The organism is Thermoplasmatales archaeon (assembly GCA_014361195.1).
GTDB lineage: Archaea > Thermoplasmatota > E2 > UBA202 > JdFR-43 > JACIWB01.
Window position 1 is genome coordinate 1 of record JACIWA010000002.1, and the last position, 114,539, is coordinate 114,539.

The following is a 114,539-nucleotide window of genomic DNA, read 5'->3' on the forward strand; positions in this document are numbered from 1 at the left end:
ATTCTTTTATCAACTATAAGAGCAACTCCTTTTTTGAATTTTATTCCAACAGTAGTTGTTCCTCTTTTCACCGCTTCTCTTGCATATTCTACCTGAAACAATCTTCCATCCGGGCTAAATACTGTAATTGCCCTATCATATGCCATTTGAGGTTTCATCTTAACACCTTAAAGCATTAATAGCGAAGTAAATAAATAATTTATGATGGACTTGGTGATGGATGATTCTACTAAAACTGGAAATTTGTTATTTAGTAAAGCCGCTCATGAACCCGCTCTTTCTAAAAGCTTATCCAATAACATCAATTTAGAATTCTTTTATCCATTCACTGAACAAAATTATTTCTTAAAATGATAAATTTTCATCTAAATCTTCAGGGCAAAATCTCCTCACAACCTTTTCCAAAGATCAATGAATTTCTTTTTTGATAGCAATACATAATCTTTATCTCCAAATACTTCAATAGTTACTGTTCCATCATAATGTTTTTTTAGTTCTTTAATTACTTCTTCCCATTTTATTTTTCCAACTCCTATTGGCAGATGCAGATCTTCTTTTCCAAAATTATCATGGACATGAACATGCTTTATTCTCTTATTCAATTTTCTTATAAATTTGCATATATCCCTTCCATAAAGAAAAGTGTGTCCTGTGTCAAGATGGACATATAATTTGGGAAAATCATTCAGTATTCTTGAAACAGTGTTATAATTATCAAATTCACCTATACCACTTTCATACATCAAATTTATTCCACATTTTTCCGCTTCATCAATTAGAATAGAGATTGTATCCATCTGCAAATTTATTCCTTCCTCAAAATTAAAAAGATGGGGTGGCCAGCTGGCATGGATTGTAACATATTTTGCTCCGAGCTCACTTAGTGCAAAAAAGCATTTTTTTGCTTCTTCAATCGCACTCTTTCTTATAGCAATTATAGGTGAGGAAAATGGAAGATAGTAAGGAGTATGACCAACTATTTCCAAAGAATATTCATCTAGCAATTTTTTAACTTTTTTAACATCGACTTTATCATAGTATGCTTTATCTGGTTCCATAAAAAAATCTATAAAATCAAAGTTTTCTCCTATCCATTTTATTTCTTCAAAAATATCTTTTCTTGGATTATTTGGATATCCTACCTTCATTGTCCTTAAAATTTAAGCTATATATTAACTATGCTATTCCTATCAAATGTTATAAATTCATTCATATAGAGATGGGCAACTGGTTTAAAATCAACATTTGGTTTTCTATCAGGGAAAGCTTCTTTATTGTATGAATAATTCAAGACCTCACCGATAAAAAGAGTGTGGTCTCCATAATTTTTTTCATCAATTACCTTGCATTCAATATTTGCAATTGCCTCCTTTATACTCATTGTTTTAACTTTTTTTGATTTAATGAAATTTATTTTCATTTTACTCAATTTTTCAATCCCACTTTTTGTTCCAGCAATCCATAGATCATTTAGCATTTCCATTGTTGGAACGCTGACAACAAATTCTCCATATTTTTTAATTAATTTATGAGTATATCTTTTAGGAGAGATTGATACGCAAAGAATAAATGGTTTATAAGATATCGGGCTTACCCAATCAGCGGTCATAACATTCTTTTCTTCTTCATTTCCACTCACAATAAGATATGTCCTTAAAGGATAAAGTAAATGGTACATAAAAATAAATCAAAAAAGAATAAAAAATTTATCCAACAACCGCCTTCTCCTTAAATGTTTTTCTTTTAAATCTTTCTATGCTTAAATTATCTATTGGCAAATCAGTTTTTTCATCACATATAAGTTGAGCAATTAACCTTGCAACCATTGGCGCAATCATAAAACCGTGTCCGCTGAATCCATTGCATTGAATAAATCCTTCAACACTCGTTTTCCCTAAAATTGGCAGTGCATCAGGTGTTACATCATAAAATCCGGTCCATTGCCTTAGTATTTTTACATGCTTAAGCGGAGGAGCATATTTTCCAAGCATAAAGGCCATGTGCTTCAGGAATGAATAAGTTGGCTCAAAATAATAACCAGTTTTTTCCTCGGGCGAAGGTATTCCTCCAAGGATCTGCCCTTCTTCCTGCTGGCTGAAATATATTCCATCCCTAAAAGAGATCACCATGCAATCAAAGCTCCTCTTTATTGGCTCTGTAACAAGCGCCTCCTTCCTGACAGGCTTGTTTGGCAACTCTATGCCCGCCATTCTCGCCACCTCTCCGCTCCAGGCGCCCGCGCAATTCACAACAAAATTTGCTTTTAACTCTCCTTTGGTTGTCAATATCCCTTCTATTTTTTTGTCTTTAACTTTTATCTCTTTTACTTCTGTAAACTTATATATTTTTGCGCCAAGTTTTTTTGCTGCAAGTGCATATGCATATGTTGTTTTGAAAGGATTTGCATGTCCATCTGTAGGGCAAAATGTTGCTGCAATTGCTTCCATTCCATTTAAATCAAGTATTGGAGCTATCTCTTTAATTTCATCTTCATAGATTATTCGAGAAGGTATCCCAAGCCTATTCTGCATTTCAATATTTTTCTTAGCCTGCTTCATCTCTTCTTCGCTATGGATTGCTATAAGATATCCTCCTTGTCTCAATCCAATATCATAATTCAATTCCTCGCTAAGCTTTTCAAATATTTCAACGCTTTTCTTTGCTAAAATTGCATTTTCCTCAGTTGCCCACTGCTGTCTTATTCCCGCGCCACATCTTCCAGTGTCTCCACTTGCAATCCATTTTCTTTCAAAAACCGCAACATCTTTTCCCCGTTTCGCTAATTCATATGCAATTGCACATCCATTTATTCCCGCTCCAATTATTGCAACATCTACTTTATTCATGTTTTCCCAGAATTCCTATTTCAACTGGTTCATCAGGAGGGCGAAAAGAAGGAATTATTTCCTCAATCTTTTTTCCTTTTTTACTTACAAGAATTCTTGCAGCAATTATAAGGCAAGTTCTTCCCTGGCAGTGGCCCATGCCAATTCTCAAAAGATGTTTGAGCTCATCAAGGGTTTCGCAATCATATTTTTCAATTGCATCAACAATTTCTTCTTCACTCACATCCTCACATCTACAAACAATTTTCACAATTGGAATATAGGGCTTATATTTATTGATTGTGGAAAGGTTTATTTTCCGCCATAAATTAAATGTCCTCCATCACATGTTTTTCCGTAGAATTTATATCCTTCCCTGCATGCTCCAAAAGATAAATTGTTCCTCCTGCAAGCCTCTTCCACTTTTTCAAGATAAAAATATCTAATTTTTTCAGGCAGATAAAAAGAATTTCCAACCCTCCTCCATGAATATTTTTCAATTTCAATAATGCCCTTCAACCTTTCAAAAGAATCCCTTCTCGGCTTTAGTGTAGAGGCAACAACATGCTTTACAAATGGAGAAATGCTTTCAACAATTTCTTCTATTTCATCATCATTAAACCCAGGTAATATGGGATCAATTCTTACGGAACATAGAATTCCTTCTTCAGCAAGTGTTTCAATTGCCTTTATTCTTCTCTCTGGCAAGGGAGCATTTGGCTCTACTTTTCTTGCTTTTTCAATGCTCAATGTTGTGATTGTTATGCTAACACTCGCTTTCATTTCTCTCAGTATATCAATATCTCTCTTCACTATATCTGATTTTGTTATTATCAGCACGGGGATGTTTTTTTCCTTAAATATTTCAAGGCATTTCCTTGTTATTCCAATTTTCTCTTCCTCTGGTGTATAGGCGTCGCCACTATTTGCCATGCTTATGTAAGTATCAACTTTTTCAACTTCTTTTGCTAAATTTCTCAGCACATTCTTCTTTACCCTTGCTTTGAAAGGATTTTTGATATAGGAAGAGATATAGCAATATATGCATGCATGTGAGCAACCTGTATACGGATTAAATGAATATTTTTTTGGACAAGTGCATAATTTGCTCTTCCAAGGATCAAATAAATTTATAACATTTGCTTTTCTTTCCATCTTTTCATCATTTCTTCAGTTATACAATTCTTGCATATACCGAGCATTTTCCAGAAGCATGATAAGCAAACAAATTTTCCACAATTTATGCATTTATATTCTGCGTCTCTTGAAAAGCATATCATGCATTTTCCCTTTACTTCTTCCTCTTCTTTTTTAATTTTTTCAATGTCTATACCATGTTCTTTCATCCATTTTTTTAATTCTTCATTCATTTCTTCCATTTTCTCACCACGGCACTTTCTTTAAACCTAATAAATATGCAATTATATTTGTTACTAAATGTAAAGCGGGTGTTAGAAATAAAAGAAATAATATATGGTAAAGAGTAAAATGATTTAAAAACCATTCCTTATCTACAATAAATGTGATTAAAAATGCCCCTATCAAAAAATCAATTTGATCAAGAACAGGCAATGGCCTACCTCTTTCAATCCCCAATCTTCTTTTAAAAAAGCTTTTTGCAATATCTCCAAGAAGTGCCCCAAATGAAAGAGATAAGATTATTGCAACAGAAGAAAAACCATGTCCAAAAAGATTCCATATTTTATTTAGAATAATCCCGCAAATAAGACCGCAGGCTATCCCTCCCAATAGACCGCGCCATGTTTTTCCTTTTCCTAAAATTGGCCTTCCATGCAATTTTTTACCAAAATCGATTGGTAAGCCTCCTCCGATTAAAACAGCAGATGAATTTGCAACGTAGGCGGGCATTATAAGCCATATTGCCTCCGCAATTATTTCAATCATTTTTCACCTTTATAACTAATGTATCCGCAATAATATCTCCCAATCTTTGTCTTTTCTTGCTTAAATAAATTAAAATGATGCTTAGTATATAAAAGCCAGCATATAACTCAATATATCTGAGGATATTTCGAGTAAATATATTCATAAAATCTCTTCCATTTTCCTCATCTATGACTTCAATATTCATTATTGCCTTTCCAAATGTTGAGCCAAATAAAAATTCAAAAAGAAGAAAATAAATCATATGAAGAACCAAAAAAAATCTTATGAAGGAGAGAATAAAGTTTGATGAGCCAAGTGAAATAAAGAATGAAAAACCACAAACAATCAAACAATCAAGAAGATAGGAAATTATTCTTTCCCCAACACCCGCATATTTCAAATCCTTCACAAAATATTCCCTCTTTATTCTCCCCTTCTCCTTCTTTATAAATAAAAAAGAAATAAAAAAAGAAATAATTGAAACAACATAAATCATATCATAAATTCCCGCCCCTCCCATCGAGCCCGCAAACGGGTGCCTGAAAAGCTGGGGCAGGTGGGCGAAATCGCCACCTATTATCACGCCGAGAGTTGAAATTGTATATGCATATACTGGGGAAGTGTTTTCTCTGAAATATAAAGCGAGGGAAATCAAAGATGATGCAATTGGGGGCAAGAGATAGTAGGGAAAGTATGAAACAACCCCCTCTTCCCTTACTTCTGTAACCATGTATGTGATGAGAGAGACAATAGAAATTCCTAAAATTAATTTTGGGTAAGGTATTTTCTTTTTACTGAAGAAATGCAAGGATAATAATATAGGAATTAATCCTCCTCCTATATTTAATGCAAGAAAATAATCTTTATAAATGAAAACGGGTAAATCAACAATCATTGTTGATGATGAGCCAATCACGAGGAGCACAACCTCTTTTTTTCCAAAATACATTTCTTCAAAAGTTTTTTGATATATAAAAAAAAGATATGTTAGCAAAAGCAAAGGTGTGAGAACAAATATTGTAAATGATATAATCTCTTTAAGCACATGTTTATAACTTATCAATTAAAAAATTTTTGGAATTTGATTTCTTTGCGAACAAAATGCATATTTATATGGTATTGATGATTATTAAAACATTTAAAAATTTCTGAAGCAAGAGCTGAAAAATTCTCTATATAATTTTCTACCGGAGGGCTATTTCCTCTGGATGCTATTTTATTCCTGTTTGCTTTAAAGAATTAAAAAATCATTCTTTGAATTTCTCAATCTCCTTTCTTAATCTTTTGTGAAATTTTCTTAACTTTAAATACATCGCGATTGTTTTTCCTGTATAAATTAGAGTTAATGCAATTGAAACAATGAGAAGATATAATGCTATCATAAGGATAAAAATTCTATGGAAATAAATAAGATAAAAAAACACTAAAATTGATATCACAATCAGTGAAATTGGCATTAAATGCCTTACCGCAAATTCTTTAGTATCCATAGTGGAATAAAACAAATTATAAATATTATTTTCCTTATTTTTTTATGCAAGCAATAATACTTGCAGGAGGATATGGAACAAGGCTTGCTCCAGTGACTTATACCATACCAAAACCACTTCTTCCATTGCTGAATAAGCCAATGATTGAATATATAATAAATTCTCTTCCTAAGGATAGTGAGATCATTATTGCCTCAAATTATAAGAACAGCAAAATAAAGAAATATTTTGAAGAAAAAGGAATGGGAGTTATTATAAATAAGGAAAATAAACCACTTGGAACAGGAGGGGCGGTGAAAAATGCGGAAAAATATATCGATGGAAAATTTATAGTAATAAATAGCGATATAATATCATCTCTTAACATAAGGAAAATGATCAGATATCATGAAAAGAAAAAATCCTTTATAACAATCTCTCTCTGGAAGGTAGATAATGTTGAAGAATTTGGCGTGGTCGATTTATTGCGGGATGGAAAAATAAAAAAATTTATTGAGAAGCCCGCCCGCCATGAGGCGCCATCCCAGCTAATAAATGCTGGCACGTATTGCATGGAATATGATGTGCTTGACTACATTGAAAAAGGCAAATTTGTATCGATGGAAAAGGAAATATTTCCAAAAGTGATAGAGGAGGGGAGAGGATTTTATGGATATCTTTTTGATGGCTACTGGACGGATGTTGGGAAAAGGGAAAGTTATTTAGAGGCAACAAAATTTTTATTGAAGAGAAAAAGCTTAAGCTACCTATATGGAGAGAATTGCAATATAGAGGGCTTAGTTAAATATTCTACAATTGGAAATAATTGCTCAATTGGGAAAAACTCAATTGTTAATGAAAGTATAATTTATGAAGATTGTATTATTGGAAAAAATGTTGAAATTGAAAATTCCATAATTGCAAAAAAATGCATAATAAAGGATGGAGTGAAATTGAAAAATGTTATTGCGGGAGAAAAAGAAGAAATAAAAAGAAGCACGCGGGACGCAAAAATTTGGAGCAAGCCATTGCCTAGAGGATATCCAAAGGAGCAGGTTGGAAATCCTTGCAGGAAATAAATGGTATTATTTCTCTTCCAAAAATATTTATTTTATCGGAAAAAGTAATTACTTCCATAGATTTTTTTCCTTCAAGATTGCATTTCAAAATTAAAATATCCTTTCCTCCCTGACTATAACTTTCTGTATAACCCGCTATATATATTCTTTCATTTTCGATATCCATTGCCATTAAACAATCCTCTTTTTTCCCACCCCATGTTTTTAACCATGCAAAATTATCATCCCTATATTTAACTAAATATAGATCTCCTTCACTATTTATCCCACCCGCATAAAATGAATCCCCGTATATTTTCACTGAAAATGCACAATCATTTTCTCCTCCCCATCTCCTGTCAAAAATCAGTTCCCCATTCATATCATACTTTATTACAAAAGAACTTGGGAAATAAGAAGAAGTATAGCCCGCTATATATATTCCATCAGATATATCTATTGAATATCCAATATCATCTTTTTCCCCACCCCATGTTTTGAAAAACAGTAAGTTGCCATCTATGTCAAATTTTAGCAAAATAGCATCTTTTTCACCAACAGAATAAGTAGTTGTATAACCAGTTATATATATTCCATTTGTCACATAAATATCATAAGCTTCCTCATCTTTATTTCCGCCCCATGTTTTAGCCCACAACAGATTTCCATCATTGTCATATTTTAATAAAAGAACCCTTTTCGATATTGCCCCAAAACTTGAAGTTACTCCACATATGTATATATTGTTCTCATATACATCTAATCCATATGCTATATCATCCCCACTTCCTCCCCATTTCTTCATCCACAAAATGCTTTTGTTTTCATCCAATTTTGCGATAAAAACATCTTTATTTTCTTCTCTAATTTTTCCAGTTAAATAAATATATCCATTATAAAACTTCAAATCATTTATAGTTGAATCATCGAATGTAACATTCCAGATAGCTTTTCCATCAATGTCGTATTTAAGCAATACACCTTTTCCATTACTTGCTCCTCCTACATATATAGAATCATTTACTACATCAATACATGTTGCAAAATCATCTTCACCACTTCCCCATGTTTTATACCAGATGGGCTTTATTTCATTACCCCATCCAAAAGCAGAGTAAGAAATTGCAGTGCATATTAAAATGATTGTTGCTAAAGCTATTTTTTTCATGTCATAAATTTTGTTTCATGTATTTAAAGCTATTCTTCCAAAAATATAGTTTTATATAATGCTCAGAAATAATTCAAACATGGCAAAAAAGAATAATGGAAAAGATTTCATAATATTTATCTTACTCATAGCTTTTTTCATCAATTTTATTCTTTTTGCTTGAAAATAACAGGCAAACTATAGCGGGAATTATTTTTATAACTTCTATACTCGCCTACCTTTTATTCTGGCGATTCAGAGTTGGAATAGTTGCAATGTTAAGAGATGTTGGATTTTTTTCATGGATTGGAATAAGATTGAATAAATTTGCAAAATTCAAAGCAAAAAATCTTTTTGTCATAATTCTTTTCATCTCAACCTTAATCATTTCAATAATCCAATAGGGATAATTATAGCAATGCGTGCGGGCTTGACTTTTGAAGATTTTGTCAGATGGGCTTTCCCAGTTGGATTTGCGTCGCTATTAATTTTAATTCTAATCATGCTTTTCTTCCTTAGGAAAGATCTAAAAAATTTTCAGCAAAGTATAGAGAAAAAATAGAGAAGGAAAACTTGAAATCGGCGGATGAAATTATCGAAACAGTTGATAAAACAATAGATAAGAGAGCCCTTAAAATAGGAATTGCAATTTTCTTCTCAATTATTTTCCTCATTTCAATCCACGCAAGAAGAGAAAATTTTCTCAACTTGGAAAAAAACACATTCCTCATAATTGCTCCGATTGCTGGCGCTGGCGTAGCCATGACCTGGCGCAGGGAGAAGGCGCAAAAATATGTTGAGAGAGTTGATTGGTGGAACCTCGTTTTCTTCATTTTCCTCTTTTCAATAGCGGGATGCATATCCTATGTAGGGCTATCTGATAGAATAGCGAATTCCATTGAAATTATTCAAAGTCTCTTCCTTTGATGATAATATTGATATCTTTTGTCAGTGCATTTGCTTCTTCAATGATAGATAATGTTGTTCTTGTTACATCCTTTATACCAATAATATCTTCTCTCGCTAATTCTGGCATAAATGTTTTTCCTCTCTGGTGAGCTCTTCTTTTTGGAGGATGTTATGGTGGGAATATAACCCAAATTGGTTCGACCGCAAATATTGTTGCAATTGGAGTATTAGAGAAAAGAAAGCATCATTATGTAAATGCAAGGGAATGGCTTCCACTTGGCTTTATAGCGGGAATTATTCCAACAATTGTTGGTTTAATTTTCCTAATCCTGCAAATTTAATATATAATTAAGGATTTAGCTTCATGAATAAAATCTTCAAAGAGCTAATTGAAAAGATAAAAGAAATTGCTTCTATGCAATTGGATAAAAACAGCAAGTTAAAAAGAATATGTGATTTAATGAAGGAAAAAATTCATTATTATAATTGGGTAGGTTTTTATTTTGCAAGAGATGAAGAGCTTGTTTTAGGCCCTTTTTGTGGCAGTGACACAGAGCATAAGATAATTCCCTTTGGAAAAGGTATATGCGGACAAGTTGCGAAAAGCAAAAATACATTAATTGTTCAGGATGTTTCAAAAGAAAAAAATTATTTAGCATGCAGCAGAGAAGTTAAAGCGGAAATAGTTGTTCCAATTATTAAAGATGGAAAATTTTTAGGAGAAATTGATATAGATAGCCACTATATTTCTTCTTTTACAGATGAAGATAAGGAATTTCTTGAAGAAGTTTGTAAAATTGTAGCGGATATTATTTAATCCTGAATAATTTTTTAAGAAATTCTAAAAATTTAATCTTCTTCTCTCCCTTCTCCCCTTTTTCTTCCAATAAACCAATCCTAAATTTTATTGTTTTTGCAACCGGTGCCCCTCCAACCACTACCAAATTATCTTGGCTATCATTAGTAGTTCCTTTCATCCAGTCGTTCATATCATTTCCATTGCTTATGAGTTTTCCAAGATAGGCATCAAGAAGCAAATTCCCCCAGGCACCATATAGGCCAGCATAATATTCATCTTTATTTATCTTTCCTGTAACTGCTATATTTCCATTTTTCATCAATACCAGATCATATAGCCAACCTTCCATGCCAGCTTTTTCCCACAAAATATTGAAATTTCTACTTATTTTTGCTAAATAATGCTTATACCCTGCGTCTTCAAATTGGCCGCAGATAAATATATCTCTATCATAAAATATTTTACATGGCAGAACCCTCAAATCAAAAATTTTCTCATTTTTTTCTATCCCGAATTTATCAAAATTCGAAATAATCAAATTGTAATCATCCTTTGCAACAAATCCCGCACAGAAAATATCATTTTCAAAAACACTTAGCGCTGTATAACCAGTATATTTCCCCATTTTCCAGCATTTCCTATTCCATATAACCGAGCCATCATTTTTCGAGACCTTCATAACAAATCCATTTACAGATGGCGGAACAATTCTCCCCCCGAAACCCGCAACAAAAATATTATCGCTTTTATCTATAGCCAGGGCGGGCGCCTGCGTGTACAAAAATGGGGCATAATTTTTTTCCCATAAAGGAGAGCCATCTTTTGAATATTTCTTTAAATAGATTGTGCAGTATTTTCCGCTTTTATCATAAAATGAGCCGACTGTTATTATGTTATCTTTCGAATCGACTTTTACATCAAGCAATGAGCCGAAGCCTTTTGAAAGGAATTTATCAACATTAAATGGTTTTTTTAAAGAAATTTGGGAAGGAAAATATATTTTAAGGGAAGTGTGATCATTCCATAAAAGATTTCCATCTTTATCATATTTCAGAATTAGCCCTCTGTAATCTTTATCCAATCCACATACTATAATATTATCCTTTGAATCTACCACAACTCTGCAATTTCCATATCCTTCATTATAATTTCTCTCCCATATTACCTCGTAACTATAATTTTTCATCCTGAATATAAATCATAATTTATATAAAACTTTATTTGAAGAAATTGTTCTGGTAGAGCAATTTTGCATACCGTTTGCAATAAATAAAAATAAATAATATTATATAGTAAAAAAGCAATATTGCCTCATGGAGGCAAAAATATTTGATAAGATGTATGAAGAATTTAGGGAAATACTGATCTCCGGGGTAAAAATGAAAATATTGATGAGTTTGCTTGAAGGAACAAAAACATCTAGGCAATTAATGGAAGAAATAGGCATAAGTCTATCATCTGTTCTTCATACTGCTAGAGAGTTAGAGGATAAAAAATATATAGAGGAAAGAAAAGAAGGTTTTGTTCTAACTCCAGCAGGAAAAATAGTTGGGCAAAAAGTACTGGATTTAACAAATTCATTCTATGTTACAGGGAAACATAAAGAATTCTGGCTAACACATGATGTAGATGGGATTCCAAAGCAATTCATTGCCAGAATAGGCGAAATCAGGAACACCGAGATAGTTAAATCTTCTCCAAAAAATTTATTGCAAGTTCTTGCGCTTTATGTAAAGCATGTGAGCAAGGCAAAAGAGCTTGCTGGAATATCTCCAGTTTATGTGGAGGAATTCTCGAATTTGGTTAAAAAATTGCTTAATAAAGGGGCAAAAATAAGACTTGTTATATCTAAGAATATAGCAGATAAAGTTTTTGAAGCATATAAAAAAGAGGCGGATGAAGAGTTAAGAAAAAAAGTTGAAGAGGGCAACTTGAAAATATGGCTAATTGATGATGTAAAGATAGCAATGACAGTCACTGAATCATTTGTTTCAATTGGCCTATTTAATTTAGATGGAACATATGACTTTTCCCAAGATTTAGTAAGTTATGATGAGGAGGCGATAGAATGGGGTAGAGAATTATTCGAATATTATAAATCAAGGGCAAAGGAAGTTAGCATACCCTAGCCCTATCTCCTTTATAAAAGATTTTTTTCATTTCCTTACTCTTACAAATATTTTTACTTCTTTGGTTGGCGCATCAATAATATCATTTTCCTTTCTCCTCCTAATAGGGAAAATACTCCCAGAGATGGTTATTTGTACCTCTCTTATTACATATAGTGTATATTCATTGAATAGAGTAACAGATATTGAAGAAGATGCATCAAACTTGCCAGAGAGAGTTAATTTTATCCAATCTAAAAAGAATATTATAATTTTTCTTTCCATCTTTTCCTACATTTTTGCTATAATTTTAGGAGGAATAAGAAACAAATATACAATTCCAATCTTTTTAATACCATTCTTCATGGGGCTCATATATAGCATAAAAATATCTTCTTTCAGATTAAAGGATTTATTTTTAGCAAAAAATTTAACTGTTTCCTTATCTTGGGCTGTTTCCTCCGCCTTCCTCCCCTATGTCTTTGGAGGGAATTTTGTCTTTGCGGTTATGATCTTTCTTTTTCTTTTCATAAAATGTTTTGTAAATACTGTAGTTTTTGATGTGAGAGATGTTGAGGGTGATAGAAAAGTGAATGCAAATACCCTCCCGGTCGTTATGGGCGTAGAAAAGACAATGTTAATTCTCCTCTTTATAAACTCTACTTTATTTATTTGGCTTTTTTTGTGTATCCAAAAAAATTTTTTTCTGGAATATATTCCAGCGATTTTGTTTTCTATAATATATGGGTATATTTACATACTTTTATTCTGCAAAAGTGTTAACAAAAAATACAATTTTGATTATGCGATTGATGGAGAATTTATAATATTATTCCTTATTTGCATATTCATTCAATAGGAAAATTTTTTAATAAAAAAGTTATAATATTATGAAGAGGCTGACATTTATTCTTGCAATAATTATTTTTGGTAATGGTATTGGAAGCGGTGTAATTGTTGAAATAATAAGTCCTTCTAATGGGGAAATATTTCATGTGAGAAATGTTACTATACATGGAATTGCTCAAGCATGCTGTAATGATAAGCTTATTCAATTAATATGGGAACACAAATGGGATAATGGCAGCCTATCAGGTGAAATAAAACTTGATTTTATATTTTATTATGAATTCAATATAGATATTCTTCTTTATCCGGGCAAGAATTTATTTGAAATTACCGCAATTTCCTATTCAGGAAATAAAGCATCGGCAAAAGTTGAAATATATTACGATGGTCCTCTTGCAGATGCAAATGGCCCCTACTACGGATATGTGCTAGAGGAAATAGAATTTAAAGGCTTTGCTTATGGAGGAAGTGAGCCATATACATTTCTCTGGTATTTTGGGGATGGAAATTTCAGCAATGAAATTAACCCAAAGCATGCTTATATGAAGGAGGGATTTTACAACATAATTTTTAAAGTAATTGATTCAAACGGTTATTCAGATGTAAATCATACTTTTGTTTTTATCAGCAAAAGGGAGGAGAATCCTCCTTATGTTGAAATAATAAACCCTAAAAATTGGATTTACATAAATGGAAATAAAATTATTCCGTTTGTTATCCCATTAATAATAGGGAATGTGACTATAGAAGCAAATGCATATGATGACAGTGGAATAAGCTTTGTTGAATTTTATATGGATAAAAGTATTTTATGCAGTTTATACTCTCCACCTTATTCTTTTGAATGGAGTGGAAAAGGTTATCATGAAATAGAAGCGGTGGCATATGATCTATCAATGAATAAGGCAAATTATTCAATAAGCCTTCTTGCAATTTAATAAAATTTTTCATCAACTTTTTCCTCTGGAATTTTTTCTTTTTCCATATTTTTTATATAATCCTCATATAGATGAATTTTTGCAGGTATTGCAAATGGGGCGCCCGGATATGTCATTATTGCCTCCCCTATTTCAAGAGTTTGTATTTCTTTCTCAAGAGCGGAGATGTCTTGCTTTGCGGAATGCTTTAATATATTTCTGTCATTTTCATCAGCAAGCCCTAAAATAAAGAAAGTGTTGAACTGGCTAAGCAAATCTTCCTTTATCAATTTTGGCTGCTGGGTTATTGCACATAGCCCTACTTTAAATTTCCTTCCTTCCCTTGCAATCTGCGCAAAAATTCCATTTTGCAAAACTCTTTGCGCCTCTTCTATTGTTATCATAACTGGTGGAATTTTTCTAAATTTTTCCTTATCCCTAAAAATATTTTTGTTATAGTATAAAATTTTCCTAGCTATTAAAACACTCACAAGTAATTCTTCATATTCATAAATGGAGGAGGTATCAATAAGAATAACCTTTCCATTATGCAACTCTTTTATTATTGCATCGGTATTGCATATATCCTCGTTTTGAGTTACTATATCTGATTCAACTATTCTTTCCGCCCTTCTTTTAAGCACGCTGAATGTTATATCCTGTATTCTTCTATTAAAAATCTCAACCAATTCCTCAATTTCTTTTTCATATAGCTCATCAAGCCATTTTTTCCTAAATTTTGAATATAGAGCATATAGAGCTTCTCTCTGCGCTTCGCTAAGCTCGAATATTTCCTCAAAATCACTAATACTTATCTCATGCGTAGCCAAAACAAGCCTATTTTCCACGCCCCTTGCCCCCTCCGAATAAAACACCGCTCTCTTGCTCGCGAGGGGATGTTTTTTAAGTGCTTCATAATATTCGCCATGGGGATCTATTATAAGTATGCCATATTTTCCAGATTTCATTGCGGAAGCAGTAAAAACGCGCATTAAATTACTTTTACCCATACCAGTTGTTGCAAATATCCCTATATGATATGGAATTAAATCGCCTCTTATTCCAACCTTTACATCTATTTCATCCTCCCCGCTTCTTATTTTCCCTATTTCTATATCCCCCATATATTTCTCTATAAATTTATAATCTTCTTTATTTGCTTTTCTTACCAGGCAAAAATGTGATGGCAATTTTTTTGGCTTATGAAATTTACCATTTTTTACATAACCAAGAGGTTTGCATACACATATCTTAAAAAGTCTTCTTTCCTTTTCCTTAAGCATATATTCCTCCGTCTTTTCATCTAATAAAAGCATGTCTCCAGCTGTTCTTAAGCTCCATTTTTCATCACCTTCCTGCCCATATTGTATGTCTATAACTCTAAGGAAAAACAGCGAATTTTTTTCTTTATCATCCGCAATAAGAATTTCTCCTATTTTTGTATCCTGATTATAGCTTTGCCTAAAAATTATTTCTCCTATACTCTTTCCAACTATTCTTCCAATCATTTTATCCCTCCATATATTCATGATAATCATAAAATATGTTTTCCCATTCTTCGTGGCTAATTCCTTTCTCAAAGGCTTTTTTCTGAATTAAATGTTTTAAATAAATTTCCTCATCCTTGCTTATCTTTACATGTCTATGTATATCTGCTAAGCAATATGGATAACCAAGACAGCTTATATCTTTGCACAGAGAGGATATTTCAGAAAAAATCTCATCCTCATATTTTCCAAAATAATCTACTCTAAAAACAAATTTTGAATAAGGATAAAATTTTACCGCATATACTCCATCTTCAATCTTATAATACCAGCATTTATTCTTCATAATTTCATCTCCAAATTTTTTTATTATGAACAATAAAGGAATTTTTCCTATCCTATAGCCACTTTTCTTGCTTATTCCAACAACTCCATCTATTTTATATTTAAGACATCCATCAAAAATAACAATTTCATTTCCAGAAATTTCTTTTGCAATTTTATATTCCTCCTCCTCTCTTCTTAAATCATTTTCTGCGCTTGCACCATCGCCATATATAGTATCCAGTTCTATTTCTCCTATTTTTTTCTCGATTATATTCTCTTCATTTGCTTTATTATACCCGATTCTCCTTGCAAATATTGAAAATGAATATGCATCAAGAATTTTAACAGAACTTCCATCTATTGAGTATGCGGTGCACCCCGCTTTTCTATTAAATTCTACAAATTTATCCCTATCTATCTCAATTTCGTTTGCGCCAAATATTGCTTCTATGATCTCTTCTGCCTTCACGATTTGAATCGCTTATCAATTAACCATTCTGTATTCAATTATTATATCCCCGTTTTTGTCCACGAGGCGGCGCATGCTTCCTTTGGCGTAGATGCGTAAATCATTTCCGAAATTTTCTATATGAGTCCATCCCCTCATAAAATTGAAAGATACTCAATTTATAAATCTTTTTAAATTTTCATAGGTAAAAATTTTATATTAAAATTTGATAATAGAAATATGAAATACATGGCAATATTTATCGCTGTAATATTTTTAATTCCGTCAAACATATCTATGAAAAAAGAAGAAGAGATAAGATGGATGAAGAATGGTTATCCAGAAATAGACATTCATGAATGTAATTGCATAGGGGTTGGATTAGTGGATGGAAAAAGAGCGATAATATATAAAGAGGAAAAAAATTATTATGAAGTTGAGACATCTTCCTTATATGATTTTCTAATAATCTCTCCTGATGCATGGCTTGATGAATTAAGTGCTCTTAGGCAACATAAGGAAAGCAATGGAATAAAAACAATTGCGGTGGGACTAAATGAAGTTTATGCTCATCCATCCGCTGTGCAGGGAAGGGATGATGCAGAGAAAATAAAATATTTCATAAAGAATGCAATTGAGGAATGGGGAATAAAATATGTAATGCTTGTAGGAGACATTTATCACATGCCAATAAGAAATGCCTTGCATATATGGAGGGATGGAACAAAATTAAGGGAATTTCCAATTCCAACTGATTTATATTATGCAGATATTTATAGATATGAAAATGGAAAAATTGTATTTTCATCATGGGACACAAATGGAAATGGGAAATATGGAGAGGAATATAAAGATGGATATACAAAAGGAGATATTATAGATTTATATCCAGATGTATATGTTGGTAGAATTGCCTGCGAAAATAAAGCGATAGTTAAGCATGTTGTTAATAAGATAATAAATTATGAAAGTAAAACAAAGGGCGAAGATTGGTTTAATAGAATAGTCCTTGTTGGCGGGGATACTTTCCCTGGATGGGGTGTGAGAGAAGGAGAAGTAATGAATGAAATTGTTGCCCAAATAATGAATGATTTTGAGCCATACAAAATACAATACTCTCTCGGAAATTTAAATGCGCTGGAAATTCAAAAAGCTTTGCAGAAGGGATGTGGTTTTCTCTATTATTCAGGTCATGGCTTCCCTTATGGCTGGGCAACACACGGGGAGAGCGAAGCATGGATCGGAAGATATTTTACTCCGTACATTTTTACTCTTTTCAATGGCTACAGGTTGCCGGTGATATTTTTCGATGCCTGTTTGACCGCAAAGCTTGATTTTAATTCATCTGATTTAAGAGAAGATGGTGTACCCATCCCATTTAATGCTACCTTCCCATGTTTTGCCTGGTATTTTATACGCCATTCATATGGTGGAGCAATAGCTACTATAGGAGCAACAAGAGTTGCATTTACTGGAGTAGATGAAAATGGCCCACACTGGGGAGCAAGCTATCTAGCATATAAATTCTTTAATGAATATAGAAATACGCATATTTTAGGGGAAGTTTTTGCAAATGCTCAAATAGATTATGTTAGTTCAGTGTGGGATACCTGGACAATTGAAGAATTCATATTGCTTGGTGATCCAACCTTGAAAATTGGAGGGTATTAGATCTATCAATTTAAGTTTTATAATCATTTGGTGCATATTTTGATTCCAAAGAAAATTATCCAGAAATATCATTTTCTCGCTATCATTACTACCCTTACTCCAAACCTAAAAATTACTGCTTAGATCCGTCTGAAATTTTCAATTGTTACAACTATCTTCAATAAAGCAATTATTCAACAATTAAATTTTCCCCCGCCTTACTCTCGCTTGCGAGCAAAAATTCCTTGCCCATGTGCAAACAGTTTACTGGACAAACATCATTGCACTGGCTACAAAAAATGCACCTCCCTATATAGATTCTAATCTTTTTCTCATTTTCTTTGAATTCAATAGCTTTTGCGGGACATACTTTTATACATGTTTTACAACCAATGCATTTTTCTTTTTCATAAATTATTTTCCCTCTGAATCCCTCCGGCACTTCAACAGGTGGATTTATCTTTAATTTACCCTCATTTACTTTCTTAAGAAATTCTTTTACACTTTTTGGAGCATATTTTGCAGGAAATTTATTTGTGAAAGGTTTTTCAAACATTTGCTTTATTAGCTGTTTTAGCATCGGAAACATTTTATCACCATGGTAAAGATATCTTAAATTGATTGTCCCATATAAGGAGTAACAAACCGATCAGAGATATTAATGTTATTGTTACCCAATAAGAAGTAACCACTTGGGTTATTCTCAGCCTTGCCATTCCCGCTCTTATTATTGTAATAGAGAAAAACATCAATAAAAACACTTTAAGTAGGAAAAAGAGGAAATCTGAAATAATAGCGGAATAGCCAGAGAAGCCAACAATGTCGGAGATATTATATGGGAAAAATATATTTACGATTAAAGATGCAATTGCAAAAATTCTAACCCCGTCCGCCATATAAAATAATGCAAGATTTCTACCAGAATATTCTACAAATACTCCTTGAGCGATTTCTGTTTCTGCTTCTGCAACATCAAAAGGAATTTTAGCGGTTTCTCCAGGAACAACGATTAGGAGGGAGATGAGAAGAATAATTATTCCTATAAACCCAATTAATCCAACATTGTTGAATATGGGGTGCGATGAAATAAATGAAATTGTAAAAACATCACCAGAAATCTCAGATAATTTCCATGCAATTGCTACCACACTTATAGCGAGAGGAAATTCATAGGATATCATGGTTACCATCTCTCTCTGTGCGCCTATTGTTGCGAATGGTGAGCCACTAGCAAAACCACCAGCAACCATCGCAAGTGCAGGCAATATAAAGATATAAACAACTAAAATTATATCATTTTCTCCATGAAGCTGTAATTTTTCAAGTCCCGGGATAGGAATATAAAGCATTAGGAGAATGCTTGAAGCAAGGCATATTAAAGGGGCAATATTATATATCCATCTCACCGCATTCTCAGGAACAACATTTTCTTTAATCATTAATTTTGCAACATCTAGAAATGGTTGTCTTATTGGGGGACCAACTCTTTTCTGCATTCTTGCAACAATCTTGCGGTCTATACCCTTGAAGAGCAGACCAAAAAATATTGAAAGCAATCCAATTAAAATGCATCCTATAGAAATGAAAAATATTTTTTCAATCATCTCATCATCCTCCTTGTCTTTTTCACAGATAATTCATGTAATTGCTCCGCTGTTAAAATTCTCTCCTTTTTATCTTTTACAACAATAACTCTATTTGTGCATGACATACATGGATCGATTGATGCAGCAACAATTGGTATATCTGCAATTTGCATATCAAGCAACATAGGTCTCCATGAAAGAAGATTAATATACGTTGGTGCCCTGATTTTCCAGGAATATAGATGCTCAAAACCACTCTTTAACTTTACATAGTGTATATCCTCGCCCCTCGGCGCCTCATATCTTGCAACCGCTTCTCCCTCGCTTTTCTTTATCTGAGCTAAGAGCTTAATAACTTTTTGCTCTGATAAAATTTCTCCTTTTGGCATTTCATCAACCGCTTTCTCTATTATATCAAGTGATTGCTTAACTTCAAGTAATCTTACAATAATTCTATCATATGTATCTCCAACTATTTCACCAGTAAGCAAATCAGGAGTTATTGCTTTAACTTCAAAATCTGGATAAGCAAAGTAGGGCATATCTTGGCGAACATCTTTCTTTACCCCGCTTGCTCTCGCGGTTGGTCCAACAGTTGATAATTTTATTGCATCCTCTTTGCTTAGCACACCTATTTCCCTTGTCCTCATCTTTATTGTCTTATCTTCCAAAAATAATTTTGCAATTTTTTTGAAAATTTGCCTATAATATTCTATCATTTCCCTTAATTTTGGTATATGCTCTTCTTTAATATCTCTCCTAACCCCTCCATACATAATTATTGACTTTGTAACCCTATTCCCATTTATAGTTTCGAGAATATCCATAACTTTTTCCCTTACCATCCATACATAATGAAGCAATGAATCAAAACCAAGCTCATGGGCGGCAACGCCCGCCCAGAGCAGATGGCTGTGTATTCTTTCCAGCTCCGCCTGAATTACTCTTATATATTCCGCTCTCTCTGGTACTTCTATTCCCGCTATTTCCTCAACCGCCATAACAAGGCATGCGGGGTGACAAAAATTGCATATTCCACAAACTCTCTCAGCAAGATATATGCTTTGCAAAGGATTATTTCTATTCATTCCTATCCATTCAACTCCTCTATGATTCTGGCTTGCAATTACATCGACATCAACTATTTTTTCGCCCTCCAAGGTAAATTTAAGGAGGATCGGCTCTTTCAATGCGGGATGTATAGGACCAATTGGAACCTCATATTTCATTTTTCACCTCCAATTTTCATATAGCTTATTTGTTTCTTTTGGTGAAGTTTCATCTCTTCTCCATGGATATATCCCAGGTGGAAAATCTTCTGTAAGGAACATGTGCCTTTCATCAGGTATCTCTTCTATTTCAACACCAACCATTTCCTTTATTTCTCTTTCTGAAAATATAGCGGAAGGAATAAGAGTTGTTATTGATTTAATGCGCAAATCATCTTTTGGCAAAATAACTTTAAGAGAAACTATCTTCTCCTCAAGCTCCTTTCCATAATCAACAGTAAAATGATAGTTGAGCTCTATATCTTTGCCTAAATCGCTTGCAGATATAATACTGAAATGTGGAAAATCAGCGGAGAAATTTATCATTAACTCTATTGCTTCCCTAATCTTCTCCCTATCAACATTTACCCATATACTAACTTTTTTAGCCTTCTTTTTTACTCCCGCCTCCTTTTCCTTTATTATTGTTTCATATCCATTTTCCTTAAATTTTTGAATTATCTCCTCCGCAATCATTCCAACCCCTCCAGATATTCCCATGCTTTCACAACCCCTTGAATTATTGCCTCAGGGCGTGGAGGGCAACCTGGTACATAAAAGCATTTTGCCTCAGGTATTATTTTTTCTATTGGTCCTGCAAGATGATATGATTCGTGAAAAACCCCTCCGCTTATTCCACAAGAACCAACAACCAAAATAACTTTTGGATCAGGAACTTGCTCATATATTCTCTTCACTTTCGCCACCATTTCATTTGTAACCGGACCAGTGAAAGCAATTACGTCAGCATGGCGTGGGGAAGCGACGAGTTTTATCCCAAATCTCTCGACGTCATAGCGCGGGGTAAGGGCCGCTATAATTTCAATGTCACAGCCGTTGCAGGAGCCACTATTTACATGGAAAACCCACAAAGCACGCTTGAAAGATTTTGAAATCATTTTATCACCCCATATAAAAATAATGAGATAAAAATTATTGCGGTTATAAGCATAAACCAAGAGACATAGTCGTTTATTACTCCACTGTGTATTTTTTTCATAGAGTTATAATAACCTTTGAGAGCATCGATGAAACCCCAATAAACATTACTCGCGCTTATATGCATTTTTTCTTTTGGTGCTTCCATTCCTGATAAAAATGGTTTTTCTTCCTCTCCTCCTCTGTAATCAACTCTTCCAATAGCTCTTATTATATAAACAGTTATTGTTATTATCACGAAGGATATTATCCATATTATCGGTTCCCATACTATCTCATACATTTAACCACCTATAGCGCTTAAGTAACCCGCTTGTTTTGCAAGAGCCATAACCGCTGGATTAACTAAGTTATTAACAATATACTGCGGAAATAGTCCAAAGAAAATTATAACAAAAGTAAGAACACCCATTCCAATAAGCATGCTTTTTGGCACTTCTCTAACATCGTGTATCTTTGGCCCCATAAAGGCAGAGTAAAATACTTTTACGAAAGAAGCGAGAGTTAAAATTGAAACAAGCATTGCTATTATTGATAGTATAGGACTTATTTTATAAACTGATTCATATATTATTAGTTTTGATGCAAATCCATTAAATGGAGGTATGCCAGCTATTGCAAGAGCTCCTATTATGAAGAATACAGATGTATATTTCATTGTATGGGCGAGTCCCCCCATTTCATTCAAATTTCTTGTTTTGAGGCGATAAAATATTGCTCCAGCGGTTAAGAATAGCAACCCTTTGTACATTGCGTGATTTATTATATGGAATATTCCTCCTTCCATAGCCTTTATTCCATATATTTCAAATTCTGGTTTCCCGAGCAAATAAAAGCCTGCTCCAACCCCAAGAAGCATATAGCCGGTTTGACTTATTGCGTGGTAGGCCATAAGTCTTTTTATATCTTTTTGAGGAATTGCCATTGTTACACCAACAAACATTGATAGTAATCCAAAGATAATCAATATCCCTCCTATCAGTTGTGAATCCAATTTAAGGCCATAAAGAGTGAAGCAAACTCTGAACAATGCATATAAGCTAGCTTGGCTACCCGCAACAAGTGTGGCGGTTATAGATGAAGGAGCAACAGAATAAGCATCAGGGCACCAGAAATGCATTGGAACTGAACCACATTTCATTGCAAATGCGGAAACAAGCAATGCAAGAGCTATTTTATCAATATGAGTATATTTGATATTTTTGGCAAGATACGCTATATTCAATAAATCATATTCTCCATAAAATAGAGCAACCGAGAAGAGGATGAATAAAGCGGATATACTTGATATAACCAGAAACTTAAATGCTCCTTCACTTGCCTCTCCCTTCCTGCTATATACAATAAGAGCGGCGGATGCTATTGAAAGAATTTCATAGAAAACAAACAGGTTAAAAATGTCTCCAGTAAATTCCATGCCAAGCATTCCAACCAAAATTAGTAAAAGAAGGGTGTAGAATTTTCCCTTTCCCCTTCCTTCTTCTATATATGCAAGCGAATAAATACACGCGGAAAGGCAAACAGTTGCACTTATTATCCCCATAAATATACCCATTGCATCTATCTGCAATACTATTCTTATTGGCACCACCGCCTGGGTTGGAATGGTTTGGAGTGGATTTCTTTCCCCTATAGCATATACATGCATTCCATTTTTTAAAATATCTAAGGCGAGTATTATGACTAAAATCTCTACAATTATAAAAATAATGACTGCAAAAAAATTTCTTGCTTTTTTACTTATTTTGTCTATCAGAGGCATTAAAAAAGCGGATAGCAAGGGAAGAAGTATAAGCAAGGCGGGTGAATGGGTTATAAGCCAGTTCATTCTCTCAACCTCCTTACTTCTTTTGCATCTAATGTTCCATACTCCTTATATATCTTAATTATGAATGCTAAAATAAGAGCAAGAACTGCTACTCCTATAACAATGCTTGTTAGAGTTAATGCTTGAGGAACTGGCATAACCATTTTTTCTGGTATATCTGCGGGAGTTATATCAGGGGGCAAATTTGTAAAGATGGGAGCAATTCCTCCTTCTCTATATCCGAGAGTTATTAAAAATAGGTTAACCCCGCTCTCAATTATTGTTATCCCTATTGCAATTTTCATAAGATTTCTTCTGAAAACAACCGCATACATTCCTATTGCAATCAGTGCAACCACTGTGAGAAATGGAATATTGTATATCACTCTTCCACCTCCTTTACTGCGAGGGCAATTATGATTAAGACAGAAGATAATCCTCCTATGACCTTCATTCCAACCGCTATATTCAAAATAGGAAGAATTCCCCCGCTGTTTAAAGGAGCCTCACCCCATGAAGGTATTTTTCCAAAAATTTCCTCACCAACAAGAAAATTCGTCAAAAATGTTGCTGAAAGGAAAATTCCGATTAAGCTAACCAGAACAAAAATGATTCCCCCTATGCTCTCAAAAAGAGATATTTTTTCCTCGTCACTCTTTTTCTCAACATATCTAATTCCAAATGCAACGATAAGAAGCGCAATAGCTGATGCTCCTACTGCCCCTCCTTGAAAGCCCCCGCCCGGCGTGAGGTGGCCATGCATTATTACATAAAAGGAAAATATCATTGCTATTGGAAACAGGAAGCCAGCAATGGTTTTTACAATAACGGACATTTCTCCTTTATTCATTTTTTTCCCTCCTGAAAAGAGTTAAAACCCCTGCAATTGCGGAAAAAAGTATTGTAGCCTCCCCAAGAGTGTCATACCCCCTATAATCAAAAACAACGCTTGTAACCGCATTATCTGCTCCAGTTTCCTTTACCGCACCATAAACCCAAAAAATTTTTTTATAGGGAAGCTCATCTTCACCTATTTCATCAACTGTTTCATTATTTAAAATTATTTTTATTCTTCCTTCATCAAAGTAAAATTTGAAATAAGCTATCGAAATATTATTTATCCCTTCCTGCAAAATTTTTTCTTCATTATCCACTGAAAAAATTAGTTCTCCATTGTTCCTTTCTATCTTAATTTCAGATGCTTTCCCAATTATCCTGTCATCCATCTCCGTGTTCTGTGGCTTTCCAAAGTCTCTCATTTCATATGCTGAAAAAAAGAGGAATAAAATAAATATTACAAAAGCAACAATTGCTACTTTCCTCATTTTTCATCCTCCATTCTCTTTGTCGCTTTTATCGCCATTATCATTAAAGCGGTAGTAAGGCAGGCTCCAACACCCGCTTCTGCTATTGCAACATCTGGAGCATGAAGAATGTAAAAATATAGGGATAGCAATAGGCTCATAACCGCGAGAGAAATTACGCTTGCAAGCAGATCTTTAAACCATATTGCTATTATTGCTGATGAGATAGTTGAAATTGAAAGAAGAATTATAATTATTTCAAACATGCTCATTTTTCCCCTCCAGATCATCAACAATCGCTTTTTTTGGCTTTACCCCGCTTTTATGAGCAGCTCTTGCTATTGCATGTGCTCCTGTTGGATTTGTAAGAAGTATTGCTATTAAAGCAAAGAAGGAATGTATTGATATTATGATCATGCTTGCATAGCCAATATACCATTTCCATAAACCATAGACAATTGATGCCAGGCAAATGAATATGCTTCCAAAAGTTGTGCATTTTGTCCCTGCATGAAGACGAGTATATACATCTGGGAAACGAATTAATCCAATAGATGCAAGTAAATTAAATATTATTCCTATTGCAAGGAATACATATATTATTTCCCATATCATATTTTTCCTCCTTCAAGATATTTTGCTATGAATAGGGTTGTGATATAGGAAAGCAATGCATAAACTATTGCAACATCAATATATATTACATCTTCATTTGCCACCCCAAATAAAATCATGCCAGATATTACAAGAGTATTTATTGTATCAAGTCCTACTACTCTATCTGGGATTGTTGGGCCGAGTAAAACTCTTATCATCGCTATTGCAATCGATACGAATAGCATCACGAGAGAAAGCATGAACACATTCATTCTCCTATCCTCCTTGCCCATTCAGGGAAATTTGAGCAAATTGGTTTATAATCACGAGGCATTTTTTCTAAAACTTTTTCATCAACATTTATCCAATGTACATAAAGATTTTTTTCATCATCAATGTCAACGCTTAATGTGCCAGGCGTTAGGGTGATTGAGTTTGCCAATATTGTTATTGATAAATCACTTTTTAGTTTCGGAGATATTTTTACTATTCCAGGATTTATTTTTCCTGTTATAACACGATATGCAACATCAAGGTTTGCCTTTGCCATTTCATAGAAAAAGCGAGGCAAATAGGCGATAATAAATGCCCATCTTTTTGGGTTCGCAAGCTTAAATTCTTTTACAAAAATTTTTCTTGCTATAAAACCACATATCAATGAAAAAATTACGCCCGCTATTATCTCATCAATCCCCCAAATTGAGCCACTATATGTGAGCAAAAGCCAAATTATAAAGGTAAATATGGAGGTTGCTATGAACGCCCGCATCAAAAGGGATATATGAATTGTATATTTAAAAATTTCTTAAAAATGAATTTTGATTAAAGAATCTTGGAAAAATTTTAAAATTCTTGAAAGTAATTTAAGGGTTTTACTCATCTGCATTCTAACAGGGAGTGAATCTGACCACTCGCTAACAGCACCGTGCTCATCTTTTGCTCTAACCCTTACAATGTAATTTCCTGATCTCTCCCATGTATGGATTGCGGTGGCTGTTGCCCCACTTTCAAATGGACCAACTTGAGTAATTGCTCCATCTCCCCAATCAAATATGTAGTAGATTTTATCTCCATCTGGATCTGTAGTTGAAGTTTGATAAGTGTATTCTTTTTTTATCTTTACACTTGTTTCTCCAATTGGTCTATCGGGTTTATTTGGTGGCAGAGAAGGTACTCTTAAAATTAAAGTAGGATCCCCAAAGCATTCCCATTCAAGAACTGTTTTATAATCCAAAACTTGTTTCATTCTATAGGTTTGTATGTAACTATTGATTGGCCTAGTCCACATTTCACCTAAAGATGTGGCGCCGTTTTTATAAGCTTTAAAAGTCTCAATTACTATACCTTCATTAAGGCCTTTTGTAACATCTTTACCAACATAGCTCCAGCCCAAGCCAGTTGCCCCAAAAGATGCTATACCCCCACCATTTGGATTTTTAAGCCATGCATAGGAAAAACAACTCTTATCTTTGTTGAACTTGCTAATACTACATGCGCCGGTTATAACTATAGGGAGCTTTTCTCCATTTCTTAGCAATTCTATATCAAAGCTTAAATACCCTCCTGTTGGTTTTGGAAGCCATGTTTCTTCATCATTGTAAGGATGAGTTGCCCATATATTTGTATTTCCGTGTCCAGAAAAATGAATAAATCCCGCACCAGAATTTATAGCATTATTTAATGGCCCTTTCGTAGCTAGGTTATCCTCAGATACCCATACTTTAGTTGATGTAAAATCACTCATTAAATTAATAACATATTTATTCGCATATTCTCCCTCTAGCACATCATTTCCAGTAAAACTGTCACCACCTACTGCTATCAGATGTTTAAACCACTCTTGTGAGTATGCGTTGCTGTTTTCATAGTTGATTATTTTATTGACAATTGTTGCAAGTTCATTGCTATCAATACAAGGTATTCTGGCTAGATGGACATCGGGGTACAAATCCAGTTCATCATCTGTTGGACCCCAATTTATCTCTGCAAAAACATTGTTTTTATTTGTATCCCAGCTAGAGAAAGTACCGTCCCCGCTATAGATATCAGCATAGTAAAGATCTGATACAAATATCTCATTATCATTTTCATATCTAACATGAACTTCTCTCGATGGCACATTTGAACCAACAAGTAAAACACTATAAGTATTCCAGTTCTCAACGGCATTTTTAATGAAGTACTTTATCTGTTCCGCACTATCTCTTCCTTGTCTGTTAAAATATCTTCCGCTTGATATATCATTTAATTTTAAAACTTTTGTAGAAATTCTGCTTTTATGATTAACAAAATTTTGTAAGCTATTTGCAAAAGCATCTTCGCATATAATTACAAAATTGTAAATGTCATCTGTTTCTAAATTAATAAGTAAATTATAGTTTATATTTATCTCTATCTCACTGCACCATTCAACAATCTTATCTTCCTTTCGGTACCTCGCCGGATATACATCTATGCTTAAAAATACCGCTCTTTCATTTCCATTCAAGCCGGTGTGAACAGAGTAACTAAATCATTTGTCTGGATAAATTTTACTCAACAGCTCCGTATTTTTTGTTACTAATTTCCCTGCAACGTTTGCACCTGGTGTTGGTTTTATTTCTGTTTTAAAAGGATAGACAAATTTTCTCGTATACATTGGTAAGATTGGCTTACCTTGAGACATCAAATAGGTGTTTGTCTCGCCAAAATCTATACTTATGTAATCGTTTTCTTCTCTTATCTGTGACTCAGAGAACTCTACTTTTATCCTTTCTATGCTTGTTTTTTCTGATGGCATAGCAAATGCATATACTCCACTAAAAACCAGCATTCCCACCGCCAAAGCCGCTGTTAATCTTTTCACATTTTCCCTCTTTGCTTCATAATAGTAAATTATTATATAAAATTGTTTCTCTATTTGGATGAAGTATATCGCATCTATCAAATCTCCCAACGCATTAGCTAGGTTTGTTGGATTTTACACTAATTGTCCTTCCAGGAAAAACTCCTTACCCTTATATAGCTCTTTAGCAAGAACATAGTTAATTATGAGCCCTGCCTTCATCTCTCCTTCCAGATTATTTCTCAATAATATGGAAAATATTTGCTGAGTAAAAAATTGAAGAAACCAAAGGAATTAATTATTTTCATTTTCTCAACCATAAAAGCATTTCTGTAATTTTTTCCAATGAATAGGAATATTTTTGCTCGCATTTCCAACAGCCTCACATCTCAACAGGGACATTTATTTTTTTTAAAATGAAAAAGAGTTATAAATATCAGAGAATGTATGAAGAATCAAATTTACATAAAATTTTTAAACTAATTGGTATATTCTACGCATGAAAAAAATCGCCCTGATTTTATTTGGAATATTAATTTTTGGAAATGTTTACGGAGGAATTTTTAGCGGTGACGGAAAATTTGTTATTCAATGGGAAAAAAGCTACGGTAGCATATGGTGGTGGTCCGCCCGCTATGAGGGGCCCCAGCCTGTTGGGGATGCGGATAATGATGGGAAAAATGAGTTGCTTATAGGGGGAAGAGATCCTTTCATGAGAGTTATGAAGTGGGATGAGAGAAGGGGCACATATTATGAGCAGGCGAGAATTATTGACCCTGTTTTTGGGATTGGCTACACCTTATTTGGCATTCCTCAGCCATTTGGCTCAGCAACTGGATTTTGTATAGAGGATATAGACAATGACGGAAAAAATGAAATAGGAGTTGCATGGGGTCGCCACTTCTCATTTTTCAAGTGGAATGGATTTAAATATAAAAAAGAAGGAATGTATGTTGTTTATGAAGGACAGAGATGGGGAACAACTCTTGATTGCATAGTGGGAGATTATGACAATGATGGAATAAATGAAGTTATAGTTACAGGAGGATTCAATAATGCTCCTTCGCTTGTTGCTATAAGATGGGATGGGAATAAATTTGTTGAAGAAACAAAATGGGGAAATGAAGCAATATATTTCCCATGGATTGCGGACGTAGATAATGACGGGAAAAATGAAGTTATTGTTGGCCATGGTCGCGAGCTAGTTGTGCTTAAATGGGATGGGGAAAAGTTTGTATCTCATACAATAGAAAAGTTCCAGTATCAAGTTTTTGGATGTGTTGCAAAGGACAGCAATTTGGATGGAATAAATGAAATACATGTAACTTTCTATACCCCTCGTCTTTGCATTTATAAATGGAATGGGGTTGCATATGAAAAAATATTTGATGCTTTTTGGCAGGGTGAAGAAGACACAATAGAGGCAATAGATGTTGGAAATGTTGATAAAGATGAGATGCCAGAAGTTTGTGTAGGAACAGATAAAGTTCATATTTTGCAATGGAATGGAAATAAATATGAGGAGGAATATTTAATAAACGATACCTATGGTCTGCTTGCGGTAACATGTGTAGGGGATTTTGATAATGATGGAATGAATGAAATAAATGCGGGTGCGGTTGGAGTAAGCGCTGGCAAGGATTATAAAGCCTGGATATTTAAGTATTCGGGCCTGTAGCCTAGCGGAAAAGGCGGCAGCCTTCGGAGCTGCAGATCAAGGGTTCAAATCCCTTCAGGCCCGTAGAAGAGATGGATTTTTGCTTTCCATTTTATTAAATTCACGGTGCTTTAAAAGCAAATTTTTTTCCCATAAATTTAGATTTTCATTAAACTTAAAGTTTTATAAGTGGATGCCAAAAACAGGTGAAAAAGAGAAAGATGCGGAAGAAAAAAGGAGAGAAAAATCTTTTCTTCATAATATCTCCTTATTTGGTATCATTTTATTATCTCCAAAAGGCCGCATAGTGGTGTTTTATTCCTCCTAATAGGCCTATTATTTTTTCATAGCATCAATTTTGTATGTAAAGGGCGAGTTAAAGCGTATAGAGGCTCTTACAATGGCTCTGATATGGATCTACATTCTTTTAATTTATATTTCTTTCCCGTTTATTGTATGGTACTATAAAATACTTATAGTGATTTTTATGATATTGGGTTTAATAATGGCTTTAGCTTCTTATCGCCTTTTTAAAAAATATATGGATTTAAAATTTGCATCTGTTTCGGCAGCTTCAGTAGTGATATATATCATTGTGGATTCCTTTCATCTCTACACGTTCCTTAATTTGGATGAAAATGTTGCATTCTGGTTTTTTGGTGCAGTATTTCAGGGTTTTTCAGTGTTACTAGGAGCATTTAGTATATTTTTATTAAGAGAAGGAGAAACTATCGTACGAGAGGAAACTCGAGAGAAGCTGGTAGAATATTTTTTACCTTCTGTACCCTACATTGTGGTAATACTCTTTATTTCAGTTGTATGTCTCCCTTTTTCACCGGTTTTAGTAACAAAAAACCAGTCTTTACTCCTTACGATAATTATTGTATCTATTTTACTGTCGATCTTGACAATCATAGGATTTTTTGGAATTTTTTGGTCGATATTTAAAGAATATTTTATTAAAGAATCTCAAAAGTAATTTTTACCTTAAATATGGAGTTTTTTTTATTCAGCGAAATGCTATTAGACAGCATATAAAGATATATAAATATATCATCAGAAACAAAAGATAGAGATGATTTTGTTTTAATTTTTTGACGAAAACAAGCAAATTTTCCCTAAATATTATCGGAATTAAAAAGACTGTAACCATTGAGAAAGTAACGAGTTTATTATCCCAGAGATAGATTATAAAAAAATTGTGAAGTGAATGAAGGAAAATTGCTACTGGTTACATAGTAAAATGGGGTAAATAGAATAGGTGATGTGGATTAAAGCATTTAATAAAATAAAAACCTCCAACTATGATAAGAAAAGAAAATTGCAAATTATTCTGGATATAAGGCATTTCTCTTAGATATCTTAACCTGAAAATTTTATTAAAATCAATTATAAAAATTGACCAGTAGCCAATCATTTTTAAGCTTTCTTCAACTATTGGAGATATAATTACTATAAACACCGGCAAAAGATTTTCTAAGATATTGTTTATCAAGCAGACGATAAGGAAGACGATTAAACCTATACAAACAATCATTGCATAAAAAAGAATTTTTCTTTCTCTCAGCGAAAGTCTAAAAGATGTTTTCCTCATTATATTTAAGAGATAAAAACATTTGCTTCACCAATAAAATTAAAACATTCTCCTCATTACATAATATGGCTCTTGTTCTTGGTGCGGGGAAGATGGGAAGGGCAATTGCATATGATCTAATGAAGCAAGGTATAGATGTCAGGATATGCGATATAAGGGAAGCGAATATAAAGAATTTTTTTAAAATGAATGTGAGAAATGAGGAAGATTTGGAAAGGGAAATGAAGAAGGAAGATATTGCAATAAGTGCTCTTCCTTATGATTTCAATTACAAAATTGCAAAAATTGCAATAAAAACAAAGACAGATTTTCTTGATTTAGGAGGAAATAGTGAAATCGTAAAAAAGGAGTTAATGCTTGATGATAAAGCTAAAAAAGAGGGAATAAGTATAATACCTGACTGCGGGCTTGCTCCAGGAATGACAAATATAATTGCTTATCATATATGGAATAATTCAAAAGAGGTGCATATTAGGGTTGGTGGCTTGCCTCAAAAACCAAGAGGAGCTCTAAAATATTCCCTATTTTTCTCGGTTCATGGGCTCTTAAATGAATATATAGAGGATTCAATAATAATAAGAGATGGGAAAGTTTGCAGAGTTAAATCTCTTAGTGGAGTAGAAAAAATTCATTTTAGAGGATTTAAAAATTTAGAGGCATTTTATACCCATGGAGGCACATCAACTTTGCTTGAAACAATGAAAGGCGTAAGGGATTTAGATTATAAAACAATAAGATATAGAGGGCATGCAGAAAAAATCAGGGTTTTGAAGGAATTAGGTTTTTTTGAAAAATCCGCAAGAAAATTTACAGAAAAAATTCTTGAGAAAACCCTTTCCAAAGATGAAAAGGATGTTGTTCTCGCTAGAATATATACTGAAAACAATTCTGCGGAGCTTCTGGATTATTATGATGAAAAAGAAAATTTTTCCGCAATGGCAAGGACAACTGGTTTTTCAACATCGATAATTGCAAAGATGGTCATTAATGGAGAAATAGAAAAAGGAGCTAAACCGCCGGAGCTTGCGGTAGATGGAAATAAATTTTTAAAGGAATTGAAGAAAAGAAGAATAATCTGGGAAATTACATGAATATTCTTCTATACTCCTCAACAGTATCCTCAAAAAATTTTTTAACCCCTTCCTGAGTTTTTTGATGGAAAATCATCTCCTTTAAAACATTGAATGGAATTGTTGCTATATCTATTCCTATTTCCGCTATTTCCCTAACCTGGCGGGCATTTCTTATACTGGCCGCAATTATTTTTGTTTTAAAATTATACGCCTTATATATATTTGCTATACTTTTTATCACTTCAACACCGCTGTACAATCCATTATCAGAAAAATATGCTCCAGCTTTCTTCTTATATAATTCAGGTATATTCCCCTCCATTTCAAGCATCTTTTCTTCAACCCTTTTAATCATATTGTAATCATAATAATCCCACTTCCCATACTTTATTCCAAGCTTATCTCTTATATAATCATCAATTCTCCCAACAAACGGGCTGACATAGCTTGCTCCCGCCCTCGCAACCAGCAGGGCCTGGGTCGGGCTCATAACAAGCGTCGCATTTGTTCTTATTCCCTCTTCTTCAAGCCTCTTTATTGCTTTTATTCCTTCAAATGGCTCATCATTTGATGTAGAAATTGGAATCTTTATCACAACATTACCTTTTTCATTAAATTTTTTATCCAAAATCTTTGCCTCCTTCACCATCTCATCTTCCTTAAATCCCTTTACTTCCAAGCTCACTGGTCCATCCACAATTCTGCAAATTTCCCTTATATATTCTTCCATCTCCATCTTATCTTTGAATTTTTCAAAAGCTATCTTAATTAGGGTAGGATTTGTAGTTACTCCATCAACAATGCCCCACTTTTTTGCCTCCTTTATTTCATCTATATCAGCGGTATCAATAAATATTTTCATGATTTGGAAAAAATAAAAAAGATATATATTTTGTTATTTCAAGTGTTTTTTCCTTTCCTCGGTTTGATATTTTTCTGGATTTTCCAGATAATCTGATATTAATTCATATTCCTCCTCACTCATCTCTTCCCTCAACCATTCAATATTATCCTTGAATTTTATAAGCGAATGAATTTTTACTCCATATTTATTTGCTGTTTCCTCCGCTCCCTGTTGCCTATCTATTATAACCGCAACATTCTCACATTTAATTTTGCAATTTCTTTTCTTTGCCTCTTCTTCAAGCTGTTTTATTGCATTTAACTTGCTGTCAAATTTTGTTACAACATCGTCAATCGCTATGAAATTATCTCCATCTTTTATTTCCCCCTCAACCAAAGAATGTTCTCCATAGCTTGCAGAATCTTTTCTTGTATAGCACATAGGTAGCATTGAATGCAGGCTAACAGAAGTTGCTATAGGTATGCCCGCCATTGCTATGCCCAGGATTTTATTCCCTTTTCCTTTTATTTTCTCCGCTATTAATTTTCCAGAAAAATTCAGTAAATCAGGATGGGAAGGAAGATTTCTGAACTGAATATAGAATGGTGACCAAATTCCAGATAAAAGAATCCACCCTTCAGGCCTGTCTCTTTTCCATGTTTTTATAAGTCCTCTTTTGTAAAATTCTATGAAAATTTCTCTTTCATTCAAATTCTATCACCTCCTTGGCAAATAATTTTGCGGATTTTTCTATATCATCGCTATCATATATTGAAGAACCAACAATTGCATATGAAGGATAGCCAAGAAGCAGGCGAAATGCTTTTTTTATCTCCCCTCCTTGCCTCCCTATGCCGGGCATGCAGTATTTTGGCTCGTTCATCATATTTGCTATGATCATATGGTATTTTTTTATCGCCTCCTCCTTATTTCCTGGAAGGATAAAGTACTCTACTTTCTTCCTCACCGCAATTTCATATATTTTTGAAGGAGCGCTATCCACTATAAACCCGCCATTTTCATACAAATATTTTTCATGGGTCATCTCCCCTCCAACCATTGGCACCATTTCATTCCTGAATATTGCATCTATAAAAGCCTCCTCGCTTTTTGGGCCCGCCTGCGGGAATATGATCACGCCCTTCACGCCCGCCTCCTTGCAAGCTTTGGCGAATTTATCCGCTATCTGGGGAATATCTGTGCCAGCCTTTTGATGATCATAAATAACTGGTAGCTGGAAATCTATTTCTTCCATTATATTTTTTAGCCCGTATTTCAGGGCAAGATTTGCCCCTATTTTATAACCAACAATTCCCTCTATGCCCTGGGTTTTTTCAACGACTTCTTTCAATTTTTTTAGCTCCTCGACATCACATGCAATTATCACGCCATGCCTTTTTTCGAACATAAACATAAATATGAGCACATTTATAATCTCTTCCGAAAAATTTTTTTCCAAAAATTTAATTTTTAATATGGAAATAAAAGTAGGGAACATTGATGAAGATAAATATAGCAGGCTTAAATTGTATGAATGGTTTGATATAGAAAAAGTAAGGATTGTAAAAGTTCTTGTTGTTGGAGCGGGGGCTCTGGGCAATGAAGTTTGCAAAAATTTAGTATTGTCAGGATATAAAAATATAGATATTGTAGATGCGGATAAAATAGTTATTTCAAATTTGAGCAGATGTATTTTTTTCAATGAAAAAGATAGGGGGAAATTTAAAGCGGAAATTCTCGCAAAAAGATTAAATAGAATAGAGAAAGATGCTAAAATAAGATATTTTAATAAGAAAATAGAAGAAATGCAGGAGAAATTTATTCCATCTCACGATTTGGTTATTGGATGCGTTGATAACATTGAAGCTCGCCTCCACATCAATTCATTTTGCTATCTTTATGAAATTCCTTATATAGATGGGGCAATAGATGGACAAATAGGAAAAGTTCAGGTTGTTTTTCCCCCTCATACAAGCTGTTTTGAATGCTATATAAATTCAACACATGAAGAGATATTGAAAAAAAGATTCAGTTGCACAGGGAATGGAATAAAGTATTTTGAGCCAAAAATTGCATCTGATATAAATACCGCAAGCATAATTGCATCTTTCCAAGTTCAAGAAGCATTAAAAATTACTCATTCCATGGAAAATTACATAAGAAATATTTTTTATTATGATGGATCCAGAAACTTTTTTGATATCTTTGAGCTTCCGATAAGCAAGAAATGCAATTGCCACAAAAAATTTATTTATTGAATTTGCATTTATTGATGATTTTTGGGGAGAAAATGAAAGATGTATTCCATAACTTACTGGGCTCAGAAAGCATTTTCAAGAACAGGGAAGTTTTATCTCATTCCTATATTCCAGAAATCTTGCCACATAGAGAAAAACAAATTGAGGAGTTAGCAAAAATACTTGCCCCAGCTTTAAGAGGAGAAAATCCTTCAAATGTTTTTATTTATGGAAAAACTGGTACTGGAAAAACTGCGGTTGCAAAATTTATGGGAAAGCAAATCGTTAAGAAAGGAGAAGAGCTAGGAGTTCCAACAAGTTTTGTTTACATAAATTGTGAAATTGTAGATACCCAGTACAGGATTTTGCAAAACATTTCAAATCATTTCATTAAGAAATGGGAAGAGCGTGTTCCTTTTACTGGATGGCCAACAGATGAAGTTTATTCAAAACTTGTAGAAACAATAGATAGGGCGGGAGGAGTAACAATAATAGTGCTTGATGAAGTAGATAAAGTAAAAGATGATGAAGTTTTATATAATCTATCCCGCATAAATTATGACTTAAAAAAAGCAAAAGCATCAATAATTGGCGTATCAAATGATTTGAAATTCACTGAATTCCTCGACCCGAGAATAAAATCCTCTCTCGGCCAGGAAAATATTGTTTTCCCTCCATATACTGCGGATGAGCTTGCGGATATACTAAGAGAGAGAGCAACAATAGCCCTTAAAGAAGGCGCTCTCGAAGAAAATGTAATTCCCCTCTGCTCCGCGCTCGCCGCCCAGGAGCACGGCGACGCAAGGCGCGCTCTCGATCTGCTTCGTGTGGCTGCGGAAATTGCGGAAAGGGAAGGGGAGAAAAAGGTTACGGAAAGACATGTGAAAATTGCGGAAAATAAAATAGAGCTTGACAGGGTTAGTGAAATTGTAAGGACATTGCCGGTTCAATCAAAAATCGTGCTCATGGCTGCGATAATAGGAAATGAATTTTATGATGACTTGACCACTGGCGATTTATATGAAATATATAAAGATTTATGCAAAATGTCGGGCTTGGGTGCTTTAACCCAAAGGAGGGTTGCTGATTTAATATCTGAACTTGATATGCTCGGAATAATAACCGCGAGAGTGATTTCTAAAGGGAGATATGGAAGGACAAGGGAAATAGAGGTTTTTTCTCCAGATAAAATAAAGGAGACAATTGAAAAAAGCGGTGATTTACCAGATTTAACATCTTATAAGCCAAAGTTACAAAACTTATTAAGTTTTAATATTAAAAAATGAAAGGGTTAGAAGTTTATTATAAACACGCTTATTCTTTCCTCTGCTGTTTGGCCAATGCTATCAGAGGCAATTACTTTTATTTCATGTGTTCCTATAATAAACTCATCCCATAGCCATGAATATGGTTCACTTGTATCAGTGAATTTAAGCACACCATCTATGTAGAATTCTACTTTTGCTATTCCTATGCTTGAACTTGCGGTTGCTTCAACTGTTATTCCTCCAATTATTACCGGCATTGGCAATGGAATTATTTCTCTATCAAAGATATATAAAGCATTTCTTGGTTTGGTTATGCTCACTGTTGGTGGGCTTGGCATGCCTATTGTAAATGTTCCATCGCTTGTATCACTTGCAACATTTCCCGCATTATCCTTTGCAACTACTTTAACCATGTAATTGCTTCCATATGGCAAGCCTGCAACATTCCAGTTATATGAACCAGTATTTGGAATATTGCTTGCTATAACATTCCATGTTAAGCCAGCATCTCCGCTATATAGCAAGTCAATCCCTGCAATTCCTATATTATCGCTTGCTGTCCATCTTATTGTTATAATGCCACCTAAGGTTTCTCCACCATTTGGATAAATTACTCTTACACTTGGCTTTGTCTTATCTATCTTGAATGTTGTAATCTTTGCTGGTGTTTCAGTTATGCATGCATTGCTTACCGAATAATATTCAATTGTGTGAGTTCCTTCTGCGGAAAATGTAATTGGTGCGGTATATTTCTGCCATGAACCTCCATCGATGCGATAATATGTTTCTTTAACTCCGCATATGTATGCATTTGCTACAAGCTTGATTGTTACATCACTTGTATACCATCCATTCTCTCCAAGCAATCCATCTATTATGCAGGTTGTTACTGGCATTGAGTATGCTATTCCAAATGTGCATGATTTAACTTGCTCAGTGCTTCCAAGAGTATCTACTGAATAGTATTCAACTGTATATAGTCCTTCAGTTGAAACAGTTACTGGTGAAGTATAATTCTGCCATGCTCCTCCATTTATTCTATATCTTGTATATGCAACTCCTGGCACATCTGTTGCGGATAGAGATATTGTAACTGGTCCAACATACCAGTTATTGCATCCAAGTGGCCCAAAGCAACTGCATGTTGTAACTGGTGGCTCATTGTATGTGCTCATTGTTGCTTCCTTTGCATCATTTGCAGGATTTTCATCTCCCGCAAGCAATGTTGTTACATTTATTATATACACACTGTTTTCTTCGGCAGTAAATGGCGGGAATGTTATCTCTTTTTCCGCCATGAATACCAAATTATTTACTGACAATGTTTCGGAATATATAACAGAGCCCATTCCAATTTTTGTTATTTCAACATCATCAATGTACCATCCTTCCAAGGTTCCTGAGGAATCACTCGTAAATATAAATGCAATATTTATCTTATGTGTTGTTGCATTTATATAAGATGTTATATCGACTTCTTCCTCTTTCCACCCACCAGATGAGCCTGTATATCTTTTTATTACATAGAATGTATAATTATCCGGACTTGCACAAACATATGCATAATCTCGGTTGCTCTCCAAGTTACACCACTGCTTCCATTTTAACAAAGCTTGTGTTGTATCTGATAAATCCAACTTTGGAGATATTAAAAAGTCAACCATGTTATTTTCATATTGCCCGGTTGTTTCATTTCCACAGTACCAAGAATGATTCTGGCTCGCATATCTCCTTGTACTTATATGCCAGAGATCCACTCCAGATGTAATACCGTGTGTCCAGTTATTTTCACCACTTTCGATATCATCCTGCATTACAACAACCTTCCCCAACCCATAGATAGTACATACGACATCGAAGGTTGCTGACAGCGTACCATAATTTTTAACTGTCGCTCTAACAGCATAGTCTCCTGGCTGATAAATTCCTGGGGTCGGATAATTTATTGCTGAAACCCCGACATCGTAAAAATTACATATTTTAACAATCGAGGATTTTACATTATTTAATATGTTCTCGTCTCCGCTCATTAATGTTTTTACAACCAATATGTAATCTCCTTCAGTTGAAAAATTACAAGGACTAAATTGTACATATGTTGTATTATACGAATTTATCAAACTAACTATTTTTTCTTCTCCGAATACTAGATTCAAAGTATTTATGGATATATCATCCATATATAATGTTGCACCTGATGTACTAAGAGAATGATGATAGAATCTTATAGCTATATTTTGGTTAGCATAAGGTGTTAAATCAGCAACAAATTGATACCATGTGTATGAACTCATTGCACTAATAGAAGAGTTATCTAATTCAAATATAGTTGTCCAAGGTCCATTTTGAGTTGCTCCAACATCAACATGCAAATATTCACCAGGAAGTGCTGTACGGGAAAGTCTCAATAACCAAAATACCAAAGCGTAATTCCCCTCTCCTAAAGAAATAACAGGAGTCACCAAGTATCTATCTCCCCCAGTAGCAGCGTATGAATAAGCAGCCCATATACCGCTATGCTGGTATATCTGACCACGCAACCATCCTCCATCAGCCCCGCCATTAAGCCAGCCAACGGGCGGAAATGATTCTTCAAATCCTTCGCTGAATAGCAATGTATTGAATTGATATATTGAGCAATTTACTGGCACATTTGCCTTATTTACATTTCCAAAGTTCTTTACTGTTGCATTAACCGCATGGCTTCCAGTTGGCGCAACCGCGGGTGGATAATTGATTGATGTTACACCTACATCATCTATATCATTTATTATCACAGTTATTTCCTTGTAATCATTGCTGTTATCCTCATCGTTTGTTAGCTTTGTTGTTACATTTATCTTGTATGTATCCTCAATGCTTACTGTCCATGGGTCAAATACTACATATGTTTGCTGTCCAACATTCAAGCCAGAAACTGATTTTTCATTTGTGAATACAATTGCATCCGTTGAATTTCTTATTGTGCAATTTACAGTAAATGCTCCTACTGGAACATTTCCAAAGTTCATAACTGTTGCATTTACCGCATAGCTTCCTGTAAATTGTGTTCCTGTTGGATAATTAATTGAAACAACCCCAACATCATAAAGATTATTTATATCCACTAATATTTCCTTGTAATCATTATCCGGATTTTCGTCTCCAGTAACCAATACCGTAACATTTATCCTATATACATCTTCCACCAAAGTGCTCCAATCAGAAAATTCTACATATCTCTCTTCGTTACCCATCAAAGAGGAAATTATTACTTCTTCGCCAAATACAATTGCATTCGTTGAATTTCTTATTGTGCAATTTACCTTCACATCTGTTAGGTTTGCTGCTCCGACATTCTTTACTGTTGCATTTACTTTGAATGATGTACCTGGCAGATATATTCCTTGTATCGGCGAGTTGATTGATTTAACTTCCGCATCATATACACCTTGCAGGAATACAATTGTTGTTGTGTAATCATTACTCTGGAATTCGTCTCCAATAAGCAATGTTGTTACATTTATTAAATAGTTTCCGGCACCAGTTGTAATGCTCCATGAACCAAATTCAATAAGTGTTTCCTCCCCAGCATTTAGGAGTGCGCATATTTCATCATCCCCAAATACATAACTATATGTGGGTGTCCCCACCAGCCTGATGTTATCTACTTCCCAATACCATGCCCATGTTCCACTATCATTATAATACCATCTTATCCATACCCTTGACTGCCCTGCTGCATAAGCGGATATATCATATGTCATGTGTCCATAGGTTGTTGAAGTGAAGTTTGCTATTGTTATCCATGGGTTGGCTGTTGAGCCAACTCTTATATCAACCCTTCCCCATGAGCCAGAAGAGTGATAATAATAATGATCAAATTCAAGTATAACTCCTGTCTGTGAAGCGAAATTCAACTCTGGAGTTATTAATTGCTCATCCATGTATTTTGTTCCCGAACCAAATGCATCGCTATCAACAATCATAAATTTGCCATCGCATCCATCTTTTGCTCCTTTATTTCCTGGGTCTTTATCTGTCCAAGTTGCAGGTATGCTTGTTCCAGGATAAACATCATCTGTTCCTCCATCAACAATCGTCCAACCAGATGGCAGACCAGACTCGAAGTTTTCGAAAAAGAGCTGTGTTCCTGAAATTAATTTATAGATTGAACAATTTACCCGAAAATCTGATTGCGGAATATTTCCAAAATTCTTTATTGTTGCAATCGCTCTAATTTCTGGAGGAGATGGAACTGAAATTGTCCCGGTTGGGTAATTAATTGATGTTGCTCCTAAATCGTCTATATTCCATATTTTTGTTATTATTGAGCTTGTATCATTTCCTTTAATTTCATCAGTTAAAAGATTTGTTTTTACAACTATTAAGTAATCTCCTTCTTCTGCAAAGTTATATGAGCTAAATTCAATATATTTTTCCTCATCAGCATTTAAATTAACTGTTTTATCTTCCCCAGACACAAAATTTGTACTGTAAATAACTATATCATCTATCCTTACAGCTGAAGCAGAAGGTACTCCTGCTGTGCGAGATTGAAATCTTATATAGATAGTACTTCCATTATATTGAGATAAATCCACGGTGAATTTATACCATACATTATTCAGCATTCCTTGCAGGATATCGTAATTAATGTCAAGTAAAGTCACCCACGGCCCGGTTGAGGTATAGCCTACATCAACATGTAAATACTGTCCATTTCCTAAATTATTTCCATCTTTTCTTGCCCAGAAATCAAGCAGGAAATTTCCACTCCCAAGAGAAATCGCGGGCGTAGTTAAATTGTAATAATTAATTACGCTGCTTGACGAGGATGCAGAATAGTTTCCTGTATGATTTGCTGCAGAGCTACGAGACCATCCTTGATTAGCCCAACCAGAAGGTGGCCATGTGCCTTCGAAACTTTCATTAATTATAACCGTGTTTATCTTATATATTGAACAATTCACTGGAATGCTCGATTGATCCACATTTCCAAAGTTCTTAACGCTTACATTAACAACATAGCTTCCAGCTGGTAGTACTGAAACTGGATAACTAATTTTTGTTATACCCATGTCATATATATCTCTTACCTCGAATGTTGTTTCCTTGTAATTATTGGCTGCATTTTCATCGGGTGGTGAAGTCCAGTTTGTTGTTACATTTAATATGTAATAGCTCTCGCTAAATGTCACCGAGCTAAATTCTATAGGTTTTTCCTCTCCAGAATTTAAATTAATTGTTCTATCCTCCCAAAACATTAATTCAGGATAGTATAAGAGAACATCATCTATATGGATAGTTGCTCCAGACCCAGTTGCATAATGATTAAATTCTATGGAAACGGTGCTACCAGCATAAGGAGACAAATCAATGCTAAACTTGTACCACTTTCCCCTGGTCATTCCGTTTAGAGTGGAATATCCTATACTCAATAATTTTATCCAACCACCACCTTGATTTATGCTAATATTCACATATTGATTTGCATTTGGGGTCGCTGTCCTCAACATCCAAAACTCCAAGATATATTTTTTATTTAAAAGAGAGATGCCTGATGTCCTTAAATATTTATTTCCCGCTGACGCTGATGAATAAATCGAGTTATTACCTCCACCATGCTCGTAATTCTGACGTAAATTCCATCCGCTATTAGTCCATCCAGCAGGTGGAAATGCTCCTTCAAATCCCTCATTTATTACATTTATTATTTGATATATCGAACAATTTACTGGAACATTGCTTAGAGGAACTGTTCCATAGTTCTTTACTGTTGCATTTACTTTATGTGTTTTTGTTGTTGTAATTATTCCTGTTGGATAGTTAATTGATTTAACCCCTGCATCATATATATCATTTATCTCGAGAGTAATATTTTTATAATCATTTGTTGTATCCTCATCTCCCGCTATGCTTGTTGAAACATTTATTGCATAATTTCCTTCTGTTGCAAAGTTATATGGACTGAATTCAACATATTCAAACTCTCCAGCATTCAAATCAATTGTTTTATTCTCACCAAAGACAAGAGTATATGTAGGTGTTGGCTCGGTTATTATCTGATATATTGAGCAATTTACATTTATTCCTGTCTGGTGTGTATTTCCAAAGTTCTTTATTGTTGCATTAACCGCATGGCTTCCAGTATTCACTGTTCCAGTTGGATAATTAATTGTTTCAACTCCAACATCAGCTAAGTCATTTACTTCCACTGTTATATTCTGATAGTTATTCTTTGGATACTCATCTTCAAATTCAGTTAGTTTTACTGTTACATTTATTGCATATAGTCCTTCAACGCTTACACTCCATGGAGCAAATTCAACAAATGTCTGCTTTCCGGAATCGAGACTTATTGTTTTTTCATCATAATGAACAAGCTGTGCATCATATGAATAAACAATTACATCATCAACATACATTCCTTCGGAATTATTAAAGGCGTCTGATACAAATGTGAATTTAATTCTAACCTGATTTGTTAAATTAACATATGCCTCTATTGGCACATGCCATACCTGCCAAAACGGGGTATAAAGCATGTTTGTTTTTACCTGAACCCATGTTGAACCATTATTATCGCTAAGATATATTGTTCCATAGTCCCTATATTCACGATAAAATTCTCCATCTACCCAATACCAGAATTCAAGCATTGCATGATTTAATCCACTTAAATCAATTGGCTTTGAAATAATGCTATCATTTGCATTTGCCCTATATGATGCTTCATCTGTACATTTGAATGAATGAGTTGGGCTATTATATCTTGCTGTTGATATTGTCCAGGTATGACCGTCACCATTTCCATCTATCACTGTCCAATTTGCGGAGCCACTTTCCATATCATCATAGAAATGAACAACTTTTGTTAATTTATATATTGAAAGATTTACATCAAAATTATTCTGATTATTTAGTCCTGTATTTTCAATTGTTGCATTTACAGTATATGTTCCTGTTGCAATAATTTCTCCATCTTTTGGTTCATTTATACTCTTTGCTCTTACATCATTATTATGCACAAATCCTTGCTTGATTTTAATTTCTGGATCACCGAGTAGATTTAATTCATAATAGCACCATCTCATACAATTCTGCTGTAGGCGATATAAATTATCTTCTTTTGAGTCCTGATTCGCCTTTCCTATTTCTCTTATATTTTCCCCATATACCGCATCAAAGAATTCCCTGTCATAAGCCTGAGATGCACCATCTGTACTCCTTTTAGTAGCCCATCCATAGTTTGCATTCATTATAACCGCAAATGCCCCGTGTTCTGACGTAACAAGTTCTTCCCCAATACAATCATCTTGAGTAAATTCACCAGCAAAGCATCCTTGAGAATATAAGATAAAATATCTTGTATTTCTAAGCTGGATAACATCCGGGATATAAAATCTCATTACATTATCATAGCTTGCATGTCCTAAGTGATTTACTATGTGTATTCCGGAATTTATTACATTCGCCAAGTCTCCTGCCGACCAAGTATATGTTGTACTATCATATAATGTGATTATATTATATTCATCCCCTGGAATACCAACTGTATAATAGCCATTTGCATTTGAACCATTTCTCATCTCTTCTTTATAACTTGAACCATAATCTGCAATTCCTCCTCCTCCAATGTATTCAGCACAAAACAGGACATTATGCAAATATGAATCCTCCGATGTATCATATTCAAGTGTTTTCCTTACAAAGTTCGCAAGTTCTACTGCATTATCAACAGGTGCTCTTCCAACATATACTTCCGCCCTCAAATCTACTTCTTTCCCTCCTTCTCCATCATTTGGTTCGCCCCATTTATCATCTCCATCATAGTTATAGCTTCCATCAAGACATGCATAGTATAAATCGCACGGGATATAATCTGTAAGACCTCCTGCATACGTCTGAACCCATAACTTTCTCACTGGAATTACTTCTCTTCCATCATCCGCATCTCCTCCAAGCAAAACATACTGGGTATGCCATTCCTGATATGCCCATTTTATGAAATTCCTTATTTTTTCTGCATTATCTACTCCCGCAAAGTTTGAATATATCCATTCAACTGTTACAATTGTTGCATTCATTCCCTTTGCAATTTTTGAATTCATTAAAGTGGTGAAATTGTATGTTCCAGGTGTATTTTTCAATGCTTCTGTTGTTATAATAACATATTCACAGCTATGGCTCGGATTTAATGGATAAGTTAAAACTTCTCTTGGATTATCAACCGTTTTTGTAACAATTTCTCTATCTTCTTCAATTCCTCTGAATAGCTCATTTACCTGCCCATCTTTCAATTCAACAACAAGCTCCATAATTGGATATAGATATAGTTCTTGAGTTGATGGATTCCATTGAACTGGATAAAGATTTATTGTAACTATTGGAAAACCACGCATATATTGAGTTGTTACTTCCTTGTATAGATAGCCAGGATATACCTCACTTGATTTATATATTTTTTCATTTTCTTCTATTTCTGGAATTTCATCGCTTCCTATTTTAACTGGCGGTAGCTTTGGAGCCAATTTTGCTTTTCCAATTAAAACTGGCTCTCCCGCGTTAACTTTTATTTCCTTTACTTCTGTTCCATAAGGAAGTAATACATTCACTGGCTTAACAGGTATTTCTGGCTCACCCGCATTTCCTGTTTTTGGCAAATCCATGGCAACGCTTGCATAGTTTTCTCCTGCAAGAAATACATTTTCAAGCCTTGGCTTTATGAAATCAAATTTCATTCTTATTGGCTGTTTTATTACTTCATCTTTTGTTATTGTTTCAAAAGAGTACGCAACCGGGTTTATGGAAGTCATTAATAAAAACAACACCACACACGCGCTTATTCCTATCCTTTTTCCTTTCATTTTTATTCGCCTCCTATTTATGAGGAGAAAGACATTTCCTAAATATAAATGAGATATATTAATTTTGTTTGATAAGGATTAACAAATATCACGGATAAAATATTTCGTTTTCTAAATCATTTTTTCACAAAAAGTTACAATCTAAGCTTCTTTGATTTCCATTTTTTATAATAATTATATGCATCCCATATGCTTGGAATTCCTATTATAATAAAAAGAGATATGCCAAGACATATCCATTCATCTCTTGGAGCAACCGCCTTTCCTATCCACACCGCATCCTCTCCATGATATCCATTTTCATTTCCAAAAAATACAAGTTTTATTAAACCAAACCAGGGTATTTCACCTCTAGCCTTTCCTAAAATCCATTCTGGCTTTACTGGCGAGCTTAATTCAGTTGCCTGGTCGCTTAAATTTCCATTATTGTCTCCTTTTGTGATATATCCGCTATTAGGTGGCTTATAATTTCTTAACTCAAGCTCTGGAATTGTTATGCTTTCCTGATTGTATATTCCATATTCCTTTACAGTATATGTTCCATCACTATTTTTTTCAATCCAGCAGATAGCACGATGAATTATAGGTGTTGCTTTTTTATTTCCATTTGGATAATATATTATAACATCTCCATAGTCACGATATGTAATATATCCTTTTTCCCTTCCTTCCTCTCTTGTAATTATATCCTTTGCCTTTTTAACCAAAACTAAATCTCCTGGATCAATTGTTCCTATTTTTCCAAAAGGAGCATCGCTATGCATCATTGAACTTGATGTGACAACCACCATTGGAGAATGAGGAAATTGTCCTGTATAACTCCATAAAATTACCAATATTATACATATAAATGAGACCGCTACAACTATCTCTCTTATAAATGAAATTATTTTTTCTCTTTCTATCATAACTTCCTCACCTTTATTTTGCTTTCCTCAAGTATTTTTTCTGCAAGCTCATCAGGATAATCATTCATATATATTAACTCTTTTATTCCCGCATTTACAAGCATTTTTGCGCAAACACTGCAAGGAAAATCAGTAACATAAATAGATGCATCTTTTATTGCAACTCCAAAAACTGCTGCCTGAATTATTGCGTTTTGCTCCGCATGCAAGCCCCTGCATAGCTCATGCCTCTCCCCCCTTTTTATCCCGAGTTTCTCTCTCAAGCAACCAACCTCGCTACAGTGCTTAAAACCTTTTGGAGCGCCATTGTAACCAGTTGATAAAATATGTTTATCCTTTACTATCACCGCACCAACATTTCTCCTCAAACAAGTTGACCTTTTTGCCACAATTTTTGCAATCTCCATGAAATATTCGTCATAGGACATTCTTTCCATGAGGAAATATAATGATACATTTTTAAACTTGCCCAAAAAATTTAAATACTAAAACTGGATATAGTTAGCAAAATGATAGCAAAAAGATGCCCTGAGTGTGGATCGGAGATGAAAGGTCATTCTTTTAATGGTAGATTATACTATCTCTGCCAGAAATGCGGGAAGGAATTAATAATTCCTCTACTTTACCTGTAGCTCGATATTATAAATCTTTTCTGGATTCTCCTTATTTATAATCATAGCATCTTCATAACTCATCTTTCCCTCTCTCAAAAGCTTCTTTATTTTCAGGGGTATTGTTTTAAGGGAAAGCACCGCCCCGGGGCGCCTTAAATCATCGAGATAATCTGTCTCAAGCATAAAGCGGTGCCCTTTGTTTATTGCTTCCTCGATATTTTTTTCACTTGCGATTACTGAAGGAAAAACTCCAAAATTTTCCTCCTCTTTTATTATTGGCGGAGAAAAATGCTTTATTACCTTATCTTTTTTTATTCCTATCTTTTTTGCAATTTCTGATATCTCTTTCATATTTGATTGATTTGCTCCCTCCATATGAAGTATTACTGGTACATCTATATCTTTTGCAATCTCTATACCATATTTCATAATTTCATTGCTTTCAATTAGCACTTCATCACTCACTTTAAAATGGGGTCTTCCAATTTCCCCAATTGCAATCGCCTTCCCTTCTTTGCAAAGCTTTCCAGCTTCTTCCATACCTTTTTTCATCAATTCCATTGCCCTCTCTTTTCCAAGGATTTCCCTCATTTTTATATAATCAACAGGGTATGGACCAACTGAAAGAAATATTTTAACATCAACTTTTTCCATTGCAAATTGTGCAATTTTTAAGCCTCTTTCATAGCATTTCAAATAACTTTTTTCCGCAATTATTTCTTTTACATCGGTATATGGACAATAGTTGAGATATTTTCCTCCATGTTTTCTGAATTCTTTTATTTCCTCTATATATTTTCCATCTTCTCTGAGATGCATGTGATTATCAAAGAATGATAAATCAGTAATCATATATCTCACCTTTCATTATTTCTCTCAGCAAAGAAGTTGCATAGCATCCTTTTGGAAGGAAAAAGTCAATAAATAAATTATTTTCCTCTAGCCTCCATTTCAAATTTTTTATTGGAACAAATATTATCCTTCTCATTCCTTCGCAGGAAAGGAATGGCAAACTCTTTACTTTGAAATCCTCCTGATTTATTCCCTCTTTCTCTATTATCATTCTTTCTATCTCCCCCATTCTTCCTTCCGCGAAAAAGCTATTGTAACCAAATATAATTGCTGAAGGGTAGCACTTTCCCTTTTCAATCTGAGAATTTATTTTTTCTATATTATCTTTTGTAACAACTATCCCATCCTTGCTCTGTATTTCTCCCGTAAAAGGAATAACTACATCTCCTTCAATTGCTTTGTTTATTGGTGTTCCTTCTTTTATTCTTTCAGATAAAATTTTATTGAAAAGGTATGACTGGTAGGCATGTACAAATATTTTTATTAAATTCTTAGGCAATTTTGAAATTGCTCCAATCCAATCATCTTTATTTTTAGCTAAATGCATTATTATCCTCCTTTCAAAAATTAATTTTTTAGGATATATCTCCAAACTTTTTTCAAAATCCTCAGTCTCTTGCAAAAATTTCCTTGCCCTATAACTTTCTTCATCCTCTCCCTCCATAGGATAGCTGATATATGTCATAACCGCCTTCTTCAATTCATTCTTTATTATATATTTCCCAACAAGATGCGTTATGGGGCGGGTGACGCCAAATCGCTGAACCCCAAAAAAGTTCGGAAATCCTCCAATTTGCAATATTTCATTCATTACATTTTCAACATTTTCGTATCTCCCATTTATATCTCTTACAATAATATGAAAATAATTACCTAATAAATTTCCTCTATAAACTTTTTCCCTTGATTTATATAGTATGTCTATATTTACATCCCTCAATTTTATTTTCTTAAGGTTGTCAATGCTGGTTGGGAAGGACATGATTTGGGAGGTTATTGCTCTCTTATCCTTTATTCCAGCATATCCTACAGAGTTAGAAGATATTTTAAGTGAAGAGGCAAGAGCTTCTATAAGGCGATTTGTCTCCCAGTTGTATGATTTTACTCTTGCTATAACAAATTTTCCATCTCCAGGCTTAGGATAGACAGGCAATTCTTCTACAACAAAATCCTCTGGATATTTCTTTATTTTTCCACCTATCTTGGGTGATTTTGTCAAAAATACTTCTATCCCTATACTTTCTTCCATTTACTCCAAACAGCCCTGCAGTTCTTCAATTTCTTTTTTAATTTCTTTTATTGCTTTCTTCAAAATTTTCTTCGCATCTCCTTTACTAACTCTAAGGTAAAACTCTGGATTTGATATTAAAGGATGCTCAACTCTCCAATCAGCATATTCCACCTCTTCATACTGCAATAGTTTTTGCTTCAAAGGATTTAAAATCGTTTTTTCTCCTATTATTTCAAATTCTATTTCTCTTTCACTTTCTTTTTTTATTTTTATTTCCATTTATATCACCCTATCAATATTTCCTGAGCCATAATCATCTGCAATTTTCCTTATCTCTATCCTACCGCATACTTTGCACTCAAGAATATTATTTTTTCTTATAAGTATATTTCTACAATTTGTACAAAACGCTTTTATAACTCCTAAATGGCTATCCTTTGTAGAAAAATTGATTACAGGATCCACTCTTGTAATTCTTGCTCTTATAATATCTCCTACTCTAAATTTACTTTTAATATCATCAACAAATTCTGTATCAATATTTGATATAAAAATTGCCCCCTCCTTTTCGCCAGCAATCTCTCTTTTTTTACCTGCCAAATGGAGTATTTTTGCAATTACAATATTTTCTCCAATCTGCTTTATTTCGCATATAACAATGTCTCCTTCTTTCAATACTAATGGTAAATCTGTTAATGGCTTTACAGTTGCTTTCATTTTTTCTCTCTCAATGATAAATTTACCAACTATACTTGCTTTTATTACTCCACCTTCCTCATAAGTTCCATTACCCACGAGCAACTCTTCAGTTGTTGCAATTTTCTCTCCAGGTATAACAATGCTACCTTCCGCAATCATTCTTGAAAATATCTTTTCTGATATTTAAAATCTTTTGGTTACAATTCTTTTGCAATGTATATGTTATGTTTATTTTTTACAATTCTTGCATCTACAAATTCTCCGATCTTTTTATTTGTATAAATACTTACTACCCTATCTCTAGCAAAAGAAAGCATTTCATTCTTCATTCTTCCTTCCATTTCTAATTTAAATTTAAATTTCTCGCCAACTTTAAATTTTTTTGGCAACACCCTACATTTAACTATGCCAAAATCAACTGGATAGAGATGCAAGCTTTTATCAATTTTTTCAATTTCTTCATAAAATCTTTTAAAATCTATAACTTTTATCCCCTTTGGTTTTCTACCGAATTTATGTCTGATATACTTTTGTATCCCAAAGGGCTTCCATCTCTTACCCGCTCCTATTCTTTTTCCAAATTCTATTATTTTCAATACTTCCTCATCATTATAATTTATTAACCAAACTGGTGCAAGAAGCAAATCTATACTACTTGATGCTATCTCTTCCGCCACCTTCATTACATGCTCAACATTGTATTTGCACCCCGCTATTTTTTCCGCCAGATTTTTATCCAACGCATTTATTGAAAGATTTATTCTATCTAAATGTCCTTCAAGCCTCCTTATTTTTTCTTTATTAAGCAAAACCCCATTTGTTTGTATTGATACAATATCTGCAATCTCCTTCAATCCTTTAATTAATTCCTCAATATATGGATATAAAAATGGCTCGCCTTGCCCATCTATGTGTGCCTCTATAGAATTGCATTTCTTCCTTTTCATTTTTACAATTTCCTCAAATTCCCTGAGAAGATAATCAACATCTACCATATAATCAACAAATCTTGTTCTGCTTTTTCCTTCATCAACTGAGCAATATATGCAATTTAAATTACAACCAGATACTGGCCTCACTTGAATAATATTTGTATCCCTATCTATAAGTCCAAAAGAAGTATATCCAATTAATGGTATCCCACTTTCTTCAGATATAAAATATAATTTCCTCTTGGTAACAGCATTATAAACCTCTTTGAAGGGACATAGCCTAATAATATCCTCATCTTTGTATTTTCTGCTATCTCTTTCATAAACTTTCCTGTCTATTCTTACCTCTATTATATCATAAACAAGAAAAATTACCTCTTCCTTATTTAACACTTTTCTGTATTTCATGCTCTATATTTACTTTTGATATAACCATCGGGTAAGAATATCCTACTTTCTCCGCCTCTTTCTCTTTCACTTCAACTTTAATCTTTCCTCCAAAAAATTTTTCATAAGCATTCTTTACTTCCTCCAAAAAATCGTTCCCGACTTCATCTTCTCCTTCAATCCTTATTTCAATTCTATCTATCCTATCCTGTATAAACTGATATCTCTTCAATTTCTTGCCTTTATTTCTCTCCAATACCTCAATAAAGGGCATAGGGAGCGTGGCGGGCGGTATGAGGGCGCCCCCCTCCAGTATTATTGCATCCTTCCTTCTCCCTCCCAGGCACTCAAGGAGCGGGGTTTTTTGTCCGCAGTTACATTTTTGACTGGAAAGAGATGCTATGTCATTTAGCCCACTATACCTTATTATAGGAGTTGCGCTGGCATGGAGGCGGGTTATTACAACGTTTCCTAACTCTCCTTCATTTACTTCCTCAAAATTTTTGTCAAGAATCTCTACATATGAAAAATCACTGTTTATGTGAAAACTTTTTTGAAGGCACTCAAAAGCTATCGATCCACCCTCAGTTGTTGCATAAAGATTTAATACCTTGCTGTTAAAAGCTTCTTCAACATATTTTCTTGAATAATCATCTAAAACTTCCCCACTTGAAATTATATAATGTGGCGAAACTTTTCCTTGTTTTTTTCTTAGATAAGCCAATCCCATCAAAACACTTGGATACCCAATTATAAGTTTTGGAGAAAATTCCTCTATTTTTTCTAACAAATTCTTCACTTCCTCGCCAGCATATAAATTCTGATAATTTCTTAAAGAAAAGAAAGAGGATAAATTCTTCATCAATCCTTTCCTCAAACATTCTTCATCACTTGTTCTTGGGACAGAAAAGTCGCCTATATTTGTTATTCTATCTTTCCTCCAGTTTATTCCATAGGTAAGAAGTGGCCTTAACGCAAAAATCGCCTCTATCATTATGCATTCTATATCTTTGAATATTGTAATTGCCTTGCCAGATGAGCCAGAAGTGCTGACAGAAATCTTATTTTTTTTATAGTTTTTTGGCAATATTTTATCTGGATAGGAATTTATCATATCCTCCTTTGTAACGACAGGTAATTTCTTTAAATCCTCTATACCTCTAACATCTTCTGGTTTTATACCCGCTTTTTTATATTTTTCATAATATAATGGGACTTTATATGCATATCTTATAACTCTTCTGATTGCTTTATCCTGATATCTTTTTATTGCCTCCTCACTTTTCCACGCCCTTTTTCTATCTGTTAGATAATGTTTTACAATTTTTGCGGAGAATAACGGATTAAAGAGAGGATTCATATTTTTTCTTAAAAAGAAGCATTATAAATATTTTTTGTGAAAAAATAAAATCATATAAAAAATATTAAGAGGGGAAAAGGTTTATCTGGCGAGGTAAATTTCTATACAGGAAACATTTACTTTTCCGCCCTGCTCGTTCGTTAGCTCTTCTGTGAATATTTTTACGTCCTCTATTTTTGCATCTGGTACAAATCTTCTTCTGACAATCTCTGCAACATCGACCGCTCTGGAGATGGCTCTTCCCCTCGCCTTTATTGCTACTTTGTTAGCTCCAGAGTTCAGCTGTGTTATTGCTGCCAATACATAATTCATTGGCGGTTTATTTCCCACAAAGACTACATTTTCTTGCTGCATTTTAATCCCTCGACCAAAAATATGAAATTAAAATATAAAAGTATCGGTCTAAAAATTTTAATGCGAAATGTTTTTATAATAAATTAAGTTTTTTATCATGCCAGATTTAAAAAAACTTCTTGAAATTGCGATAAAATCTGAAATAGATGCCGCAGAAAATTATAAGAAAATGGCAGACACAACTAACATATTTCTATTAAAGGATAAATTAAATTTTTTGGAAAAAGAAGAAATAGGGCATAGAAATCTTCTTGAAAAACTCTTCAGCAAAAAATTCCCGGGAGAGGATATAAATCTACCTAAGGGGAGTGAGATACCATTTCCAGAATTTAAAGTAAATAAAAATATGCAGTTATCTGATATGATAAGGAAGGCAATGGAAGCGGAAAAAATTGCATCTGATTATTATAAAAAAATGGAGGGAAGTTTGAGCAAAGAGGAGGAAAAAGCAATGGCGAGGTATTTAGCGAGTATGGAGGAAAGTCATTATTATCTTTTAAAAAGCGAGCTAGAAATAGCTTATAACTTCGAGTTATATGATGAAGTTCATGAAATGATGCATATTGGACCATGAATAAAGTAGATTTGATATTTTTATCCTATATTCTTTTAATTCTACCCCTCGTTTCTTTAATCTATTTTGCATATATTTTTACAAATCTGGATAAAATTTTTAGCATTTTAGGAGTAATCATATTTTGGGCTTTGGCAATTCCATACCCTTTATACTGGTATGGAAAGAATAGGATTTTTATATAAGAAATAAATTCGCATACATGGAAAAAAAGGAAATGCTTGGATTATACATAGGAATAGGAGATGTATTTGAAAATGAAAAAAGGATAGGTGAGTGTATATTTAACTTAGAAATAATAATGATGCCCTCTGGAAAAATAGAGAGTGAGGGAGTTATTTTGGAAGTAACTGATGGTGAAATAAATTATGAGGGCAGAGAAGCAACTTTTAAAATATCAGGAATTTTAAGCAGAGATCATACTACCTACTCAACTGAATTTAAATGCAGAATAAGTCCAAAAACCTATCCAAAATTTGTTGTAGAAGATAGTGAAGAGATTTTCAAAAACCTAAAACCTAATCCTTAGCATTTCTGTTTTTTCCTTCGCCTTTGGAAGATGGAAATAAAGGGTAAATTTAACACCTTTTCCAAGCTCGCTCTCAACTTCTATTTTACCATCATATTGTTCCATAATTTTTTTTACAATATATAAGCCCATGCCGCTGCCCCTTCCGCCCTTCTTCCAGCCCTCCTCAAAAATTTTCTCTAATTCTTCTCTTAGGATGCCTTTTCCATCATCTTTAAAATAAATTTTATAGAAACCTCCTTCTCTTTCCCCGTATATTTCTATATTCTTGCAGTTTGAATGCTTTATTGAGTTGTCAATTAAATTTGAAAAAATATCTCTTATAAGATCATTGGCTAATATTGAAACATCATTAATTTTGCACGATATTTTTATATCCTTTTCCTTTAATTTTTCTCCATAAAGGGAGCATTCTTCTTCTATGATTTCTTTTATTTTCACTGGCTGTATTTCTTTTTTTATTTTTCTTATTTCCTCCGCCTTCTTTACATTATTGACCAATCTATTTATATCATGAAGTGCCTCTCTTATTTTTTTGATAAATAGCTCCTGTTTTTTTGTTATATTTGTTTTTTCAAGAAGGCCGAGATAGCCAATAGCAACCTCATTTTTGTTATAGATATCATGTCTCAAAAGAGAATTATAAAATTCTGCTTCTTTCTCCTTCTCCTTTTCTGAAGTTATATCACTTACAACAACTATTACTTCTCCATCTAAGACCCTAGCCTTTTCCGTAGCAATAAATTCTCTATTTTTCCCTTTCCATTTACTTAAAAATTTCTCAACTTTTCCTTTCTTCAATTCTTCAAAAAATTTATCTCTGTTTTCAGAAAAATCTGAAATTTTCTTTCCCTCTAATTCTTCAAAATTGTAACCCGATAGTTCTTCGAAACAATTATTAACATAAATTATATTTCCCTCCATATCAGTTTTGTAAATTGCGAAATCATCAATTATATTCTTGGCACTATCTATATTTTCAATTGCATTAGAGATAGCTATTCTTAAAAATTCAACTTTATCAACTTTTTCTTTATCAGAATATGGAATTGAAATGAAGCCAGCGAATTCATTTCCTTTATATATTAAGAATTTTTGAAAATTTTCCTCAATTTTTCCTCTTTCCTTATCAAACAATTTTATGTAGAATGGGGTATTTAGTTCTTCAAGAAATTGAGAAGCTTTATCAATTATTTCATCAATACTTTTACTTTTCAGCAAGTTATCAAAAATTTTGTATATATCTTCTTCTATAATAAATTCTAAAACATCAGTTGCTCTTATTATAACCCTTGCAGGTTTTTCATTTATTGAGATTTTTCCCTCGTATTCTCCTCTATCCAAAACAATTGATAAAATTTCCTCAAGCCTTTCTTTTCCCTCGACAATACCATATATATTTTTCCCTTTTAAATCGTTCCATTCCTCACTTGCTTGAAGGATATTTCCCAAAAAATCAGTTATAAAAGATACCTCCTCTTTTTTAATTTCATTACCTATTGAATAAAATTTTCCATTATGCTTTATAACCTTTAAATAAATTATTTTCCTTTCATTACCAATTTTTAAAATAAGTTTTCCCTCACTCCTTCCCTTCTTTTTTGCATCGTAAAAAATTTTTGCTGCTTTCTTCCTTTCTTCTCCTTCAAAAGCGTCTATAAAACTTTTTCCTATAAGTTCCTTACTGAGATTATTTACAAACTCAAAATTACCCATTCCATCCAAGATGAATGTTACGTATTCATCGAATAGCTTTATTATTCCCTCCACATAAATATTTTCATGTAGTATATAAATGTTTTTTGTAAAAAATCAAAATAATTAAAAATATATATTCTATTTACTATATGGGATTGGAAAAAATAATTGAAAAATATAAAGGTGATGTAGCTATAGCAACATCCTGCTCCCATTCAAGTTTGCAAATTTTTAATGGAGCCAGAAAAGAAGGTTTTAAAAGCATTGGAATTGCTATTGGCAAAAAGCCTGATTTTTATGAAGCTTTTCCCCTTGGTAAACCAGATGAATTTATTATTCTAAAAAATTACAATGAAATAAACAAAAATGCTGAAAAATTTTATAAGAAAAAAGCAATAATAATTCCTCATGGCTCTTTTGTTGAATATATGGGTGCAAAAAATTTTATGAAATTAAAAGTTCCTACATTTGGAAATAAAAAGACTCTTGAATGGGAATCTGACAGAGAAAAAGAAAGGAAGTGGCTTGAGAGTGCGGGTTTAAAATTACCAGAAACTATAGAAGACCCAAAAGATATAGATAGACCAGTAATAGTAAAATATTATGGTGCAAAGGGAGGAAAAAATTTTTTTATTGCAAGAAGTTATGAAGAATTTAAGAAAAAAGTTGAAAAAAAACCATATACAATTCAAGAATTTTTAATTGGAACAAGATATTATCTCCATTATTTTTATTCGCCTTTAATTAAGGAAGGCTATAGAACCGCAAAAGGTAGTTTGCAGCTTCTTTCAATAGACAGGAGAGATGAAACAAATATCGATGAAGCACATCGCCTGGGATCATTTTCTGAGCTCGAGAAGATGGGGATTCAGCCAACATTTGTAGTTACAGGAAATACACCAATAGTTATAAGAGAATCACTCCTTCCAAAAGTTTTTGAAATGGGTAAAAGAGTTGTTGAAGCGTCCTACAAACTTTTCGGTGGGATAATAGGGCCTTTTTGCCTTGAAACAGTTATAACAGATAAACTTGAGATAAAAGTATTTGAAATATCTGGAAGAATAGTTGCAGGGACAAACCTCTTCATTTCAGGTAGCACATATTCTGATTTAATTCAGCCCTCCTTGTCCACGGGCAGACGAATTGCGCAGGAAATAAAATTTGCATTAGAGGAAGATAGTTTGGAAGAAATATTAACATGATGCATATTATAATTGGTGAGAGCGAGCTTGAAATTGGGAGCGAAATTGGCATAGATGATATTCTAGACTCCTCAATTCATTATCCTTATATGAGAAAACTTAAAGAGTGGAGAAGAAGGGGAAGACCAGATATAGCACACATTTGTCTCTTAATCGCACTTGAATCAATTTTAAATAAAGAAAAATTACTCAAAATATATATTCATACAAGAAATGATAAAGTTATATATATTAATCCTGCAACAAGAATAATAAAAAACTACAACAGATTTAAAGGATTGATGAAACAGCTCCTTAAATATGGCAGAGTGCCTTTGAGTGGATCTCCACTTATGAAAGTAAAAAAAGAAACACTTCCAGAGCTAATTGGCAAAATAAACGGTAAGAAAATTTTATTTAGCAGGAAAGGAAAGAAAAAGAGTCTTAAAGAATTATTTGAGGAAGAAACAGTTTGCATAATAGGAGGGTTTCCGAGCGGTGATTTTTCTTCTCCTGTGGAAAAATATGTAGATGAAGTAGTCAGCTTGCATGATGAGATGCTACCCGCATGGATAGCGGAGATGGAAGCAATAGTGATGTATGAGGAATATTTAAGAGAAAGAATTTGATTATTTCTCAAATAATTTCTTAAGATGATCCACCGTATATGTATTTATTACATCCTCCTTTTTTGCCCACCCTCTTCTCGCCACCGCAACACCCAGTTCATAGTATTTCAAATGTTCAAGGGTGTGAGCATCGGTCCCTATTGATAATTTAACTCTCATCTCAATAGCAAGCTTTGTATTTGTGTCATTTAAATCCAATCTATCAGGATAAGCATTTATTTCCATGATAACATTATTATCCATTGCTGATTGCAAAACTTTTTCAATATCAACTTTTATTGGCTCTCTTTTCTGAATTATTCTACATGTGGGATGTGCTATTATATCAACATATTCATTCTGTATCGCTTTTATAATACGGTTTGTCATTTCTTCTTCACTCATTCTAAAAGCGGTATGGACACTTGCAAGTACAATATCGACTTTACTTAAAAGAGAGTTACTGACATCTAGCTCACCATCTTTCATAATATTTGCCTCCACTCCGTGAAATATGTATATATCATCATATTTTTCCCTCAGCTTCTCTATTTCCTTACTCTGTTCAATTACTTTTTCCTCATTCATCCCTCCCGCTATTTTCAAACTCCCAACATGATCAGTTATTGCAATAAATTTATGTCCTAATTTTCTTGCTTCTTGAACCATTTCCTCTATTGTGTTTGCTCCATCACTCCATTCCGTATGCATTTGCAAGTCTCCTTTAACTTCTTCATATTCAACAATTTTCGGAAGCTTTCCATTCAATGCGAGCTCTATTTCTCCTCTATTTTCTCTCATTTCTGGAGGAATCCATTGCATCCCGAGCATCCTATATACCTCTTCCTCATTTTCTCCAGCAATTCTTACATCATTTTCAAACAACCCATATTCATTTAATTTGTATCCTTTCTTTATAGCAATTTTTCTGAGCTCTATATTGTGCTCCTTGCTACCTGTGAAATATTGTAAGGCGGAGCCAAAGCTTTCCTTATCAACTATCCTCAAATCAACCTGTAACCCTCCATAAAGCCTTACAGAGGACTTTGTATCGCCTTTAGCAATTACCTTTTCAACATTTTTCATGCTTGTAAAAATATCCATAATTTTCTCGGAATTTTTTGATACCGCAAGTATATCAACGTCTCCTATTGTCTCCTTCCTTCTCCTTATAGATCCAGCCAAACTTATTTTATCTACATATTCCTTTAGCAAATCTATAATATCGAGAGCATCTTTTAAGGCGAATCCAAGCAAAAAGCGCTCTTGCCTTTTTCTCGCTATTTCTATTCCTTCGAGTATATTCTTTTCAGTTTTTTCTCCAAATCCTTTTAGCTGTCTTATTTTTCCTTCTCTAGCAGCTTTTTCCAGATCATCCAAATTTTTAACTCCTAGTTGCTCATACAGAGCCTTTATCATTTTTGGACCGAGTCCTTCAATTTTTGACAGACCCTCAATATCAACTGGTATTTTCTTCTTCATTTCCTCCAACTTACTTATCTTTCCTGTTTCTAAATATTCCTTTATTTTTTCCTCTATACTTTTTCCAACACCAGGTATTTTTTTCAATTCATCTTTCTTATACAATTCCTCTATATCAACACCTACGCTCTCTATGTTCTGTGCCGCCTTCCTGTAGGCGCGGGGTTTGAATTCTATACCCTCTATTTCAAGTAAATCCGCGAGTTCATAGAGCAATTTTGCGATTTCTTGGTTTTTCATATTTATTCAATTTTTTTTTATTAATATATTTTACTTTCCCATTAATGATTTTCTCTAGTTTAAGCTACCCAAATGAAAAAATTAAAATAAGCGATTATTTTAATTCAGCAAATGATTGAGATAGTAGATATTTTGAAGAAAGAATATCCATATGTCAAGGGCACCGCTCTAAATTATACAAACCCTTTAGAACTTCTTATTGCAACTATTTTATCCGCCCAGACAACAGATGAAAGGGTAAATATGGTAACAAAAGAGCTTTTTAAAAAATACAGAAATGCTGAGGATTTTGCAAAAGCGGATATAAGCGAGCTTGAAAATTATATAAAAAGCGTGAATTTTTACAAAAATAAGGCAAGATATATAAAAGAGTGCTGTAAAATAATATCCGAAAAATATGGTGGAAAAGTGCCTGTTAATATGGAGGAATTGCTCTCTCTGCCTGGAGTGAGCAGAAAAACCGCAAATGTCGTTCTTTCAAACGCATTCAGAAAAGATGAGGGAATTGTTGTCGATACCCATGTGATGAGATTGAGCCAGAGAATAGGACTTACAAATGAGAAAAATAGAGAAAAAATTGAGAAAGATCTGATGAAGAAATTTCCAAAAGATAAATGGTTTGATTTGTCAAATCTTTTAATTGCTCATGGAAGAAAAATATGCAGGGCAAAAAATCCACTTTGTGAGAAATGCGTCTTAAATAAGATATGCAGGAGTGCCTATGAGTATCGAAGAAGAGATAAGAAGGATTGAAGAAGAAATAAAAAACACCCCCTACAATAAAGCAACCGAGAAACACATAGGGCGCCTCAAGGCGAAGCTCGCCCGCCTCAAGGAGGAGGCAAAAAAATCCGGGAAGAAGGGAGGGCATGGTTTTGCGATAAAAAAAGCGGGGGATGCAAGTGTTGCAATAGTTGGGCCACCTTCTGTTGGAAAATCTACTCTGCTGAACAGTTTGACGAATGCGAGGAGTGATGTTGCGGACTATGCCTTTACAACAAAATTGCCAGTGCCAGGGATGATGGAATATGAAGGAACTCAGATACAGATAATTGACTTGCCCGGTTTACTAAAAGGTAAAGCAGAAAAGGAAATAATTTCAATGGTGAGAAATGTTGATTTGATAATTATAATGGTTGATATTTATACAGTTGATAAGATTGAAGAAATAGAAAAAGAGTTGAGAGAGGCGGGAATAAAGATAAACGAAAAAAAACCCGATGTTATAATAAGAAAAAAGGATAGAGGGGGATTTTCAATTCAATTTTCAAAAAAATGCAGGATGAGTGAGGAAGTTGCGAAAGCAATTTTAATGGAGTATCTAAATAATGCAGATGTTGTTATAAGAGATGATATTAATGAAGAGCAACTTATAGATGCAGTATTAGGAAATAAAGTATATTTGCCAGCTATTAGAGTAATAAATAAAATAGATATTGAGCAAGTAGAAAAAAGCTTGGATGCAATTTATATATCAGCAAAATTTGGGCATGGACTAGAAGAATTAAAGAGAATAATTTTTGAAAAGCTTGAATTGATAAGAGTTTATATGAAACCAGAAAAAAAGAAAATAGAAGAGAAGCCAATGGTTATGAAAAAAGGAGCTACTGTTAGAGATGTTTGTGAAAAGCTTCATCGTGACTTTGTAAAAAATTTTCAGTATGCAATAGTAAGGGGGAAATCAGTTTCTTTCAATGGACAAAGGGTAGGACTAAACCATGAGCTGGCTGATGGAGATATCCTTACAATAATCACCCGATAGCTTTTTCCTTTCTTATCTCATCTATCATTTCATAAGCATATCTTATATGAGGTATTGTTATTGAGCCACCAACTATAAGGGCTATATCCAAAGCTTCATATATTTCATCATTTGTATATCCTTCTTCAACGCATCTATCCAAGTGGTAAAGAATGCAATCATTGCATCTCAGCACAACTGATGCAACAAGCCCCAGCAATTCCTTTGTTTTTCTACTCAATTTGTTGTCCAGATAAACATTGTTGTCAAGGGAAAAAAATCTCTTTGTATTTAGTGTCCCCTCCTGCAAAATCTTCTTATTAATTTTTTCCCTATATTCCTTAAATTCTCTGTACCTCATTCTCTCCTCAATTTTATATCAATCGTTTTCGGTGAATCTCCTATCTTTACATCAACTATTCCTTCATATCTGTAATAAATTGTCTCATTTTCTATAACTCGCGAGTAATTTACCTCCACTTTATATTTCGCAGGATAAAGTCTTACTACATAATAGCCTGTTGAATTTGATCTCGCACTTTCATTTACAGAGTAATCATCCAATTTTTCTATTACATTAAATTGAATTGTCACACCCTGCATTACCTCATTTTCTTCTCTTAATCCATTATTATTTTCATCATACCATACAACACCACTAACATTTACTTTCGATGGAATCAATGAAATATTATGCCATATTGTTGAATTTGGCATTACATTTACATCTATTACTCTTGTTTCATATCCATCTTTTGAAACATTTATTCTATAACTGATTGGAAGTAATTTTTGGAAATCGTATTCACTTGCATGTATTTCTTTTCCATCAAAAACAATTTTTGCCTGCAATTTTTCATCGTTTCCATCATATTCTCCGTTTCCATTCTTATCCCAATAAATTATTCCCTTTATTCCTCCTTTTTCAATATTTATTGCTCCAACATCTCTTATCCAATGAACAACTCTTGTAGCTTCCTCCTCGCTTATTGGCGGGAAGTCAGTTCCATCAAATTTCAATTCTTTTATAAGTGTTTCATTCGAATAGAAAGAAATTGTTATATTGCCAGCGGGAGCAATAACACTAAATTTTCCCTCTTTGTCAGTAAAACTTATATCATGAGGAATCTTTTCAAGAGTTCTATTTAAAATTTGATTTCCATATCTCATCTGAAGTAATTGGCTAAAGTCATCTCTAACAACAACTTTCACCCCTTCAAGTGGCTCGCCATCACTCAATAATCTCCCTTCTATTCTCGCTCCTTCATAATATTTTGCAATTACAACCGCAGGCATACCTAAACATAACTCCCCTCTCAGGAACAGCTTTGAGGTTGTGGTATTTACTGGAGAGATATATTTTATAACAAAATGTTTCATGTAGATGGTTGGATTGTAAGAATAGTTTCCTTCTCCAAATGGATTTGTTGCATTATCTGTCCAGAAAGGAATTAAATACCAGTAGCCATAACTTTCCGCTCCTTCAAAAATTTCTTTTGATAATGTAACTCCTAAATATGTTCTGTAAACCATGCTCTCATAAAAACCTTGCTTTTTCTCTGTATATGTATCAAATTTACCATATATTTCTCTTATTTCATCTTGTGTCAATCCCTTTGTTATATTTCTCAATTCATCGGGTGTAAAGCTTTGTCCCGTTTTTGATGAGCGATAATATAGCTTATAGTAATCATCTTCTGCGGTTTCATATCCAAAAACTCCTTTATCCGCGAGAAAAGTAAATACATTGAAAATATTTACATCATATCCTTCCACACCATAATACCTTATACTTTTTCCTGTATAATTCTGAATTTCTCTATAAAGCATTGTTATATTTTCGTCATCCAGTAGCGTTAATACTTTTACACCATCATGATAAATTGCATTTTCTTCCCTTACAATATAGTTTTTCCCTCCATAACTCTCCCCAACAATCTTGCCAGCGGATGTATTTTCATATTTTCCTTCCAAAATCTTTTCTAAGTCATCACTCATATCACCCAGATACTTATTGAAGATATCTCTAAGTTCACCAGTTACCCCTCCTTTCTCTTTTACATCTCCTTCCGCAAGACGAATTATAAAGACCCCAACCGCTTCCCTCTCACTCCTTGAGGTATGCATATTGGCTGCTGGCGGTATTCCTTCTTGAAAGTTATCCGCTACTGTTGGATTCTTTGCTATTGCAACACAATAAAAGCCATAGTCCCACCACGAAATAAACCCTGGCCTTTCACTCTCATTTAAATTTGTATTTTCTCTCTTAAGCCATGAAAATGCATCAACCCAATATTCTTCTGTATTGAAACCGAGCCCATATGCCCCAAGCTTATTTGTTTTTGTCTGATATTCGTGCTTTATATTTGAGGGAAGAGATGCATCAAAGGCAAGCCAGGTATTTGGGAAGATTACAAAAAGGGCAATGAAAATTGCTCCCGCAACGTGCCTTATTTTCACTCCTTTCTTCATTGCCTGGAATCCCCCGCCCGCCTCCTTTATCTTCTTAATCATGCCCGAGAAATCTATTTTGGAGATTATAATCCACAACCCGTATGCTCCAAAAACCGCAATTAAGGGGACTAAATCATTTAGAAATCTTCCCGCTGTGCTTGCAAGCCAAATTTCGATTCCAAGCCATACAAATACTGCGAAATATTCTCTATAAAATTTTCTTTTATAGAATTGGTATAGGAAGAAGACAAATCCAAAACATGCAATCAAATAGAAAACTGGCCCGAATGACATTATGGTTCTGCCTATATCAAAGGGAAATGCCTCCGCTATTGTTAAGGATACTTTTCCACCGTATATCGCCTTCCCAAATATTATTTCAGATATGGGAGTAAATAGCTTAAGGAAAGCATTTGTTGTGTTCCTGATTAGATAGAGAAATATAAGAGCAAAAATTCCGAGTCCAAAAATTGACGGTATTGAAATAATCCATGGTATATTCTTTTTTCCTATATATATGTATATTAGGCTGAAGATACCAACCGCAATTATTATGGTTAAATAAATGCTTGTGAATCCACTTTTAACCCAAGTAATAGGGAAAGATAATACATATCCAAAAAGCATTGAGGTTAAAATTGCTACTGGAACCTTTTCCTCTATTTTCTTTGTTACTATGTCAATTAGCATTTGAATAACTCCATAAACCGCTATGAGAGCATATATATATTCCGCAGATACCCATGTCATTGTTATACCCGCAACACACATTCCAGATAAAGAAGCGAGCAGGAAAGATGCTTTTTTATTTTCTTCTTTTAAAGCCATTATCAAAAAGACAAGTGATGAAGTTGTGAATAAAAGAACAAAGGAATCATGGTCATAAAGGGAGTATGCGGAGCCGTGTCCTGATGCAAGATGAATTGGAATAAGAGCAACGAAGAGGGATGCAATCAAACCAACTTTCCTATTGAAAACAATTTTTCCCAAAAAATAAACAGGAATTACAAGCAGTGCTCCATATATTGCTGGCACCAATTGCATTGCATATCCCATTGCATCGCTTTCATTTATAAATAAAGAAAATATTTTTCCCAATCCAATCGTGAGCATTGTGAAAAGAGGGGGCCTGCTACCTGAGCCACCCAATGGATAGTTGAGGAGAGGATCAAGGTCGCCATGCTTACCACCCATATATGGATATTTTCCTTCTTCCAAAGTTTTTTCGAGTAAGCGCATATTGTAATAGGGGTCTGGACCTGATAGATAATATTTTTCCTCGAGCAAATTTGCTTCCCTATTTATTGCAACATCTGAAGAAAAGTTAAAATAGGCGTTCAAGAAAAGCACCAGCACAAATGCGCAAGCAAGCCACAAGGCATCTATCTTTTTCATTTTAATCACGTGGATAAAAAATTGCAAATAAATATTTTGTGGTTATAGCGGGCCTGGGGGGATTTTCGTGGCTTTGCCATTTCGAACCCTCGGCCACCTGGTTAAAAGCCAGGTGCTCTACCTAGCTGAGCTACAGGCCCTATGAAAAAATGCTTTGATATATATATTTTTTCACATCCCTTAAAAGAATAATTTTTGCGGGATTTTAGGAAATAAACAGTTTCTAATGCTCAAACCTATCTAATGCTAACACCTATTAACTTATGGAAAGAAGATGATATTTGATTTCCTTTGTTGATTTGGAATTATAATCTTCTATGGATAAAATTGCTTTTCTTATATCATTTTCTTCTCCAATTAAGGCAACTTTGAGACCCTTTTGAACTGCTTCAATAGCAGAATTCACTGGACAAAATTCAAAATCATGCTTTATTTTAGCCTTCTTCACCGCTATTCTCCCAATTTCTCCTATTATCCCCACTTTATCAACTTTAATCTCCTGTATTTTCTTTCTTAATTTTTCAAAACTTGTTTTTTTCTTCTCAGGAGATGGGATGGGAAACAGATATATTTCTCCTAAAGAAAGCTCAATTATTCCTTCTATTCCTGTTATTGCCACATCCTCCCCTTTTTCTACATTTTTTGTTGATATTCCATAAGCAGATGATATTCTCCCAGAGTAGGCATATAAATACCCATTTTTCATAAAAAGAGCGACTTTCTCTCCCTTTTTTATCTTATTTCCCGCTATTGCGTAACAAATCTTCATTATATTTAATTTCTTTTTCTTTTCTTCCAAATATCTCTCCAAAGAATTTAAACTGCTGAAAATTTTCTCAATTCCTTTCACTGTGACTTTATATTTCCCATTAACAACATTAACCAAACCATTTTCCTTCATTTCCTTCAAATATTTAGATACACCTTGTTTTGTAATTCCTATTTTCTCTGCTATATCACTCAAGTTTTTTTCATCTGTCGCTATTTCAAGCAATATAAGAAATTTTTTTGATAGCAAGTCCTTAACCATGGCTCTATTATTTCATGAATTAAAAATATTGCTATTCATGTAAAGGTTAGAGCGGAATGGAAGAAAAAATATGGAAAACCAGAAAAATACTTTTGGATAATGAAAAGATTTTCAGGAGAATTTGAAAAATGCACGGGAAAGAAGTTTTTTCAAAAAATGTTATAAATTAAGAAAATATTTCTTACATGAGCGAGATTTATTTCAAGTCCGCATCAACACCTTTTGCAAGAGATGCAATTCATTCGGGCATAGAAAAAATTTTTGAAAAAGTTAATAGGATAGAGAAAGGAGATATTGTTGCAATTAAATTGCATATGGGAGAGCTTGGAAATAATGCATATGTTCGCCCATTCTTTGTTCGTAAAGTTGTAGATATGGTCAAAAAGTGCGGAGGAAAACCATTCATTACTGATACAACAACATTATACGGAGGACATAGAGGAAATTCAATAGATTATTTATACACCGCTTCAATGCATGGCTTCAACATTTCCTCAATGAATTGCCCGATTATAATAGCGGATGGGTTGCTCGGAAGAGATGAAGAAATTGTTCAGTTGGGAAAGGAAAAGATAGGGGTTGCGAGAGCAATAATTGAATCAGATTATCTGGTCGCTATTTCTCATTTCAAAGGTCATGGGATGACAGGCTTTGGCGGAGCGATAAAAAATGTTGGAATGGGTTGCTGTAGCAAGGCGGGAAAGGCATGGCAGCACTCCACAAGCAAGCCCAAGCACGATAAAAATAAATGCATAATGTGTAAAAAATGCCTTACTTTTTGTCCAGCTGGAGCAATTTATGAAGCAAGCAGAGAGATTTTTATAGATTATGAAAAATGCAGGGGTTGCGGGGCATGCACGGTTTTATGCGAGCAGGGATGTTTTTATTTGGATGAGACAAATGAATTACAGAGGAGAGTGGCAATTGCCTGCAAAGCGGTAATTCAAAAATTTGGAGAAAAAGTTTCTTTCATAAACTTTCTGATAGATATAACACCTAGATGCGATTGCTGTTCATTTCCAGATAAGCCAATTTTAAATGATATTGGGATTTTATCGAGCAATGATGCGGTTGCAATAGATAAAGCATCTTATGATTTGGTTTGCCATTATGCAGGAAAAGACATATTTTATGAAATCCATAAAATAGATGGAAAAATACAGCTAATAGAAGGAGAAAAAATTGGCGTTGGAAAAATGGAATATAAGCTAATACATCTCTAACATGGAAAAGGGCATTTCTCACATTTCCCTTTCCTACAAAAATCCCTCCCAAGCTTCATAAATGCTATTTCCATTTCAACTTCATCTATTCCCTTTATTTTCTTAAATTTTGAGTTAAATAATGAATGCTTTTTTGCAGAAATTATCGCATATTCAGATATATCATGCTCCGCCCAGGGTAATTCCCTTAAAAATATATTCACTGTAACATCACCTATTCCTTTCGCCAGATTTTTTAAATTTTCTTTAACTTCCTGCTTTTCTTTTAATTTCTCAATTCCCCCGAGTTTTATTATATTTTTGCAGGCTTCAATAATTTTATCCGCCGTTTTAAAATCATATCTCGTGTAACCTCCTTCATCAAGACATCTCACAATCTCGCCCCACCCCGCCTCAACTATCTTTTCAGGGCTATTATATCCATTCTCTTCCAGAATTTTATATGTTTTTATTGCATTCCTTTCCCTTATAGGAGCTCCAAAAAGAAGAGATGCAAGAAACCATTTAAACGGCTCCTTTTCTGGTTTAATTCTTAAAATATCACTGTATCTTCTCCCGTAGATTTTCACAAATTCTTTTAATTCCATTTCAGATTTATTATATAAACTTCCTCGATTTTTGTGCATTTATTTCCCGCCAAATCATAAGCAATTAATTTTATTTTATGCTTTCCGATCGAAAATTCGTTTATTTCCCAAAATGAAATTGAAGAATTTGAATTTCCTCTATATATATCATCATAATAAAATTCTATGATTTTTATTCCATTTAAATCATAGCATTCAACAGCTATTGTTATATTCCCTATTACGAAGACCGTTTCTGTATCAAAAATTTTTCTTCCAAACACATAAAGCCCTTTTGAAGGAGATAAAATATTTATTTCGGGAGAAACTGTATCTATTTTTATTTCAATTCTGTTAATTTCTTCAAAGTTTCCTGCCATATCAACTGAGAAATATTCAAAAAAGTATTTTCCATCTGCAATACTTATGCTCCCATTATATTCTGAAAATCCCCCCCCATTTATTCTATACAGTGTTTTATTTATCCCAGATATTCCATCATTTGGGAAAAGAGAAACATTTATCTTTTCATTATACCATCCATTTGAAGAATTTTTATCAATAAAAATGCTGGTTGATGGAGGAGTTTTATCTATCTTAAATACAACGCTTTTACTTTCTTCATAATTTCCAGATTTATCGACACTATAATAATAAGCGGTATGAACTCCTTCTTCAGAAATTATTACCGATGATATATATTCCTTCCAGTTGCCTTCATCAATTTTGTAAAAAGTCTTGTTTATACCACTTAGAGCATCTTCTGCGGCTAAATTCAAAATTAAATTGCTTACATACCATCCGCTTCTTCCGTTAGCGTTTGGGATTAATTTGCAAACTGTGCTAGGAGGAGTAATATCTGCTGTTATGGTTTTGGTGGTAGAATTTACATTGCCAGAATTATCCACCACAGTTAATGTCACATTATATATTCCCTCCAACTCATATGTATGATTTACAATTTTACCGATTCCTACGATTCCATCCCCAAAATTCCAGCTGTATGAAATAATATATCCATCTGGGTCATAACTAGGGGAAGCATCAAAAATCACAAATTTACCATTTATTTCATAATTAAAATCTGCCACTGGAGCGGAATTTATTGCAATTACTTGATACACTAACAGGAGGAATAATACCATGTAAACAATTTTTTTCATAGGTATTTATCAATTTCAATTTTTTATTCTTTTTGGTTTCAAATTTCATAATAATATTCCCCTATTTCCTTTTGTTCTCTATCAAGCCTTGAGCCAATTTTGTTTATCCTCGGTCTATTGCTATCCTCATCTCTCCTAAATGTTATCTCCAAGTCCTTTAAAAAAAGGTTCATCCCATCTCTTAAGCTCATGGGTCCTTTAGCGAATCCTTTTTTTCCTGGTTCACCATAAAAAACCATCAATGATTGACTGACCATATCAATAAAATATATATCATGCTCTACAACCAAGCAGGCTCTTCCTTCTTTCTCCATAACTCTTTTTATGGTCTTTGCAACTTTCATTCTTTGTTTTGCATCAAGATACGCGGATGGCTCATCAATTAGATATAGATCCGCATCCAAGCTTAGACAATATGCAATTGAAATAGTTTGTAGCTCTCCACCTGATAAGCTCTTCAATTCATAATCATAAAAATATTTTATATCAAGGGGATGCAAAACTTCCTTTTCATATAAACTGTGAAACTTTTCTTTATTTTTTTCAAAAAGCTCCCCTACTTTTCCTTCAGTTGCTCTTATATACTGTGGCTTGTAACTTATTTTTATCTTTGCATCGATTTTTCCTTCAGTTGGTTCAATTAATCCAGCAAGGAGCTTAACGAATGTTGTTTTTCCAATTCCGTTTGGTCCAACAACTCCGACAACCTCTCCCTTATTTATTTTTCCTTCATTTACATTTAATTCAAAATCATCATATTTTTTCTTTAATTTTTCAAAATAGATTAAATTTTCTACTTCCTTGAATTCTCTTGGAGGATGCTTTTCAAATTTTATTTCATCTCCAAATCTAACATTCTCCTCCTTTAAATAACCCGATAAATATATATTTACACCATGCCTCGCATTTTTTGCATCAGATACAATTCCATAAACCCCTCTCTTTCCATATAAAATATGCACAATGTCAGCAAGGAAATCAATTATTGCTAAGTCATGCTCAACAACAACCACCATTTTATTTTCTGATATTTCCCTTATCATTTTTGCAATTTCTATCCTATTTTTTATATCTAAATAGGAAGCGGGTTCATCAAAAAGGTAGAGGTCCGCATCCTTTTTTAAAGTAGCAAAAATGGCAACTTTTTGCAATTCACCTCCAGAAAGCTCACTCATTTTCTTGTCACTCATTCCATCAATTTTATCATCAACCCCATTTTCTAAAAGAAACTCTTTTACACTCCCTTCATAATTTGATAGCTCATCTATGTATTGGGGTTTTATTGAAACTTTCAAATTTCCGTCAGAAACATTTTTTAAAAAATGGCAGAGTTCTGTTCCCCTGTATAGTTCAATTATCTCTTCCCAGTCCGGTTCTTTTCCTATTTTTCCTAAATTTGGTTTTATCTCACCAGATAAAATTTTTATTGTGGTTGTTTTTCCGATACCGTTCTCTCCCAGCAATCCAACTACCTTACCTTTCTTTGGGACAGGTAAGCGAAAAAGCCTGAAACCATTTTCTCCATATTGATGAACAACACTCTCTCTCAATTCTTCTGGCAAATTTTCTATATGAATTGCCTTGAAGGGGCATTTATGAACACATATCCCGCAACCCGCACATAGCTCCTCCGATATAACTGGCTTATTTTCCTCCATTACAATAACCTCGGACCCCCCTCTTACTTTTGGACAATACTTTATACATTCCATTGAGCATTTCTTTGGCTGGCATCTATCTCTATTTATTACTGCAATCCTCATTTTCTCAATTTATACCCAACAATTTTATCAATAGCACCTATCGCAACTCTTGGCTCTTCAAAAACTGGTATTTTAAGCCTCAATAATTTCTTCTTTTGTTCCTCCACAAATTTCCCACCCATGCATATTGCCAGAAAATATCTATTCATCTTTTTTAGACCGGAATAAAGCTCTTTCAAACTTTCTGCAAGTGGGGAATCCTGAAAAACAAAAGTAAGAATTATTATATCCTCTTTGCTTCTTTCGATCGCTTCAAGAAAATCTTTTGCGGTAGCGCTTCCGGTAAGATCTATCGTCTCAGCAATCTCTATATGCCTCGCTTCGCCCGCAAAGTCGCAAGCCATCACGCTCGGCCCAGCCCCATTGGTAATTATCGCCACCTTTTGGTCCGGTGGGAGCCCTCGCATTGCAAGTATTTTTAGCACTCCGAAGAATTCTTCAAAATCATCAACGAATATTATGTTTCTTTGCTTGCATGCACCCTCAAATATCTTATGATTTGTTGCCATCGCTCCAGTATGAAGAGAGGCAACTTTCTGCCCTAATTTGCTCCTTCCGGACTTCAAAATGACTGTAATTTTCTCATTTTCTACTTCAAAAAAATCTCGGCCAATTTCTTCTGCATATATTGCAATTATATCTGTTTTTTTATCTTTTTTGAGATATTTGACTAAATCAACTTCACTTACATCCGCTTTATTTCCATAGGATACAAACTTTGTAACACCTATTCCCTCCACAGCACATTTTTCAAGAAGGGCTATTCCAAATGTTCCTGATTGGGTTAATATTGCAACATTTCCTTTTTTTGGCAATTCCATATTTCTTTGGAAAAAGGTATTAAATCCATTTTCCGCATTAAATACTCCAATGCAGTTTGGTCCGATGACTCGCATTTTATATTTTCTTGCTAATTGAACTATTTTTCTCTCTATCTCCGCTTCCCCGATTTCTTTAAATCCGCCGGAGATTATCACAATATTTTTTATTCCTTTTATTCCGCATTTCTCTACTTCTTCAACGCATTTTTTTGCTTCAACAGCAATAACTGCCAAATCAATTTTCTTATTTATTTCTTCCAAGCTTTTATAGCATTTTCTCCCTAAAATTTTTTTTCTGTTGGGATTTATAGGATATGCTTCTACTTTACTCTTTATAATATTATTAAAAATTTCATAACCTATTTTACCTTTCTTGCTAGATGCCCCTATTACTACTACACTTTTAGGTTTGAAAAATTTCTCCATTTACTCTTCGCTTAATATAACAAAATCTTTGACTGATTTAACTGATTCAAACGGGAATAGAATGTAACCTTCTTCATTCTGATTATATAAGCGAGGGTCTATTTTGTCTGATGGCTCTACAATGAGATCGAGAAGTTTTCCACTACTTGCATCAACTGTTATATTTCTTACTATCCCTAAGTATAACCCGCTATTGCTCATAACTTTCTTTCCTCTCAATTCATTCTCCATTATCTTCATGTTTATCAAAATATGAAATACTATTGCCTTTTTAAATTTGCGCTTTTTTAAAAATTTAAAATCTTAGAAAAAAGTTTGAATTTTTGAAAAAAGAAGCTATGAGGCCTTTTTCTCGCAAAGAAATGCTAAAATAAATGCATTCTTGTGAAATTATTTTTTGCATAATTTTTAGCATTAAAACTATCAACCTTTATATATTAAAAAATTATTAGCCCAATATGGCGAGAATGCATGCGAGAAGAAAAGGCAAATCTGGCTCAAAAAGGCCGGCAGAAAGAATACATCCGGATTGGAGTTTAAAGCCACAAGAGATAGAAGAACTAATAATAAAGATGGCGGAAGAAGGTAAAGAGCCATCTATGATAGGTCTAATTTTAAGGGATGTTCATGGCGTGCCCGATGTGAAAGCAGCTATAGGCAAAAGAATTACTGATGTGCTTGAAGAGCATAATATATTGCCTCCTTTGCCAGAAGACTTAACAAATTTGCTGGCTAAAAGAGAAAACCTCAAAAAACATTTGCAAGAGCACAGGAAAGATTTGCACAATCTAAGAAGAATGCATCTTATAGAAGCAAAGATAAATAGATTGGTAAAATATTATAAAAGAGAGGGAAGAATTCCCGCGGACTGGAGTTACTCCTAACTTCTTTTTTGGAATTCAATTGCCTCTTCCAAGCTTATTTCCCCTATCAGCACTTTTCTAGCAAGTTCTTTTGAAATAGTTATATTTTTACTCTTTAATCTACTCAGGCGTTGTATGTTTTTAATTTCTCCCTCTTTTGGCTCAACACTCATTTTATATTTTATTTCCTTTCCTGGCGTCATCGCTATTTTGCAAGCAGAAATTGCATCGTCATCAAAAGATTGAATATCAGATTCATCGACTATTTGTATTAGTAAATTTTCATCTTGAAGCAGATTTATTATTCTATTTCTTATCAGCCCCCCTCCATTTCCTACCTTCACCACCACTTCCTCCGCCCCCGCCTCGCTTATCATTTCCTTTATAAATAAGATTAACTCTTTGGGATCCTTTGTAACAAATTTTTTTATAAGCATAACTCCGCTATAAACCGCTATACCTATTTTTTCTCCTGGATCTATACCGAAAAGTAGCTTTTTGTTTTTTGACATAAGAAGAATGGCTTTATCAATGAGCTTGTCTATATTGCACCCTTCCTCATAGCAAATAATTTTATCAAATTTTATATTGAGTTTTTTCTTATCAGATGTTATTATCACATCAACGCTGCTTGGTATATTATCTTCATAAGAAAGTGTAATAAAAGGTATCTTTCTTCTCTTGAGTAAATCAACAATATCGTAGTAAAATGAAAAATTTTCCGTTATCAATCCTATCATTAAAATTATATCCTTCATATTATTTAAATCTTTATAAAGGAAAATGATGCTGCTAACTTTGGAAAAAACCAAAATCTGTTTTTCCTAAGATAAAATAATAGAAAACCGGAGTAAAGCTTTAATATTTGATTTTTTTATTATCTGGTATGAAAAGAAATGTCATTGGGCTTTATACAAGACTCGCGATCGCAATAGCATTATTATTTGGAATAATATTTGGGTTGCTTACATTCATTGCCTATATAGCTGGCTATGGCCAACCAATTATAATTTCTGTTATGGCTATATCTGTTATTGTTTTGCAATATCTCGTAAGCCCCAAGATTGTGGAGTTCTCGATGAAGATTAAATATGTGAGCAGAGAAGAAATGCCAAAACTGCATGAAATAGTTGAAAGGTTATCTGAGAAAGCATCAATACCAAAACCAAAGATAGGAATTTCAGAAATAGATTTGCCAAATGCTTTTGCTTTTGGGAGAAGCAAGAGAGATGGAAGAGTATGCGTGACCAGAGGACTGCTTGATATTTTGAACGATGAAGAAATGGAGGCAGTGATTGGGCATGAAATATCTCATATAAAGCATAGGGATATGGCGGTAATAACTCTTTTATCAGTTATACCTCTTATAAGTTATTACATTTTCTGGAGTTCATTATACGGAAGAAATAGAAATAAAGCATCTTTAATTTCCGCCCTAGCCTTTATCTTTTATTTAGTATCCAATCTACTAGTTTTATGGGTGAGCAGATTAAGAGAATATTATGCGGATTATGGATCATACACCTTAACTGGAAAATCTCATCCTCTCGCATCTGCTCTCTATAGAATTACTATTAGTACATCCCGAATTCCCCCAGTAAAAATAAAAAGTGTTGAAGGTGTAAAGGCATTTTTTGCAACAGATCCTTCAGCTGCGAGAAGTGAAATAAATGATTTGAGAAAGGCGGATTTAAACTTAGATGGACATCTGGATGAATATGAAATGAGGCAATTTGCAAGTGTGGCGGAAGCGAGCCCATTTGAAAGAATTATGGAGATTTTTTCATCCCATCCGAATGTAGTTGATAGGATAAGAAGGCTGGCGAAATTATCATGAGTAAAAATTTGGTAAAAATGGAGATATATCCTCATGTATATCATGGTGACAATTATTCGGAAATATTTCTAGTTGATGATGAAACTGTTTTACCAATTTTTGTTAGTTATACTCAGGCGGAGAGCATAATGAATGGTTTAGAAGGAAAGAGATACCATCGTCCCTTTACTCACGACTTATTTATAGAAGTGATAAATTTGCTTGGCGCATCAATAAAAAAAGTGGTAATAGATGACCTTGTGAATGGGGTATTTCTTGCAAAACTTTATATAGAATATGTAAGAAAGGGCAAATGCGAGGAGATTGTTGTTGATGCCCGTCCAAGTGATTGTATAGCACTTGCGGTAAGAGAAGGGTGTGATATATTTGTTGATGAAAAAGTTTTGAAAGAAGCGGGGAAAAGTAGGAGAGAAATGGGTATGGAGTATTAAAATGATTAAATTTGAAGATGGAGAAAAACTTGTGAGGTACACAAGATATGTTATAGAAAGGCATGTAAAAGGGGAAAAAATTGATGACATTGAAAATTTTGAAGAAAATAGAGGGGTTTTTGTTACAATAAACACGTATCCAGAGAGAGAGCTGAGAGGTTGCATTGGTATCCCAGAGCCAATAATGCCACTGAGAAAAGCGATAAAAGAATCCGCGATCTCCGCATGCCATGATCCAAGATTTCCTGATTTGATAGAAGATGAGTTGGATAAAATCATTATAGAAGTTACTTTATTGACTAAGCCCAAATTGCTTGAAGTTGAGCCAGAGGAATATCCTAAACATATAGAGATTGGTAGAGATGGTTTGATGGTAGAAAAAGGAATGAATCGGGGCTTGCTGTTGCCCCAAGTAGCGAGTGAGTATGGATGGGATGTTTTGGAATTTTTAAAACACACTTGCATAAAGGCGGGCTTACCGCCAAATGAATGGAAAAATAAAGACACCAAGGTTTATGTATTTCAAGGGGAGATATTTAGCGAAGAAACACCAAAGGGAAAGATAATCAAAAATGCTTGAAAAATACTATGAGATATTAAATAAAAAAGCAAAAAACAATTATACAAAAAACATGGGAAAAATAGATAAATTGATAGAAGAAGCGGAAGAAATATTCAAAAAATGTCACTTCTGTGAACACAAGTGTTATGTAAATAGGAATGAAAATAAGGGGAGATGCGGAGTAAAAAATACAAAAATTTCCTCCCATTTTTTCCATTACGGAGAAGAGAAAGTTTTAATTCCTTCATATACAATCTTCTTTTCGGGCTGTAACTTTTCCTGCATATATTGTCAAAATTGGGATATTTCTCAATTTGAAAGTGGTTCTTACATAGAGCCAAAAAAAATGGCTATTTTGATAGAGAAAGCGGAAATAAATGGGGCAAGAAATATTAATTGGGTTGGTGGAGAGCCAACACCTCATCTTCTTTATATATTGAAAGTGTTGAAGAATTGCAATTCAAATCTTCCACAGATATGGAATTCAAATATGTATTGCAGTTTAGAGACGATGGAAATTTTAAAGCATGTTATTGATTTATATTTAACAGATTTTAAATACGGAAATAATCACTGTGCAAAAAAATTATCCAATATAGACAGATACCTTGAAATTATCACAAGAAATCATGAAATAGCATATAAGCAAGGGGAAGTCATAGTGCGCCACCTTGTGCTTCCTTCGCATATAGATTGCTGTTCGAAGCCAGTAATTGATTGGATTTCTGAAAATATTCCGAATGCATTAGTCAATATTATGGATCAATATTATCCAACATATAAAGCACATGAGAATGAAGAAATAAATAGGAGATTAACAGAAAGAGAATACAATGAAGTTTATCTATATGCTTTAAAAAAGGGGATTAAACTGATTTGAGTTCTTGCAACCCATCTCAGCAATCTTTCTTATTCTTTCCTCACCATTTATTTCTTTTATGAAATTTGCTACACTCTTTGGAACAAGATTTTCCCATCTCTCTCTTTTAGAAATTTTCTCCCTTATAACCCTACCTTGATAAACATCTCTTTTAAAAAATGGCATTTCAACTACTCTATATCCTTCTCTTTCAAAAAGCTCTTTTATCAATTGATTGTTGGAGATAACTAAATCAAAAGGTGGAACAATTTCTTTAACATGCTTTGCATAAAGTCCGTATCTGTTTATATCAGGAACTGGCACAATGTGATAATTTTTAATTTTTTTCTCTTTCATAGCTAGAATAATCATCTCATATCTTTCACTGCATGTAAATGGATTTTCAAAAGTAAAGCTTTCATAAGCGGAGCCAATTGCAAAAATTATTTCATATTTTTTTGATTTTTCCGAAATTTTTGCGTGTCCTATATGGAAAGGCTGAAATCTTCCAATAATTAAAGCGCGCATAAGAAAAATAGGGAAGAGGAATAATTATTTTTCTATTTAAAAAAAGTTATTTACTCATTTTCATATGTTTTCATGGAGCTCATGCCCCTTTTCTCAGACTCAATGGGCGTTCGCTCAATGGCAACCTTAATTGCAACAAAAGAAGATAGGATTTTTATAGATGCGTCCGCTGCCCTGGGGCCATCTCGTTATGGATTGCCTCCTCATGAAATGGAAATTAATGCCCTTTATGAAGCGAAGGAGAAGATAAGAAGCATAGCCCTTGATTGCAACATTTTTGTAATAACCCATTATCATTATGACCATTATGACCCAGATGAAAGCTTTTATTGTGGGAAAAAAATATATGCTAAAAGAATAGACAGTTTTATAAACAGAAGCCAGCAGGAAAGGGGGAGTTATTTCTATAAATTGTTTGAAAACAAAGCTAAAATAATATACTGTGATGGAAATGAATACAGAGAAGATGATCTTAGAATAAAATTTTCCCCTCCTTTTCCTCACGGCCCGCAGGGAGCAATTGTTGGATATGTAATTATGGTGAGTGTTGAGGAGAATGAAAAAATCCTCTTTGCATCAGATGTGCAAGGCCCAGTTTATGAGAGGGCGAGAGATTATATAATAGAAGAAGCTCCCCAGATTCTTATAATGGATGGTCCTCCTTCTTACTTTCTTGGATGGAAATTTTCCATGGAAAATTTAGAAAAAGCGGAGAAAAATTTAATTGAGATAATGGAGAAAATAGATTGCAAACTTATACTTGATCATCATTTGCTTCGTGATATTGACTATAAAAAAAGAATGAAAACACTTTATGAGATGTACGGGGACAGAATAAAGACCTTTGCGGAATGGAATGGTTTAAAAAATTCGATTCTTGAAGCTAGAAGAAAGGAGCTATGGGAAAAATATTAAAAATTTAAATTTATAACTTATATGAAATATAAGGGAGAAGAGAAAAAATTCGATGCTTCTCTTATAAGTGTTTATAGGATATTTTTGATTTTTATTGTGCCGATAATTGCATATTCTATAGCAATATTCCCTCAGGTTCTATTAATTTTTTATGTTTTAAAATTGCCATTTATTAAATCAATATACGGGATATTTATTCTATCCTTTGCACTTGTTAACAGTTATTTAATACTTATTTTTTCTTCTATTTTCTCCACCGCTTTCTTCATAAATGTTTTAGGAATTAAATATAAAGAAGGAGAGTATTCTAAAAATATAAAAGATAAAAACACTTTCAAATATACACTCTATTTTTCTCTATATTATCCGACGTATAAACTGATAAATATTTTTGTCTTGCCACCTATAAAATCGTTTTACTTGTCTCTTATTGGTTGTAAAATAGGTAAAAATGTTTTTTTAGCTGGGGAAGAATGGATTGCGGATCCATGTGTTACTGAGATAGGGGAAAATACAATGATAGGAGGGCGGAGCTTAATAACTGCTCATCTAGCGGAAGATAAGTTGATAATAAAAAGAGTTAAGATTGGTAAAAATTGTCTTATAGGGGGAGATTCTTTCATAATGCCGGGTGTTGAAATAGAAGAAAATGTTGTTGTGGGGGCAAAAACTCTTGTAACAAAAGATAAAAAATTGAAGAAGGAAAAAGTTTATGCAGGGATACCAGCGAGGGAAATTAATTACGAATAACCCCCTATCTTGAGACTCGGATCCCCGAATAAGACCCATTCTTGAACTGTTTTGCAATCAACTAATTCAATTGTATAAGGTCTTTCTCCTATCCAATCCTTACTCCAGTCAATTGGGAAATGATTGAGATAATCTGCAAGTGTGTTAGCCCATGTTTCACCAAGCACATCTTTTCCATCAATGTATACTTTGAAGAAATGTGGTTCAAGCCATCCACCTAAATATTGGATACAATCTGGTATTCCATCCGGAACACTATCTGGAACTTCATCAACCGGACCATCTCCTATTGTTCCATATCCCAAACCCGTGTTTCCAATTGTTGCTATACTTCCCCCTTTTATATTTTTTAGCATTAGCTCGCTCCAGCACTGAGGTGTCATTTCTCCGAGATAATATGCCCAAATTCCTTGCGTTAAAAATCTTAACAAACTGCTGTTGAACTGACTGTTATGGCAACCTCCAACAATTAAAACAGGTAATTTTTCTCCATTGCTAAGTGCTCTTATATTTTTCAATCCAAAATCAATCCATGTTTCAAAGTCATTATGGGGATGTGTTGCCCAGCTCGCTGGATTTCCGTGCCCGCTGAAATAAACAAAGCCTGCTCCTTCCGAGATAATTTTTTCTGCGTTCTCTGGAGTAAAGGAAAAATCCCCTCCTTCAACATATATCCTTATTTTATCAAATCCTTCCATAAAACTGAGAGCATGGTCACATTCAACCTGTCCTTCTATATAATCTGTTCCTACTTCTATATCAGGGAAAGAATCTCCTCCAATAGCAATCATTCTTTTGAACCAATCTTTTCCATATGCATTTTTTTCGTAATTTATTATTTTATTAATAAGCGGTTTTACTTCCCAATCATATCTTGCGGGCAGCCTCCCGACATAAATATCTGGATATAAATCAAGAACATCCTTACTTTTCTTATTCCATTCCGCAAATATTCCATTTCCATTGCTATCCCAGTCATCAAAAACAACAGTACCATTATTTTCATCATATCTGTACAAGTCCGCAAAATATAAGTCGCTTAAATAACCAGTTTCCCAGCTCGAGTTATCATCAAGATTTGTATATCTGACTGGCACATACCATTCCCAGAATCTCTGTCCCTTCATTCCTCCAAAAAGCAAAACATACTTTACCCCCCATTCCTCTTTTGCATTTTTAATGAAATACTTCACTTTTTCTGCATCGTCTCTCCCCTGCACAGCAAAATAAACATTATTATAGATATCATCTGTTGATACAACAATTGTTTTTATTCCATTGCTTTCCTTATGTTGCTTTAAAGTCTCAACATCATCTTTCCATTTTTGAGGACAAATAATGAGGAGATCATAATTTTCTACATTTTTATGCACTCCTTTTTCATATATTATTTTCAATTCAAATTCACTCGCAAATTCAACAATATTTAAATGAGGGTGGTATCTTATTGGATATAGTTCGAAAGTCAAGAATATTTTATCAAGCCCCACTCCAATATTATATATGCCCCATTTATCCGGATAAAAATCAAAATAATATGCGCCTTTTGCCTCCCTATATTCTTTTCCTAAGGGTATTGCACCAATTGAAGGAGGTATTTCCTTTTTCACTGGTATTTTTTTAATTTCGTTTGGAATCATTTCAATTCTTTTTATTTTTGTTCCAATATCAAATGTAAAAGTTTTTGTAAAAGTTGGCAAACAGGGATAGTAAGCATCGTTTGTATAGCCATTTGCCTCCTTGATTTTAATGTATCCATTATCAAATATCATTGGCTCTGAAAATATTATCTCTTCCGAAATTTTATTCTCCGCATTTATTCCAAAAGCTAACGAGCTGGCCAAAAGAACTAAACCAACAAACAAATTTTTTAACTTTTCCATAGAAATGAATTCTTTTTTGAGTTTAAATCTTTCTATGAAAGCGCGGGGAGCGAGATTTGAACTCGCGAGGTCATACGACCACAGGATTAGCAATCCTGCGCCTTACCAGGCTGGGCCATCCCCGCTTGTAATGAAAATGATATAAAAATTATAAACTTTTTCTTGGCAACAAAGCCATTTTAACACCACACTTTGTTATCTCCTTTCTGTCAATATTTTTTGAAAGATACCATATAAATCCTCTTTTTTCCTCCTCCTTATTTTTAAAAGGGACCAACTCTTTTAACTCTTTTCCTTCTCTTAGAGCTTCTATTAGGTGGGTTGGACATTGGAAAGAAGGGCTTTTTCCAAGAGTTGTATACCCTGTTTTATCAAAGATTGCGGTATATTGCTCAATAAAGTAAAATCCCTTTTCCTCTTTTATACCAGACTCTATACCTACTCCATAATCGCCATTTATGCAAGCTTTTTTTGCCCTATTTATTGCTCCCTCAATTATTTCTTCATTCCATGGCTGTTTTTTTGTATCAATTCCAACAAATTCATAAATTATTTCAATTCCTTTAAAAAATTCATTAAAAACTTCTTTCACCGCTTCTATCTTAACTTCATTTTTCGATCCAATAAAAACCTTTAATGGCTTAATTCTCTTTCCATTCCTTATTTCATTTGCTTTTATCCTGCTTGTGGTTATTGGTATCCCATCATTGGCGAATACATATGGCACAACTATTATTTTAATCTCTTTCCTTCCTTTTTTTCTCCTAAACTCATTTATTTCTTTAGCCCTTCCCTCAGTTTCTGGAGATACAATTATTGCATCGAAATCTTCATCAAGAGTAATGCCATAGATATTTTCAAGAGGTAAAATTTTAAATTTCTTATTCCATCTTTTATCTTTTATAATTTCCTCAATATTCTTTTTCCTTTCTTCATAGCTCCTAGCTTTTTTCCCCATTTCTTCAACAAATTTATCTGTTGATATCCCTATATAAATTTCATCACCTATTTCAAAAGCTTTTGAAAGAATTGAAATATGCCCTTCATGTATTATATCAAATGTCCCTCCTATACAAACTTTCATTGCCCATAAATTAATGCAAGTATAAGAAACTTTATTATAAGAAAAAATATTTTACTATTGATGATAAAGGAAATTGTTAGGAGAGATTTTAAATTAATTGATGAAAATGAAGAAATAAGGAAAATATTTGGTTATATCTACGGGGAGGCGGAATTTCCTATAATTGTAAGTAATAAGAAAGCAATTGGAATAATAGATGAAAGGAATTTGATAAAAAGTAGAGTACTTGGAAATGAAAAAATAAAGAGGTTTGTTGTGGGTGTGCCAAAGATTGATGGAACATTTTCAATACAAAAAGCAAAAAGTGTAATGATTGCTAGTGGTGCTGATAGGCTGATAGTTACATCTGAAAAAGAAATAATTGGTTATGTAAGATTGGTTGATATTCTTAAGAAAACCGGATTGCAAAAAACCGCTAAGGAATTAATGAAATCCATCCCCTCACTGGAGGAAAAAAATACAGTTGCAGAGGCAATAAACATTATGAAGACAAGTAACAGGAAATTTGTTCCTGTTTTATTTGATAAAAAATTTTCTGGAGTAATAGGTGTTAGAGAGATTTTACCGCTTATTTCAACAAAAGAGAAAGCAAGGGATTATCATCCAGAAAAGACATCTTTGCTCGAAACATCATTGGTTGGATTGGTGAGGGAAATTCCGATATGCAATGAAAATGAAAAGGGAGATGAAATAATAAAAATTATAGAGGAGAGAGATGTTGTTGCGGTCTGTAGAGGAAATGAATATCTTGGCTTGATAGAAGAGATTGATCTCCTATGAGTACATTATATCATCCTTACTATCTTCTTTTTCCTCTTTAAATTTCATCTTCTTCTTTTTTATAAACTTATACTGCCTTCTCCTTCCTATAAATCTTATATCAAATCTTATAAGTCTTACAAATATTTTATCTGGAAGTGGTTCAAGAACAACAATTCCCCTTGATTGAAGTTTATTCAATTCAAACAATATTTTTTCTTCTGGCATATTTAATTTTTTGCTTAACTCCGCAACAGTAATAGGGTAATTTTCCTGCAGTGTTTTAATTATTCTTTCCTCAATAGTCCCTATTTCTATATCCATCTTTATACCTGTAAGAAATATTGCATGCCCCTTCAATTGAAACCATACATGGGCCAACTGGATGCAAGGGATTACAAATTTTTCCGAAAAGCTTACATTCCTCAGGCCTCACTATGCCTCTCAGAACTTCCCCGCATTTACAATTTTTTTGTTGAGGTGCTTCTCTAACTTCAGAGATTAAATCTTCATAAATTTTCTCCGCATCATATTTCTCAAATTCTTTCCTTAAAGCCATTTTTGATTTTTTAATTACAGGAAAACCCCTCCATCCCCCATCTTTTTTACTAAAGACCTCATCTATCACTTTTAAAGCAATTATATTTCCCTCCCTCCTTACACATCTTTTATATTCATTCTCCACTTCATATCTCCCTTCTTCAACTTGTTTTGCAATCATATATACCCCAAGAAGCACATCAAGTGGTTCAAACCCCGCAATTACATGAGGAATCTTATATTTTTTAGCAATTTTTTCATATGGCTTTGTTCCTATTATTGTAGATACATGTCCCGGGCATATTATTCCATCTAATTTTATTTCCCCCATCCCAAGCAATGCATCCAGGGCGGGAGGGATAAACCGATGAAAATTTAAAATAGAGAAGTTTTTTGGTTCTCTTAGCAAAGAGATGGCTGTTGCGGGGGCGGTTGTTTCAAATCCCACTGCAATGAAAACAGTTTCTTTTTCTTTTGCTATTTCAATTGCATCTGTTATGCTATAAACAACTCTTACATCCGCCCCCTCACTTCTTGCTTTTTCAAGTGTTTTGCTCGCTGGCACTCTCAGCATGTCCCCAAATGTTGCAATTGTAATTCCTTCTTCCGCTAATTTTATTCCTTTTTCTATCTCTATGGGTGTTGTAACACATACTGGACAGCCTGGTCCTTGAACTATCTCAACACCGCTTTCCGCAAGCAGATTATCCAGCCCATATTTTAAAATTGTGTCTTGATGAGTTCCACATACATGCATTATTTTTAAATTTAATCCAATTTTCTTAATTTCTTTAATTATTGCATTTGCAAAATTTTTATTGCGAAGCGAAGCAATCATGTTTCGACCTCAATGCTTTTTATTCTGCATTCTTTTCCTTCCAAAATTTCTGCATCATTTCCACACAATGGGCAATTTATAATAGGAAAAATGATATGAAAATCGTTTTTTTCTCCATACCTTATTTCTCCCTTATAACCACATTTACATTTAATTTTTGCTTTTATCTTAATAATAACTAATTCCGCATTTTCAGCAATTGTTCCCTCCTTTAATAAATTGAAAGCAAATTTCATCTGCTCTTCTCCTAGGAAAGTTAGCTCACCTATTTCAACAGTAACCTTGCTAATTTTTTTAGCTCCCATCTTTTTTGCTTCCTCAATAACAATACTCATTATATTTTGCATTGTAGAAAATTCATGCATTTTTTGAAATCTCCTCAAAGATTTTTATTGTTTCCTTTGCCTCTTTTTCATCTATAACCTGTATTGCAAAACCCGCATGAACAATCACATAATCTCCTTTTTTTGCATTTACAAGAGATATATCCACTTCCCTCTTTACTCCTCCATAATCAACAACCGCTTTATTTCCATTCTTTTTAACTATCTTTGCAGGAATTGCAAGACACATCGCATTTAAATTGAAAGGAATATAAATTATTTTCCTAAGGTATCAATAAAATAAACAGCCAGCAGACAAGAGCATTTAAAATTGTAAGAGGAATCCCAACTTTTGCAAATTCAAAAAAGCTGATTGTCGCTCCTCTCTTTTCCGCATTCTGAATAATTATAACATTACTCGCCGCCCCAAGAATAGACAGATTGCCCGCCAGCGTGGAGGCGCCCGCGAGAGCCATCATTTCCTTTATCGAGCTTGATGGGAGCATTGGGAGATATAGAGCACCTAATGGCACATTTGAGATGAATTGACTGAATACTATGCTTATTATAAAAATTATTCCAATTCCTGCACTTCCTATCATTTTTTGGAAGAAACCGCTTTCCCAGGCGCTTTTTGTAACTATAAACATGGATGCAAAGAAAATTAGAGTGTGCCAATCAACTTTTTTTATTATATCTATTCTTCTCTTGCTAAATATCAATATTGGTAGAGACGCAATTAATGCAATATATACAAGCCTCGTCTCTATTCCCAAAAAAATGAGTAATATTTTCAATGCTATCAGTATAAAAATAATTGAAATTGAAATCTTGCAAATTTTAGAGAGTTCTTCGTCTTTATCAATTTTCTCCTATTGTTACTGCAAATGCAAGCGAGAGTAAAAGTAATTTTGGTTCAACACCATATTTTTTGGACAAAAGAAGCATTATGGGCGTGCCTATAATTGCTATAGTATCATTCATTAGAATTGCGGAAAGGAAGCCCATTAGGAATAGTATAAGGAGAAGTAGTTGATTAACAGATTTTGCTTTGCTGAAAAATTTATTTGAAATCTCTATCAAATAGCCACTTTTTTCTAATGCGGAGCCAATAACAAACATCCCGAAAAGAAAAAGCATTATCTGCCATATCTGAAGATTAAACTTCCCTATTTTTCTTACCGCTATAAGGATGAAAACAATTGCAAGTATTATTATCGAAAGCATAAATGTAATACAATTAAATATTTAAAAGCAGGAATTGAGTAAAATTTTAATTCAAAAAAAGATTGATATCATGCTTCAAGAGAAGTTAAAAAGGTTAGAGGAAATTTTAAAAGATATGGATCGCTTTATCGTTGCTTATTCTGGAGGTGTTGATTCAACTTTTCTTATTGCTGTCTCACGAAAAATTGTTGGGAAAGAAAATTTGCTTGCTGTTATTGCCAAAACAGAAGTAAATAGCGAGGAAGAAGTCGAGGAAGCAAAAAAATTATGCGGTGCTCTTGATATTAATCATAAAATAGCTGAATATTCCCTCCTTGAAAAAAGTGATTTTTCATCAAATCCTTTTAATAGATGCTATTTTTGCAAAAAAATCCTTATAGAAAAATTAATGAAAATTGCAGAGGAAGGAAATTTTAAATGGATTGCAGATGGAACAAATGCAGAAGATAGTAAAGATATAAGGTACGGGCTTATTGCTCTCGAGGAAAGTGGAATAAGAAGCCCTTTAAAAGAGGCGGGATTTAATAAAGAAGAGATAAGATATTTATCGAAAAAGATGAAACTCCCTACATGGAATAAACCATCCAATGCCTGTCTAGCTTCAAGAATTCCTTTTGGTGTGCCAATTACCTTTGAATCAATTAAAAGAATAGAAGAAGGGGAGAAAATCCTTAAAAAAATTGGATTTAAAGTTGTCAGATTAAGAGACCATTTTCCAATTGCGAGAATAGAAGTAGATGATTTTAAAAAAATTTTGAGCGATAATATAAGGAAAGAAATTATAAAGGAGCTGAAAGGGCTGGGATATAAATTTATTTCGGTTGATTTAGAAGGGTATAGATGCGGCTCCTTCTATAGATAAATCTATGGCGAGCATTATTTATATCCCTTAATATTTTTCTTTTTATGATTGTAAAAGAATACAGGGAAATAGATGAAAGTGAGGTTAAGGAAGAAGGAGCAAAAAATGTAAAAATTCAATGGCTTATAGATGAAAAAATTGCCCCGAATTTTGCGATGAGAAGATTTGTTGTTGGAAGAGATGGCTACACACCTTTCCATAAGCATGATTGGGAACATGAAGTTTTTGTTTTAAGTGGTCATGGGGCATTAGTGGATGAGAATGGAAAAGAGCATGATCTTAAAACAGGAAATTTCGCACTTGTTATGCCAAATGAAATGCACCAATTCAAAAATAAAGGAAAGGAAGACTTTATTTTCCTATGCATGATCCCACTAAGATGAATATTTTCTTTCTTTCCCATGAAGAAGTAAAAAATCCACTGGTTGAGGAACTAAAGAAAATATGCTGTAAAAAAAGGGAGGGTTTTAGTATAAGTGTTAGATACGGGAGGAGGGTTTTAATAAATGCAAAAGGAATAGATTTTGAAAATCCAAAGAACGAGGATTTTGTTGAAATTGTTGATTATAATCCAGCAAATGATGTAGCGATGGTGATAGGAATTAAAGAGTCATGTGAAGATGCGCCGATTCACTGCCTGATTTATAATAGAGAAGAGATAAATTCTATAGCAATATTTAGGGTAAAAAATAAGGAAAAATTTAAGGTTGCAATGGATGCCTTGAAAAAATTGAGGAATAAGGAAGAAGTGGAAATAAAGGATTTTGGAAAAATTATAACAGGGAGAACATTGAAGGAGGTAAAGGATGCTTGTGAAAGGGAAGCAAATGAGAAGTTTGTGGTTTGAAAAGAATTGTCTTAAAATAATTGACCAGAGAAGACTTCCATCGCAATTTGAAATTTTTGAAGCAAAGAACGAAAGAGATGTTGCATATGCAATAAAAGAAATGGTGGTGAGGGGGGCGCCTGCTATTGGATGTGCAACCGCTTATGGAATTGCAATGGCAGAAGATGCAGAGAAGGCGAGCGAGTTATTAAGATCCGCAAGGCCAACTGCTCATGATTTATTTTATGCAATTGAGTATATGGTGGAAGGAATTAGAAAGGGAGAGAATGCTATTAAATTAGCGGAAGAATATACTGAAAAAATTGTTGAGAAATGCAGAAAAATAGGTGAGCATGGTAAAAAATTGATAAAGAGAAAGGCAAAAATATTAACTCATTGTAATGCGGGTGCTCTTGCAACAGTTGATTATGGAACCGCTCTCTCTCCAATAAGAATGGCTAAGGATAAAGAAATTTTTGTTTGGGTTGATGAAACAAGACCAAGATTGCAAGGGTTACTCACTTCTTGGGAATTAGAAAATGAGGGGATAGAACATGCGGTAATAGTTGATAGCTCAGCGGGTTATTTAATGAAAAAAGGAGAGGTAGATGTTGTAATTGTTGGAGCGGATAGGATAGCAAGAAATTATGATGTTGTAAATAAAATAGGGACATATGAAAAAGCAATTGTTGCTTATGAAAATGATATTCCATTTTATGTTGCTGCTCCAGAAAGCACATTTGATAAAAAGGCAAAAAGAGGGGAAGAGATAAAAATTGAAGTAAGAAGCATAGAAGAAGTTACCTCAATTTATTCTTATAAGCCTAAAAATGTAATAAATCCCGCTTTTGATGTAACTCCATCAAAATATATAACTGGAATAATAACTGAAAATGGAATAATTTATCCTTAACCCATTTTTCTGTAAAAATTTGATACACTTTTGCACATTTTCTCCAGAATTTTATGTCTCATATATTCACTTTTTATCAATTTGAAAAATATGATTCCCGCATAATATGAATATTTTAGTTGCTTTCCCAAAACATTCCTACATTTCCTTTCATATTCTTCAAGCTCATAATTTCCATTCCTCACCCATTTCTCAATACATTCAGAAGCTATATATGAACAGATGATGGATGGCATATTTCCCGCTCCAACATTAGAAAAAACCTGGCAGCATGCGTCACCAATCAAAATTGCATTTTTGCCATATGAGCGAAGGGGTTTTCCCATTGGAATATACGCTCCTCTCCATTCCAGCCCGTTATTTTCTTTTTTGAATTTTTCAAAACCTTCTCTAAAATATTTTTTATTGAAAGAGCCAATTCCAATATTCCATTTGCCTTTTTTAGGAAAATACCAAGCATAACCGTGCTTTATGACACTATCTCTCAAAACTACATGGCATTTACTATCATCTTTTTCAATATTTTCTTTACAGGCTTCTACTGCAAATGCTTCTTTCGGATTTCTTACATTTATATACTTTCTTGTTATAGAAAAAAAACCATCCGCTCCAACTATCAATTTTGCTTTAACATTTTGAGGAAATAAAATCCCATTTTCTATTTTTTTAACCTTTTCACCCTTCCTTATTTCTCCTTGCTCTTCCGCTTTTTTAGCAAACTCTTCCTCAACTTTATTTTTATCTATCATGAGAATAGGCATTTCAAGAAAAATTTCTCCATATTTTGTATATATAATTGTTTCCGGTATTTCCTTTTCTACACCCTTTTTGCTTCCATACAGATCCAAAAAATCGTAACCCGCTATTTTTTGAGTTATGCCTTCTCCACATGCCTTCCTAAAAAATTCATTATGCTCTTCAAATATAACAAATGGCAATCCCTTTTCCGCTAAAAACTTACCCAAACTCAAACCCGCTATACCTCCTCCAATTATTGCAATATCAACTTTCTCCACTATTTAAAATATAAAATATGTTAATAAAGCTTATTTTTCAATTGCCACTCCAATGATATCTTCTATTCTTCTATATCCATTTTCCTCAAGCCATTTTTTTAAATCCCTACATATCTCCTTGAATATTCTTTCCCCCCTATAATAAATTCCTGCGCCTATCTGAACCGCGCTTGCTCCCGCCATCATGTATTCAATTACATCTCTTGCATTGGTAATTCCTCCAACTCCGATGACCGGCAAATCAAAATTTTTTGAAATTTCATATACGCATCTCAGCCCTATCGGCTTTATACCTTTTCCAGAATAGCCACCAAATACATTGCCAAGAATTGGCTTGCCCGCTTCTATGCTGATTGCCATTGCTTTAATGCTATTTATTGCAACAATTGCATCCGCCCCTCCTTCAACCGCCCACTCCGCCCTCTTTAAAGCATTCTCTGAGCCTATTTTTACAAAAACCGGTTTACCCGCTTCCTTTACCATTTCAACCGCATTTTTTATTTCTTTTTCAGGAAATTCAGCGCCAAATTTCTCTGCGTGGGGGCAACTCATATTCATTTCTACTGCTTTAACATATTTTGAAAACTTTTTTGCAACATAAAGGAATTCCTCCGCATTTTTTCCAAATATACTTCCAATCAAATTATCGACCTTTGCCCCTCTAATCTCTTTAATATAAGTATCTATTCCAGGATTTGCAAGACCTATCGCATTTAATATACCGCATTCAATTTCCACAAAGACAGGATTTTTATATCCTTTTCTTTCATCTTTTCCAATCGACTTTGTGACAACCGCACCAGCATCTCTGAATTTTTCAATACTGCTTTTAGTTAAATCAAGCACGCCAGAAGCAACCATAAGGGGATTTTTCATTTTTATGTTTAATAAGTCTATTTTAAGCATGATTAAAATGCATTTTTAGGAAATAAAACTTACTTATAGAAAATTGCAATGAAGCCGGATAAAATCATGAGTAAAATTACTATTATTGCAATAATCCTTGCAATTGTTTCTTTTCTCATTTTTCTACTAAGATGAATATATCTCCTGCTTTTAATAGATTTTCTTTTGTTTCCTCTTTTATCTCCAGAAATTCTTTGCTTATTTTTATTTCCTCTTCTCCAAAAATGAATGAATAAAATCCATTTTCTTCTATTTCCTTTGCAATTTTCTCAGCATTCTTCTTTATTTCCTCTAAAACAATCTGGCTTTTTTCCTTAAAACAAGGTCCTATTTTGCTATAAACTGGAAAAGCTTTTTTTTCAGTATCTGGTTTATCCTTAAAAACTATTTCTTTTATTTTGAGGGTTCCAGCAATTATATCCTCTTCTCTCACAGAGCCATATATCACAACTTTTGATAAAGGAGCGTTCAACGGCATACTATTTTTGCTTTTCCATTCTCTTATTTCAGAAATTATTTTCTTAACTTTTTCTCCTTCTCTTTCCGCTTCTTCATCTACAAAAACTGGCTCAGGCCATTTTGAAATATGAATGCTTTCTTCTCCTTCAAATTTTTTATAAAATCTCTCATATATTTCTTCTGTTATAAAAGGCAGGAAAGGGGAAAATGCTTTTAGTAGTCCAAGCCCTATGGTGTATAGAGTATATAAAGATGCTTCATCATTTTGTTCATAAATTCTATGCTTTACAATTTCTATATAATGATCCGCAAACTCATGCCACAGGAAATATTCAATTTCTTTCATTGCATTCGAAAATTCGAATTTATCCATATACTGAGTAGCTCTCTCAATTACCTTGCTGTACAAACTAATAATCCATCTATCAATAATTCTCAATTCACATTCTCTTGGCTTATTTTTTATCAAATTTCCGATGAAATTTTCTACATTCCACAATTTATTCATCAATCTTATTCCTCTAACTAAATCTTTATAGCGGAAAGGATTATCCTCACCCAATTTGCAAGTTGAAGCATAATAGCGCAAAGCATCGCTCCCATTTTTTTCTATTATTTCAAGAGGGTCGACAACATTGCCTGTAGAAGTATGCATTGGCCTACCATCAGGAGCGAGTATGAAACCATCTATCATTATCTCTTCAAATGCCTTTTTACCTGTCAAAAGGTAGCATCTGAGTATTGTATAAAAAGCCCATGTCCTTATTATATCATGTGCTTGGGGGCGAAGTGACATTGGATACAATTCTTTAAAAAGTTTTTCATTTCTTTCCCAGAAAGTGTTGAATAAAGGAGTTATTGAAGAATCCATCCAGGTATCAAAAACATCTTCACAACCTTTTAAAATTCCACCACATTTTGGACAATTTTCCACTGGTGGTTTATCTATTGTAGGATCAACATAGCAATCTTTCTCATCCGCAAGAACTACTTCTTTACAATTAGTGCATTCCCAGAGTGGCAGGGGGGTAGCAAAATATCTTTGTCTCGAGATCACCCAATCCCACTTGAGAGAGTTTACCCATTCTTCAAATCTCTTAAACATATATTCTGGATACCACTCCATCTCCTTAGCAACTTCCATTATCTTTTCCTTTATAGGCAGAATCCTCAAAAACCATTGCTCCGCATCTATGAACTCTGTTGGCGTTTTGCACCGCCAGCAGACGCCAACGCTTTGCTCCATTTCCCGCTGAGCTACGATGTAGTTGTCTTTCTTTAAATCCTCTATTATTTTTCTTCTTGCATCCTCTATTTTCATTCCTTTATATTTTCCCGCAAGTTCATTCATTGTTCCATCTTCATTTATACATATCTCTACTGGCAAAGAATATTTCATCGCCCATTCCAAATCATCTTTATCTCCTATTGTGCAAATCATAACTATGCCTGTTCCAAAATTTGGATCAACCACTGGGTCTTCAACAACCTTCACTTTTTTTCCATATATTGGCACCACTACTTCCTTTCCCAACAAATATGATTTTCTTTCATCAGCGGGATTTAAAGCAACAATCTGGCAAGTTGAAAGCATTTCTGGGCGTGTTGTCGCTATCTCTATATAGCTACCTCTTTCATCCTTTTTTATTCCTTTCCCTTCGCATTCTTCCGCCAGGTAGAATTTTATTGTATTCAATAATGTTTTTCTTTCAACATGCTCTATTTCCGCATCTGCCATCGCGGTCATGCATCTAGGACACCAATTCACAGGAAATTTTCCTCTGTAAATATATCCTTTTTTATAAAGCCTTATAAATGAGATTTGAGTTAGCCTCCTAAAATATTCAGCATCTGTTCTGTAATAAATGCTCTCATCCATTGAATGACCTAGAATCATAAATTGGCGGGTCATTTCATTTATGTTTTCATCAGCAAATTTTTTGCAAAGCTCAATAAATTTATGCCTCTCTATATTCTTCCTAGTTATTCCATACTTCCTCTCAACTCTTTCTTCTATTGGTATTCCATTTACATCAAAACACAAAGGGAAAAATACATTATATCCCCTCATCCTTTTATATCTTGCAACGAAATCTATATGGGTGTAATGGACCGCATGTCCTATATGCAGTGCACCAGATGCATATCTTGGTGGGTTATCTATTGAATATACTGGTTTTTTTCCTGGCTGGAATTTGTATATCTTCATTTCCTGCCATTTCCTCTGCCATTTAGCTTCTATTTCAAATGGATTGTATGCACTCATTTTCCATGAAGTATTTTTGTGCTTATAAATTTGTTGTGTTTTTTAACATTTGCATAATTATTTTAATATGAAAATATTTTCTTGATTGGATGATTGATAAAGAAAAGTTTGATGAATGGTATAATGAAATAGTTGAAAAAGCGGAGCTATGCGATAAAAGATATCCTGTAAAAGGAATGAATATATGGAAGCCCTATGGATGGAAAATAATGCAAAATATAGATAAAATTATAAGGGAGGAGATGGAAAAGACAGGACATCAAGAAGTTTATTTCCCTCTTTTAATTCCAGAGAGTCTTTTCAAAAAAGAAGAAGAGCACATAAAGGGCTTTTCATCTGAAGTATATTGGGTTACTCATGCGGGTGATAATGAGCTTGAAGAAAAATTGCTTCTCCGCCCAACTTCAGAGACTGCCTTATATTCCATCTTTTCATTATGGATTCGCTCACATGCGGATTTACCCCTTAAAACTTTTCAGATTGTAAATACATTTAGATATGAAACAAAGATGACAAAAGCATTTATAAGGGTTAGGGAAATCCATTTTTTTGAAGCCCACACATGCCACGAAAATTTTGAGGACGCAGAGAAACAGATAAAAGAAGACTTGCAAATTGCCAAATCATTTTTCTCCGCCCTCTGCATGCCTTTCATTGCCAGCAGGCGCCCGGACTGGGATAAGTTTGCGGGCGCATATTATTCAATTGGCTTAGATATTCTCATGCCATCTATGAAAAGTCTGCAAGTAGGTTCGATTCATCAATATAAGGAGAATTTTTCTCGCCCCTTTGAGATAAAGTATGAAGGATTGGATGGGAAGCATTATTACTGCCACCAGACAACTTATGGGATGTCTGAAAGAGTTTTAGGGGCAATTGTGGGTATGCATGGAGATGAAAGAGGTATAAAGTTGCCATCTTCAATAGCTCCTATACAGGTTGTAATCATACCAATATTCTTTAAAGGATGGAAAGAAAAAATAATTGAAGAATGCAATTTCTTGAATGAAAAACTTAAGGAAAATGGAATAAGAAGTTTTATAGATGCAAGAGAAGATAAGACACCCGGAAGCAAGTTTTTTGACTGGGAGCTAAAAGGTGTGCCTCTTAGGGTTGAGATAGGGCCGAGAGATATTGAAAATAATTCTTTAACTATTGTTTCGAGAGATGGAATTAAAAAAATAATTGGAAAAGATAATATAGTAGATAGAATAAAGCAGGAGTTAAAAGAATATGATGAGAGACTTTATAAAAATGCAGAAAAAATTTTAAAAGAAAATATACATAGAATAACCAGAGAAGAGGAGATCAAGGAAGGTATTTTGGAAATCCCCTGGTGTGGAAAAGAGGAATGTGGAAAAAAAGCGGAAGAAAAGTTTGCAATGAAAAGTCTCGGTGTGCCAGTTGATGAGGAAGAATGCAATGAATACTGTTTTATCTGTGGAGAAAAAGGAGTTAGTTGGCTCCGTATTTCAAAAAATTATTGATAACCTTTTTTATTTTTTTTATTGTGCCAGATGTGTAGATAGTTTTGCAATCAATAGAATTTAAAAAATTTATAACCTCTTCCTTCTCAATATGGGAGCATTTAACCGCTCCATATTTTCCATCATAAAATACCAGTTTCAATTTATTTTTGTATTTTTTGAGCAACCCTATTTTTTCAGAGTTAGCGGTAAATAGGATATATCTATGCCTTCCAGTTTTATCTTTTACAACCATCAGATTTCTCCGAATTCTTCCTGCAAATCAATGAACAACTCTCTTAACAAATCCTCGAAGATTGTATTTCTGTATTCTTTTGTTCCCCCCTGCATGGTCGCTTTTGCTATGAACTCTCTCCCTTCCTTCAGTATTTCAATTCTGCATAAACTTTCTTCTACCGTTACCATCTTCCCACTGTATATATAACTTTTATATATTTTTTTTCATTTTAGGTGCTGTAAAAATTTTCATTTATCGAATCAAATTAAGCGAAGATATTTATATTAAGTGGATATAAAATTTTATGAAAATTCAGATTGATGGATGGAAGAGCGGTTTAACATTTTCATCCGCGCATTTCTTGCCAGATTATTCAAATTGCTCCCGCCTCCATGGGCACACCTATGGGATAAGTGTGGTGATAGAAGGAGAAATGACAGAAGGAATAATAGTTGATTTTAGAATCGTGAAAGAAAAAATAAGAGAAATCATAAGCAAGATAGACCATAAAGTTATAATTTCCACAGAAGGAAAATTGGAAATAAAAAAAGGAGAGGAAATTGAAATAAAATATAAGAACAAGAGATATGTTTTCCCACCCGAGGATTGTGCCTTATTACCTATCTTTTCCTCATCGGCGGAGAATTTGGCAACATATATACTGAAGGAATTTTTGAAATCAATAGAGCTAAAAAATATAAGTAAGATAGAGATCGGGGTTGATGAAGGATACGGGCAGGGGGCGTGGGCGAAATGGGAAAAGTAGTTTGCTTGCTTTCGGGAGGAGTTGATAGTGCGGTTGCATCAGCAATTGCAAAGAGCAGGGGATATGAGCTTTATACCCTAACTTTTGACTATGGGCAGAGGCATAAGAAAGAAATAAGATGTGCAGGAGAAATTGCAAAATGGCTTAATTCAAAGCATAAATTGATAAAGGCGGATTTAAGGCAAATTGGAGGAAGTGCCCTAACAGATAATATTGAAGTGCCGGAAGAGGCGGAAGGCATCCCACCAACTTATGTTCCAGCAAGAAATACAATATTCCTTTCCTATGCCCTTGCTTATGCAGAGTTAATTGATGCAAACTCTATTTTTATAGGAGCGAATGTTGTTGATTACTCTGGCTATCCAGATTGCAGGGAAGAGTATTTGAAGGCATTTCAAAATATGGCAAATCTTGCAACAAAAAGAGGAGTAGAGGGTAAAGGGATAAAAATAGAAGCTCCTATCTTATATTTAACAAAAGGAGAAATCATTAAAAAAGGATTGGAGCTTGGTGTGCCTTTTGAAAAAACATGGAGTTGTTATAGAGGGGGTAAAAAAGCATGTGGAAGATGTTCATCATGCAAGATAAGATTGAAAGGATTTAATGAAGCGGGAATTGAAGACCCTATTGAGTATGAAAGTAAATGAAATTTTCTATTCTATACAGGGAGAAGGAAAAGACGCTGGATTGCCAACAATATTTATTCGTCTAACCGGTTGTAATTTGAGGTGCAGGTGGTGCGATGCAAAATATGCATATTTTGAAGGAAAAGAAATGAGTGAAGAAGAGATAATAGAAAAAATTAAGGATTTTGGGAGCAAGAGGGTTTGCATAACAGGAGGAGAACCCCTTTTGCAGGAAGGAGTTTATGAGCTAATTGATAGATTAATTGAATCAGGATATGAAGTAAGTGTTGAGACCAATGGATCAATAAGCATAAGGAAGCTATCTGAAAAAAATGTTATAATAAAAATGGATTATAAGTTACCATCAAGTGGATTTAATAAATTTATGCTGGAAGATAACTTTAATTTTCTGAGAAGTAAAGATGAATTGAAATTTATAATAATGGACAGGGAAGATTATGAATTTGCAAAGAATATTATCAGAAATAAAAATATAGGATGTGAAATAATAATGCAACCTGTATGGAATAAATGCAAAAAACTGGCGGACTGGATTTTGGAAGATAAAATAAGAGTGCGCTTATCCCTTCAAATTCACAAGATAATATGGGGGAATAAGAGAGGTAAATAGTTTTATTTAATTCGTGCATATTTTATTGTGGATAAAGAGAAATTGATAAATAAACTCATAAAGGAAGGATATTTGAAAAGCAAGGAAGTTATTGAAGCAATGAGGGAAATACCTAGGGAAATTTTTGTTTTAGAGAAGGATAGGGAGGATGCATATGTAGATACACCCCTATACATTGGATATGGCCAGACAATATCCGCTCCTCATATGGTAGCAATGATATTAGAAAATCTAGAAATAAAGGAGGATAGCAAAATACTTGAAATAGGAACTGGCACTGGTTACAATGCAGCGGTTGCCTCAAGAATAGCAAGAAAAGGAATTGTATATACTGTTGAAAGAATAAAAGAGCTGGCTGAAACAGCAAAGGAAAACTTCAAAAAAATTGGCCTGGAAAATATAAAAGTATTCTGCCAGGATGGCTCACTTGGCCTGCCAGAGCATGCGCCTTACACACATATATATGCGACATGCTCCGCTCCTTCAATAAGGCGGGAGCTAATTGACCAGCTGGCCAGAGGAGGGAGGATGATAATCCCGGTTGGAAGAATTTACGGGGAACTATGGCTTGTTGAGAAAAATGATAAAATTGTTAAGAAAAGCTTGGGAGGATGTGCCTTTGTTTCAATGATTGGAAAAGGAGGGTATGATGAGGATTAGGGCATCGCCAGCAACAGCGGATTTTTTAGGATTGAAAAAATTGAGGATTGATGCTCCACAAAAAACTCTTTATTTTTTGATGGATGGAATCTGTGAGGGAAATTGCTCTTATTGCGGGCAAAAAAATGGCAAGCTGGGGAGAATGTACTGGGAGAGTTATGGTTTTAATTATTTAAAAGAAAAGATGGAGAAAAAAGCGAAAAAAGCGAAAAGAATATGCATTCAGACAATATATGGGGAAAAATACTGGAAAGATTTGCTTTGCATATTAAAAGAATTCAGTAAATATGAAGCGCCAACTTCAGTTTCAATCAATGCGATTGGGGAAGAGAAAATGCTTGTTTTGAAAGAAAATGGGGTTGAAAGGGTTGGTATAGGACTTGACTGCTTTACTGAAGAAATTTTTAATAAATTTAAAAAAAATGTGCCATCCTGGAAAGAATATTTATTTTCGTTAAGAAATGCAAAAAGAATATTTGGAAATGCAACCTGTCATCTTATTGTTGGATTGGGAGAAAATGATAAAGAAGTTATTGATTTGTTTAAAAAATTGTCAGAAATGAAAATAAAAATTGCTTTATTCCCTTATTCAAAAGGAAATGAAACTGTTGTGAGTTTGGAAAGATACAGGGCTATTCAACTTTCTATTTTTGCTATAGAAAAAAACAAAGGAAAAATTTATTTTAATGGAGAAAAAATATCATCAATTGAGCTATGCTCTTTTCCAAAAAATGCTTTCTCCACGCTTGGTTGCCCAGATTGCAATAGACCTTTTTACAATGATAGAGTTAAAAAAATATATAATTATCCTTATAAAATAAGTGAAAAGGAATTAGTTAAATGTATAGAAGAGGCGGAAAAATATGCCAGAATATATATTGCTGATAAATAGCGAGGATAGCTTGCTTGTTGAAAAAGGAAAAGTAAATCAAACAAAATACGGGAAAATAGATGCAAGGAATATAAAGGAAGGAGATATTGTGATAGCTTCTAAATCCAGATTCATTGCAATAAAACCGAATGTGATTGATTTGTTGAATAGGTGCAAGAGGGGCTCACAGGTTGTTTTGCCAAAAGATGCTTCCCAGATTTTATCAATAACTGGCTTATCTTATGGTTGGAGATGCTTGGATAGTGGCGCTGGCTCGGGTTTCCTTGCAATTTTTCTAGGAAACATAGTTGGGAAGAAGGGGAGAGTTTATACTTACGAAAAAAGGAAAGAATTTTACGAAATTGCTAAAAAAAATATTGAAATATGTGGGTTGGAGAAAATAGTTAAGATAAAAAATGAAGATGTTAAAAATTTCAGAGAAAGAAACCTGGATTTAATTACTCTTGATATGAAAAACTCGCATGAAATTGTAACAAAGGCAAAAAAAGCACTGAAGTCAGGGGGATGGCTTGTCGTGTATTCTCCTCACGTAGAAGGCCAGATTGCATGTTTAGATGAAATGAGAAAAAATGGATTCCATATATATGCAACAATAGAGAATATACAGAGAAAATGGAAAAGTATAGGTGGCTATACCCATCCGGAGCCAAGTGGTATTTTGCATACAGGTTTTATGACTTTCGGGAGGAAAACAATGGATTAGTTTATCCTAATTTATCATATCCTATAAAAAGAATTGATGAGCCAACAAAAATATGAGTGTCTTCTCTTAATTTCCATCCTATTTTTATATGCAGGCCAACAAAACCGAGCATAATTCCAAACTGGTTTCCGATCATTAAACCATAATCATCAATGCTCTTTCCTTTCCATACATAGTTTGCTCCAAACTTTGTAATTGTAATTCCTTTTGAATAATGGAATAAAATCGGTCTGAGCATTAATCTAAGAAAACTTCTTTCCTTGGAAAATGGAATAAATACTTTCCCTCCTCCACAACTTATTATATAATTTGAAAAACCAGAATCGTGCTTTATTCGGAGCGGGCTTAAGTCACCTTCCTCAATCCTTTTTGCATCTTCATAAGAAATTTTAATTTCCTTAACTTTTTCATTTACCGCATTAAAAATTTCAACATCAACACTATTTTCTGCAAGGCTAACTGGTAAGACAAACAAAGCAAGCGTTAAAATCGCCACAAACTTTTTCATGTTTTTATAACTTAATTGTTTATAAATCTTTTCAAAATTAATTTTGAAAAAATATTATAAATGCCTATTTATTGGGTAATATATGGAAAGATGGGAAGAATGGGCAATATTTTCATCTATGGTATCGGTTGCAATTTTTATTTTCCTGAATATAATAAATTATATACTCTTACTTTTTGGTTATCCAAATCTTGGAATATTTTTTCCAATAAAAACCATTATAATAATAGGGATAGGATGGTGGTTTATGATAACCGCCATAACGATATATTATGAAAGAAATAAGAAAAAAGGTGTAATATGGTATTTGCTATCAATTCTTTCAGTATCCGCTCTCATGGCATCGATCTATTGGGCATTTTTTGTTAAAAGAATTTACTCCATCAACAGCATAAACGAGCTAACCGGGGCGGGAATGGTGAGTGTATTTGTATATGGTTCAATATCCCTTTTAATAGGAATAAGCTCACTGATTTATTACACTTTTTCAGAGGCAAGGAGCTGGAAATATTTTTCTTACAGACTCAGGCTATTTAGATAATATTTCTTTTCTTGTCAGCATTTCAAATGGAAGATATTTTTTATAAAGGAGAGCAAAGATTGAGAAGGATAAAGCAAATGAGAGCATTGAAACAAAACTATAGTTAGGAAAAACAATAATGATGACCCATATTAAAACTCCTATCAAAAATGAAATTATAAAATATTTCAATTTCTCCTTCCTCCTTATCCCAAGGGCTATTATTATACCTGTGTCGCAATTATATATTATAACAGATATGACAAGAATTATGAAAAAAATTGAATCAATACCTATAACAAATTCAATAACAAAAAATGTGGCAAATATAGATGAAAAACCCAGCCCGAAGGCGGCGCCATAAATAGTTATTGCTTTATCATAGAATCTTTTAAGATTAATAACCACAAATTTCGAAAGCTGTTCAACAAGAGAAAATAAAAAAGAATAAATTAGCAGATTCAATCTAAATTCTTCAAAAATTGTAAATCTTTCAAGAAGATATAGGAATATACCAAAAATAAAACCGCTTATGAACAAAATGAAAATATTTTTTTCCTTGAATTTTCCTTCGTAATTTCTTACTATCAAATACAGGATAAAAATGGATGGGAATAATCCTAAAGGAAAAAGAAGAGTGGATATATTCATGGAAAATCCTTCTTTTCTTTTCTAATTGTCCATTCTTCAATTATCTTTATCAATTTTTCTTTTCGACTTTTATCCCATTCTGGATGAATCTCTATGTAACCATCATCAATTGCTTCTTCAAAAATTTTTCTTCCTTTGTCATTCCTTATAATAACACTTGTATATCCTTTTTCCGAGCCTATTCCTCCCAAAGATATATCGCCGTATATATTTGAAAAAGAAATCTTGCATTTTAGACAAGATTTTCTTGCCACTTCTTTTAATGATTTCAGAGATATTTCCTTTACATTTCCATTTTTGAATTCAACCATCATCTTTTCCTTGATATTTATTTTTTCAATGTCACTTAATCTCCCAACAATCTCTTCAAATTTTCTTATTGAAATTGCATCAAATGAAAAATTTTCTATGCAGAAAAGACCAACTATAAAATTTACCGCTCCAGATGGAAGAATATTTACCGCCTGCATCTTTCTTATACTTTTTGTCTGGCAAGGTGTGCCGGTCATTGCTATACTTTCTATCCCTCCATACCCAACTTCCTTTAGCTCCGGTAAAAGAGAAGTATAGGTGCTAAAATATTTAATTTCTTCAATACTCGGAACCGTTGAAATAACGGATCCAGCGCAAGAAACTACCTCACTATATGAAGACGCAAGAAATGGTATGCTCTTCCCTCCTCTCATTTTCTTAACCGCTAAAACCGCATCAACAATTCCTGCATCTAGCAAATAGTTGAGCAGAGAAGTTGCCACTCCTCCATCACAGCATTTTTTCAGTATATTTTCATCTGTGGAGCGAGATGAATAAACATCTATTATTTTTCCTACACCTTCACCATATTTCTTGGCAAGATCTTCATCAAGTTCTCCTGTAAACGGGCAAATCATATAGCATATTCCACATTTTAAGCAGTTTTCTTCATTTATATACCCGGGCAAACCATCTTTTAATCCAATAGCAACCAGCCTATTAGCCCTGCAAAAGGATGTGCAACCCCCGCATAGCGCACAAAGTCCCTTATCAATAACCTCTTCTTTTAGATCATTGAAAGAAATTTCCTTCATATTTTGTATTAAAAATAGTTATAAATTTATTTCTAATGCCTAAAGTCTTTCAATTTTATCTAAGAACCAGTTTATTATTGTAATGCAATGACTGCTGAGATATGATTTTTCTCCTATTGAAACATCTATTGCTCCATATTTATGCAGGATTTCTTTCTCTTCTTCGCTCAACCCTTTATTATCACCTAAGAAAAATAATGTTTTTTCTCCAAACTTTATATTTTCAATATTTTCTCCTTTTTCATCCATAAGATAATATTCCTTATCCCTATTTTCTTCAACAAATTTTTTAAAGTCTTTTTTGCTGGCAAATATTCCAGGTGTTGTTTCTTTTTCTTCATCAGATGCTTTCTCTATCGCTTTTATTATAAAAATTGCTATATTTCTTTCATCCGGACTTACTTTACGCATTTTTTCTCCTTCAAATCTTATATAGATGGGGGGATTTGGTTCTCCATGAAGTATTGTATGGAAAAAAACATTCCTCCTTATATCATTTGAAAGCCAGAAAGCGGAATTAATACATCTTGCAACTATATCAATTCTGCCAGCTGAAGGTAAATCCCTCAAATTTATGTTCGGCTTTGTTACTGCATTTGATTTCAGATAGAAATGCCTATAAATAGTCATCTTTATTTATTTTCATTGGCAAATCAGGCTTTTTGAAATCTTCCTTATCTTTATCATATGGAACGGTCAAATCAAATCCGATTTTTGTTGTTTCTCTTGTAATTGGATTTGCAGAGGGATCAAGTGAAGATCCCTTCTCATATTTTATTATCATATCCTTATTTCCTTGAAAACGTGTCGCCATCGCCCACTCTATCTGACTCCAATCATGAACATCAATATCATCATCTACGATAAAAACATGCTTCATCGATTTGTGCCCTCTGAAAGCTGCTTCAATCGCCTTCTTCCCGTCCTCCTCGCTCCTTTTCCTTATACTCACCACCCCGTGAAGCCAAGAGCATCCGCCAGGCGTAATATAGACATCGACAACATCACAAACCTTTGACACTTCTTTGAATATAGTCGGCTCCTTCGGCAGGCCCATCAAAACCTTGTGCTCCAGCCCGCCGGGCAGAAGGGCGTGGTATAGCGCATTTTCCTTTGCATATATTTTCTTTATTTTTGCAACTCTTTCCTTTCTAACTATGTCAAATGTTTCTGTTAAATCAAGGAAAGGTCCTTCGTCATGCATCTCACCCGTTAGCTCCGCAATCATAATTATCTCCGCCTCTGGAACAAGGTGGTGATCAACTTCTATCAGATTTGTTGGGTATAATGAATTTGCTATCTCTAGCTCATTTACATCTGGAGCCATTGAAATTGCGGAAGAAATAGAGACAGATGCTGGGTTTCCAATGCAAATTGCAAATTCTTTGAGTCCTCTCTCGATGTATAGGTTAAAATCCCTTGGTAAAATTCTCATCACGACTTTATTGCTATCAATAACCATCATTCTATGATATGATGCATTGATGCCATATTCTTTATCAGAAGCAATAACTACTCCAGATGAAATATATTTTCCCCCATCTTGGGGATAGTGCTTTAATATTGGCAAATCATCTAAACTTTTTATGCTTCTGTAACTCTCCGCTTTTTTAATTTCTAATTTTTTTGGATTTTCCATAGCAAAAATTATTTTTTTGAGCAGATCTTTTTCATCTATTCCAAGAGATTCAGCAAGCAATTTCCTTGTACTAAATACATTTCCAACAACTTTCATATCATATCCACTAACATTTTCAAATAAAATTGGCTTTCCATCAAATACCCTCATTAAGGAAGATATCTCATATTCAGTGCTAACTTCTTTCCTTATTTTTAAAATTTTATTCTCCTTTTCAAGTTTTTCTATAAATTCCCTGAACTTCATAATAGTATATATGTCTGTTTTTAATCTTTATTGCTTTCAAGAGGATGGAAAGAAAATATTTTTGGATGAAGTTTCTAATGAGAATGAGGCCACAGGAAAGGAAGAGAAAAAAAAAGATTTTTCCTCAAGAAATGAAAAATTTAAGGCCATGGAAATAGCTTTTTATGGAGAAATCCCAAATTTTTAAGCTTAAGAAAGATGAAAATGTTGGATAAGCTTTACCGCTATCTTGGCCTCTTCTTAATCGAGCTTTAATGACAAAACTTTTATAATATTCATATTTCTAAATTTCATGGATTGGGGAATTAAAAACAGGCTATCAAGAATAATAAAGAAAGATAATAGAACAGTTATGCTTGCTGTTGACCATGGGTATTTTATGGGTCCTACTACTGGCTTGGAAAATCTTGGAAAAACAGTTATTCCATTGCTTGATTATACCGATAGCTTAATGCTTACAAGAGGTGCTTTGAGGAGATATATTCCTCCAGAAATTGATATCCCTATTGTTCTTCGCATTTCTGGTGGAACAACCATATTGAATAAAAATTTACTACATGAAGGAATAATAACTTCAATTAAGGATGCAATAAGATTAAATGTTGCGGGGGTCGCTTTTTCAATTCTTGTTGGAGCGGAATTTGAAAGAGACACACTTCTTGCCTTCGCAAAAGTGATTGATGAGGCGGAAGATTATGGAATTCCTGTTGTTGCGGTGACTGCTGTTGGGAGGGAAATGGGTAAAGATGCAAAATACCTCAGCCTTGCTTCAAGGATAGCTGCTGAATTTGGTGCCCATATTGTTAAGACATATTATTGCGAGAATTTTGAAAAAGTTGTTGAAACATGCCCGGTGCCAGTAGTTATTGCGGGCGGGAAAAAGATTCCAGAAAAAGATGCTCTGGAAATGACCTATAATGCAATCCAGGCGGGGGCGGCGGGCGTTGATATGGGGAGAAATATTTTCCAATCAACAAATCCCGTGGGGATGATAAAGGCGGTGAGAGCAATTGTTCATGAGAATGCAACTGCAAAGGAAGCTTATGAGATATTTGAAAAAGGTTAGGTGTTTTTGATGCGAGTCGGGATGTATTATTGCAATAAGGATGTGAGAGTAGAAGAGATGTCTGTTCCAAAGATAAGTGAGAGGGAAATTCTTGTGAAAGTAAAGGCGAGCGGTATATGTGGAAGCGATGTAATGGAATGGTATAGGATAAAAAAAGCCCCGAGGGTTTTAGGGCATGAAATAACTGGAGATATTGTAGAAGTTGGAAAGGATGTAAAAAATTTTAAGGTAGGAGATAGGATATTTGTTTCACATCATGTTCCATGCAACAACTGCAGATATTGTCTTCAAGGAGAGCACATTCTCTGTTATACGCTTCGTTCAACAAATTTTGATCCCGGAGGATTTGCGGAATATATAAGAGTTCCTGAAATAAATGTTGATAGAGGGGTTTTTATTCTTCCAGATGAAATTTCTTATGATGAAGGAGTATTTATTGAGCCGTTAGCTTGTGTAATAAGAGGATTTAGGATAGCGGATATAAGGGCGAATCAGACAGTGCTGATAATAGGGAGCGGAATAACCGGATTGCTACAGGTAAAGCTTGCAAAAGCATGGGGGGCAAAGAAAATAATAGCAGTTGATATAAATGATTTCAGACTTAAAAAAGCAGAAGAATTTGGAGCGGATTTAACTTTTAAAGCGGATGAAAATATAGAGAAAAAAATAAGAGAATTTAATGATGGGTGGCTTGCGGATAGAGTTATTTTATCAACTGGAGCAACAAGTGCTTTTTATCAGGCTCTGAGATGTGTTGAAAAAGGAGGGGTGCTATTGCTTTTTGCTCCTTTAAGTCCAGACAAGGAATTGCCAATCAACATATTTGATATATGGAATAGAGGAATAAAAATAGTTTCTTCATATGCAGGAGCCCCCGCAGATATATATGAAGCAATAGAAATTTTAAAAAACAAGAAAATAGAAGTAAATGATATGATAACTCACAGGCTAAGTTTAGATGAAATCCAGAAAGGATTTGACTTGGTTGCGGAAGCAAAGGAATCAATTAAAGTTATAATTTATCCATAAATTTCAGCAAAATGATTTTTAAAATTTGGGCAAATTAGTTGGATAAAATGAAAATAGCACCGCCCTAAGATTAGGACAATGTATAAAGATAAGAAAGCATAGAAAGCATGACTCTATTCTTCATTTCTAACCTTCAGTATCTCCTGAATGATTCTGACTCAAAATTTTATTAAGGTATATAATCTGTTTGACCAAATTTCAAGAGTTATACCTGCTTTCATAGCTCTGCTCTCATCTCCTCTTAAGTTATATATTACTCTTCTAAGGAAAGGATTTGCAGAGATAAAAGATTTAAACTTGCACCTAAAGAAACACCACTTATTAATGGAACTGTTGCAGGATTTATGAACAATGCAGGATGTTACAGCAGAGGCAACAGAATTACCTGTATCATATACAACATAGCATTGAAATGATCCAAAGATGACTGAGACCCTTTTATTACAAAGGTAGTCAACTCTGGGTTTATGAGTGAATTTGTTATGTTAGCTTTTGGCATATTCACAATATCTATTTAAGAAAGGTATTGGAAGGGAAGATGAAATTTTTGGAGAAGTTATAAAGAAACTACCAGATTGCTATATGATAGTTGGGACATCAATCGATGCTATAAGGCGATCAGAAATTATCAGTTTTTTGATTAGATTATTTAATTATGTAGTAAATATAGGCATATCGACAGATTTAAACATGCACATCTGTACAACTCATGGTATGAAAGAAACAAGCAAATTATTCATGAAATCAACAATAAAACTGCGGTACCAGAATTGCTAAGAGTATTAGATAGTCTGAGGGATTTTTAAATGAGAAAACAATGATTCAAGAATTCTCTACTATCCAATATCCTTTAAAAGACACAAACGGGATATTCATAGAGTAATGCCAGGTATTATGGGAAACTCTATAATAATTCCTTGTGTATTAGGAAAAAGTGAAGTTTCGATTCCCACGATCGTGGAAGTAATTAATTAAAAATTTAGAATTTTTTAACAAAATACAGCCAGAATTTGGAATAATTTCAACATTTGTTATTTATATTAGAAACTCTTGATTACAAAATAAATATACTCAAGAAAAGACTTTAAACTATTTTAAAGAAAAACCTTTCGTAATGTTTTTTAGTCCAGGAGAAGGTAACTATTCGCCTTCCAATATTATAACTTATGCAAATATGTCCTTTAATACAGTTGTATTTGGACATGATCGAAAAATAGCTATTTGAGTTTGCAACGGAACGTATTTTTTCCAACTATGTGATTTTGGAAACGCATTTTATAATCATTAAATAAAAAAATTATCATTTTCAAACGATTCAACAATTGTAGATGCTGCTAAATCCCTTAAGATAATGCTAAATGAATACCTCCACCTACGGCATAATCTATAACTGCAGCATCTCCAACTAAGAGTATGTTAAGGTAAGAGAAAGACCAATCATCCTCTGCTACGGGTATGGAATAACTATAACAATGCTGTGGATTCACATAAATATTTCTAGTTTGGAGTTCGCGAGCAAAATCTTTTTAGATCCGCTCTTTGTCAGGTATGATAAATACGTAAATCTCCTATACCGTGGTTCATAAAGAGTTGGTTTTCATAAAAACATGGAAAATGCCATATGGAGAAAAATCTATAGTGACGGAATTTTTAAAAAAATTCATGATCGTAATTTGGATTCATTGGAGAAAATATCTCGATAGTAGGTGCGAGGCTTGGGCTTTTAAGAGATTTTATACTTCTTCGTACTTTGCTTGAAGCAATCTACACCAAACAAAACATGTAATTTATATTTTTTTTCGAGTTGTCTTCACTAAAGAAAATGGTATTTATAAATTGGAAAGGGGTATTTACAAATTAGATTTAAAAGATAGAAAGATACTTTACTACTTGGATTTGAATGCTCGAGAATCTTTAACTAAGATTGGAAAAATGATTGGTCTTAAAAGGGATGTAGTTGCTTACTGAATAAAAAATCTGATAGAAAATGGAGTAATTGTAAATTTCTTTACAGAGATAGATAACTTTAGATTAGGTTACAATGTATTTAGAATATACATAAACTTTCAATATGTTACAACTGAGATAAAAGAGGAGATCATAAATTACTTTGCCAGGGATGTAATATCTATTTATACCAAAGCACATGTTTATAAAAAATCTTACCTGTTACCTGAAGATTATATAAAGGATATAGAAACTGAAAGAGAGATATTTACTATGAACTGTGGTGGTAAAGCTGTTGAGATAGATGAATTAGATTATAAACTTTTAAATGAATTAGCAGTAAATGCCAGGTTTCCTCTAATTGAATTAGTTGATAAACTAGGTTGCTCATCGAAGACAGTAAATTATAGAGTAAATAATCTCATTAAACAGAAGGTTATAAGAGCTTTTCGAGATCTACAGCATTATTCGGTTGGTATTAACTTCCATATCTAGAGCACATGAACCTGGCAATAGTTTGAGCAGATCTGCAACCTGAGTTTGTAGTTAAAGATATGAATGAATTAAATAGATACAATCAATCAAAAATTCTCAGGTGCAATAAATAGTCATGCATTCTGGATAACAGAAAAGATACATAAGATAAGATGTCTGCCTGAATTATTTATTTTAGAATTTAATTAATTTTTGAAATTAAAACCTTAATGGTTATATACAATAGATGCATTTAATGAGCTTGCAATTGCATAAATTATCTTCTCCATCTCCATCATCACCTACTTTGTTTAATATTATCATGCTATACTTTATCTTGCGTTGTCTGTAAACCTTTGCTGTTAAAATTACAAACTGATGAAACATTGCATAATTTTAACAAATTAACAGTTAAATCCTGAAGATAGTGCATCTTTTAAGATTGGAAAAAGAATAATGCAAATTTTTTTGATCTCGTTGGCATAATGACCCTTTTAGAAAGAAAAATTTCATTGACAAACAGTTCAATATTAGAAGTTTATGACAAAATAATATTTATTAATGCTCCCGTCGGGATTTGAACCCGAGTCTTCGGCTCGAAAGGCCGAAATGATTGTCCGGGCTACACTACGGGAGCATGTAGCCCCGGGCAGATTCGAACTGCCGTCGGCGGGTCCAAAGCCCGCCATGCTTGACCACTACACCACGGGGCTGAATTGCATGGTTTATATACAAACAAATATTTAACTTTTGATGATTGAGCCAGGTGATTTGGTTGAGATAAGGAAAGGAAATAATGTTTATAAAGGTATTGTTATGCCTCATCATTCCTTCAGCGGGAAAAATATAATGGTTATAAAACTCGAAAACGGTTACAATGTTGGAATAAATATTAAAAATTGCGAGATAAAGTTAATAGAGAAAAGTAGGGAGAAAGAAATTGAAAAAAAGGAAATTTTTTGCCGGGAAGAAAAGCCAGAAATTGCAATAATTGGGACAGGGGGAACAATAGCAAGCTATGTTGATTATGAAACTGGAGCGGTGCATCCCGCAACAACCGCTGAAGAAATCTCAATTAGCGTGCCTGAAATATTTGAAATATGCAATATAGAAGCAAAAATATTGTTTCAAAAATTCAGCGAAAATATAAAGCCAAGGGATTGGAGGAAAATAGCGAGAGAGGTTGCTAAATTTTTAAACTCGGGCAAGAAAGGAGTTATAGTTACACATGGAACTGATACAATGAGCTATACTTCAGCATCTCTTGCATTTATGCTAAAGAATTTAAATGGCCCGGTTGTTTTTACTGGCTCACAGCGCTCCTCTGATAGGCCAAGCAGTGATGCTTTCCTTAACCTGATTTCCTCTGCAAAAGTTTCAACTACTGATTTAGGAGAAGTGGTTGTTGTAATGCACAGAAATATATCTGGCGAAATAGCCATTCATAGAGCAACAAAGGTAAGAAAGATGCATTCTTCAAGAAGAGATGCTTTTATTTCAGTAAATTCAAGCCCGATAGGATATGTAAATGAAGAAGTGGTTTTTACCCAGCCCTATAATAAAAGAAAGGATGGAAAAGTTAAAGTTAAAGATAGGTTAAATGAAAATGTCTGCCTTATTTATTATTATCCTGGCTTAAGCAAAAAATATTTTGAAAAAATAGTGGATGGAAAAGATGGGGTTGTGATTGCGGGCACGGGCCTGGGGCACATAAGCGAGGAATTAATTCCCTCTATTAAGAAATTGACATCAAAAGGTATTCCTGTTGTTATAACAACTCAATGTCTCTGGGGGAGTGTGAATTTAAATGTCTATGCTACTGGTAGAAAATTGCTTAAAGCAGGGGTAATTGATGGAAAGGATATGCTCCCGGAGGTTGCCTATATAAAACTGATGTGGGTATTAAAAAATGAGAAAAATTTAGAGGAAGCAATGCAAAGAAATATTGCGGGAGAAATATCTGAAAAAAGATGCGTAAAGGATTTCTTGGGTAAATGATAAAATTTATATGCAAAATCATATTCAATTTGGGATGGTGATGAATGAGGAAGAAATAAGGAGAGAAAGGATAAGAAGCCTTATAACACCGGATGTTGTGGTTTGTAAGGACTGCAGGGAAAGGTACAAAGATGAAGTATCATGTTCAATATGTGGAAAAAATATGCTTGATCCGAATTATAAAGGGCTTGTTTATGAGTGCCCAGTCTGTGGGAAACTTTACTGTCAGGATTGTTGGGTTAAAATAGAAGAGAAAAGAATTCATTAGTTTTTAGCATGCCAGCGGAAGAATATGGAATAGATAAAATTAAAGTACTTGATGGCTTAGAAGCGGTCAGAAAAAGACCCGCAATGTATATTGGCTCTACTGATGAGAAGGGATTGCATCATTTAGTTGAGGAAGTTGTTGATAATTCTGTTGATGAAGCGATTGCTGGATATTGTAATAAAATAGAGATAGTAATTCATAAAGATGGTAGTATAAGTGTGGAAGATAATGGAAGAGGAATTCCAGCAGAAATACATGCGGAATATGGAGTGTCTGGAATAGAAGTGGTTATGACAAAGCTCCATGCGGGCGGGAAATTTGAGAGAGGGGCCTATAAGGTATCTGGCGGGTTGCATGGGGTTGGTGTAAGCGTTGTAAATGCTCTTTCTGAGTGGCTTGAAGTAGAAGTGAGAAGAAACGGAAAAATTTATAGGCAAAGATATATAAGAGGGAAGCCAGTTTCTCCTGTTGGAATTTTTGGAGAAGCTAACTCAACTGGAACAAAAGTTACTTTTTTGCCTGATAGGGAAATTTTTGGCAATTTAACATTTGATTATCATACAATAAGGAGAAGATTGCAGGAGATAGCATTTTTGAATAAAGGATTGAGAGTAGAGATTCTTGATGAGAGAGATGGTAAGAAAGATTTCTTCCAATATGAAGGAGGAATTTGTGAATTTATTGAATATTTAAACAAGAATAAGAACCCAATTCATCCAGTAATTTATTTCAGTAGTCAAAAGGAAAATGCGGAGATTGAAATAGCTTTTCAATATAATGATGGCTATACTGAAAATATTTTGACATTTGTAAATAATATAAATACAAAGGAAGGGGGAACGCATCTATCTGGTTTTAGATCCGCTCTTACAAGAGTTTTAAACGAGTATGGTAGGAAAAATTATTTCAAAAATGATGAGAGTTTTGATGGAGAGGATGTCAGGGAAGGTTTAACCGCTATAATATCATGTAAAATTGAAAATCCTCAATTTGAAGGGCAAACGAAAACAAAACTTGGAAATAGTGAAGTAAGGGGGCTTGTGGAAACAATGTTTTATGATAAATTGATGACATATCTGGAGGAGAATCCCGCAATTGCAAAAAAAATACTTGATAAAGTTTTGCAAGCAGCAATGGCAAGAGAAGCAGCGAGAAAAGCAAAAGAACTCGCAAGAAAGAAAAATTATATCGAATCTTCTCTTCCGGGTAAATTGGCGGATTGCGTTGAAGATGATCCAGATAAATGCGAACTTTTTATAGTAGAAGGCGAATCCGCTGGAGGGTCCGCAAAGCAGGGGCGTGATAGGAGATTTCAGGCGATTTTGCCTTTGAGGGGGAAAATACTTAATGTAGAGAAATCACCAGAGAAGTTGTTTAAAAATGAGGAGATAAATGCATTAATTTCTGCAATCGGCACTGGTATAGGAGAGGGATTTGACATAAGGAAGATAAATTACAAAAAAATAATCATAATGACAGATGCAGACGTAGATGGTGCGCATATAAGAACACTTCTTTTAACGTTTTTCTTCAGACGAATGCGAGAGCTAATTGAAAATGGCTATGTTTATATTGCTCAACCACCTCTATATAGAATAAAGAGGGGTAAAGAAGAATATTATGCATATAGTGAAGAAGAAATGAGGGGTATAGCGGGAGATGGAGCGATAATTCAACGTTATAAGGGCTTAGGAGAAATGAATCCTGAACAACTATGGGAAACAACAATGAACCCCGCTAAAAGAATACTGAAAAAAGTTGAAATAGAAGATGCAATAAAAGCAAATGAATTATTTACAATTTTAATGGGGAAAAATGTTGAAGAAAGAAGAGAATTTATAAAGAAGCATGCAAAGGAAGTGATGAACCTTGATATCTGATGAAAGAATTCTTATAAGAGCTATTGAAGAAGAAATGAAGACTTCTTATTTAGATTATTCAATGAGCGTAATAATAGGAAGAGCTCTTCCAGATGTAAGAGATGGGTTAAAACCAGTTCATAGGAGGATACTCTATGCAATGAATGAAATGGGAATAAGGCACAACAAGGCTCACAGAAAATCCGCAAGAATAGTCGGAGATGTTCTCGGGAAATATCATCCACACGGCGATCAGGCGGTTTATGATGCTTTAGTAAGAATGGCACAGCCATTTTCAATGAGATATCCTCTTGTAGATGGTCAAGGTAATTTTGGAAGCATTGATGGAGATGAGCCCGCAGCAATGAGATATACTGAAGCAAGGCTTTCAAAAATAAGTGAGGAAATACTTAAAGATATAGACAAGGATACGGTGACATGGAGGGATAATTTCGATGGCACCTTAAAAGAGCCAGATTTCCTACCATCTTTATTGCCAAATCTGCTTGTAAATGGATCAAGAGGAATTGCGGTTGGGATGGCAACTGAAATTCCCCCTCATAATTTAAATGAAGTTGTTGACGCTGTAATAGCAACAATTGATAATCCTGATATAACAATTCAAGAACTATTTAATTATATAAAAGGACCGGATTTTCCAACAGGAGGAATAATTTGCGGGAGAGGAGCAATATTAAATGCATATGAAAAGGGGCAGGGAGTAATAAAAGTAAGGGCAAAAACGAGGATTGAGGAAGATGCTATAATAGTAAATGAAATTCCTTATGGTGTAAATAAATCAAAATTGATTAAAGATATTGCAAATTTGGTTAAAAAAGGAAAAATAGAAGGAATTGCTGAATTGAGGGACGAATCTGATAGGAGTGGATTGAGAATATTTATAAGAGCTAAAAAGGGCATTGATCCAGAAATTGTGCTAAACCAGCTTTTCAAACACACACAGCTTGAAATCTCATATGGGATTCTGAATATTGCAATTGTAGATGGAACTCCAAAAATATTGAATTTAAAAGAAATGATTGTTGAGTATATAAAACACAGAAAAAATATAATAACAAGAAGATGCGAGTATGAACTAAAGAAGGCGATAGAGAGAAAACACATTCTTGAAGGGCTTGTTAAAGCACTTGAAAATATAGATATGGTAGTTGATATCATAAAGAAATCAAAAGATAGTAAAGAAGCAATGGAAAATTTGATAAAATCCTTCAATTTTTCTCAAGCACAGGCAAAGGAAATTATATCAATGCCATTGTCAAAGCTAACTTCTTTTGAAACAGATGAAATAAGGAAAGAAAAAATTGAAAAAGAAAATGAAATAGAAAAACTCAATAGAATTTTAGGAGATAAAAATGAGATTTATAAAATAATAAAGGAGGAGTTGATTTATCTAAAAAGCACATATGGAGATGAAAGGAGAACTGAAATAGTGGAAGAGATAAGCGAGTTTGATAGGGAAGATTTTATCCCAGAAGAGAATATCATTATAATTTTAACCGATAAGGGCTATATAAAGAGAGTAAAACTTGAAGAATATAAAAGCCAGAGAAGAGGTGGAAAAGGAATTTTAGGAATGAAAGTAAAGGATGAAGATGAGGTTTATAGAACAATTGTTTCATCCACACATGATGTATTACTTTTCTTTTCATCAGACGGAAAGATATATAAAAAGAAGGCTTATGAAATTCCACAGGGAGATAGATATTCTAAAGGAAGGGCAATAATAAATTTACTTGGGTCAAGAGAGATAAAGGAAATTTTGCCAGTAAAAAATTTTGATGACTATCTTATTTTTGCAACAAAAAAGGGTATGGTAAAGAAAACATCTCTTAAAAACTTTATAAATATAAGGAGGAATGGAATAATTGCAATAAAACTCGATAAAGGAGATGAAATTATAGGTGTTAAAATCTTAAAGGAAAATGATAAAATAGTTTTATCTACAAGAAATGGATATGCATGTGTTTTTAATGAAAAAGATGTTAGGGCAATGGGAAGAAATGCGAGAGGGGTTAGAGGAATAAAGTTGAGAGGCGATGATGAAGTGGTATCTCTTGAAATAGGAAAGGATGATTTACTCACAGTAACTGAAAAAGGATATGGAAAAAGAACAAGTATAGATGAATATAGATTGACAAAAAGAGGAGCTAAAGGAGTGATCACAATAAAAATTAGTGAAAAGAATGGTAAGGTAGTGGGTGTTTTGTCGGTTAGGGAAGGAGATGAAATTTTAATATCCACATCACAGGGAATGATTGAAAGAATAAAAGTCTCTGATGTAAGGAAGCAAGGAAGAAATACAATAGGAGTTAGGTTGATAAAACTCTCTGAAGAAGATAGAATAAAAAGCGTGACAAAAATAAGCTTTTAATGGGCCGGTGGATCAGAGGAAGATCGCCTGCTTCGCAAGCAGGAGGTCGCGGGTTCGAAATGCAAACGAAAATCCCGCCCGGTCCATTATTCTTTAAATCTCTCCCATTCGCTTATCAGGCATCCGCAATATTTTTGGGTATATAGTGCATAGAGTTTTGTAATTGCTCTAGATTGGCTAACTCCTTCTCTAAAATCCTCATAATAAAAATCAATTTCATATTTTTTGCCGATTTCCTCACCTATTCTCTTTATTTCGCTGTGATATTGGTTATGGGAAGAAAGCAGT

120 protein-coding genes, 6 tRNA genes and 1 pseudogene (1 of these 127 running past the window's edge) are annotated in these 114,539 nt (G+C 33.8%); 50 read left to right on the top strand and 77 right to left on the bottom strand.

The window, feature by feature from the left end; all coding sequences use genetic code 11:
• The 10 genes from H5T44_01370 to H5T44_01415 form a co-directional block, all read right to left on the bottom strand.
• Nucleotides 1-158: proteasome subunit alpha (locus tag H5T44_01370; GenBank protein MBC7080889.1), on the bottom strand; the 158-nt coding region annotated here is incomplete at its 3' end.
• 231 nt (nucleotides 159-389) lie between these two features.
• A complete protein-coding gene (locus H5T44_01375; protein ID MBC7080890.1) occupies nucleotides 390-1,148 on the bottom strand; it encodes a sugar phosphate isomerase/epimerase in 759 nt (252 codons plus the stop codon).
• A gap of 17 nt (nucleotides 1,149-1,165) precedes the next feature.
• Entirely contained in the window at nucleotides 1,166-1,684 is a 519-nt protein-coding gene (locus H5T44_01380) for a flavin reductase family protein (GenBank protein MBC7080891.1), read from the bottom strand.
• 22 nt (nucleotides 1,685-1,706) lie between these two features.
• On the bottom strand, nucleotides 1,707-2,846 hold the full coding sequence (locus H5T44_01385) for an FAD-binding oxidoreductase (protein ID MBC7080892.1): 1,140 nt from the start codon (nucleotides 2,844-2,846) through the stop codon (nucleotides 1,707-1,709).
• Entirely contained in the window at nucleotides 2,839-3,105 is a 267-nt protein-coding gene (locus H5T44_01390; GenBank protein ID MBC7080893.1) for a (2Fe-2S)-binding protein, read from the bottom strand. Before H5T44_01390 ends, H5T44_01385 begins: the two co-directional genes overlap by 8 nt.
• A 32-nt stretch (nucleotides 3,106-3,137) precedes the next feature.
• On the bottom strand, nucleotides 3,138-3,980 hold the full coding sequence (locus H5T44_01395; GenBank protein MBC7080894.1) for a radical SAM protein: 843 nt from the start codon (nucleotides 3,978-3,980) through the stop codon (nucleotides 3,138-3,140).
• Nucleotides 3,956-4,171, bottom strand: a complete 216-nt coding sequence (locus tag H5T44_01400; protein ID MBC7080895.1) for a hypothetical protein — start codon at nucleotides 4,169-4,171, stop codon at nucleotides 3,956-3,958. Before H5T44_01400 ends, H5T44_01395 begins: the two co-directional genes overlap by 25 nt.
• A gap of 37 nt (nucleotides 4,172-4,208) precedes the next feature.
• Entirely contained in the window at nucleotides 4,209-4,730 is a 522-nt protein-coding gene (locus H5T44_01405; GenBank protein ID MBC7080896.1) for a CDP-2,3-bis-(O-geranylgeranyl)-sn-glycerol synthase, read from the bottom strand.
• The gene (locus H5T44_01410; protein MBC7080897.1) at nucleotides 4,723-5,757 is read right to left on the bottom strand and encodes a DUF1614 domain-containing protein; all 1,035 of its coding nucleotides are present in this window, start codon (nucleotides 5,755-5,757) and stop codon (nucleotides 4,723-4,725) included. Before H5T44_01410 ends, H5T44_01405 begins: the two co-directional genes overlap by 8 nt.
• A 202-nt stretch (nucleotides 5,758-5,959) precedes the next feature.
• Nucleotides 5,960-6,202 carry a hypothetical protein gene (locus tag H5T44_01415; GenBank protein MBC7080898.1) on the bottom strand — a complete coding sequence of 81 codons (243 nt, stop codon included), beginning with the start codon at nucleotides 6,200-6,202 and terminating at the stop codon, nucleotides 5,960-5,962.
• 44 nt (nucleotides 6,203-6,246) lie between these two features.
• Here H5T44_01415 and H5T44_01420 point away from each other — a divergent pair, with 44 nt between their 5' ends.
• Nucleotides 6,247-7,260 (top strand): NDP-sugar synthase, encoded by a 1,014-nt coding sequence (locus H5T44_01420; protein MBC7080899.1) that lies wholly within the window; start codon nucleotides 6,247-6,249, stop codon nucleotides 7,258-7,260.
• Here H5T44_01420 and H5T44_01425 read toward each other — a convergent pair.
• The gene (locus H5T44_01425; protein ID MBC7080900.1) at nucleotides 7,214-8,407 is read right to left on the bottom strand and encodes a hypothetical protein; all 1,194 of its coding nucleotides are present in this window, start codon (nucleotides 8,405-8,407) and stop codon (nucleotides 7,214-7,216) included. The two genes, H5T44_01420 and H5T44_01425, sit on opposite strands and share 47 nt — an antisense overlap.
• Nucleotides 8,408-8,562: 155 nt before the next feature.
• Here H5T44_01425 and H5T44_01430 point away from each other — a divergent pair, with 155 nt between their 5' ends.
• From H5T44_01430 to H5T44_01440, 3 genes are all read left to right on the top strand, one after another.
• Complete coding sequence (locus H5T44_01430) at nucleotides 8,563-8,790, top strand: hypothetical protein (protein ID MBC7080901.1); 228 nt, start codon at nucleotides 8,563-8,565, stop codon at nucleotides 8,788-8,790.
• A 169-nt stretch (nucleotides 8,791-8,959) separates the two neighbouring features.
• Complete coding sequence (locus H5T44_01435) at nucleotides 8,960-9,313, top strand: hypothetical protein (GenBank protein MBC7080902.1); 354 nt, start codon at nucleotides 8,960-8,962, stop codon at nucleotides 9,311-9,313.
• 346 nt (nucleotides 9,314-9,659) lie between these two features.
• The gene (locus H5T44_01440; GenBank protein MBC7080903.1) at nucleotides 9,660-10,112 is read left to right on the top strand and encodes a GAF domain-containing protein; all 453 of its coding nucleotides are present in this window, start codon (nucleotides 9,660-9,662) and stop codon (nucleotides 10,110-10,112) included.
• Here the strand turns inward: H5T44_01440 and H5T44_01445 are convergent.
• Nucleotides 10,105-11,280, bottom strand: coding sequence for a hypothetical protein (locus tag H5T44_01445; GenBank protein ID MBC7080904.1), 1,176 nt, complete (start codon nucleotides 11,278-11,280; stop codon nucleotides 10,105-10,107). The two genes, H5T44_01440 and H5T44_01445, sit on opposite strands and share 8 nt — an antisense overlap.
• 127 nt (nucleotides 11,281-11,407) lie before the next feature.
• Here H5T44_01445 and H5T44_01450 point away from each other — a divergent pair, with 127 nt between their 5' ends.
• The 3 genes from H5T44_01450 (at nucleotide 11,408) to H5T44_01460 (ending at nucleotide 13,989) form a co-directional block, all read left to right on the top strand.
• On the top strand, nucleotides 11,408-12,223 hold the full coding sequence (locus H5T44_01450; protein ID MBC7080905.1) for a winged helix-turn-helix domain-containing protein: 816 nt from the start codon (nucleotides 11,408-11,410) through the stop codon (nucleotides 12,221-12,223).
• 124 nt (nucleotides 12,224-12,347) lie between these two features.
• Nucleotides 12,348-13,061 carry a UbiA family prenyltransferase gene (locus tag H5T44_01455; protein MBC7080906.1) on the top strand — a complete coding sequence of 238 codons (714 nt, stop codon included), beginning with the start codon at nucleotides 12,348-12,350 and terminating at the stop codon, nucleotides 13,059-13,061.
• Between the two features lie 31 nt (nucleotides 13,062-13,092).
• Nucleotides 13,093-13,989: a PKD domain-containing protein gene (locus tag H5T44_01460; protein ID MBC7080907.1), complete on the top strand. Its 897-nt coding sequence runs from the start codon at nucleotides 13,093-13,095 to the stop codon at nucleotides 13,987-13,989.
• Here H5T44_01460 and H5T44_01465 read toward each other — a convergent pair.
• Nucleotides 13,986-15,476, bottom strand: coding sequence for an ATP-binding protein (locus tag H5T44_01465; protein MBC7080908.1), 1,491 nt, complete (start codon nucleotides 15,474-15,476; stop codon nucleotides 13,986-13,988). The two genes, H5T44_01460 and H5T44_01465, sit on opposite strands and share 4 nt — an antisense overlap.
• A gap of 1 nt (nucleotide 15,477) precedes the next feature.
• Nucleotides 15,478-16,251, bottom strand: coding sequence for a hypothetical protein (locus tag H5T44_01470; protein MBC7080909.1), 774 nt, complete (start codon nucleotides 16,249-16,251; stop codon nucleotides 15,478-15,480).
• Nucleotides 16,252-16,470: 219 nt separating this feature from the next.
• Between H5T44_01470 and H5T44_01475 the strand changes: the two genes are divergently transcribed.
• Nucleotides 16,471-17,901, top strand: coding sequence for a hypothetical protein (locus H5T44_01475; protein ID MBC7080910.1), 1,431 nt, complete (start codon nucleotides 16,471-16,473; stop codon nucleotides 17,899-17,901).
• 169 nt (nucleotides 17,902-18,070) lie between these two features.
• Here the strand turns inward: H5T44_01475 and H5T44_01480 are convergent, their stop codons facing one another.
• From H5T44_01480 to H5T44_01555, 16 genes are read right to left on the bottom strand one after another with little or no spacing between them, the layout of a single operon-like run.
• Nucleotides 18,071-18,469: a 4Fe-4S binding protein gene (locus tag H5T44_01480; GenBank protein ID MBC7080911.1), complete on the bottom strand. Its 399-nt coding sequence runs from the start codon at nucleotides 18,467-18,469 to the stop codon at nucleotides 18,071-18,073.
• Between the two features lie 4 nt (nucleotides 18,470-18,473).
• On the bottom strand, nucleotides 18,474-19,484 hold the full coding sequence (locus tag H5T44_01485) for an NADH-quinone oxidoreductase subunit H (GenBank protein MBC7080912.1): 1,011 nt from the start codon (nucleotides 19,482-19,484) through the stop codon (nucleotides 18,474-18,476).
• Nucleotides 19,481-20,695, bottom strand: coding sequence for a nickel-dependent hydrogenase large subunit (locus H5T44_01490; protein MBC7080913.1), 1,215 nt, complete (start codon nucleotides 20,693-20,695; stop codon nucleotides 19,481-19,483). The genes H5T44_01485 and H5T44_01490 overlap by 4 nt, the downstream gene beginning before the upstream one ends.
• Nucleotides 20,696-20,698: 3 nt before the next feature.
• Complete coding sequence (locus H5T44_01495) at nucleotides 20,699-21,211, bottom strand: NADH-quinone oxidoreductase subunit C (GenBank protein ID MBC7080914.1); 513 nt, start codon at nucleotides 21,209-21,211, stop codon at nucleotides 20,699-20,701.
• The gene (locus H5T44_01500) at nucleotides 21,208-21,633 is read right to left on the bottom strand and encodes an NADH-quinone oxidoreductase subunit B family protein (protein ID MBC7080915.1); all 426 of its coding nucleotides are present in this window, start codon (nucleotides 21,631-21,633) and stop codon (nucleotides 21,208-21,210) included. The genes H5T44_01495 and H5T44_01500 overlap by 4 nt, the downstream gene beginning before the upstream one ends.
• Nucleotides 21,630-21,956, bottom strand: coding sequence for a hydrogenase (locus H5T44_01505; protein ID MBC7080916.1), 327 nt, complete (start codon nucleotides 21,954-21,956; stop codon nucleotides 21,630-21,632). Before H5T44_01505 ends, H5T44_01500 begins: the two co-directional genes overlap by 4 nt.
• Complete coding sequence (locus tag H5T44_01510; protein MBC7080917.1) at nucleotides 21,957-23,501, bottom strand: NADH:ubiquinone oxidoreductase; 1,545 nt, start codon at nucleotides 23,499-23,501, stop codon at nucleotides 21,957-21,959.
• Nucleotides 23,498-23,866 (bottom strand): NADH-quinone oxidoreductase subunit K, encoded by a 369-nt coding sequence (locus tag H5T44_01515; GenBank protein ID MBC7080918.1) that lies wholly within the window; start codon nucleotides 23,864-23,866, stop codon nucleotides 23,498-23,500. Before H5T44_01515 ends, H5T44_01510 begins: the two co-directional genes overlap by 4 nt.
• Entirely contained in the window at nucleotides 23,863-24,330 is a 468-nt protein-coding gene (locus H5T44_01520) for a sodium:proton antiporter (protein MBC7080919.1), read from the bottom strand. Before H5T44_01520 ends, H5T44_01515 begins: the two co-directional genes overlap by 4 nt.
• A complete protein-coding gene (locus H5T44_01525; GenBank protein ID MBC7080920.1) occupies nucleotides 24,323-24,805 on the bottom strand; it encodes a hypothetical protein in 483 nt (160 codons plus the stop codon). The genes H5T44_01520 and H5T44_01525 overlap by 8 nt, the downstream gene beginning before the upstream one ends.
• On the bottom strand, nucleotides 24,802-25,050 hold the full coding sequence (locus tag H5T44_01530; GenBank protein MBC7080921.1) for a DUF4040 domain-containing protein: 249 nt from the start codon (nucleotides 25,048-25,050) through the stop codon (nucleotides 24,802-24,804). The genes H5T44_01525 and H5T44_01530 overlap by 4 nt, the downstream gene beginning before the upstream one ends.
• Complete coding sequence (locus H5T44_01535) at nucleotides 25,043-25,399, bottom strand: monovalent cation/H(+) antiporter subunit G (GenBank protein ID MBC7080922.1); 357 nt, start codon at nucleotides 25,397-25,399, stop codon at nucleotides 25,043-25,045. Before H5T44_01535 ends, H5T44_01530 begins: the two co-directional genes overlap by 8 nt.
• Nucleotides 25,396-25,653 (bottom strand): cation:proton antiporter, encoded by a 258-nt coding sequence (locus H5T44_01540; protein MBC7080923.1) that lies wholly within the window; start codon nucleotides 25,651-25,653, stop codon nucleotides 25,396-25,398. Before H5T44_01540 ends, H5T44_01535 begins: the two co-directional genes overlap by 4 nt.
• The gene (locus H5T44_01545) at nucleotides 25,650-26,150 is read right to left on the bottom strand and encodes a Na+/H+ antiporter subunit E (GenBank protein ID MBC7080924.1); all 501 of its coding nucleotides are present in this window, start codon (nucleotides 26,148-26,150) and stop codon (nucleotides 25,650-25,652) included. The genes H5T44_01540 and H5T44_01545 overlap by 4 nt, the downstream gene beginning before the upstream one ends.
• A gap of 36 nt (nucleotides 26,151-26,186) precedes the next feature.
• The gene (locus H5T44_01550) at nucleotides 26,187-27,869 is read right to left on the bottom strand and encodes a PKD domain-containing protein (GenBank protein ID MBC7080925.1); all 1,683 of its coding nucleotides are present in this window, start codon (nucleotides 27,867-27,869) and stop codon (nucleotides 26,187-26,189) included.
• Between the two features lie 24 nt (nucleotides 27,870-27,893).
• Nucleotides 27,894-28,307, bottom strand: a complete 414-nt coding sequence (locus tag H5T44_01555) for a hypothetical protein (protein ID MBC7080926.1) — start codon at nucleotides 28,305-28,307, stop codon at nucleotides 27,894-27,896.
• Between the two features lie 397 nt (nucleotides 28,308-28,704).
• On the opposite strand from H5T44_01555, the gene H5T44_01560 reads away from it, so the two are divergent.
• The 4 genes from H5T44_01560 to H5T44_01575 all read left to right on the top strand — a co-directional run bounded on the left by H5T44_01560 (nucleotide 28,705) and on the right by H5T44_01575 (nucleotide 32,547).
• On the top strand, nucleotides 28,705-29,883 hold the full coding sequence (locus H5T44_01560; GenBank protein MBC7080927.1) for a hypothetical protein: 1,179 nt from the start codon (nucleotides 28,705-28,707) through the stop codon (nucleotides 29,881-29,883).
• Nucleotides 29,874-29,946 (top strand) — tRNA-Arg (locus H5T44_01565). The genes H5T44_01560 and H5T44_01565 overlap by 10 nt, the downstream gene beginning before the upstream one ends.
• A gap of 403 nt (nucleotides 29,947-30,349) precedes the next feature.
• Nucleotides 30,350-30,841 (top strand): hypothetical protein, encoded by a 492-nt coding sequence (locus H5T44_01570; GenBank protein ID MBC7080928.1) that lies wholly within the window; start codon nucleotides 30,350-30,352, stop codon nucleotides 30,839-30,841.
• 680 nt (nucleotides 30,842-31,521) lie between these two features.
• Nucleotides 31,522-32,547 (top strand): saccharopine dehydrogenase NADP-binding domain-containing protein, encoded by a 1,026-nt coding sequence (locus H5T44_01575; protein MBC7080929.1) that lies wholly within the window; start codon nucleotides 31,522-31,524, stop codon nucleotides 32,545-32,547.
• Here H5T44_01575 and H5T44_01580 read toward each other — a convergent pair.
• Genes H5T44_01580 through H5T44_01590 form a run of 3 tightly spaced genes read right to left on the bottom strand, consistent with a single transcriptional unit; the run spans nucleotide 32,540 to nucleotide 34,781 of the window.
• Nucleotides 32,540-33,391, bottom strand: a complete 852-nt coding sequence (locus H5T44_01580; GenBank protein MBC7080930.1) for a transaldolase — start codon at nucleotides 33,389-33,391, stop codon at nucleotides 32,540-32,542. The genes H5T44_01575 and H5T44_01580 overlap by 8 nt on opposite strands.
• 33 nt (nucleotides 33,392-33,424) lie before the next feature.
• Nucleotides 33,425-34,084 carry a hypothetical protein gene (locus H5T44_01585; protein MBC7080931.1) on the bottom strand — a complete coding sequence of 220 codons (660 nt, stop codon included), beginning with the start codon at nucleotides 34,082-34,084 and terminating at the stop codon, nucleotides 33,425-33,427.
• Nucleotides 34,077-34,781, bottom strand: coding sequence for an orotidine 5'-phosphate decarboxylase (locus H5T44_01590; GenBank protein MBC7080932.1), 705 nt, complete (start codon nucleotides 34,779-34,781; stop codon nucleotides 34,077-34,079). Before H5T44_01590 ends, H5T44_01585 begins: the two co-directional genes overlap by 8 nt.
• Before the next feature lie 67 nt (nucleotides 34,782-34,848).
• Between H5T44_01590 and H5T44_01595 the strand changes: the two genes are divergently transcribed.
• Nucleotides 34,849-35,631 carry a ThiF family adenylyltransferase gene (locus tag H5T44_01595; protein ID MBC7080933.1) on the top strand — a complete coding sequence of 261 codons (783 nt, stop codon included), beginning with the start codon at nucleotides 34,849-34,851 and terminating at the stop codon, nucleotides 35,629-35,631.
• 14 nt (nucleotides 35,632-35,645) lie between these two features.
• The gene (locus H5T44_01600; protein MBC7080934.1) at nucleotides 35,646-36,896 is read left to right on the top strand and encodes an ORC1-type DNA replication protein; all 1,251 of its coding nucleotides are present in this window, start codon (nucleotides 35,646-35,648) and stop codon (nucleotides 36,894-36,896) included.
• A 5-nt stretch (nucleotides 36,897-36,901) separates the two neighbouring features.
• Here the strand turns inward: H5T44_01600 and H5T44_01605 are convergent, their stop codons facing one another.
• The 3 genes from H5T44_01605 to H5T44_01615 form a co-directional block, all read right to left on the bottom strand.
• A complete protein-coding gene (locus H5T44_01605; protein ID MBC7080935.1) occupies nucleotides 36,902-45,727 on the bottom strand; it encodes a choice-of-anchor J domain-containing protein in 8,826 nt (2,941 codons plus the stop codon).
• Between the two features lie 134 nt (nucleotides 45,728-45,861).
• Nucleotides 45,862-46,635, bottom strand: a complete 774-nt coding sequence (locus H5T44_01610) for a S26 family signal peptidase (GenBank protein ID MBC7080936.1) — start codon at nucleotides 46,633-46,635, stop codon at nucleotides 45,862-45,864.
• The gene (locus tag H5T44_01615) at nucleotides 46,632-47,072 is read right to left on the bottom strand and encodes a cytidine/deoxycytidylate deaminase family protein (protein ID MBC7080937.1); all 441 of its coding nucleotides are present in this window, start codon (nucleotides 47,070-47,072) and stop codon (nucleotides 46,632-46,634) included. The genes H5T44_01610 and H5T44_01615 overlap by 4 nt, the downstream gene beginning before the upstream one ends.
• Nucleotides 47,073-47,144: 72 nt before the next feature.
• On the opposite strand from H5T44_01615, the gene H5T44_01620 reads away from it, so the two are divergent.
• The gene (locus tag H5T44_01620; protein ID MBC7080938.1) at nucleotides 47,145-47,267 is read left to right on the top strand and encodes a zf-TFIIB domain-containing protein; all 123 of its coding nucleotides are present in this window, start codon (nucleotides 47,145-47,147) and stop codon (nucleotides 47,265-47,267) included.
• On the opposite strand, the gene H5T44_01625 is transcribed toward H5T44_01620, so the two are convergent.
• The 7 genes from H5T44_01625 to albA form a co-directional block, all read right to left on the bottom strand.
• A complete protein-coding gene (locus H5T44_01625) occupies nucleotides 47,253-48,101 on the bottom strand; it encodes a TatD family hydrolase (protein ID MBC7080939.1) in 849 nt (282 codons plus the stop codon). The two genes, H5T44_01620 and H5T44_01625, sit on opposite strands and share 15 nt — an antisense overlap.
• Entirely contained in the window at nucleotides 48,091-49,350 is a 1,260-nt protein-coding gene (gene truD / locus H5T44_01630) for a tRNA pseudouridine(13) synthase TruD (GenBank protein ID MBC7080940.1), read from the bottom strand. Before truD ends, H5T44_01625 begins: the two co-directional genes overlap by 11 nt.
• Entirely contained in the window at nucleotides 49,351-49,611 is a 261-nt protein-coding gene (locus H5T44_01635) for a hypothetical protein (GenBank protein ID MBC7080941.1), read from the bottom strand. It lies immediately after the preceding gene.
• Entirely contained in the window at nucleotides 49,612-50,190 is a 579-nt protein-coding gene (locus tag H5T44_01640) for an exosome complex RNA-binding protein Csl4 (protein ID MBC7080942.1), read from the bottom strand.
• Nucleotides 50,191-50,228: 38 nt separating this feature from the next.
• Nucleotides 50,229-51,371, bottom strand: a complete 1,143-nt coding sequence (locus tag H5T44_01645; GenBank protein ID MBC7080943.1) for a radical SAM protein — start codon at nucleotides 51,369-51,371, stop codon at nucleotides 50,229-50,231.
• A complete protein-coding gene (locus tag H5T44_01650; protein ID MBC7080944.1) occupies nucleotides 51,346-52,710 on the bottom strand; it encodes a phenylacetate--CoA ligase family protein in 1,365 nt (454 codons plus the stop codon). The genes H5T44_01645 and H5T44_01650 overlap by 26 nt, the downstream gene beginning before the upstream one ends.
• A gap of 81 nt (nucleotides 52,711-52,791) precedes the next feature.
• Entirely contained in the window at nucleotides 52,792-53,064 is a 273-nt protein-coding gene (gene albA / locus H5T44_01655) for a DNA-binding protein Alba (GenBank protein ID MBC7080945.1), read from the bottom strand.
• Nucleotides 53,065-53,161: 97 nt separating this feature from the next.
• On the opposite strand from albA, the gene H5T44_01660 reads away from it, so the two are divergent.
• Together H5T44_01660 and H5T44_01665 are read left to right on the top strand one after the other, a co-directional pair.
• Complete coding sequence (locus tag H5T44_01660; GenBank protein MBC7080946.1) at nucleotides 53,162-53,638, top strand: ferritin family protein; 477 nt, start codon at nucleotides 53,162-53,164, stop codon at nucleotides 53,636-53,638.
• A gap of 202 nt (nucleotides 53,639-53,840) precedes the next feature.
• Nucleotides 53,841-54,167 carry a hypothetical protein gene (locus H5T44_01665; protein ID MBC7080947.1) on the top strand — a complete coding sequence of 109 codons (327 nt, stop codon included), beginning with the start codon at nucleotides 53,841-53,843 and terminating at the stop codon, nucleotides 54,165-54,167.
• Here H5T44_01665 and H5T44_01670 read toward each other — a convergent pair.
• Nucleotides 54,150-55,937 (bottom strand): PAS domain-containing sensor histidine kinase, encoded by a 1,788-nt coding sequence (locus tag H5T44_01670; GenBank protein MBC7080948.1) that lies wholly within the window; start codon nucleotides 55,935-55,937, stop codon nucleotides 54,150-54,152. The genes H5T44_01665 and H5T44_01670 overlap by 18 nt on opposite strands.
• Before the next feature lie 77 nt (nucleotides 55,938-56,014).
• Between H5T44_01670 and H5T44_01675 the strand changes: the two genes are divergently transcribed.
• Nucleotides 56,015-57,067 carry a formate--phosphoribosylaminoimidazolecarboxamide ligase gene (locus tag H5T44_01675; GenBank protein ID MBC7080949.1) on the top strand — a complete coding sequence of 351 codons (1,053 nt, stop codon included), beginning with the start codon at nucleotides 56,015-56,017 and terminating at the stop codon, nucleotides 57,065-57,067.
• Nucleotides 57,064-57,675 carry a 16S rRNA methyltransferase gene (locus H5T44_01680; protein MBC7080950.1) on the top strand — a complete coding sequence of 204 codons (612 nt, stop codon included), beginning with the start codon at nucleotides 57,064-57,066 and terminating at the stop codon, nucleotides 57,673-57,675. The genes H5T44_01675 and H5T44_01680 overlap by 4 nt, the downstream gene beginning before the upstream one ends.
• Here H5T44_01680 and polX read toward each other — a convergent pair whose 3' ends face one another.
• Nucleotides 57,676-59,376 carry a DNA polymerase/3'-5' exonuclease PolX gene (polX, locus tag H5T44_01685; GenBank protein ID MBC7080951.1) on the bottom strand — a complete coding sequence of 567 codons (1,701 nt, stop codon included), beginning with the start codon at nucleotides 59,374-59,376 and terminating at the stop codon, nucleotides 57,676-57,678.
• 111 nt (nucleotides 59,377-59,487) lie between these two features.
• Here polX and nth point away from each other — a divergent pair, with 111 nt between their 5' ends.
• Nucleotides 59,488-60,129, top strand: coding sequence for an endonuclease III (nth, locus tag H5T44_01690; protein ID MBC7080952.1), 642 nt, complete (start codon nucleotides 59,488-59,490; stop codon nucleotides 60,127-60,129).
• Nucleotides 60,098-61,138, top strand: coding sequence for a 50S ribosome-binding GTPase (locus tag H5T44_01695; protein ID MBC7080953.1), 1,041 nt, complete (start codon nucleotides 60,098-60,100; stop codon nucleotides 61,136-61,138). The genes nth and H5T44_01695 overlap by 32 nt, the downstream gene beginning before the upstream one ends.
• On the opposite strand, the gene H5T44_01700 is transcribed toward H5T44_01695, so the two are convergent.
• The 4 genes from H5T44_01700 to H5T44_01715 form a co-directional block, all read right to left on the bottom strand.
• Nucleotides 61,128-61,478: a carboxymuconolactone decarboxylase family protein gene (locus tag H5T44_01700; protein MBC7080954.1), complete on the bottom strand. Its 351-nt coding sequence runs from the start codon at nucleotides 61,476-61,478 to the stop codon at nucleotides 61,128-61,130. The genes H5T44_01695 and H5T44_01700 overlap by 11 nt on opposite strands.
• Nucleotides 61,475-64,975, bottom strand: a complete 3,501-nt coding sequence (locus tag H5T44_01705) for a glycosyltransferase family 39 protein (protein MBC7080955.1) — start codon at nucleotides 64,973-64,975, stop codon at nucleotides 61,475-61,477. Before H5T44_01705 ends, H5T44_01700 begins: the two co-directional genes overlap by 4 nt.
• 39 nt (nucleotides 64,976-65,014) lie before the next feature.
• Nucleotides 65,015-65,106, bottom strand: a tRNA-Lys gene (locus tag H5T44_01710).
• 116 nt (nucleotides 65,107-65,222) lie between these two features.
• Nucleotides 65,223-65,996 carry an ArsR family transcriptional regulator gene (locus H5T44_01715; GenBank protein ID MBC7080956.1) on the bottom strand — a complete coding sequence of 258 codons (774 nt, stop codon included), beginning with the start codon at nucleotides 65,994-65,996 and terminating at the stop codon, nucleotides 65,223-65,225.
• 185 nt (nucleotides 65,997-66,181) lie between these two features.
• Here H5T44_01715 and H5T44_01720 point away from each other — a divergent pair, with 185 nt between their 5' ends.
• Nucleotides 66,182-67,219 (top strand): DUF362 domain-containing protein, encoded by a 1,038-nt coding sequence (locus tag H5T44_01720; protein MBC7080957.1) that lies wholly within the window; start codon nucleotides 66,182-66,184, stop codon nucleotides 67,217-67,219.
• Here H5T44_01720 and H5T44_01725 read toward each other — a convergent pair.
• Genes H5T44_01725 through H5T44_01745 form a run of 5 tightly spaced genes read right to left on the bottom strand, consistent with a single transcriptional unit; the run spans nucleotide 67,216 to nucleotide 72,198 of the window.
• Complete coding sequence (locus H5T44_01725) at nucleotides 67,216-67,806, bottom strand: hypothetical protein (GenBank protein MBC7080958.1); 591 nt, start codon at nucleotides 67,804-67,806, stop codon at nucleotides 67,216-67,218. The genes H5T44_01720 and H5T44_01725 overlap by 4 nt on opposite strands.
• Nucleotides 67,797-68,948, bottom strand: coding sequence for a PKD domain-containing protein (locus H5T44_01730; GenBank protein ID MBC7080959.1), 1,152 nt, complete (start codon nucleotides 68,946-68,948; stop codon nucleotides 67,797-67,799). Before H5T44_01730 ends, H5T44_01725 begins: the two co-directional genes overlap by 10 nt.
• A 38-nt stretch (nucleotides 68,949-68,986) precedes the next feature.
• Nucleotides 68,987-70,711: a ribosome biogenesis/translation initiation ATPase RLI gene (locus H5T44_01735; GenBank protein MBC7080960.1), complete on the bottom strand. Its 1,725-nt coding sequence runs from the start codon at nucleotides 70,709-70,711 to the stop codon at nucleotides 68,987-68,989.
• On the bottom strand, nucleotides 70,708-71,958 hold the full coding sequence (locus H5T44_01740; protein MBC7080961.1) for a CoA-binding protein: 1,251 nt from the start codon (nucleotides 71,956-71,958) through the stop codon (nucleotides 70,708-70,710). Before H5T44_01740 ends, H5T44_01735 begins: the two co-directional genes overlap by 4 nt.
• Nucleotides 71,959-72,198, bottom strand: coding sequence for a PRC-barrel domain-containing protein (locus H5T44_01745; protein MBC7080962.1), 240 nt, complete (start codon nucleotides 72,196-72,198; stop codon nucleotides 71,959-71,961).
• Between the two features lie 218 nt (nucleotides 72,199-72,416).
• Between H5T44_01745 and H5T44_01750 the strand changes: the two genes are divergently transcribed.
• Entirely contained in the window at nucleotides 72,417-72,842 is a 426-nt protein-coding gene (locus H5T44_01750) for a 30S ribosomal protein S15 (GenBank protein ID MBC7080963.1), read from the top strand.
• On the opposite strand, the gene H5T44_01755 is transcribed toward H5T44_01750, so the two are convergent.
• The gene (locus H5T44_01755) at nucleotides 72,839-73,561 is read right to left on the bottom strand and encodes a hypothetical protein (GenBank protein MBC7080964.1); all 723 of its coding nucleotides are present in this window, start codon (nucleotides 73,559-73,561) and stop codon (nucleotides 72,839-72,841) included. The two genes, H5T44_01750 and H5T44_01755, sit on opposite strands and share 4 nt — an antisense overlap.
• Nucleotides 73,562-73,707: 146 nt before the next feature.
• Here H5T44_01755 and H5T44_01760 point away from each other — a divergent pair, with 146 nt between their 5' ends.
• The 4 genes from H5T44_01760 to H5T44_01775 are packed head-to-tail and all read left to right on the top strand — an operon-like array spanning nucleotide 73,708 to nucleotide 76,531.
• On the top strand, nucleotides 73,708-74,658 hold the full coding sequence (locus H5T44_01760) for a M48 family metalloprotease (GenBank protein ID MBC7080965.1): 951 nt from the start codon (nucleotides 73,708-73,710) through the stop codon (nucleotides 74,656-74,658).
• Nucleotides 74,655-75,089 (top strand): bifunctional nuclease family protein, encoded by a 435-nt coding sequence (locus H5T44_01765; GenBank protein ID MBC7080966.1) that lies wholly within the window; start codon nucleotides 74,655-74,657, stop codon nucleotides 75,087-75,089. Before H5T44_01760 ends, H5T44_01765 begins: the two co-directional genes overlap by 4 nt.
• Nucleotides 75,085-75,669, top strand: a complete 585-nt coding sequence (locus H5T44_01770) for a TIGR00296 family protein (GenBank protein ID MBC7080967.1) — start codon at nucleotides 75,085-75,087, stop codon at nucleotides 75,667-75,669. Before H5T44_01765 ends, H5T44_01770 begins: the two co-directional genes overlap by 5 nt.
• Nucleotides 75,662-76,531 (top strand): 4Fe-4S cluster-binding domain-containing protein, encoded by an 870-nt coding sequence (locus tag H5T44_01775; GenBank protein ID MBC7080968.1) that lies wholly within the window; start codon nucleotides 75,662-75,664, stop codon nucleotides 76,529-76,531. The genes H5T44_01770 and H5T44_01775 overlap by 8 nt, the downstream gene beginning before the upstream one ends.
• Here the strand turns inward: H5T44_01775 and H5T44_01780 are convergent.
• On the bottom strand, nucleotides 76,505-77,038 hold the full coding sequence (locus H5T44_01780) for a nicotinamide-nucleotide adenylyltransferase (protein ID MBC7080969.1): 534 nt from the start codon (nucleotides 77,036-77,038) through the stop codon (nucleotides 76,505-76,507). The two genes, H5T44_01775 and H5T44_01780, sit on opposite strands and share 27 nt — an antisense overlap.
• A gap of 72 nt (nucleotides 77,039-77,110) precedes the next feature.
• Here H5T44_01780 and H5T44_01785 point away from each other — a divergent pair, with 72 nt between their 5' ends.
• Nucleotides 77,111-77,953 carry an MBL fold metallo-hydrolase gene (locus tag H5T44_01785; protein ID MBC7080970.1) on the top strand — a complete coding sequence of 281 codons (843 nt, stop codon included), beginning with the start codon at nucleotides 77,111-77,113 and terminating at the stop codon, nucleotides 77,951-77,953.
• A 21-nt stretch (nucleotides 77,954-77,974) separates the two neighbouring features.
• A complete protein-coding gene (locus H5T44_01790) occupies nucleotides 77,975-78,703 on the top strand; it encodes a hypothetical protein (protein ID MBC7080971.1) in 729 nt (242 codons plus the stop codon).
• Here H5T44_01790 and H5T44_01795 read toward each other — a convergent pair.
• From H5T44_01795 to H5T44_01805, 3 genes are all read right to left on the bottom strand, one after another.
• Nucleotides 78,694-80,586 carry a peptidase C25 gene (locus H5T44_01795; GenBank protein MBC7080972.1) on the bottom strand — a complete coding sequence of 631 codons (1,893 nt, stop codon included), beginning with the start codon at nucleotides 80,584-80,586 and terminating at the stop codon, nucleotides 78,694-78,696. The genes H5T44_01790 and H5T44_01795 overlap by 10 nt on opposite strands.
• Nucleotides 80,587-80,627: 41 nt before the next feature.
• Nucleotides 80,628-80,711: transfer RNA gene (locus H5T44_01800), tRNA-Ser, on the bottom strand.
• Between the two features lie 23 nt (nucleotides 80,712-80,734).
• Nucleotides 80,735-81,670, bottom strand: coding sequence for a pantetheine-phosphate adenylyltransferase (locus tag H5T44_01805; protein ID MBC7080973.1), 936 nt, complete (start codon nucleotides 81,668-81,670; stop codon nucleotides 80,735-80,737).
• A gap of 60 nt (nucleotides 81,671-81,730) precedes the next feature.
• Between H5T44_01805 and H5T44_01810 the strand changes: the two genes are divergently transcribed.
• Nucleotides 81,731-82,450 carry a hypothetical protein gene (locus H5T44_01810; protein ID MBC7080974.1) on the top strand — a complete coding sequence of 240 codons (720 nt, stop codon included), beginning with the start codon at nucleotides 81,731-81,733 and terminating at the stop codon, nucleotides 82,448-82,450.
• Here H5T44_01810 and H5T44_01815 read toward each other — a convergent pair.
• The 5 genes and pseudogenes from H5T44_01815 to H5T44_01835 form a co-directional block, all read right to left on the bottom strand.
• Nucleotides 82,445-82,753 carry a winged helix-turn-helix domain-containing protein gene (locus tag H5T44_01815; protein ID MBC7080975.1) on the bottom strand — a complete coding sequence of 103 codons (309 nt, stop codon included), beginning with the start codon at nucleotides 82,751-82,753 and terminating at the stop codon, nucleotides 82,445-82,447. The genes H5T44_01810 and H5T44_01815 overlap by 6 nt on opposite strands.
• Nucleotides 82,728-83,807 carry a hydrogenase formation protein HypD gene (gene hypD, locus H5T44_01820; protein ID MBC7080976.1) on the bottom strand — a complete coding sequence of 360 codons (1,080 nt, stop codon included), beginning with the start codon at nucleotides 83,805-83,807 and terminating at the stop codon, nucleotides 82,728-82,730. The genes H5T44_01815 and hypD overlap by 26 nt, the downstream gene beginning before the upstream one ends.
• Nucleotides 83,804-84,172, bottom strand: a complete 369-nt coding sequence (hypA, locus tag H5T44_01825; protein ID MBC7080977.1) for a hydrogenase maturation nickel metallochaperone HypA — start codon at nucleotides 84,170-84,172, stop codon at nucleotides 83,804-83,806. Before hypA ends, hypD begins: the two co-directional genes overlap by 4 nt.
• Entirely contained in the window at nucleotides 84,165-84,380 is a 216-nt protein-coding gene (locus tag H5T44_01830; GenBank protein MBC7080978.1) for a HypC/HybG/HupF family hydrogenase formation chaperone, read from the bottom strand. The genes hypA and H5T44_01830 overlap by 8 nt, the downstream gene beginning before the upstream one ends.
• Before the next feature lie 34 nt (nucleotides 84,381-84,414).
• A pseudogene (locus H5T44_01835) lies at nucleotides 84,415-85,357 on the bottom strand (anion transporter).
• A gap of 70 nt (nucleotides 85,358-85,427) precedes the next feature.
• Between H5T44_01835 and larE the strand changes: the two are divergent.
• From larE to mtnA, 4 genes are read left to right on the top strand one after another with little or no spacing between them, the layout of a single operon-like run.
• Nucleotides 85,428-86,219, top strand: coding sequence for an ATP-dependent sacrificial sulfur transferase LarE (larE, locus tag H5T44_01840; protein MBC7080979.1), 792 nt, complete (start codon nucleotides 85,428-85,430; stop codon nucleotides 86,217-86,219).
• Nucleotides 86,220-86,263: 44 nt separating this feature from the next.
• Complete coding sequence (locus tag H5T44_01845; protein MBC7080980.1) at nucleotides 86,264-86,602, top strand: cupin domain-containing protein; 339 nt, start codon at nucleotides 86,264-86,266, stop codon at nucleotides 86,600-86,602.
• A complete protein-coding gene (locus H5T44_01850) occupies nucleotides 86,581-87,066 on the top strand; it encodes a hypothetical protein (protein MBC7080981.1) in 486 nt (161 codons plus the stop codon). Before H5T44_01845 ends, H5T44_01850 begins: the two co-directional genes overlap by 22 nt.
• Entirely contained in the window at nucleotides 87,026-87,958 is a 933-nt protein-coding gene (mtnA, locus tag H5T44_01855; GenBank protein ID MBC7080982.1) for an S-methyl-5-thioribose-1-phosphate isomerase, read from the top strand. Before H5T44_01850 ends, mtnA begins: the two co-directional genes overlap by 41 nt.
• Here the strand turns inward: mtnA and H5T44_01860 are convergent.
• The 3 genes from H5T44_01860 to H5T44_01870 all read right to left on the bottom strand — a co-directional run bounded on the left by H5T44_01860 (nucleotide 87,955) and on the right by H5T44_01870 (nucleotide 92,605).
• Nucleotides 87,955-88,974, bottom strand: coding sequence for an NAD(P)/FAD-dependent oxidoreductase (locus H5T44_01860; GenBank protein MBC7080983.1), 1,020 nt, complete (start codon nucleotides 88,972-88,974; stop codon nucleotides 87,955-87,957). The genes mtnA and H5T44_01860 overlap by 4 nt on opposite strands.
• Nucleotides 88,975-89,004: 30 nt before the next feature.
• Entirely contained in the window at nucleotides 89,005-89,880 is an 876-nt protein-coding gene (locus tag H5T44_01865; protein ID MBC7080984.1) for a dihydroorotate dehydrogenase, read from the bottom strand.
• A 115-nt stretch (nucleotides 89,881-89,995) separates the two neighbouring features.
• Nucleotides 89,996-92,605, bottom strand: a complete 2,610-nt coding sequence (locus H5T44_01870) for a valine--tRNA ligase (GenBank protein MBC7080985.1) — start codon at nucleotides 92,603-92,605, stop codon at nucleotides 89,996-89,998.
• Between the two features lie 89 nt (nucleotides 92,606-92,694).
• On the opposite strand from H5T44_01870, the gene H5T44_01875 reads away from it, so the two are divergent.
• Nucleotides 92,695-94,092: a proline--tRNA ligase gene (locus H5T44_01875; protein MBC7080986.1), complete on the top strand. Its 1,398-nt coding sequence runs from the start codon at nucleotides 92,695-92,697 to the stop codon at nucleotides 94,090-94,092.
• Here the strand turns inward: H5T44_01875 and H5T44_01880 are convergent.
• Complete coding sequence (locus tag H5T44_01880) at nucleotides 94,061-94,327, bottom strand: hypothetical protein (GenBank protein MBC7080987.1); 267 nt, start codon at nucleotides 94,325-94,327, stop codon at nucleotides 94,061-94,063. The genes H5T44_01875 and H5T44_01880 overlap by 32 nt on opposite strands.
• The gene (locus H5T44_01885; GenBank protein ID MBC7080988.1) at nucleotides 94,327-94,497 is read right to left on the bottom strand and encodes a hypothetical protein; all 171 of its coding nucleotides are present in this window, start codon (nucleotides 94,495-94,497) and stop codon (nucleotides 94,327-94,329) included. Before H5T44_01885 ends, H5T44_01880 begins: the two co-directional genes overlap by 1 nt.
• 116 nt (nucleotides 94,498-94,613) lie before the next feature.
• On the opposite strand from H5T44_01885, the gene H5T44_01890 reads away from it, so the two are divergent.
• From H5T44_01890 to H5T44_01915, 6 genes are read left to right on the top strand one after another with little or no spacing between them, the layout of a single operon-like run.
• Nucleotides 94,614-95,075: a 6-pyruvoyl tetrahydropterin synthase family protein gene (locus tag H5T44_01890; protein MBC7080989.1), complete on the top strand. Its 462-nt coding sequence runs from the start codon at nucleotides 94,614-94,616 to the stop codon at nucleotides 95,073-95,075.
• Nucleotides 95,063-95,722: a 7-cyano-7-deazaguanine synthase QueC gene (gene queC, locus H5T44_01895; protein MBC7080990.1), complete on the top strand. Its 660-nt coding sequence runs from the start codon at nucleotides 95,063-95,065 to the stop codon at nucleotides 95,720-95,722. Before H5T44_01890 ends, queC begins: the two co-directional genes overlap by 13 nt.
• Nucleotides 95,709-96,332, top strand: coding sequence for a radical SAM protein (locus H5T44_01900; protein MBC7080991.1), 624 nt, complete (start codon nucleotides 95,709-95,711; stop codon nucleotides 96,330-96,332). The genes queC and H5T44_01900 overlap by 14 nt, the downstream gene beginning before the upstream one ends.
• A gap of 27 nt (nucleotides 96,333-96,359) precedes the next feature.
• Nucleotides 96,360-96,992 (top strand): protein-L-isoaspartate O-methyltransferase, encoded by a 633-nt coding sequence (gene pcm / locus H5T44_01905; GenBank protein ID MBC7080992.1) that lies wholly within the window; start codon nucleotides 96,360-96,362, stop codon nucleotides 96,990-96,992.
• Nucleotides 96,982-97,884, top strand: coding sequence for a radical SAM protein (locus tag H5T44_01910; GenBank protein ID MBC7080993.1), 903 nt, complete (start codon nucleotides 96,982-96,984; stop codon nucleotides 97,882-97,884). The genes pcm and H5T44_01910 overlap by 11 nt, the downstream gene beginning before the upstream one ends.
• Nucleotides 97,856-98,587 carry a methyltransferase domain-containing protein gene (locus tag H5T44_01915; protein MBC7080994.1) on the top strand — a complete coding sequence of 244 codons (732 nt, stop codon included), beginning with the start codon at nucleotides 97,856-97,858 and terminating at the stop codon, nucleotides 98,585-98,587. Before H5T44_01910 ends, H5T44_01915 begins: the two co-directional genes overlap by 29 nt.
• Before the next feature lies 1 nt (nucleotide 98,588).
• Here the strand turns inward: H5T44_01915 and H5T44_01920 are convergent, their stop codons facing one another.
• Nucleotides 98,589-99,095 (bottom strand): hypothetical protein, encoded by a 507-nt coding sequence (locus H5T44_01920; GenBank protein ID MBC7080995.1) that lies wholly within the window; start codon nucleotides 99,093-99,095, stop codon nucleotides 98,589-98,591.
• An 82-nt stretch (nucleotides 99,096-99,177) separates the two neighbouring features.
• Between H5T44_01920 and H5T44_01925 the strand changes: the two genes are divergently transcribed.
• Nucleotides 99,178-99,636: a hypothetical protein gene (locus H5T44_01925; protein MBC7080996.1), complete on the top strand. Its 459-nt coding sequence runs from the start codon at nucleotides 99,178-99,180 to the stop codon at nucleotides 99,634-99,636.
• Here the strand turns inward: H5T44_01925 and H5T44_01930 are convergent.
• Genes H5T44_01930 through H5T44_01945 form a run of 4 tightly spaced genes read right to left on the bottom strand, consistent with a single transcriptional unit; the run spans nucleotide 99,625 to nucleotide 103,218 of the window.
• Nucleotides 99,625-100,266, bottom strand: a complete 642-nt coding sequence (locus tag H5T44_01930; protein MBC7080997.1) for a hypothetical protein — start codon at nucleotides 100,264-100,266, stop codon at nucleotides 99,625-99,627. The two genes, H5T44_01925 and H5T44_01930, sit on opposite strands and share 12 nt — an antisense overlap.
• Nucleotides 100,263-101,333, bottom strand: coding sequence for a Coenzyme F420 hydrogenase/dehydrogenase, beta subunit C-terminal domain (locus tag H5T44_01935; protein ID MBC7080998.1), 1,071 nt, complete (start codon nucleotides 101,331-101,333; stop codon nucleotides 100,263-100,265). Before H5T44_01935 ends, H5T44_01930 begins: the two co-directional genes overlap by 4 nt.
• A gap of 39 nt (nucleotides 101,334-101,372) precedes the next feature.
• Entirely contained in the window at nucleotides 101,373-101,963 is a 591-nt protein-coding gene (gene trmY / locus H5T44_01940) for a tRNA (pseudouridine(54)-N(1))-methyltransferase TrmY (protein ID MBC7080999.1), read from the bottom strand.
• Nucleotides 101,950-103,218: a UbiD family decarboxylase gene (locus H5T44_01945; GenBank protein MBC7081000.1), complete on the bottom strand. Its 1,269-nt coding sequence runs from the start codon at nucleotides 103,216-103,218 to the stop codon at nucleotides 101,950-101,952. The genes trmY and H5T44_01945 overlap by 14 nt, the downstream gene beginning before the upstream one ends.
• Nucleotides 103,219-103,510: 292 nt before the next feature.
• On the opposite strand from H5T44_01945, the gene lsrF reads away from it, so the two are divergent.
• The 3 genes from lsrF (at nucleotide 103,511) to H5T44_01960 (ending at nucleotide 107,755) form a co-directional block, all read left to right on the top strand.
• Nucleotides 103,511-104,284, top strand: a complete 774-nt coding sequence (gene lsrF / locus H5T44_01950; GenBank protein ID MBC7081001.1) for a 3-hydroxy-5-phosphonooxypentane-2,4-dione thiolase — start codon at nucleotides 103,511-103,513, stop codon at nucleotides 104,282-104,284.
• Nucleotides 104,285-104,293: 9 nt separating this feature from the next.
• Nucleotides 104,294-105,313 carry an alcohol dehydrogenase catalytic domain-containing protein gene (locus H5T44_01955; protein MBC7081002.1) on the top strand — a complete coding sequence of 340 codons (1,020 nt, stop codon included), beginning with the start codon at nucleotides 104,294-104,296 and terminating at the stop codon, nucleotides 105,311-105,313.
• A gap of 2,220 nt (nucleotides 105,314-107,533) precedes the next feature.
• Nucleotides 107,534-107,755, top strand: a complete 222-nt coding sequence (locus H5T44_01960) for a winged helix-turn-helix transcriptional regulator (GenBank protein ID MBC7081003.1) — start codon at nucleotides 107,534-107,536, stop codon at nucleotides 107,753-107,755.
• A gap of 541 nt (nucleotides 107,756-108,296) precedes the next feature.
• On the opposite strand, the gene H5T44_01965 is transcribed toward H5T44_01960, so the two are convergent.
• A tRNA-Glu gene (locus H5T44_01965) sits at nucleotides 108,297-108,371 on the bottom strand.
• Between the two features lie 3 nt (nucleotides 108,372-108,374).
• Nucleotides 108,375-108,447 (bottom strand) — tRNA-Gln (locus H5T44_01970).
• A 40-nt stretch (nucleotides 108,448-108,487) separates the two neighbouring features.
• Here H5T44_01970 and gatD point away from each other — a divergent pair.
• From gatD to H5T44_01995, 5 genes are all read left to right on the top strand, one after another.
• On the top strand, nucleotides 108,488-109,732 hold the full coding sequence (gatD, locus tag H5T44_01975) for a Glu-tRNA(Gln) amidotransferase subunit GatD (protein ID MBC7081004.1): 1,245 nt from the start codon (nucleotides 108,488-108,490) through the stop codon (nucleotides 109,730-109,732).
• A gap of 40 nt (nucleotides 109,733-109,772) precedes the next feature.
• Nucleotides 109,773-110,000, top strand: coding sequence for a hypothetical protein (locus H5T44_01980; GenBank protein MBC7081005.1), 228 nt, complete (start codon nucleotides 109,773-109,775; stop codon nucleotides 109,998-110,000).
• A gap of 8 nt (nucleotides 110,001-110,008) precedes the next feature.
• Nucleotides 110,009-111,880 carry a DNA topoisomerase (ATP-hydrolyzing) subunit B gene (gene gyrB, locus H5T44_01985; protein ID MBC7081006.1) on the top strand — a complete coding sequence of 624 codons (1,872 nt, stop codon included), beginning with the start codon at nucleotides 110,009-110,011 and terminating at the stop codon, nucleotides 111,878-111,880.
• Complete coding sequence (gyrA, locus tag H5T44_01990) at nucleotides 111,870-114,251, top strand: DNA gyrase subunit A (GenBank protein ID MBC7081007.1); 2,382 nt, start codon at nucleotides 111,870-111,872, stop codon at nucleotides 114,249-114,251. The genes gyrB and gyrA overlap by 11 nt, the downstream gene beginning before the upstream one ends.
• A gap of 1 nt (nucleotide 114,252) precedes the next feature.
• A tRNA-Ala gene (locus tag H5T44_01995) sits at nucleotides 114,253-114,337 on the top strand.
• Here the strand turns inward: H5T44_01995 and H5T44_02000 are convergent.
• Nucleotides 114,338-114,539 carry the 3' end of an epoxyqueuosine reductase QueH gene (locus tag H5T44_02000; GenBank protein ID MBC7081008.1) on the bottom strand. The gene runs 326 nt beyond the window's last position, so the window shows 202 of its 528 coding nt (coding positions 327-528); its start codon lies off the right edge, out of view; the stop codon is at nucleotides 114,338-114,340.

What these genes read in the sequence shown, in the direction of transcription:
- H5T44_01930 (MBC7080997.1), bottom strand. Translation starts at nt 100,266, where the DNA reads ATGAATATATCCACTCTTCTTTTTCCTTTAGGATTATTCCCATCCATT.
- H5T44_01740 (MBC7080961.1), bottom strand. Translation starts at nt 71,958, where the DNA reads ATGGAGAAATTTTTCAAACCTAAAAGTGTAGTAGTAATAGGGGCATCT.
- H5T44_01395 (MBC7080894.1), bottom strand. Translation starts at nt 3,980, where the DNA reads ATGGAAAGAAAAGCAAATGTTATAAATTTATTTGATCCTTGGAAGAGC.
- H5T44_01595 (MBC7080933.1), top strand. Translation starts at nt 34,849, where the DNA reads ATGGAAATAAAAGTAGGGAACATTGATGAAGATAAATATAGCAGGCTT.
- H5T44_01535 (MBC7080922.1), bottom strand. Translation starts at nt 25,399, where the DNA reads ATGATATGGGAAATAATATATGTATTCCTTGCAATAGGAATAATATTT.
- H5T44_01575 (MBC7080929.1), top strand. Translation starts at nt 31,522, where the DNA reads ATGGCTCTTGTTCTTGGTGCGGGGAAGATGGGAAGGGCAATTGCATAT.
- H5T44_01910 (MBC7080993.1), top strand. Translation starts at nt 96,982, where the DNA reads ATGAGGATTAGGGCATCGCCAGCAACAGCGGATTTTTTAGGATTGAAA.
- H5T44_01525 (MBC7080920.1), bottom strand. Translation starts at nt 24,805, where the DNA reads ATGAGGAAAGTAGCAATTGTTGCTTTTGTAATATTTATTTTATTCCTC.
- H5T44_01665 (MBC7080947.1), top strand. Translation starts at nt 53,841, where the DNA reads ATGGAAAAAAAGGAAATGCTTGGATTATACATAGGAATAGGAGATGTA.
- polX (MBC7080951.1), bottom strand. Translation starts at nt 59,376, where the DNA reads ATGAAAAACCAAGAAATCGCAAAATTGCTCTATGAACTCGCGGATTTA.
- H5T44_01645 (MBC7080943.1), bottom strand. Translation starts at nt 51,371, where the DNA reads ATGAAATACAGAAAAGTGTTAAATAAGGAAGAGGTAATTTTTCTTGTT.
- H5T44_01675 (MBC7080949.1), top strand. Translation starts at nt 56,015, where the DNA reads ATGGGATTGGAAAAAATAATTGAAAAATATAAAGGTGATGTAGCTATA.
- H5T44_01880 (MBC7080987.1), bottom strand. Translation starts at nt 94,327, where the DNA reads ATGGTTGTAAAAGATAAAACTGGAAGGCATAGATATATCCTATTTACC.
- H5T44_01490 (MBC7080913.1), bottom strand. Translation starts at nt 20,695, where the DNA reads ATGAAATATGAGGTTCCAATTGGTCCTATACATCCCGCATTGAAAGAG.
- H5T44_01960 (MBC7081003.1), top strand. Translation starts at nt 107,534, where the DNA reads ATGAACTGTGGTGGTAAAGCTGTTGAGATAGATGAATTAGATTATAAA.
- H5T44_01790 (MBC7080971.1), top strand. Translation starts at nt 77,975, where the DNA reads ATGAAATATAAGGGAGAAGAGAAAAAATTCGATGCTTCTCTTATAAGT.
- H5T44_01540 (MBC7080923.1), bottom strand. Translation starts at nt 25,653, where the DNA reads ATGAATGTGTTCATGCTTTCTCTCGTGATGCTATTCGTATCGATTGCA.
- H5T44_01580 (MBC7080930.1), bottom strand. Translation starts at nt 33,391, where the DNA reads ATGAAAATATTTATTGATACCGCTGATATAGATGAAATAAAGGAGGCA.
- H5T44_01715 (MBC7080956.1), bottom strand. Translation starts at nt 65,996, where the DNA reads ATGGTTAAGGACTTGCTATCAAAAAAATTTCTTATATTGCTTGAAATA.
- H5T44_01750 (MBC7080963.1), top strand. Translation starts at nt 72,417, where the DNA reads ATGGCGAGAATGCATGCGAGAAGAAAAGGCAAATCTGGCTCAAAAAGG.
- H5T44_01460 (MBC7080907.1), top strand. Translation starts at nt 13,093, where the DNA reads ATGAAGAGGCTGACATTTATTCTTGCAATAATTATTTTTGGTAATGGT.
- H5T44_01720 (MBC7080957.1), top strand. Translation starts at nt 66,182, where the DNA reads ATGAGCGAGATTTATTTCAAGTCCGCATCAACACCTTTTGCAAGAGAT.
- H5T44_01725 (MBC7080958.1), bottom strand. Translation starts at nt 67,806, where the DNA reads ATGGAATTAAAAGAATTTGTGAAAATCTACGGGAGAAGATACAGTGAT.
- H5T44_01885 (MBC7080988.1), bottom strand. Translation starts at nt 94,497, where the DNA reads ATGGTAACGGTAGAAGAAAGTTTATGCAGAATTGAAATACTGAAGGAA.
- H5T44_01805 (MBC7080973.1), bottom strand. Translation starts at nt 81,670, where the DNA reads ATGAAAGTTTGTATAGGAGGGACATTTGATATAATACATGAAGGGCAT.
- H5T44_01570 (MBC7080928.1), top strand. Translation starts at nt 30,350, where the DNA reads ATGATATTGGGTTTAATAATGGCTTTAGCTTCTTATCGCCTTTTTAAA.
- H5T44_01680 (MBC7080950.1), top strand. Translation starts at nt 57,064, where the DNA reads ATGATGCATATTATAATTGGTGAGAGCGAGCTTGAAATTGGGAGCGAA.
- H5T44_01845 (MBC7080980.1), top strand. Translation starts at nt 86,264, where the DNA reads ATGATTGTAAAAGAATACAGGGAAATAGATGAAAGTGAGGTTAAGGAA.
- H5T44_01420 (MBC7080899.1), top strand. Translation starts at nt 6,247, where the DNA reads ATGCAAGCAATAATACTTGCAGGAGGATATGGAACAAGGCTTGCTCCA.
- H5T44_01745 (MBC7080962.1), bottom strand. Translation starts at nt 72,198, where the DNA reads ATGAAGATAATGGAGAATGAATTGAGAGGAAAGAAAGTTATGAGCAAT.
- H5T44_01815 (MBC7080975.1), bottom strand. Translation starts at nt 82,753, where the DNA reads ATGGATATAGAAATAGGGACTATTGAGGAAAGAATAATTAAAACACTG.
- H5T44_01810 (MBC7080974.1), top strand. Translation starts at nt 81,731, where the DNA reads ATGATAAAGGAAATTGTTAGGAGAGATTTTAAATTAATTGATGAAAAT.
- gatD (MBC7081004.1), top strand. Translation starts at nt 108,488, where the DNA reads ATGATTGAGCCAGGTGATTTGGTTGAGATAAGGAAAGGAAATAATGTT.
- H5T44_01400 (MBC7080895.1), bottom strand. Translation starts at nt 4,171, where the DNA reads ATGAAAGAACATGGTATAGACATTGAAAAAATTAAAAAAGAAGAGGAA.
- H5T44_01765 (MBC7080966.1), top strand. Translation starts at nt 74,655, where the DNA reads ATGAGTAAAAATTTGGTAAAAATGGAGATATATCCTCATGTATATCAT.
- queC (MBC7080990.1), top strand. Translation starts at nt 95,063, where the DNA reads ATGGGAAAAGTAGTTTGCTTGCTTTCGGGAGGAGTTGATAGTGCGGTT.
- nth (MBC7080952.1), top strand. Translation starts at nt 59,488, where the DNA reads ATGATTGAGATAGTAGATATTTTGAAGAAAGAATATCCATATGTCAAG.
- H5T44_01925 (MBC7080996.1), top strand. Translation starts at nt 99,178, where the DNA reads ATGGAAAGATGGGAAGAATGGGCAATATTTTCATCTATGGTATCGGTT.
- H5T44_01920 (MBC7080995.1), bottom strand. Translation starts at nt 99,095, where the DNA reads ATGAAAAAGTTTGTGGCGATTTTAACGCTTGCTTTGTTTGTCTTACCA.
- H5T44_01520 (MBC7080919.1), bottom strand. Translation starts at nt 24,330, where the DNA reads ATGAATAAAGGAGAAATGTCCGTTATTGTAAAAACCATTGCTGGCTTC.
- H5T44_01480 (MBC7080911.1), bottom strand. Translation starts at nt 18,469, where the DNA reads ATGTTTCCGATGCTAAAACAGCTAATAAAGCAAATGTTTGAAAAACCT.
- H5T44_01625 (MBC7080939.1), bottom strand. Translation starts at nt 48,101, where the DNA reads ATGATTACTGATTTATCATTCTTTGATAATCACATGCATCTCAGAGAA.
- H5T44_01955 (MBC7081002.1), top strand. Translation starts at nt 104,294, where the DNA reads ATGCGAGTCGGGATGTATTATTGCAATAAGGATGTGAGAGTAGAAGAG.
- H5T44_01620 (MBC7080938.1), top strand. Translation starts at nt 47,145, where the DNA reads ATGATAGCAAAAAGATGCCCTGAGTGTGGATCGGAGATGAAAGGTCAT.
- H5T44_01865 (MBC7080984.1), bottom strand. Translation starts at nt 89,880, where the DNA reads ATGCTTAAAATAGACTTATTAAACATAAAAATGAAAAATCCCCTTATG.
- H5T44_01605 (MBC7080935.1), bottom strand. Translation starts at nt 45,727, where the DNA reads ATGAAAGGAAAAAGGATAGGAATAAGCGCGTGTGTGGTGTTGTTTTTA.
- H5T44_01780 (MBC7080969.1), bottom strand. Translation starts at nt 77,038, where the DNA reads ATGCGCGCTTTAATTATTGGAAGATTTCAGCCTTTCCATATAGGACAC.
- H5T44_01510 (MBC7080917.1), bottom strand. Translation starts at nt 23,501, where the DNA reads ATGAACTGGCTTATAACCCATTCACCCGCCTTGCTTATACTTCTTCCC.
- larE (MBC7080979.1), top strand. Translation starts at nt 85,428, where the DNA reads ATGCTTCAAGAGAAGTTAAAAAGGTTAGAGGAAATTTTAAAAGATATG.
- H5T44_01465 (MBC7080908.1), bottom strand. Translation starts at nt 15,476, where the DNA reads ATGATTGGAAGAATAGTTGGAAAGAGTATAGGAGAAATAATTTTTAGG.
- H5T44_01785 (MBC7080970.1), top strand. Translation starts at nt 77,111, where the DNA reads ATGGAGCTCATGCCCCTTTTCTCAGACTCAATGGGCGTTCGCTCAATG.
- lsrF (MBC7081001.1), top strand. Translation starts at nt 103,511, where the DNA reads ATGGATTGGGGAATTAAAAACAGGCTATCAAGAATAATAAAGAAAGAT.
- H5T44_01915 (MBC7080994.1), top strand. Translation starts at nt 97,856, where the DNA reads ATGCCAGAATATATATTGCTGATAAATAGCGAGGATAGCTTGCTTGTT.
- H5T44_01875 (MBC7080986.1), top strand. Translation starts at nt 92,695, where the DNA reads ATGATTGATAAAGAAAAGTTTGATGAATGGTATAATGAAATAGTTGAA.
- H5T44_01890 (MBC7080989.1), top strand. Translation starts at nt 94,614, where the DNA reads ATGAAAATTCAGATTGATGGATGGAAGAGCGGTTTAACATTTTCATCC.
- H5T44_01415 (MBC7080898.1), bottom strand. Translation starts at nt 6,202, where the DNA reads ATGGATACTAAAGAATTTGCGGTAAGGCATTTAATGCCAATTTCACTG.
- H5T44_01500 (MBC7080915.1), bottom strand. Translation starts at nt 21,633, where the DNA reads ATGATTTCAAAATCTTTCAAGCGTGCTTTGTGGGTTTTCCATGTAAAT.
- H5T44_01640 (MBC7080942.1), bottom strand. Translation starts at nt 50,190, where the DNA reads ATGATTGCGGAAGGTAGCATTGTTATACCTGGAGAGAAAATTGCAACA.
- truD (MBC7080940.1), bottom strand. Translation starts at nt 49,350, where the DNA reads ATGGAAGAAAGTATAGGGATAGAAGTATTTTTGACAAAATCACCCAAG.
- H5T44_01900 (MBC7080991.1), top strand. Translation starts at nt 95,709, where the DNA reads ATGAAAGTAAATGAAATTTTCTATTCTATACAGGGAGAAGGAAAAGAC.
- H5T44_01530 (MBC7080921.1), bottom strand. Translation starts at nt 25,050, where the DNA reads ATGTTTGAAATAATTATAATTCTTCTTTCAATTTCAACTATCTCATCA.
- mtnA (MBC7080982.1), top strand. Translation starts at nt 87,026, where the DNA reads ATGCTTGTGAAAGGGAAGCAAATGAGAAGTTTGTGGTTTGAAAAGAAT.
- H5T44_01455 (MBC7080906.1), top strand. Translation starts at nt 12,348, where the DNA reads ATGGTTATTTGTACCTCTCTTATTACATATAGTGTATATTCATTGAAT.
- H5T44_01830 (MBC7080978.1), bottom strand. Translation starts at nt 84,380, where the DNA reads ATGTGTCTTGCAATTCCTGCAAAGATAGTTAAAAAGAATGGAAATAAA.
- H5T44_01450 (MBC7080905.1), top strand. Translation starts at nt 11,408, where the DNA reads ATGGAGGCAAAAATATTTGATAAGATGTATGAAGAATTTAGGGAAATA.
- H5T44_01495 (MBC7080914.1), bottom strand. Translation starts at nt 21,211, where the DNA reads ATGATTGCGGAGGAGATAATTCAAAAATTTAAGGAAAATGGATATGAA.
- H5T44_01560 (MBC7080927.1), top strand. Translation starts at nt 28,705, where the DNA reads ATGAAAAAAATCGCCCTGATTTTATTTGGAATATTAATTTTTGGAAAT.
- H5T44_01610 (MBC7080936.1), bottom strand. Translation starts at nt 46,635, where the DNA reads ATGATAGAAAGAGAAAAAATAATTTCATTTATAAGAGAGATAGTTGTA.
- H5T44_01870 (MBC7080985.1), bottom strand. Translation starts at nt 92,605, where the DNA reads ATGAGTGCATACAATCCATTTGAAATAGAAGCTAAATGGCAGAGGAAA.
- H5T44_01375 (MBC7080890.1), bottom strand. Translation starts at nt 1,148, where the DNA reads ATGAAGGTAGGATATCCAAATAATCCAAGAAAAGATATTTTTGAAGAA.
- H5T44_01730 (MBC7080959.1), bottom strand. Translation starts at nt 68,948, where the DNA reads ATGAAAAAAATTGTTTACATGGTATTATTCCTCCTGTTAGTGTATCAA.
- H5T44_01440 (MBC7080903.1), top strand. Translation starts at nt 9,660, where the DNA reads ATGAATAAAATCTTCAAAGAGCTAATTGAAAAGATAAAAGAAATTGCT.
- H5T44_01485 (MBC7080912.1), bottom strand. Translation starts at nt 19,484, where the DNA reads ATGATTGAAAAAATATTTTTCATTTCTATAGGATGCATTTTAATTGGA.
- albA (MBC7080945.1), bottom strand. Translation starts at nt 53,064, where the DNA reads ATGCAGCAAGAAAATGTAGTCTTTGTGGGAAATAAACCGCCAATGAAT.
- gyrB (MBC7081006.1), top strand. Translation starts at nt 110,009, where the DNA reads ATGCCAGCGGAAGAATATGGAATAGATAAAATTAAAGTACTTGATGGC.
- H5T44_01700 (MBC7080954.1), bottom strand. Translation starts at nt 61,478, where the DNA reads ATGAGGTACAGAGAATTTAAGGAATATAGGGAAAAAATTAATAAGAAG.
- trmY (MBC7080999.1), bottom strand. Translation starts at nt 101,963, where the DNA reads ATGACTATTTATAGGCATTTCTATCTGAAATCAAATGCAGTAACAAAG.
- hypA (MBC7080977.1), bottom strand. Translation starts at nt 84,172, where the DNA reads ATGCATGAATTTTCTACAATGCAAAATATAATGAGTATTGTTATTGAG.
- H5T44_01545 (MBC7080924.1), bottom strand. Translation starts at nt 26,150, where the DNA reads ATGCGGGCGTTCATAGCAACCTCCATATTTACCTTTATAATTTGGCTT.
- H5T44_01695 (MBC7080953.1), top strand. Translation starts at nt 60,098, where the DNA reads ATGAGTATCGAAGAAGAGATAAGAAGGATTGAAGAAGAAATAAAAAAC.
- H5T44_01650 (MBC7080944.1), bottom strand. Translation starts at nt 52,710, where the DNA reads ATGAATCCTCTCTTTAATCCGTTATTCTCCGCAAAAATTGTAAAACAT.
- H5T44_01795 (MBC7080972.1), bottom strand. Translation starts at nt 80,586, where the DNA reads ATGGAAAAGTTAAAAAATTTGTTTGTTGGTTTAGTTCTTTTGGCCAGC.
- H5T44_01850 (MBC7080981.1), top strand. Translation starts at nt 86,581, where the DNA reads ATGCATGATCCCACTAAGATGAATATTTTCTTTCTTTCCCATGAAGAA.
- H5T44_01660 (MBC7080946.1), top strand. Translation starts at nt 53,162, where the DNA reads ATGCCAGATTTAAAAAAACTTCTTGAAATTGCGATAAAATCTGAAATA.
- H5T44_01445 (MBC7080904.1), bottom strand. Translation starts at nt 11,280, where the DNA reads ATGAAAAATTATAGTTACGAGGTAATATGGGAGAGAAATTATAATGAA.
- H5T44_01475 (MBC7080910.1), top strand. Translation starts at nt 16,471, where the DNA reads ATGAAATACATGGCAATATTTATCGCTGTAATATTTTTAATTCCGTCA.
- H5T44_01405 (MBC7080896.1), bottom strand. Translation starts at nt 4,730, where the DNA reads ATGATTGAAATAATTGCGGAGGCAATATGGCTTATAATGCCCGCCTAC.
- H5T44_01775 (MBC7080968.1), top strand. Translation starts at nt 75,662, where the DNA reads ATGCTTGAAAAATACTATGAGATATTAAATAAAAAAGCAAAAAACAAT.
- H5T44_01635 (MBC7080941.1), bottom strand. Translation starts at nt 49,611, where the DNA reads ATGGAAATAAAAATAAAAAAAGAAAGTGAAAGAGAAATAGAATTTGAA.
- H5T44_01425 (MBC7080900.1), bottom strand. Translation starts at nt 8,407, where the DNA reads ATGAAAAAAATAGCTTTAGCAACAATCATTTTAATATGCACTGCAATT.
- hypD (MBC7080976.1), bottom strand. Translation starts at nt 83,807, where the DNA reads ATGATTGCTTCGCTTCGCAATAAAAATTTTGCAAATGCAATAATTAAA.
- H5T44_01735 (MBC7080960.1), bottom strand. Translation starts at nt 70,711, where the DNA reads ATGAGGATTGCAGTAATAAATAGAGATAGATGCCAGCCAAAGAAATGC.
- H5T44_01945 (MBC7081000.1), bottom strand. Translation starts at nt 103,218, where the DNA reads ATGAAGTTCAGGGAATTTATAGAAAAACTTGAAAAGGAGAATAAAATT.
- H5T44_01760 (MBC7080965.1), top strand. Translation starts at nt 73,708, where the DNA reads ATGAAAAGAAATGTCATTGGGCTTTATACAAGACTCGCGATCGCAATA.
- H5T44_01385 (MBC7080892.1), bottom strand. Translation starts at nt 2,846, where the DNA reads ATGAATAAAGTAGATGTTGCAATAATTGGAGCGGGAATAAATGGATGT.
- H5T44_01755 (MBC7080964.1), bottom strand. Translation starts at nt 73,561, where the DNA reads ATGATAGGATTGATAACGGAAAATTTTTCATTTTACTACGATATTGTT.
- H5T44_01590 (MBC7080932.1), bottom strand. Translation starts at nt 34,781, where the DNA reads ATGTTCGAAAAAAGGCATGGCGTGATAATTGCATGTGATGTCGAGGAG.
- H5T44_01935 (MBC7080998.1), bottom strand. Translation starts at nt 101,333, where the DNA reads ATGAAGGAAATTTCTTTCAATGATCTAAAAGAAGAGGTTATTGATAAG.
- H5T44_01505 (MBC7080916.1), bottom strand. Translation starts at nt 21,956, where the DNA reads ATGTATGAGATAGTATGGGAACCGATAATATGGATAATATCCTTCGTG.
- H5T44_01615 (MBC7080937.1), bottom strand. Translation starts at nt 47,072, where the DNA reads ATGGAAAGAATGTCCTATGACGAATATTTCATGGAGATTGCAAAAATT.
- H5T44_01980 (MBC7081005.1), top strand. Translation starts at nt 109,773, where the DNA reads ATGAATGAGGAAGAAATAAGGAGAGAAAGGATAAGAAGCCTTATAACA.
- H5T44_01600 (MBC7080934.1), top strand. Translation starts at nt 35,646, where the DNA reads ATGATTTTTGGGGAGAAAATGAAAGATGTATTCCATAACTTACTGGGC.